At 52.5% G+C, this 115,343-nt stretch carries 97 protein-coding genes and 1 pseudogene (2 of these 98 only partly in view); 52 read left to right on the plus strand and 46 right to left on the minus strand.

Annotated features, from left to right (window positions below; translation table 11 throughout):
- The 5 genes from nadA to astE form a co-directional block, all read right to left on the minus strand.
- Positions 1-887, minus strand: partial view of a quinolinate synthase NadA gene (nadA, locus tag K0H81_RS10095; RefSeq protein WP_220058233.1) — the 5' portion only. 181 nt of this gene lie to the left of the window's left edge; the window shows 887 of its 1,068 coding nt (coding positions 1-887); the start codon lies at positions 885-887; the stop codon falls past the left edge of the window.
- A gap of 119 nt (positions 888-1,006) precedes the next feature.
- Positions 1,007-2,569 (minus strand): dihydrolipoyllysine-residue acetyltransferase, encoded by a 1,563-nt coding sequence (locus K0H81_RS10100; RefSeq protein WP_220058234.1) that lies wholly within the window; start codon positions 2,567-2,569, stop codon positions 1,007-1,009.
- A gap of 11 nt (positions 2,570-2,580) precedes the next feature.
- Positions 2,581-3,558: an alpha-ketoacid dehydrogenase subunit beta gene (locus K0H81_RS10105; RefSeq protein ID WP_220058235.1), complete on the minus strand. Its 978-nt coding sequence runs from the start codon at positions 3,556-3,558 to the stop codon at positions 2,581-2,583.
- A 3-nt stretch (positions 3,559-3,561) separates the two neighbouring features.
- Positions 3,562-4,740, minus strand: coding sequence for a thiamine pyrophosphate-dependent dehydrogenase E1 component subunit alpha (locus K0H81_RS10110; protein ID WP_144199235.1), 1,179 nt, complete (start codon positions 4,738-4,740; stop codon positions 3,562-3,564).
- A gap of 183 nt (positions 4,741-4,923) precedes the next feature.
- Complete coding sequence (astE, locus tag K0H81_RS10115; RefSeq protein WP_434086886.1) at positions 4,924-5,976, minus strand: succinylglutamate desuccinylase; 1,053 nt, start codon at positions 5,974-5,976, stop codon at positions 4,924-4,926.
- Positions 5,977-6,310: 334 nt separating this feature from the next.
- Between astE and msrA the strand changes: the two genes are divergently transcribed.
- Positions 6,311-6,790: a peptide-methionine (S)-S-oxide reductase MsrA gene (gene msrA / locus K0H81_RS10120; RefSeq protein WP_220058237.1), complete on the plus strand. Its 480-nt coding sequence runs from the start codon at positions 6,311-6,313 to the stop codon at positions 6,788-6,790.
- A 156-nt stretch (positions 6,791-6,946) separates the two neighbouring features.
- On the opposite strand, the gene pgm is transcribed toward msrA, so the two are convergent.
- Positions 6,947-8,614 (minus strand): phosphoglucomutase (alpha-D-glucose-1,6-bisphosphate-dependent), encoded by a 1,668-nt coding sequence (pgm, locus tag K0H81_RS10125; protein WP_220058238.1) that lies wholly within the window; start codon positions 8,612-8,614, stop codon positions 6,947-6,949.
- A gap of 44 nt (positions 8,615-8,658) precedes the next feature.
- Positions 8,659-9,189: a replication initiation negative regulator SeqA gene (gene seqA / locus K0H81_RS10130; RefSeq protein WP_220058239.1), complete on the minus strand. Its 531-nt coding sequence runs from the start codon at positions 9,187-9,189 to the stop codon at positions 8,659-8,661.
- Positions 9,190-9,489: 300 nt separating this feature from the next.
- Here seqA and K0H81_RS10135 point away from each other — a divergent pair, with 300 nt between their 5' ends.
- The 9 genes from K0H81_RS10135 (at position 9,490) to K0H81_RS10175 (ending at position 17,139) form a co-directional block, all read left to right on the plus strand.
- Complete coding sequence (locus tag K0H81_RS10135; protein ID WP_491573769.1) at positions 9,490-10,248, plus strand: alpha/beta fold hydrolase; 759 nt, start codon at positions 9,490-9,492, stop codon at positions 10,246-10,248.
- Positions 10,249-10,329: 81 nt separating this feature from the next.
- Positions 10,330-10,551, plus strand: a complete 222-nt coding sequence (locus tag K0H81_RS10140) for a DUF2788 domain-containing protein (RefSeq protein WP_011865717.1) — start codon at positions 10,330-10,332, stop codon at positions 10,549-10,551.
- An 11-nt stretch (positions 10,552-10,562) separates the two neighbouring features.
- Positions 10,563-10,835 (plus strand): LexA regulated protein, encoded by a 273-nt coding sequence (ybfE, locus tag K0H81_RS10145; protein ID WP_011865716.1) that lies wholly within the window; start codon positions 10,563-10,565, stop codon positions 10,833-10,835.
- 50 nt (positions 10,836-10,885) lie between these two features.
- The gene (gene fldA / locus K0H81_RS10150; protein WP_011865715.1) at positions 10,886-11,413 is read left to right on the plus strand and encodes a flavodoxin FldA; all 528 of its coding nucleotides are present in this window, start codon (positions 10,886-10,888) and stop codon (positions 11,411-11,413) included.
- Between the two features lie 210 nt (positions 11,414-11,623).
- The gene (earP, locus tag K0H81_RS10155; protein ID WP_220058241.1) at positions 11,624-12,793 is read left to right on the plus strand and encodes an elongation factor P maturation arginine rhamnosyltransferase EarP; all 1,170 of its coding nucleotides are present in this window, start codon (positions 11,624-11,626) and stop codon (positions 12,791-12,793) included.
- 47 nt (positions 12,794-12,840) lie between these two features.
- On the plus strand, positions 12,841-13,401 hold the full coding sequence (gene efp / locus K0H81_RS10160) for an elongation factor P (protein ID WP_011865713.1): 561 nt from the start codon (positions 12,841-12,843) through the stop codon (positions 13,399-13,401).
- A 278-nt stretch (positions 13,402-13,679) separates the two neighbouring features.
- Complete coding sequence (locus K0H81_RS10165; protein ID WP_220058242.1) at positions 13,680-14,894, plus strand: pyridoxal phosphate-dependent aminotransferase; 1,215 nt, start codon at positions 13,680-13,682, stop codon at positions 14,892-14,894.
- Between the two features lie 303 nt (positions 14,895-15,197).
- The gene (gene yfbR / locus K0H81_RS10170; protein WP_011865711.1) at positions 15,198-15,785 is read left to right on the plus strand and encodes a 5'-deoxynucleotidase; all 588 of its coding nucleotides are present in this window, start codon (positions 15,198-15,200) and stop codon (positions 15,783-15,785) included.
- Positions 15,786-15,813: 28 nt separating this feature from the next.
- Complete coding sequence (locus K0H81_RS10175) at positions 15,814-17,139, plus strand: anti-phage deoxyguanosine triphosphatase (RefSeq protein ID WP_220058243.1); 1,326 nt, start codon at positions 15,814-15,816, stop codon at positions 17,137-17,139.
- 85 nt (positions 17,140-17,224) lie between these two features.
- On the opposite strand, the gene K0H81_RS10180 is transcribed toward K0H81_RS10175, so the two are convergent.
- On the minus strand, positions 17,225-17,860 hold the full coding sequence (locus K0H81_RS10180; RefSeq protein WP_041406624.1) for a YchE family NAAT transporter: 636 nt from the start codon (positions 17,858-17,860) through the stop codon (positions 17,225-17,227).
- Between the two features lie 320 nt (positions 17,861-18,180).
- Between K0H81_RS10180 and adhE the strand changes: the two genes are divergently transcribed.
- The 3 genes from adhE to K0H81_RS10195 all read left to right on the plus strand — a co-directional run bounded on the left by adhE (position 18,181) and on the right by K0H81_RS10195 (position 22,805).
- Entirely contained in the window at positions 18,181-20,799 is a 2,619-nt protein-coding gene (gene adhE, locus K0H81_RS10185; RefSeq protein WP_220058244.1) for a bifunctional acetaldehyde-CoA/alcohol dehydrogenase, read from the plus strand.
- A 254-nt stretch (positions 20,800-21,053) separates the two neighbouring features.
- The gene (locus tag K0H81_RS10190) at positions 21,054-21,704 is read left to right on the plus strand and encodes a 2OG-Fe(II) oxygenase (protein ID WP_220058245.1); all 651 of its coding nucleotides are present in this window, start codon (positions 21,054-21,056) and stop codon (positions 21,702-21,704) included.
- A gap of 474 nt (positions 21,705-22,178) precedes the next feature.
- Complete coding sequence (locus tag K0H81_RS10195; RefSeq protein WP_220058246.1) at positions 22,179-22,805, plus strand: hypothetical protein; 627 nt, start codon at positions 22,179-22,181, stop codon at positions 22,803-22,805.
- Between the two features lie 93 nt (positions 22,806-22,898).
- Here the strand turns inward: K0H81_RS10195 and K0H81_RS10200 are convergent, their stop codons facing one another.
- Positions 22,899-23,327 carry a GFA family protein gene (locus K0H81_RS10200; protein WP_220058247.1) on the minus strand — a complete coding sequence of 143 codons (429 nt, stop codon included), beginning with the start codon at positions 23,325-23,327 and terminating at the stop codon, positions 22,899-22,901.
- Positions 23,328-23,607: 280 nt separating this feature from the next.
- Between K0H81_RS10200 and K0H81_RS10205 the strand changes: the two genes are divergently transcribed.
- A complete protein-coding gene (locus K0H81_RS10205) occupies positions 23,608-24,021 on the plus strand; it encodes a GNAT family N-acetyltransferase (protein ID WP_220058248.1) in 414 nt (137 codons plus the stop codon).
- A 189-nt stretch (positions 24,022-24,210) separates the two neighbouring features.
- On the opposite strand, the gene K0H81_RS10210 is transcribed toward K0H81_RS10205, so the two are convergent.
- Positions 24,211-26,256: a dipeptidyl-peptidase 5 gene (locus tag K0H81_RS10210; RefSeq protein WP_220058249.1), complete on the minus strand. Its 2,046-nt coding sequence runs from the start codon at positions 26,254-26,256 to the stop codon at positions 24,211-24,213.
- Between the two features lie 175 nt (positions 26,257-26,431).
- A complete protein-coding gene (locus K0H81_RS10215; RefSeq protein ID WP_220058250.1) occupies positions 26,432-27,955 on the minus strand; it encodes a fumarate hydratase in 1,524 nt (507 codons plus the stop codon).
- 127 nt (positions 27,956-28,082) lie between these two features.
- On the opposite strand from K0H81_RS10215, the gene pabB reads away from it, so the two are divergent.
- Both pabB and K0H81_RS10225 read left to right on the plus strand, forming a co-directional pair.
- The gene (pabB, locus tag K0H81_RS10220; RefSeq protein ID WP_220058251.1) at positions 28,083-29,516 is read left to right on the plus strand and encodes an aminodeoxychorismate synthase component I; all 1,434 of its coding nucleotides are present in this window, start codon (positions 28,083-28,085) and stop codon (positions 29,514-29,516) included.
- A gap of 17 nt (positions 29,517-29,533) precedes the next feature.
- Positions 29,534-30,103, plus strand: a complete 570-nt coding sequence (locus K0H81_RS10225; protein ID WP_220058252.1) for a CoA pyrophosphatase — start codon at positions 29,534-29,536, stop codon at positions 30,101-30,103.
- A 111-nt stretch (positions 30,104-30,214) separates the two neighbouring features.
- Here the strand turns inward: K0H81_RS10225 and K0H81_RS10230 are convergent, their stop codons facing one another.
- A complete protein-coding gene (locus tag K0H81_RS10230; protein WP_011865699.1) occupies positions 30,215-30,550 on the minus strand; it encodes a hypothetical protein in 336 nt (111 codons plus the stop codon).
- A 424-nt stretch (positions 30,551-30,974) separates the two neighbouring features.
- Here K0H81_RS10230 and asnS point away from each other — a divergent pair, with 424 nt between their 5' ends.
- The gene (gene asnS, locus K0H81_RS10235; RefSeq protein WP_220058253.1) at positions 30,975-32,375 is read left to right on the plus strand and encodes an asparagine--tRNA ligase; all 1,401 of its coding nucleotides are present in this window, start codon (positions 30,975-30,977) and stop codon (positions 32,373-32,375) included.
- Positions 32,376-32,552: 177 nt separating this feature from the next.
- Here asnS and K0H81_RS10240 read toward each other — a convergent pair whose 3' ends face one another.
- From K0H81_RS10240 to K0H81_RS10275, 8 genes are all read right to left on the minus strand, one after another.
- On the minus strand, positions 32,553-32,903 hold the full coding sequence (locus tag K0H81_RS10240) for a hypothetical protein (protein WP_220058254.1): 351 nt from the start codon (positions 32,901-32,903) through the stop codon (positions 32,553-32,555).
- A 125-nt stretch (positions 32,904-33,028) separates the two neighbouring features.
- Entirely contained in the window at positions 33,029-33,451 is a 423-nt protein-coding gene (locus tag K0H81_RS10245; RefSeq protein ID WP_258406267.1) for a DUF6678 family protein, read from the minus strand.
- 99 nt (positions 33,452-33,550) lie between these two features.
- A complete protein-coding gene (locus tag K0H81_RS10250) occupies positions 33,551-34,027 on the minus strand; it encodes a hypothetical protein (protein WP_220060907.1) in 477 nt (158 codons plus the stop codon).
- A gap of 286 nt (positions 34,028-34,313) precedes the next feature.
- A complete protein-coding gene (locus K0H81_RS10255) occupies positions 34,314-35,315 on the minus strand; it encodes an FAD:protein FMN transferase (protein WP_220058256.1) in 1,002 nt (333 codons plus the stop codon).
- A gap of 23 nt (positions 35,316-35,338) precedes the next feature.
- A complete protein-coding gene (locus tag K0H81_RS10260) occupies positions 35,339-36,676 on the minus strand; it encodes a DUF3570 domain-containing protein (RefSeq protein WP_258406268.1) in 1,338 nt (445 codons plus the stop codon).
- A 205-nt stretch (positions 36,677-36,881) separates the two neighbouring features.
- Complete coding sequence (locus K0H81_RS10265; protein ID WP_220058257.1) at positions 36,882-37,100, minus strand: DUF4266 domain-containing protein; 219 nt, start codon at positions 37,098-37,100, stop codon at positions 36,882-36,884.
- Positions 37,090-37,659 carry a TlpA disulfide reductase family protein gene (locus K0H81_RS10270; protein ID WP_258406269.1) on the minus strand — a complete coding sequence of 190 codons (570 nt, stop codon included), beginning with the start codon at positions 37,657-37,659 and terminating at the stop codon, positions 37,090-37,092. Before K0H81_RS10270 ends, K0H81_RS10265 begins: the two co-directional genes overlap by 11 nt.
- A gap of 208 nt (positions 37,660-37,867) precedes the next feature.
- Positions 37,868-39,754, minus strand: coding sequence for a VRR-NUC domain-containing protein (locus K0H81_RS10275; RefSeq protein ID WP_220058258.1), 1,887 nt, complete (start codon positions 39,752-39,754; stop codon positions 37,868-37,870).
- Positions 39,755-40,071: 317 nt separating this feature from the next.
- Between K0H81_RS10275 and K0H81_RS10280 the strand changes: the two genes are divergently transcribed.
- Complete coding sequence (locus tag K0H81_RS10280; protein ID WP_220058259.1) at positions 40,072-40,491, plus strand: secondary thiamine-phosphate synthase enzyme YjbQ; 420 nt, start codon at positions 40,072-40,074, stop codon at positions 40,489-40,491.
- Between the two features lie 20 nt (positions 40,492-40,511).
- Here the strand turns inward: K0H81_RS10280 and K0H81_RS10285 are convergent, their stop codons facing one another.
- From K0H81_RS10285 to K0H81_RS10300, 4 genes are all read right to left on the minus strand, one after another.
- On the minus strand, positions 40,512-43,919 hold the full coding sequence (locus K0H81_RS10285) for a DEAD/DEAH box helicase (RefSeq protein ID WP_220058260.1): 3,408 nt from the start codon (positions 43,917-43,919) through the stop codon (positions 40,512-40,514).
- 231 nt (positions 43,920-44,150) lie between these two features.
- Entirely contained in the window at positions 44,151-45,371 is a 1,221-nt protein-coding gene (locus tag K0H81_RS10290; RefSeq protein ID WP_220058261.1) for an RsmB/NOP family class I SAM-dependent RNA methyltransferase, read from the minus strand.
- A 152-nt stretch (positions 45,372-45,523) separates the two neighbouring features.
- A complete protein-coding gene (locus K0H81_RS10295) occupies positions 45,524-46,789 on the minus strand; it encodes a sugar MFS transporter (RefSeq protein ID WP_220058262.1) in 1,266 nt (421 codons plus the stop codon).
- A 125-nt stretch (positions 46,790-46,914) separates the two neighbouring features.
- Positions 46,915-48,540 (minus strand): alpha-glucosidase family protein, encoded by a 1,626-nt coding sequence (locus K0H81_RS10300; protein WP_220058263.1) that lies wholly within the window; start codon positions 48,538-48,540, stop codon positions 46,915-46,917.
- Positions 48,541-49,025: 485 nt separating this feature from the next.
- Here K0H81_RS10300 and K0H81_RS10305 point away from each other — a divergent pair, with 485 nt between their 5' ends.
- The 4 genes and pseudogenes from K0H81_RS10305 to K0H81_RS10320 form a co-directional block, all read left to right on the plus strand.
- Positions 49,026-51,854 (plus strand): TonB-dependent receptor, encoded by a 2,829-nt coding sequence (locus tag K0H81_RS10305; RefSeq protein WP_220058264.1) that lies wholly within the window; start codon positions 49,026-49,028, stop codon positions 51,852-51,854.
- A gap of 173 nt (positions 51,855-52,027) precedes the next feature.
- On the plus strand, positions 52,028-54,010 hold the full coding sequence (locus tag K0H81_RS10310; protein ID WP_220058265.1) for a glycoside hydrolase family 13 protein: 1,983 nt from the start codon (positions 52,028-52,030) through the stop codon (positions 54,008-54,010).
- Positions 54,010-56,013, plus strand: a complete 2,004-nt coding sequence (locus K0H81_RS10315; RefSeq protein WP_220058266.1) for an alpha-amylase family protein — start codon at positions 54,010-54,012, stop codon at positions 56,011-56,013. Before K0H81_RS10310 ends, K0H81_RS10315 begins: the two co-directional genes overlap by 1 nt.
- 182 nt (positions 56,014-56,195) lie before the next feature.
- Positions 56,196-56,447: pseudogene (locus K0H81_RS10320) on the plus strand (transposase); the annotation flags it as partial.
- Positions 56,448-56,482: 35 nt separating this feature from the next.
- Here K0H81_RS10320 and K0H81_RS10325 read toward each other — a convergent pair.
- The 3 genes from K0H81_RS10325 to K0H81_RS10335 form a co-directional block, all read right to left on the minus strand.
- Positions 56,483-56,908, minus strand: a complete 426-nt coding sequence (locus K0H81_RS10325; protein ID WP_220058267.1) for a hypothetical protein — start codon at positions 56,906-56,908, stop codon at positions 56,483-56,485.
- A 603-nt stretch (positions 56,909-57,511) separates the two neighbouring features.
- Positions 57,512-57,802, minus strand: a complete 291-nt coding sequence (locus K0H81_RS10330; protein WP_144199176.1) for a hypothetical protein — start codon at positions 57,800-57,802, stop codon at positions 57,512-57,514.
- Between the two features lie 887 nt (positions 57,803-58,689).
- On the minus strand, positions 58,690-60,156 hold the full coding sequence (locus K0H81_RS10335) for a DEAD/DEAH box helicase (protein WP_220058268.1): 1,467 nt from the start codon (positions 60,154-60,156) through the stop codon (positions 58,690-58,692).
- 453 nt (positions 60,157-60,609) lie between these two features.
- Here K0H81_RS10335 and K0H81_RS10340 point away from each other — a divergent pair, with 453 nt between their 5' ends.
- Together K0H81_RS10340 and K0H81_RS10345 are read left to right on the plus strand one after the other, a co-directional pair.
- The gene (locus K0H81_RS10340) at positions 60,610-60,846 is read left to right on the plus strand and encodes a hypothetical protein (RefSeq protein ID WP_144199173.1); all 237 of its coding nucleotides are present in this window, start codon (positions 60,610-60,612) and stop codon (positions 60,844-60,846) included.
- A gap of 342 nt (positions 60,847-61,188) precedes the next feature.
- Positions 61,189-62,475, plus strand: a complete 1,287-nt coding sequence (locus K0H81_RS10345; RefSeq protein ID WP_220058269.1) for an HD-GYP domain-containing protein — start codon at positions 61,189-61,191, stop codon at positions 62,473-62,475.
- Between the two features lies 1 nt (position 62,476).
- Here K0H81_RS10345 and K0H81_RS10350 read toward each other — a convergent pair whose 3' ends face one another.
- The 5 genes from K0H81_RS10350 to K0H81_RS10370 form a co-directional block, all read right to left on the minus strand.
- On the minus strand, positions 62,477-62,878 hold the full coding sequence (locus K0H81_RS10350; protein ID WP_220058270.1) for a DUF3465 domain-containing protein: 402 nt from the start codon (positions 62,876-62,878) through the stop codon (positions 62,477-62,479).
- A 259-nt stretch (positions 62,879-63,137) separates the two neighbouring features.
- A complete protein-coding gene (locus K0H81_RS10355) occupies positions 63,138-63,578 on the minus strand; it encodes a hypothetical protein (protein ID WP_220058271.1) in 441 nt (146 codons plus the stop codon).
- A 50-nt stretch (positions 63,579-63,628) separates the two neighbouring features.
- Entirely contained in the window at positions 63,629-64,060 is a 432-nt protein-coding gene (locus tag K0H81_RS10360) for a GNAT family N-acetyltransferase (protein ID WP_258406456.1), read from the minus strand.
- Between the two features lie 158 nt (positions 64,061-64,218).
- Complete coding sequence (locus K0H81_RS10365; RefSeq protein WP_220058273.1) at positions 64,219-65,304, minus strand: NAD(P)H-dependent flavin oxidoreductase; 1,086 nt, start codon at positions 65,302-65,304, stop codon at positions 64,219-64,221.
- 114 nt (positions 65,305-65,418) lie between these two features.
- Positions 65,419-65,823: a GFA family protein gene (locus tag K0H81_RS10370; RefSeq protein ID WP_220058274.1), complete on the minus strand. Its 405-nt coding sequence runs from the start codon at positions 65,821-65,823 to the stop codon at positions 65,419-65,421.
- 668 nt (positions 65,824-66,491) lie between these two features.
- Here K0H81_RS10370 and K0H81_RS10375 point away from each other — a divergent pair.
- The 6 genes from K0H81_RS10375 (at position 66,492) to K0H81_RS10400 (ending at position 78,738) form a co-directional block, all read left to right on the plus strand.
- Positions 66,492-68,492, plus strand: coding sequence for a glycoside hydrolase family 97 protein (locus K0H81_RS10375; RefSeq protein WP_258406270.1), 2,001 nt, complete (start codon positions 66,492-66,494; stop codon positions 68,490-68,492).
- 386 nt (positions 68,493-68,878) lie between these two features.
- Entirely contained in the window at positions 68,879-70,408 is a 1,530-nt protein-coding gene (locus tag K0H81_RS10380) for a M28 family metallopeptidase (RefSeq protein ID WP_220058276.1), read from the plus strand.
- 855 nt (positions 70,409-71,263) lie between these two features.
- Positions 71,264-72,814, plus strand: a complete 1,551-nt coding sequence (locus tag K0H81_RS10385) for an MFS transporter (RefSeq protein WP_258406271.1) — start codon at positions 71,264-71,266, stop codon at positions 72,812-72,814.
- A 97-nt stretch (positions 72,815-72,911) separates the two neighbouring features.
- Complete coding sequence (locus K0H81_RS10390; protein WP_220058278.1) at positions 72,912-75,413, plus strand: glycoside hydrolase family 15 protein; 2,502 nt, start codon at positions 72,912-72,914, stop codon at positions 75,411-75,413.
- A gap of 530 nt (positions 75,414-75,943) precedes the next feature.
- A complete protein-coding gene (fusA, locus tag K0H81_RS10395; RefSeq protein ID WP_144199155.1) occupies positions 75,944-78,028 on the plus strand; it encodes an elongation factor G in 2,085 nt (694 codons plus the stop codon).
- A 95-nt stretch (positions 78,029-78,123) separates the two neighbouring features.
- The gene (locus tag K0H81_RS10400) at positions 78,124-78,738 is read left to right on the plus strand and encodes a 3'-5' exonuclease (RefSeq protein WP_220058279.1); all 615 of its coding nucleotides are present in this window, start codon (positions 78,124-78,126) and stop codon (positions 78,736-78,738) included.
- Here the strand turns inward: K0H81_RS10400 and K0H81_RS10405 are convergent.
- The gene (locus K0H81_RS10405) at positions 78,735-79,763 is read right to left on the minus strand and encodes a LacI family DNA-binding transcriptional regulator (protein WP_011865668.1); all 1,029 of its coding nucleotides are present in this window, start codon (positions 79,761-79,763) and stop codon (positions 78,735-78,737) included. The two genes, K0H81_RS10400 and K0H81_RS10405, sit on opposite strands and share 4 nt — an antisense overlap.
- A 64-nt stretch (positions 79,764-79,827) precedes the next feature.
- Positions 79,828-80,520, minus strand: coding sequence for a DUF3334 family protein (locus tag K0H81_RS10410; protein ID WP_011865667.1), 693 nt, complete (start codon positions 80,518-80,520; stop codon positions 79,828-79,830).
- A gap of 392 nt (positions 80,521-80,912) precedes the next feature.
- Between K0H81_RS10410 and K0H81_RS10415 the strand changes: the two genes are divergently transcribed.
- The 14 genes from K0H81_RS10415 (at position 80,913) to K0H81_RS10480 (ending at position 93,600) form a co-directional block, all read left to right on the plus strand.
- Positions 80,913-82,550 carry a methyl-accepting chemotaxis protein gene (locus tag K0H81_RS10415; RefSeq protein ID WP_220058280.1) on the plus strand — a complete coding sequence of 546 codons (1,638 nt, stop codon included), beginning with the start codon at positions 80,913-80,915 and terminating at the stop codon, positions 82,548-82,550.
- 215 nt (positions 82,551-82,765) lie between these two features.
- Positions 82,766-83,158, plus strand: coding sequence for an ACT domain-containing protein (locus K0H81_RS10420; protein ID WP_011865665.1), 393 nt, complete (start codon positions 82,766-82,768; stop codon positions 83,156-83,158).
- A 31-nt stretch (positions 83,159-83,189) separates the two neighbouring features.
- Entirely contained in the window at positions 83,190-83,447 is a 258-nt protein-coding gene (locus tag K0H81_RS10425) for an HPr family phosphocarrier protein (RefSeq protein WP_011865664.1), read from the plus strand.
- A gap of 11 nt (positions 83,448-83,458) precedes the next feature.
- Positions 83,459-85,165: a phosphoenolpyruvate--protein phosphotransferase gene (gene ptsP, locus K0H81_RS10430; RefSeq protein WP_220058281.1), complete on the plus strand. Its 1,707-nt coding sequence runs from the start codon at positions 83,459-83,461 to the stop codon at positions 85,163-85,165.
- Positions 85,166-85,231: 66 nt separating this feature from the next.
- The gene (crr, locus tag K0H81_RS10435) at positions 85,232-85,741 is read left to right on the plus strand and encodes a PTS glucose transporter subunit IIA (RefSeq protein WP_011865662.1); all 510 of its coding nucleotides are present in this window, start codon (positions 85,232-85,234) and stop codon (positions 85,739-85,741) included.
- Between the two features lie 284 nt (positions 85,742-86,025).
- Positions 86,026-86,370, plus strand: a complete 345-nt coding sequence (locus K0H81_RS10440; protein ID WP_220058282.1) for an ArsC family reductase — start codon at positions 86,026-86,028, stop codon at positions 86,368-86,370.
- Entirely contained in the window at positions 86,367-87,497 is a 1,131-nt protein-coding gene (gene dapE, locus K0H81_RS10445; protein ID WP_220058283.1) for a succinyl-diaminopimelate desuccinylase, read from the plus strand. Before K0H81_RS10440 ends, dapE begins: the two co-directional genes overlap by 4 nt.
- Positions 87,491-88,255 (plus strand): M15 family metallopeptidase, encoded by a 765-nt coding sequence (locus K0H81_RS10450; RefSeq protein WP_220058284.1) that lies wholly within the window; start codon positions 87,491-87,493, stop codon positions 88,253-88,255. The genes dapE and K0H81_RS10450 overlap by 7 nt, the downstream gene beginning before the upstream one ends.
- Before the next feature lie 6 nt (positions 88,256-88,261).
- On the plus strand, positions 88,262-89,095 hold the full coding sequence (locus tag K0H81_RS10455) for an alpha/beta fold hydrolase (RefSeq protein ID WP_220058285.1): 834 nt from the start codon (positions 88,262-88,264) through the stop codon (positions 89,093-89,095).
- 139 nt (positions 89,096-89,234) lie between these two features.
- Complete coding sequence (gene can, locus K0H81_RS10460) at positions 89,235-89,846, plus strand: carbonate dehydratase (RefSeq protein ID WP_011865657.1); 612 nt, start codon at positions 89,235-89,237, stop codon at positions 89,844-89,846.
- A 254-nt stretch (positions 89,847-90,100) separates the two neighbouring features.
- A complete protein-coding gene (gene kdnA, locus K0H81_RS10465; RefSeq protein WP_220058286.1) occupies positions 90,101-91,288 on the plus strand; it encodes an 8-amino-3,8-dideoxy-alpha-D-manno-octulosonate transaminase KdnA in 1,188 nt (395 codons plus the stop codon).
- Positions 91,289-91,377: 89 nt separating this feature from the next.
- Positions 91,378-92,448 carry a 3-deoxy-alpha-D-manno-octulosonate 8-oxidase KdnB gene (gene kdnB, locus K0H81_RS10470; RefSeq protein WP_011865655.1) on the plus strand — a complete coding sequence of 357 codons (1,071 nt, stop codon included), beginning with the start codon at positions 91,378-91,380 and terminating at the stop codon, positions 92,446-92,448.
- Between the two features lie 84 nt (positions 92,449-92,532).
- Positions 92,533-93,270, plus strand: a complete 738-nt coding sequence (kdsB, locus tag K0H81_RS10475) for an 8-amino-3,8-dideoxy-manno-octulosonate cytidylyltransferase KdsB (RefSeq protein ID WP_220058287.1) — start codon at positions 92,533-92,535, stop codon at positions 93,268-93,270.
- Positions 93,271-93,300: 30 nt separating this feature from the next.
- Positions 93,301-93,600: a DUF2897 family protein gene (locus tag K0H81_RS10480; RefSeq protein WP_220058288.1), complete on the plus strand. Its 300-nt coding sequence runs from the start codon at positions 93,301-93,303 to the stop codon at positions 93,598-93,600.
- 326 nt (positions 93,601-93,926) lie between these two features.
- Here the strand turns inward: K0H81_RS10480 and K0H81_RS10485 are convergent, their stop codons facing one another.
- From K0H81_RS10485 to dapA, 6 genes are all read right to left on the minus strand, one after another.
- Positions 93,927-94,244 (minus strand): hypothetical protein, encoded by a 318-nt coding sequence (locus tag K0H81_RS10485; protein ID WP_144199130.1) that lies wholly within the window; start codon positions 94,242-94,244, stop codon positions 93,927-93,929.
- Between the two features lie 248 nt (positions 94,245-94,492).
- Positions 94,493-97,621, minus strand: a complete 3,129-nt coding sequence (locus K0H81_RS10490) for an efflux RND transporter permease subunit (RefSeq protein ID WP_220058289.1) — start codon at positions 97,619-97,621, stop codon at positions 94,493-94,495.
- On the minus strand, positions 97,618-98,703 hold the full coding sequence (locus K0H81_RS10495; RefSeq protein ID WP_144199126.1) for an efflux RND transporter periplasmic adaptor subunit: 1,086 nt from the start codon (positions 98,701-98,703) through the stop codon (positions 97,618-97,620). Before K0H81_RS10495 ends, K0H81_RS10490 begins: the two co-directional genes overlap by 4 nt.
- Positions 98,704-98,866: 163 nt before the next feature.
- A complete protein-coding gene (locus tag K0H81_RS10500; protein ID WP_220058290.1) occupies positions 98,867-101,239 on the minus strand; it encodes an EAL domain-containing protein in 2,373 nt (790 codons plus the stop codon).
- Between the two features lie 290 nt (positions 101,240-101,529).
- Positions 101,530-102,651, minus strand: a complete 1,122-nt coding sequence (gene bamC / locus K0H81_RS10505; RefSeq protein ID WP_220058291.1) for an NlpB/DapX family lipoprotein — start codon at positions 102,649-102,651, stop codon at positions 101,530-101,532.
- 4 nt (positions 102,652-102,655) lie between these two features.
- Entirely contained in the window at positions 102,656-103,540 is an 885-nt protein-coding gene (gene dapA, locus K0H81_RS10510) for a 4-hydroxy-tetrahydrodipicolinate synthase (RefSeq protein WP_144199120.1), read from the minus strand.
- Positions 103,541-103,783: 243 nt separating this feature from the next.
- On the opposite strand from dapA, the gene K0H81_RS10515 reads away from it, so the two are divergent.
- Both K0H81_RS10515 and bcp read left to right on the plus strand, forming a co-directional pair.
- Positions 103,784-104,338: a glycine cleavage system transcriptional repressor gene (locus K0H81_RS10515; protein ID WP_220058292.1), complete on the plus strand. Its 555-nt coding sequence runs from the start codon at positions 103,784-103,786 to the stop codon at positions 104,336-104,338.
- Complete coding sequence (bcp, locus tag K0H81_RS10520; protein ID WP_220058293.1) at positions 104,335-104,805, plus strand: thioredoxin-dependent thiol peroxidase; 471 nt, start codon at positions 104,335-104,337, stop codon at positions 104,803-104,805. The genes K0H81_RS10515 and bcp overlap by 4 nt, the downstream gene beginning before the upstream one ends.
- Positions 104,806-104,873: 68 nt before the next feature.
- Here bcp and K0H81_RS10525 read toward each other — a convergent pair whose 3' ends face one another.
- Positions 104,874-105,497 carry a LysE/ArgO family amino acid transporter gene (locus tag K0H81_RS10525; protein WP_220058294.1) on the minus strand — a complete coding sequence of 208 codons (624 nt, stop codon included), beginning with the start codon at positions 105,495-105,497 and terminating at the stop codon, positions 104,874-104,876.
- Between the two features lie 126 nt (positions 105,498-105,623).
- Here K0H81_RS10525 and K0H81_RS10530 point away from each other — a divergent pair, with 126 nt between their 5' ends.
- On the plus strand, positions 105,624-106,511 hold the full coding sequence (locus K0H81_RS10530) for a LysR family transcriptional regulator ArgP (RefSeq protein WP_220058295.1): 888 nt from the start codon (positions 105,624-105,626) through the stop codon (positions 106,509-106,511).
- A 116-nt stretch (positions 106,512-106,627) separates the two neighbouring features.
- Here the strand turns inward: K0H81_RS10530 and K0H81_RS10535 are convergent, their stop codons facing one another.
- Complete coding sequence (locus K0H81_RS10535) at positions 106,628-107,728, minus strand: AI-2E family transporter (RefSeq protein ID WP_220058296.1); 1,101 nt, start codon at positions 107,726-107,728, stop codon at positions 106,628-106,630.
- A 168-nt stretch (positions 107,729-107,896) separates the two neighbouring features.
- The gene (locus K0H81_RS10540) at positions 107,897-108,118 is read right to left on the minus strand and encodes a sulfurtransferase TusA family protein (RefSeq protein WP_144199108.1); all 222 of its coding nucleotides are present in this window, start codon (positions 108,116-108,118) and stop codon (positions 107,897-107,899) included.
- Between the two features lie 169 nt (positions 108,119-108,287).
- Between K0H81_RS10540 and bepA the strand changes: the two genes are divergently transcribed.
- From bepA to K0H81_RS10555, 3 genes are all read left to right on the plus strand, one after another.
- Positions 108,288-109,745, plus strand: a complete 1,458-nt coding sequence (gene bepA / locus K0H81_RS10545; RefSeq protein ID WP_144199106.1) for a beta-barrel assembly-enhancing protease — start codon at positions 108,288-108,290, stop codon at positions 109,743-109,745.
- Positions 109,746-109,831: 86 nt separating this feature from the next.
- Entirely contained in the window at positions 109,832-110,179 is a 348-nt protein-coding gene (gene arsC / locus K0H81_RS10550) for an arsenate reductase (glutaredoxin) (RefSeq protein ID WP_041406615.1), read from the plus strand.
- Positions 110,180-110,193: 14 nt separating this feature from the next.
- Positions 110,194-110,565, plus strand: a complete 372-nt coding sequence (locus tag K0H81_RS10555) for a DUF2069 domain-containing protein (protein WP_220058297.1) — start codon at positions 110,194-110,196, stop codon at positions 110,563-110,565.
- 141 nt (positions 110,566-110,706) lie between these two features.
- Here K0H81_RS10555 and hda read toward each other — a convergent pair whose 3' ends face one another.
- Positions 110,707-111,417, minus strand: a complete 711-nt coding sequence (hda, locus tag K0H81_RS10560) for a DnaA inactivator Hda (protein WP_220058298.1) — start codon at positions 111,415-111,417, stop codon at positions 110,707-110,709.
- 90 nt (positions 111,418-111,507) lie between these two features.
- Complete coding sequence (locus tag K0H81_RS10565) at positions 111,508-112,638, minus strand: DUF2066 domain-containing protein (RefSeq protein WP_220058299.1); 1,131 nt, start codon at positions 112,636-112,638, stop codon at positions 111,508-111,510.
- Positions 112,639-112,835: 197 nt separating this feature from the next.
- On the opposite strand from K0H81_RS10565, the gene K0H81_RS10570 reads away from it, so the two are divergent.
- A complete protein-coding gene (locus tag K0H81_RS10570; protein ID WP_144199097.1) occupies positions 112,836-114,071 on the plus strand; it encodes a uracil-xanthine permease family protein in 1,236 nt (411 codons plus the stop codon).
- A gap of 119 nt (positions 114,072-114,190) precedes the next feature.
- On the opposite strand, the gene K0H81_RS10575 is transcribed toward K0H81_RS10570, so the two are convergent.
- Positions 114,191-114,541 (minus strand): Grx4 family monothiol glutaredoxin, encoded by a 351-nt coding sequence (locus K0H81_RS10575; protein WP_011865633.1) that lies wholly within the window; start codon positions 114,539-114,541, stop codon positions 114,191-114,193.
- A gap of 231 nt (positions 114,542-114,772) precedes the next feature.
- On the opposite strand from K0H81_RS10575, the gene sodB reads away from it, so the two are divergent.
- Positions 114,773-115,343 carry the 5' portion of a superoxide dismutase [Fe] gene (sodB, locus tag K0H81_RS10580; RefSeq protein ID WP_011865632.1) on the plus strand. 14 nt of this gene lie beyond the right edge of the window, so the window shows 571 of its 585 coding nt (coding positions 1-571); it begins with the start codon at positions 114,773-114,775; the stop codon falls past the right edge of the window.

Consider the following 115,343-nt stretch of genomic DNA (forward strand, 5'->3'; position numbering starts at 1 on the left):
GCACAACTACGACAGGTCGCGCCATTACCGCCGGTAGGCGCTTCGATCAGGGTCTTATTTGGCGCCGCCTGCTGCATCTTGTAGAAGATGCCCCTATCGGTCGCAACAATAAAGGTGTCGTTCTCTAGGGTCTGCGCCGCCTTGATCAGCTGACTGGTGGAGCCAACGGCATCGGCCATCTCAACCACACTCGCCGGTGATTCGGGATGCACCAACACGGCCGCATTGGGATATTGCTCTTTTAACTGACGCAGTGCCTTGGCCTTAAACTCGTCGTGAACGATACACTCGCCTTGCCACATTAGCATGTCGGCGCCAGTCTGCTTGGCGATATAGCTTCCCAGGTGACGGTCCGGTCCCCAGATGATCTTCTTACCCTGGCTGTCGAGATGCTCGACGATCTCAAGGGCGACACTCGAGGTCACCACCCAGTCGGCGCGCGCCTTAACGGCGGCCGAGGTGTTGGCATATACCACGACGGTATGGTCTGGATGGGCATCACAGAAGGCGCTAAAGGTGTCGATAGGACAGCCCACGTCCAGTGAGCAGGTGGCATCCAAAGTCGGCATAAGCACAGTCTTTTCCGGGCTTAAGATCTTAGAGGTCTCGCCCATAAACTTAACCCCGGCCACAATCAGCGTCTTGGCTGGATGGTCACGACCGAAGCGGGCCATCTCTAAAGAGTCTGATACACAACCGCCGGTCTCTTCCGCCAGCGCCTGGATCTCAGGATCGGTATAGTAGTGGGCCACCAAGACAGCCTCTTTCTCCTTCAACAGCTGTTTGATGCGCGCCTTATAGGCCTGCTTCTCGCTATCGCTTAGGGGAATGGGCTTTGCTGGAAACGGATACTGAATATTTTCGATGCTTGGTGCTACTTGACTCATGCTCAAACCAAAGAGTGGGACTAATTAGCGGCATTATACTTAATCTGACGCCAAAGATTAACTCTGGAGAAAAAAAAGAGCGCCAAATGGCGCTCTTATTAGTGAAGTGCTACGTGCGATTAGTGCATCGCCAGTAACATCTCCTGTGGTGACTCGAGATACTGCTTCCACAGATTACAGAAGCGGGCTATGGTGCCGCCGTCTATCACCCGGTGATCGCCAGACCAGCTGATCTGCATGATCTTACGAGCCTCGACCTCACCCTTATCGTTGAAGCGCGGCAGGGTCTGCAACTTACCCAGGGCGACGATGGCCACCTCAGGCTTGTTGATGATAGGCGTTGCCACAGTACCACCCAAGGCACCGATGTTCGAGATGGAGATGCTGCCCCCCTTAAGGTCCGCCGGGCTGACACGACCGCTGCGGGCATCCTTGGTAAGGCGGGTAATATCAGCCGCGACCTCAAGAATAGATTTATGCTGCACATCCTTCACGTTTGGCACCAATAGACCCACCTTAGAGTCTACCGCCATGCCTATGTTGTGTGACGCGAGGAAGGTCTGCTCGGTGCAATCGTCGTTCACACGGCTGTTGATGCCAGGGAACTGAGTCAAGGCCAGCGACATCGCCTTCATGAAGAAAGGCATCATGGTCAGCTTAAGATCGTCACTCGAGTAGCGCGCCTTCATCGATTCGCGCAGCGCAACCAGTTCGGTCAGATCCAGCTCTTCACAATAGGTGAAGTGCGGGATGGTAGAGACAGACTCTGTCATCATCTTGGCCATGACGGCCTTGACGCCACGAATAGGCTCGACGCGATCGCCTGCTGAAACCGCTATAGGCGCAGCTGTTGGCTCGCTTTGGGCCTGTGCTTTCGCCGCCTTAGCCTTCACGGCTTCGCCGCTACGGAAGCGCTCGACATCTTCCTTATAGACTCGGCCATGTTTACCAGAACCCGGTACCAGGCTGAGATCGATATCATAGCTGCGTGCCAGACGACGAACGGCCGGGCTGGCCAGCGCCTTGCCATTACCTGCTGGGGCGTGAAGTTCAACCTCTTCGTGGTCAACCGCAGCTGGGGCGCTATCTGCTACCGGCGCGGCAACGGCCCCCTCTTCGCTCTCTACCTCGATAGAGAAAAGCGGGGTGTGCACCTGGGCAAGTTGTCCCTTACGGTAATGCAGTTTGACAACCTTACCGCTCTTGATGGCCGGGATCTGCACCAGTGCCTTGTCGGTCATCACATCGGCGATAGGTTGGTCTTCCACCACCATGTCACCTTCGGCAACCAACCACTCCACCAGTTCACACTCGACAATCCCTTCACCGATATCCGGTAACAGGAACTCTTCGACGCGTTTGCCGCCGGCAACTGGCTGTGAATCAGATTGAACGACAGTTTCTTCAGCTGCCGATTCCGTGGTCGCATCGCCGTCTAGCTCACCATCGATTTCCACCGAATACAGCGGTTCGTGGACGATAGCTATATCACCTTTCTTATAGTGAAGTTTTTTGATAATGCCACCGTGAACCGCCGGGATCTGTACCAGCGCCTTGTCTGTCATCACATCAGCAATGGGCTGATCTTCGGTGACGGTATCGCCTTCGGCAACCAACCACTCAACCAGCTCACACTCCACCACGCCCTCGCCAATATCGGGCAAAATAAAATCTTTAATCATGCCTGGGGCTCCTAGTATTTCATCGATGCTTTGATCGCTTCAAAGGTCTTGAGCGCATCAGGCATATATTCTTTCTCATGGATCAGCGGATACGGCGTATCCAAACCACATACACGGCTAATTGGTGATTCCAGATAGAGGAAACACTCCTGCTGGATGGTCGCGGCGATTTCGCCGGCAAAGCCACCTGTTAGCGGCGCTTCATGGTTGATCACCAGTCGCCCAGTCTTCTTCACCGAGGCAGCAACGGTATCGACATCCCAAGGCGCAAGTGTACGCAGGTCGATAACCTCACAAGAGATCCCCTTCTTGGCCGCCATCTTAGCCGCCTCATCGACGATCTCCATCTGAGCGCCCCAGGCCAGCACGGTAATATCTGTACCTTCCTGAACCACTTCCGCCTTGCCTAGTTCAATCTCATAGGCTTCATCCGGCACCTCGCCCACACTGGCGCGGTAGAGACGCTTAGGCTCAAAGAAGACCACAGGGTTCTTGTCGCGAATCGAGGCAAGCAGCAGGCCCTTAGCCTGATAGGCATTACGGGGCACGACCACCTTTAGACCAGGAGTCTGAGTGAAGTACGCTTCTGGCGATTGTGAGTGGTAGTGACCACCGGCGATACCGCCACCATAAGGGGTACGGTAGGTGATACCGCCCACATTAAACTCGTTACCACTGCGGTATCTGAACTTGGCTGACTCGTTTACGATCTGATCGAAGGCCGGGAAGATATAGTCGGCAAACTGGATCTCGGCAATCGCCGTCATGCCATTAGATGCCAGACCGTTGGCAAAACCAGCAATCCCCTGCTCTGTCAGCGGTGTATTGAAACAACGATCGCGGCCAAACTTATCCTGTAGGCCCGAAGTAGCGCGAAATACGCCGCCAAAATGGCCAACGTCTTCGCCGAAGATCACCGCCTTGTCGTCGGTTTCCATCGCAATGGTCAAGGCATCGTTGATGGCTTGTAACATATTAATCTTTGCCACGATTTAATCTCTCCCTGCGCTGCGTGGATAGGAATCAGGATATTTCTTGATGTGCTGCTTAAGCTCGGTCAGCTGCTGCTTGAGTCTAGGCGTCGGCTCGTCGAGGACATCTTCGATGATCTCGTCGATACCCGGTGCAGGTAGCTTCTCGGCAACCTTCACTGCGGCCAGCACCTCTTCACGGTACTTCTCATACATAGCCGCATCGTCGCTCTCGGCGAGCCAGCCTTTGTTGATCAACCAAAGCTTGAAGCGCTTAACCGGATCATGCTGCTGCCACTTGGCCTCTTCATCCTTAGAACGGTAACCAGATGGGTCGTCCGAAGAGGAGTGAGCGCCAAGACGATAGGTCATGGCTTCGATCAGCACAGGCTTGTTGTGCTCCAACGCATAGGCTCTTGCCTGCTGGGTCGCGGCCATTACCGCCAGCATGTCGTTACCGTCCACGCGAATGGTATGCATGCCATAGCCCACACCACGACTGGCGATACCGTTACCGGCAAATTGCTCGTTGGTCGGGGTCGAGATGGCGTAACCATTGTTACGACAGAAGAAGATAACAGGAGAGTTCAGCACTGCGGCCATGTTCAGGCCGGCGTGGAAATCGCCCTCTGAGGCAGCGCCTTCACCGAAGTAGCAGATGGCAACGTTACGTTTGCCCTGCATCTTGAGGCTATAGCCAACACCCGTCGCCTGTGGGATCTGAGTGGCCAACGGCGATGAGATGGTCTGGTAATTGAGCGCCTCACAGCCGTAGTGGATCGGCATCTGACGGCCCTTACCCAGATCTTTCTCGTTACTGAACATCTGGTTCATAAACTGCTCAGTGGTGAAGCCACGATAGCGAATCGCCGCGTGCTCACGGTACTGGGCTAAAATAACATCGTCCTGATCCAGCGCGGCGACACTGCCGACCACGGCGGCTTCTTCACCGGTACAGGTCATGTAGAAGCTGATCCGTCCCTGACGCTGAGCGGCTAACATGCGCTCATCGAGTACTCGTGTGAACACACAAGTATCATAAATTTTGGCAGCCAAATCCTGATCGATCACGGGTAACACAGCATTTTCAAAGGTGGTACCGTCGGCTTGAAGGATCTTCAGGATCGGGATAGATAATGAATCCTTATCGAGAAAACTGACGCGATGGACAGTCTCTGTATTGCTCGTTGCGTTGCTCATACTATTCTCTTATCAGCTGAGTATTCTTGTTATCTGACTGCGAACAGCCTAAGTTGTTCACTATTCTCTATTATGACGCGGCCTTAAAGTTACGTTAACGTAAACTACCTAGCAAGCTATCACAGGGCGCGGCTAACAACTAGCTACCCTCACCCATGTATCGCTAGCTTTACAAGCCGGAGCCTAAACCACGCGATAATCTTTGGCAGGCACTAAACACAGCACAGTGCGCTGGCCAACCGGCACATTGGCGTTGGGAAACACGATAGACTCAGATTCGGCCTCGACCTTAATCTCAGTCCCGCCATCCTTAGCCAATATATAACCTCTTGGAAACGCCGTAAAATTCTCTACGTCATCGGCGAAGGTAAAGCTAAAGTCGTCAAACTGCTTATTGATTGAGCGATTAACCTGATACAGATTCACCTTACTCGGATCAAACTCACCAAGCTCGAGGTCCCGGCCGCTTACCAGACGGGTCAACATCTCTTTCACTGCGATAAAGCGCGTCATATCGTTCTGCCCCATAGGCATCACCTTGCCAAGCTCTATGGTAAAGGCATGGGCCTGATAGCCATGGGCAGAGAAGTAACTGAAGGTAGTCGTGGGTTCGTGGTGAAACAGCACTGTGTTGATGCCACAGGCGGCCAGGAACATGATCTGCTCGCCACTGTATGGTGCGCCATGTGGATAAGGATAGATGGCAAACTTCTCATGCTTAGAGGCGCGAATTGCCGTGTGCAGGTCGTAGTGATAACGACTGCCGACTTCCGGCGCCGCGTTAAAGAAGCGATCCACATACTGCTCCAGCTTCTTAGCACGTACCCGCTCGGCATTGCTCTCACCCTTGGCGTGGGCGCCGCTGAAGAGACGATTAAGGTTCTCTTCGACGAAACGGGTACCGTTTAGGATGGCTGGGGGGTTACCTATTAAAAACAGCACCCGATGACGGGCGATCAGCGTCTCAGACAGGAGCGCGGTAATAAGCTGATCACACAGCTCGATTGGCGCCGTCTCGTTACCATGAACCGCCGACGAGAGCACTATGCTCTTAAGCGCATCTTCCTTTCCATCTAGCTCGCCCTCTTGATCTGCTTCATGCGTAACGAGCGGCTCAAATTGGATGACGCCGGTATCCCATACCGACACCTGTGTGTGTTGCCCCAGGGTAAATTCAAACGGCTTGAGGCCGACAGGATTGTCTAGTGTCAATTGCAAAAAGTCTTTCGACAACATCAGGGTGTCTTGCACTGCAAACTCCTTACTGCATCACCATCACAGCGCCCACCTTGTAGGCCTGAAAGATAGCGACTCCTTGGATTTATTAGCATTATTATCAGTTGGCCAGCATAGTAACACTTAAGCGAGTCGACGACCACGCGGGCCAGTCGATCGCCGCATATTTTCCCTGTTGCATTCGTTAATCAGATAATACAGAATAAAGCCGTCTAGCCATCTAAACGTATAAACTTAAATTCGCTAGACGATTCGTTAGATAATTTAGACACTAGATAATTCGTTACCTAGATGAACAAAAGATAGATAAGCGTTAATCGACAAGAGGTCAACCATGGCATTAGCAACATTTGGCGCAGGCTGTTTCTGGGGTGTAGAGTATTTTTTCAAACAGATAGACGGCGTTATCTCTGCCACTTGTGGCTATATGGGCGGCGATGACAAGGCGACCACCTATAAAGAGGTTAAGACCGGCAAAACAGGGCACGCTGAGGTGGTACAGGTCGAGTTTGACGAGACCAAGGTGAGCTTCGACGATCTGCTGGCCGTGTTCTGGAGTAACCATAATCCCACCATGCTCAATATGCAGGGCGGCGATATCGGCAGCCAGTATCGCAGCGCCATCTTCTTCCACGACAAGACACAGAAGGAACAGGCCGAAGCCTCAAAGTTGGCCCTCGCCCGCAGCGGTAAATGGGGGCTAAGACCCATAGTGACTGAGATAGTCCCTGTGCTCACCTTCCATAAGGCGGAGGAGTATCATCAGAACTATCTGGAAAAGAACAACTTGCCTAGCTGTCACCTCACCTACTAGCACCGAGTTTTACATGCAGCCGATGCAAGCTGCGCCCACAAAAAAGCCAGTGATTCACTGGCTTTTTATTTTGTCTAAGTATTAAGCTGCTATAGAGTAACCGACCAAGGTTTAGTCAAAAGCAAGTTAGACCAGAGCGAGTTTGGCCGACTTCAATTAGGCCAACAGCCGCTCTATCATCTCCTGGGCCTGCTCGAGCACCTGCTCGAGATGCGCCTCGCTAACAAAACTTTCGCCATAGAGCTTAAACAACGCCTCTGTGCCCGATGGGCGCGCGGCGAACCAGGCTTTTTCGGTCACTACCTTGATGCCGCCGATAGCCGCACCATTGCCCGGGGCATGGGTCAACACCTCGAGGATGGCATCTCCCGCCATGGCTTCACAGCCAAGATCGCTGACATTCAGGGGCTCGCTCACCAACTGATTAAACTTAGCCTTACGCTTAGGGTTAACCGGCGAGTCGATACGCTTGTAGAAGCTCTCGCCGTGACGCTCGACCATCTCGGCGTAAAGCTTAGCCGGCGTCTTACCCGTTACCGCCAGTATCTCTGCCGCCAGCAGCGCCAGGATGAAACCATCTTTATCAGTACACCAACTGCCGCCGTCACGACGTAGGAAGGCGGCGCCGGCACTCTCTTCACCGCCGAAGGCGAAGCTGGCATTGGCCAGGCCGTCGACGAACCATTTAAAGCCAACCGGCACCTCACAGAGGCTGCGCGACTGCTCACGGCACACCTTGTCTATCATGGCGCTGGAGACCAGTGTCTTGCCTATCTTAAGATCGGCAGACCACTGCGGGCGATGGGACAAGAGATACTCGATAGCCACCGCCAGATAATGGTTAGGATTCATCAGACCGCTGCCCGGGCAGACGATACCGTGCCTATCGTAATCGGGATCGTTACCGACACAGATATCGAAGGCATCCTTGTGGGCCAACAGTCCCGCCATGGCATAGGGCGATGAGCAGTCCATGCGGATCTTGCCATCCTTATCCAGGGGCATAAAACCAAAAGCGGGATCGATGCGATCGTTCACCAGGGTAATATCCAGCCCAAAGCGCTCGCCAATCTTGGCCCAGTAGTGAATTCCTGAGCCGCCGAGGGGATCGACGCCGATACGAATACCGGCCTGCTTAATGGCCTGCATGTCGATCACCTGCTCTAGATCTTCGACATAAGCCGCCATCAGGTCGCGCTCTTGAATAAGACTGGTCGTGACCGCCACTGCATAGGTCAGGCGCTTAACCCCTTCTAGCTGCTTAGCCAGATACTCGTTGGCACGCTGCTCGACCCAGGCCGTAATACCGCCTTCGGAGGGACCACCATGAGGAGGATTGTATTTGATGCCGCCATCTTGAGGCGGATTGTGCGATGGCGTGATGATAAGGCCGTCGGTAGGCCCATAGGTAAGCCCAGCCCCCTGCACTCTGTTGGCCGCTATGATGGCATGGGACACAACTGGGGTCGGGGTATACTCATCGTTCTTAGCGACAATCACCTGCACGCCATTGGCGGTCAGTACCTCGAGGGCGGTAACGTAAGCCGCCTGAGACAGCGCGTGGGTATCTATGCCCACTATCATAGGCCCTTGAATACCGGCATCGAGTCGATAGTCGACTACGGCCTGAACAATGGCCAAGATGTGCTTCTCGTTGAAACTCTTATTAAAGGCACAGCCTCTGTGGCCCGAGGTGCCGAATGTGACCTTCTGCGCATCATTGGTCACATCCGGTGAGAGCCGATAGTAGTGGCTCATCAGTTTAGGAATATTAACCAAGTCCCTTTGTTGTGCCGGTTTACCGGCTCGCTCGTGTAGCGCCAAAATGTACTCCTAAGTGTCGGGTAGATTGAGCCTCAGTATCTCATTTAAATATTACCAATAATGGATTCAATCTGTTTTTCTTGCACGCCGAACTGACCTAGCACTTCGCTTAGGATGGTGCGCTTCTTCGCCGTATTGTTATTGGTGGTGACCCAGAAGCCACTGTTTCCTATCTCTTTCGGGTTGGCCGACTTACTGGCCTTGAGTAGCGACTCTTTAGAGGTCGCAAAATAGAGACGATCGCGCCCCTGGATCTGCAGCACCTGGTCAAACTGATTAGGCGTCGCTTTATAGATAGCCTCTAAGGTAAACAGGAAACGGCCAACGGCGCCTTTTTGCTGGGCCAGCACCCCCTTGTCAATCAAGGTCTCGGGGTCGATACTCGCCGCCTGATGAGTTTGCGCCACCTCTTTATCTAGGCCTGGCTGGCTGATCTGCTTAGGCTGCTCCATGGCAACCGTCTCTACGTCTAGGCCGAGTAATCGTCGCAGGATCTCTGAAGCACTCTCTCCTATGCGCTCTGTCTTGCTGGCAATATGGCGATATAGCTCTTCATCAATCTCAATATATTTCATGACTAGAATCTTCCTTAGACGGTAAAGGTAATTAGGTTATTGTTATCGCGAACGCGATCCGCAGCAACTGATGCCAGATCCGTTCAAGTGTATGCTATCTTTCCCACAGGAATAAAGAGCGATCGCATTAAAAATCCACAAGTTGGTTACAAGATCAATAAATTACGCCTCAAGTGCGCAAAAACCCGTCAGAGAATGGCGCGATCGCGCTTAATGCTGTCTTTTGCAGCGATTTACAGGCACAATTTGGGCAATTATTTTCACGCTTAATTTTCCAAGACCAGCCTTTCCATGACCAGCTTGAATTACACCCAATCGGGACAAGGTAGCCCGGTTATCCTTATCCATGGCCTGTTTGGCAACCTGGATAACCTAAAAACCTTAGGCAATGCACTCGAAGATCATCAGGTGATCCGCATCGATGTGCCAAACCATGGCCTCAGCCCGCACTGGCCCAACATGGATTATCCCATGTTGGCCGAGGCTGTAATTGGTTTGATGGATGAACTCGAGCTGGAGTCGGCACACCTGGTCGGCCACTCTATGGGTGGCAAGATCGCCATGGCCACCGCACTACTCTACGGCGATCGCGTCAGGAGCCTGGTAGCGGCAGATATCGCGCCCGTCGCCTATCAGCCCAGGCATCAGACAGTGTTTGCCGGCCTAAGCAACCTAGACCTTAGCGCGCTGGCTAACCGCGCTGATGCGCAAAAGCAACTGCTCGGTGCCGGTATCGACGAAGGTACGGCGCTGTTTCTGCTGAAAAACCTCACCAAGGATGAACAAGGCTTTGCCTGGAAGATGAACCTGGCCGGACTGAAATCCAGCTATGAGCACCTGATCGGTTGGCCACTGGCAGATAGAGCCTACACTGGCCCTAGCCTGTGCATTCGCGGCGCCGATTCAGACTATGTCACCGCGGCGCACCGCCAGGCGTTCCTGTCTCAGTTTCCTAAGATCCAGGCCAAGTCACTGGCCGGCACAGGTCATTGGTTACACGCACAAAAACCAGCTATTTTCAACCGCATCGTCGCCGAGTTTATCGCGGAAAATGACTGAATCTTATCTGTAAAGCGTGTAGCAGACGTTACTTAACTATGGTATATTCGCGCCTCTTTTTTTAGCCTGAGGGAACGCAGCATGTTATCTCAGTATATGGAACAGATAGAGGCAGTTGGCTTAAACCTGTTTTTTGCGGCGATATTTTTCTTTATTGGTATGGCAATACATGACGTGCTCAAACAGGGAAATGTCCCTAAATTTGGCCGCTATATTGTTTGGTTGGTATTATTTCTCGGCTGTGCCGGGTTTATAGCTAAGGGCTTGATCCAACTCTCTTGGGAGAGCTCTGGCATAGGTTAAATGAACATTCGATGGCAAAAGAATCTTCAGACAGAACAACGATAGACCTGTTTGCAACGGAGAAACGCCGAGGACGCCCTCGCAGCAATCCCCTTCCCCGGGAGCAGCAATTAAAGGTCAACAAACGAAATCAGATCCAGCGCGACAGAGCCGCAGGATTGAAACGAATAGAGTTAAAGGTGTCACAAGATTTATACGACGCCTTGAATGAAAAGGCTTTGGCCAGTAACATCAGCCGCAGCCAATTAATCGAATCGATACTGCTTAAGCAGGTCAGAAGCTGATCTTAAGTGGTATTGAAACAAACGTCAGTGAACTAGATAAAGGAAAGACAATGGCAACTGTAGGTCTTTTTTTCGGCAGTGATACAGGTAATACCGAAGCCGTCGCCAAAATGATCCAGAAGAAACTGGGTAAGAAGATGGTCGACGTTAAGGATATCGCTAAGAGTACCAAAGAACAGATTGCAGAATATGATCTGCTGCTATTCGGTATCCCGACCTGGTATTACGGTGAAGCCCAATGCGATTGGGACGATTTCTTCCCTGAATTAGAACAGATCGATTTCGATGGTAAACTAGTCGCTATCTTTGGTTGTGGCGACCAAGAAGACTACGCCGAGTATTTCCTCGATGCCATGGGCATGGTTAACGAGATCGTTGAGGCGCGCGGCGCCGTGGTTATCGGTCACTGGCCAACCGACGGCTACGACTTCGAAGCCTCTAAAGGCATGGCCGACGATAAGCACTTCGTGGGTCTGGGTATCGACGAAGATCGTCAACCTGAGCTGACCGAAGAGCGTGTCGATGCCTGGGTTAAGCAGATCTACGAAGAGATGTGCCTGGCAGAGCTGGAAGACTAATCTTTCGGCCACATCAGTATAAAAAGCGGCGAATAGCCGCTTTTTTTAGCACTGATACATTAGCCCTGACATATAAGCCCCAATGCAATACTTCACTCTCGCCTTGGCGAAGCAAGAATGGTGAAGGGATAATGGCAAAGGGATAGTGGCGAAGAAATAAGTCGCGTTAAACACTCCCCGAGTAATAGAGAACCCAAATTAGCTAACCCCATGCAGAGTCAAACACACGCCAACCACTGGGATATCTTCTGCGCCGTCGTCGATAACTATGGCGATATTGGCGTCACCTGGCGTCTGGCCAAACAGCTGGCGAAGGAATATGGATTGGCCATCACCCTATGGGTGGATGACTTAGCCAGTTTTGCCCATATCTTGCCAAAGCTGGATCCTAAATGTGCGAGCCAAAACTTCGAGGGCGTCTGCATCAAACGGTGGGATGCGCCGCTAAGCCAGGAGTATCTGCCGGGAGAGGTGCTTATCGAGGCCTTTGCCTGTGAACTCCCCCCCGAAGTGCTCGGCAAGATAGCTGCGCTACATCAAGCCGGTGACAAGGTGCCCGTCTGGCTAAACCTTGAGTATCTGAGCGCAGAAGATTGGGTCGAAGGCTGCCATGGCCTCCCCTCATTGCAGCGCAGTGGCCTGAAGAAACAGTTTTATTTTCCTGGCTTTACCAACAAGACTGGCGGCCTTATCTGCGAAGCGGATCTGCTGGAGCGCCGTCAAATGTGGCAGGAGAACAAGGAGCGACAGGCCTATTTTGAGGCACTGGGCCTAAGTGGCATCGATGAGCATGATACCGTCATCAGCCTGTTCAGCTATGAAACCGAAAGTCTCAATGCCCTATGCCGCCATTGGCATGAAGGTGAAAGACAAGTGCATTTGTTAGTGCCTATCGGTCGCAGCCTCAATAGCCTTGGAGCCTTCATCGACCAGCAGCAGGCATTGACACCAGGAAGTCGTTTTCATCATGGCAAGCTGACCATACATCTGCTACCGATGACAGATCAACAGGGTTACGATCGCCTGCTGTGGAGCTGTGACTTCAACATAGTACGTGGTGAAGACTCCTTCCTGCGCGCCCAATGGGCCGCGAAACCCTTTATCTGGCATATCTATCCCCAGGAAGAAGACTATCACCTGATAAAATTAGAAGCCTTTATGGCACTTTATTGTCATAATCTGGCCCCAGAAATCGCCGACGCCTGGAAAAAGCTCAATATCGGCTTTAACCAAGGCGAGCAGAAAACACTGTTTTCCCTGTGGCAACAAGTGGATAACGCGCATTTGGCCCTCACGCAACACGCACAAGATTGGCCGAATGAAGCATTAAATGATGCAGATCTTGCAACACGACTAGTTCAATTCGTTAAAAATAGCTAAGATACTGCGTTGAAATAGAAACACCCTAAAATATAGGAAATAGAGAAATGAAAACTGCTCATGAAATCCGTCCTGGTAACGTGATCATGTTAGATGGCAGCCCATGGGTTGTTCAAAAAACTGAAACAACTCGTTCAGGCCGTAACGCGGCTATCGTTAAGATGAAGCTGAAGAACCTACTTCAAGAGTCATCTACCGAAACCACCTTTAAGGGTGAAGACAAGATGGAAGATATCATTCTAGACCGTCTTGATTGTACTTATTCTTACTTCGCCGATCCTATGTATGTCTTCATGGATGCCGAATACAACCAGTATGACGTTGAAGCCGACAACCTAGGTGATGCAGCTGCTTACATCGTTGACGGTATGGAAGAACAGTGCCAGGTAACTTTCTATGAAGGCAAGGCAATCTCTGTTGAACTGCCAACCACTGTTGTACGTGAAGTGACCTACACTGAGCCTTCAGCTCGTGGCGACACCTCAGGTAAAGTCATGAAGCCTGCTACTATCGCCGGTGGTGCAACCCTAAGCGTTGCTGACTTCGTTAAGACTGGCGACCTGATCGAGATCGACACTCGCACACACGAGTTCAAGAAGCGCGCTTAAACAAGCCGTTAACTCGATAACAAAAGCCAGCGTAAATCGCTGGCTTTTTTGTGCCTGAAGCTTACGAATGTAGTGACAACAACTGCTAACAGCAAACCAGCCAGAATAAAACTCTATTTTATTTTTTAACAAATAAGCTATTTAGCATTTTCCTCTGAAAATATTTCCTAAATTGCAGCAAAGCCCCTTTTAAACAATACTTTTTTTCGTTATTGTTCGATAACTTACGAGCTTTGACACAATCAGCTTTTTTCTTTACCGGCAATCACGAGGTTTCGATGCGCCCTATCATTAAATCCAATAAACTCGACACCGTCTGTTACGACATCCGCGGACCTGTCCATAAGGAAGCTAGGCGCCTGGAAGATGAAGGCCATCGCATCCTTAAGCTCAACATAGGTAACCCGGCCCCCTTCGGTTTCGAGGCCCCGGAAGAGATAGTGCGCGACGTCATCCTCAACCTGCCCAGCGCCCAGGGCTACAGCGAGTCCAAGGGGCTGTTCTCGGCGCGCAAGGCGATCGTGCAGCACTACCAGAGTCTGGGGCTATTTGGCGTCGATATCGAGGATATCTATATAGGCAACGGCGTGTCGGAACTTATTGTTATGGCGATGCAGGGCCTGCTGAACAGCGACGATGAGGTGCTGGTGCCCTCACCCGACTATCCCCTGTGGACGGCGGCGGTACACCTCTCAGGCGGCAAGGCGCAGCACTATCGCTGCGACGAAGAATCAGATTGGTTTCCCGATCTCGACGACATCAAATCCAAGATTAGCAGCCGCACCCGCGGCATAGTGCTGATCAACCCCAACAACCCAACCGGCGCCGTATACTCCCGCGAGCTACTGCTGGAGATTATCGAACTATGCCGTCAGCACGACATCATCTTGTTTGCCGACGAGATCTACGACAAGATCTTGTATGATGGCGCGATTCATATTCCGGCGGCGACGCTGTCGGATGACATTCTCACCGTGACCTTCAATGGTCTCTCCAAATCATACCGCGCCGCGGGCTTTCGCGTTGGCTGGATGATGCTTTCGGGCAATCTCAAGGCCGCCAAGAGCTATATCGAAGGCTTGGATATGCTGGCCTCTATGCGTTTGTGCTCCAACGTCCCCAATCAGCACGCGATTCAGACCGCGCTCGGCGGCTATCAGAGCATCAATGAGCTGGTGGCCCCTGAAGGAAGACTCACGCTGCAGCGCAATACTTGCTATGAGCTACTCAATCAGATCCCAGGGGTGAGCTGTAAGAAACCTAAGGGCGCGCTATATGCTTTCCCTAAGCTGGATGCCAAGAAGTTTAACTTGAGGGATGACGAGCGACTGGTACTGGATCTACTCAAAGAGAAGAAAATTCTCTTGGTACAAGGCACCGCCTTTAACTGGCCAGAGCCGGATCATCTCAGAGTCGTCTTCCTGCCCCACAAGGAAGATCTGCAAAAGGCGCTGGTGGAGTTCGGTGACTTCCTCACCAGCTACAGCCAATAAGCTTTCTTGCGGTAACTTAGCAAAGAAAAGGCGATCTCAGGATCGCTTTTTTTATTCTTAATACCAATCACAATAAATCAGTGAGCAGATATAGCGCAGGAAAAACACCTGAGAACAAGGCAAGATATTTAGATAAGTAGTTATTCCAGAGTTAGTAATTCCAGGATTAAAAATCCTAACGCCGTTATCAAGCGTTTTAACAAGCTAGCATGATCAAGTTTTTATTACGATTGGTATAAGACACTGTTTCTATTTACTTGCCCTGTGTTACTGTTACAGCAACTTAGCAACAGGGAAAGCAGTATGAGTCATTTGTTCGCCCACCTGGCCAGGATGAAGTTGATCCAACGCTGGCCGCTCATGTACAACGTCCGCCCGGAAAACGTACAGGAACATTCGCTACAGGTCGCCATGGTGGCCCACGCCTTAGCCATCATAGCCAACAAGAAATTCAATAAGCAGCTCAGCCCGGAGCGCGCCGCCACCCTGGCGATATTTCACGATGCCAGCGAGATCCTCACCGGCGATCTACCCACCCCGGTCAAATATTTCAACAAGGAGATCGAGGCCGAGTACAAGAAGATAGAGGCGATCGCCGAGCGCAGGCTGCTGGAGATGGTGCCCGAAGAGTTTCAAGAAGATTACCGGGATCTTTTACTGAGCGATCAAGCCGACGAGGAGTACAAACAGCTGGTGAAATCCGCCGATACCCTGTGCGCCTACCTCAAATGCCTAGAAGAGCAGACGGCCGGCAACCATGAGTTCAATACCGCCAAGCGACGCCTCACCGAATCCCTAAGCAAGAATCCAGATCCGGCGGTAAAATATTTTATTGATACGTTTATTCCCAGCTTCGAGCTAAACCTCGACGAGATCAATCGCCTGCTTTAGCAGCAATGTCTGGCAAAGAGGAAAGCATATGACATCGGCCATCTGGCATGAGAGACGCTTAGGCGAAGATAAACTCAGGCGCAACGACCACCGCAGCCCCTATCAGCGCGATCGCGCCCGCATTCTACACTCGGCCGCCTTCAGACGTTTGCAGGCCAAGACTCAGGTACTGGGTGTCGGCATGAACGACTTCTATCGCACCCGCCTCACCCACTCGCTGGAGGTGTCGCAGATAGGCACAGGGATCTGCGCCCAGCTCAAACAGAAATACCCAGATCTGCATCATCTGCTCGATTCGATGAGCCTGATAGAATCCCTCTGTCTGGCCCACGACATTGGCCATCCCCCCTTTGGTCACGGCGGCGAGGTCGCGCTCAACTATATGATGCGCAGCGACGGCGGCTTCGAGGGCAACGGACAAACCTTCAGGATCCTCACCGCGCTCGAGCCCTATACCCAACACTTTGGCATGAACCTCACCCGGCGCACCTTGCTGGGGATCCTCAAGTATCCCGCCAGCCACAATGAACTGTATCAGTCCCAGCCAAGGCCAGAGGTCGACAGCTATCGTCAACTTAAGCCAAGCCAGTGGCGTCCGGTTAAAGGGATCTTCTTTGAGGACAAGCCTGTGCTCGACTGGGTACTCGAGCCGCTATCGCTCCAGGACAGAGAACGATTCGTCTCGGCTGAGCCCGGAGCAAGAGATCAACACAGACGCACCCGGTATAAGTCGCTCGATTGCTCCATCATGGAGCTCGCAGACGATACCGCCTATGCCATTCACGATCTCGAAGATGCCATCGTCATGGGCATCGTCACCCAGGCCATGTGGCAGCAAGATGTGGCCAGCCTGCTAGCGGGCAGCGACGATGAATGGATTGCCAAGGAATTCGCTACCATAGGCGATAAGCTGTTTGCGCTGGAAAATCACCTGCGCAAAGACGCTATTGGTACCCTGGTTAACGGTTTCGTCACCGCCATCTTGATCGATGAAAACCCCAATTTTTGCGAGCCACTGCTCAGATATAACGCCCGCCTGGAGCCCCCCTTCGACGAGGCGCTCCATGTGCTCAAGCAGTTTGTCTACAAGCGGGTGATCCGCAAACCTGAGATCCAGATGTTGGAGTACAAGGGCCAGCAGATAGTGATGGAGCTGTTCGAGGCCTTCGCCTCAGATCCCGAGCGTCTGTTGCCGCTCAATACCCAGGAGCGCTGGCAACAGATGGCCCAGCAAGAAGGCAATTGCAACCGGGTGATCGCCGACTATATCTCGGGAATGACAGATGAGTTTGCCGCACGCCTGCACCAACATCTGTTTAGTGCCAAGGCGGGGTCGCTGATCGATCTGCAGTAAGCCCAACGCAATAGTCCCATAAAAAGGCATAAAAAAACGCGCACCAGGCGCGTTTTTCTTATTCAGAGACTTTTTCCAGAGCTGGTTAGCTGCCTATCAGGCTGGGGAACAGGCCCTTGAAACCGGCCGCCATCACCTCGATACCGATAGAGAGCATCAGCAGACCCATGAGACGGGTGATCACGTTGATGCCCGTTTTACCCAGCAGCTTGAAGATCACCGGCGCCATACGAAACAGGGTGAAGCTGGTGAGGCCGAAGATCACCACAGTGATCGACATGCCAATAAGGTCGCTAAAGGTGTTGTGCTGCGCCGCCGAGACGATCACCGAACTGATCGCACCGGGGCCGGCCATCAATGGCAAGGCCAGAGGGACTACGGCAACCGACTCCATGCCCGACGCCTCCCTGTCTTCTTCCTGGTTACGCTTCACCTCGCCCAGCTTACCTTGCAGCATGGACATGGCGATGATGGCAATCAGGGTGCCGCCGGCAATTCTGAACGCCGACAGCGAGATACTAAACATGTTGAGGATATGCTGGCCGGCGATGATGGTCACAAGCAGGATCACCACCACGGCAAAGTTGGCGACCTTGCCGGTATGGTTGCGCTCCGCTTCCGTCTGGTGACTGGTCAGACTCACAAACACGGGCAGCAAACCTATGGGGTTGATTATCGCTACCAAGCCAAGAAAAAATTTAACATAAAGTGTTAAATCCAATGTCATCTCCTCAAGTGACGTTATAGTCGGTTAAAAAGCAGTATGGTTGAAAAACGCTTACTGTACAGTATGTCTCTTCCGTGGAAAAACGAGATTTTCTATCACAATTCACAACTTTGACTTAAATATTCTATTTTTACCCGACTAAAATTAACCCAGTGAAAGCCGTCACATTGTGCTCACAATGTCATTTTATTACATTAACAGGCGGTTTTGCGGCGCCGATCACGGTTAACACCCCACCAAAGGTGTAATTTTCCTTCATAAAGAGAATTTAGCCAAAACCGATTTTCGCTAAATTTTTTTCCAAGGATCTTATTATGACTGTTAGCAACCAACAGGAACTCGACCAACTGGTCGAACGGGTCGCCAAGGCCCAGGCACAATTTGCCAACTTTAGTCAGGAGCAGGTCGATAAAATCTTCCGCGCCGCCGCCCTGGCCGCGGCCGATGCCCGTATCTCCCTGGCCAAGATGGCGGCCAACGAAACCGGTATGGGTGTACTGGAAGATAAGGTGATCAAGAACCACTTCGCCTCCGAATACATCTACAACAAGTATAAGGATGACAAGACCTGTGGCATCCTTGAGGAAGACCCAACCTTCGGCACCATCACCATCGCTGAGCCAGTGGGCCTCATCTGCGGTATTGTGCCGACAACTAACCCGACTTCTACTGCCATCTTCAAGGCCTTGATCAGCCTCAAGACCCGTAACGGCATCATCTTCTCGCCGCACCCAAGAGCCAAGGTATCGACCACTACCGCCGCCCGCCTGGTGCTCGAAGCTGCGGTCGAAGCCGGCGCGCCGAAAGATATCATCGGCTGGATCGATGAGCCTAGCGTGGCACTGTCTAACCAGTTGATGACCCACGACAAGATCAACCTGATCCTGGCCACAGGTGGCCCAGGCATGGTGAAGGCCGCCTACTCTTCAGGCAAGCCAGCAATCGGTGTCGGCGCGGGTAACACGCCTATCGTTATCGACGAGACCGCCGACATCAAACGCGCGGTCAGCTCAATTTTGATGTCAAAAACCTTCGATAACGGCGTGGTGTGTGCATCAGAGCAGGCCGTGGTCGTGGTCAACGCCGTCTATGACGCTGTCAAAGAGCGTTTCGCCAGCCATGGCGGCTACATGCTCTCAAGCAAAGAAGCCAAGGCGATGCAGAAGGTGATCCTTAAAAATGGTGCGCTCAATGCCGACATCGTAGGACAGAGCGCCGCGACCATAGCGGCAATGGCCAACATCAAGGTGCCCGCCAGCACTAAGGTGCTGATTGGTCAGGCAACCGAGATCAGCGAAAGCGAGGCCTTCGCTCATGAGAAGCTCTCTCCGCTACTGGCCATGTACCGCGCCAGCGATTTCGACGATGCGCTCAACAAGGCCGAAGCCTTAGTGACACTGGGCGGCATAGGCCATACATCTGGCCTCTATACCGACCAGGACACCCAGACAGAGCGGGTAAAAACCTTCGGCTACCGCATGAAAACTGCGCGTATTCTGATCAACACCCCGGCCTCACAAGGTGGCATCGGCGATCTCTACAACTTCAAGTTGGCGCCATCACTCACCCTGGGCTGTGGCTCATGGGGCGGTAACTCCATCTCAGAAAACGTAGGTCCTAGCCACCTGATCAACAAGAAAACTGTCGCTAAGCGAGCCGAAAATATGTTGTGGCATAAACTCCCCTCCTCTATCTATTTCCGCCGCGGCAGCTTACCTATCGCCCTCGAAGAGTTAAGCGATAAGAAACGCGCGCTGATCGTCACGGACAAGTATCTGTTTAATAACGGCTACTGCGATGAGACCATCAAGATCTTAAAGTCTCAGGGCCTGGAAACCGAAGTCTTCTACGAAGTAGAGGCGGACCCAACCCTGGCGATCGTTAACCAAGGTGCCAGTGTGGCCAAGAGCTTCCAGCCCGATGTGATCATCGCCCTCGGCGGTGGCTCGCCGATGGATGCAGCCAAGATCATCTGGGTCATGTATGAACATCCTGAAGTCGACTTTGCCGATCTGGCGCTGCGCTTCATGGACATTCGTAAGCGCATCTACAAGTTCCCGAAATTGGGCAAGAAGGCCAAGATGGTAGCTATCCCTACCACCTCAGGCACAGGTTCAGAGGTGACACCATTCGCCGTGGTCACCGATGAACAGACCGGCATGAAGTATCCGATTGCCGACTATGAGCTGACGCCCAACATGGCGATCGTCGACCCTAACCTGGTGATGGATATGCCAAAGTCGCTTACCGCCTTCGGGGGTATCGACGCCATCACCCACGCGCTGGAAGCCTATGTCAGCGTGATGGCCAACGAGTACAGCGACGGTCAGGCGCTGCAGGCACTAGATCTGCTGGTGAAACACCTACCAGACGCCTACGCCTTGGGCGCCAAGGCTCCGGTGGCCCGCGAGAAGGTGCATAATGGCGCCACCATTGCCGGCATCGCCTTCGCTAACGCCTTCCTGGGGATCTGTCACTCTATGGCGCACAAGCTGGGCGCCGAGTTCCACCTGGCACACGGTTTAGCAAACGCCCTGCTGATCAGCAACGTGATCCGCTTTAACGCGACCGATCTACCAACCAAGCAGGCCGCATTCAGCCAGTACGATCGACCCAAGGCCCTTTGTCGTTACGCAAAGATTGCCGAACATCTCAAATTAAAAAGCGCGACAGGCGAAGGCATTAGCGATGAAGAAAAAGTGGAAGCGTTGCTCGAAAAAATCGATGAACTCAAGAAGACGATTGGCATTCCGGCTTCGATCCAAGAAGCAGGCGTCAACGAAGCCGACTTCTTCGCTAAACTCGACGAGCTTGCCGAAGACGCCTTCGACGATCAATGTACCGGGGCAAACCCAAGATACCCATTGATTGCTGAGCTCAAGGCGATCCTCACCGCCAGCTTCTACGGTAAGAAGTATCAAGACGCCGTCTAATCGCTTGAGGGACTCGCGCGAGCCCTAGCGTCGCGACCAGTCTTACTCATTTACTAAGCAAAAGGTGCTCATAGAGCACCTTTTTTATGTCTCTCTTACAGCCCCAAGCCCTACTCCTGAATAGCGATATCCCATTGTTTTTACTAATCAATAAATAAAGAAAAAGCTTTTTACCTTGACCACAAAAATTATTAGTTAGCAAGACTGTCAGCTTAAGGCTATAAGGCTTCACCCCATGTTAGGATCCTAAGCCATTGACAGCACATTTAGACTCACCTTCAGATTCTGAACTCAAAGATATCCTGTTTGCCGACATCTGCGATCGGCTCGCTACCCACGGCTATGTCGTGCTGCACAACATTTTTGCACAGCCTATGTTGCAACAACTGCTGGATGGCATCACGGGACTTGCCGAGGAAGACTTTAAGGCCGCAGCTATAGGTCGTCAGCAAGACCAACAGGTCGTCGAGTCGATTCGCCGGGATAAAATCTGCTGGTTAAACGAGTCGGTGGAGTTCGCAAAAGACTACTTCGATTGGTCAGAAGAGCTGCGCCTCGCCGTTAACCGCTATCTCTATCTGGGCCTGTTCGATCAAGAAGCCATGCTGGCCTATTACGCTCCCGGTGCCTTCTATAAACGTCATCTCGACGCCTTTAGGGGCCAGACTAACCGCAAGCTCACCAGCATCCTCTATCTCAACCCCGACTGGCAACCCAGCCACGGCGGTGAGCTGCTGATGTACGAAGGCGACGAAACAACCCCATTCCAAGTTGTCGAGCCAAGGTTCGGTACCATGGTGATCTTCTTAAGCGAACTCTTTCCACACGAGGTCTCCCTGTCACACTACGACAGATACAGCCTCACCTCTTGGTATCGCATCAACGACGGCATGCCAGGGCACTAAGCGTCGCAGCATCGAAAGCAAGTCCCCAGAATTCCCTTAAGCATTTGCGAGCTCAGCAATATCCGAGCTCGCGGTGAATCACACAGCTAGCGACCAATCAGCAGTCTCGCTTAGTAAATCTCCCACGCTCTACCCAATTCAACCTATTGGCAACCAGCCAAAGACGGTGCTAAGTTATTGTAAAAATGCATTATCACTTCTAGAGTTTGCAAACAAAACTGGCTAGGTGCGCAGTTCTTAAGAGGTAATAGATGATAGGGAATCCCACATTAAAAGGATTCTTTGTTTACTCATTCTCAATGTAATGCCTGTTGCTTGTGGTGATCGTCGCTTGTGATGACTGTCGCTTGAGAAGCCGCTAATCGCATAGAAGATGACAAGTCAAAACTGACGCCGACACTGAGATTCAAACTCAATACTCCCATAGCATTACACTCTTTCCCTTAAGGAGTAATGCCATAGAAGGAAACGCCCATGAGCGCGATTAAGGACATTAGAATTAACAAGTTCGAACTAAAATTAGCTGACACGGATGACCCCGTTGCCGAAAAGACCAGCTGGGATCCGCTGAAATCTGGCGGCGCAAACTTTAAAACACAAGATATGGTCGAGACCCAAGGCCGGATTGTTATTAAGCACTCTGTCACGGCTATTATTTTATATTCGATGTTTTTGCTACCTGGTTTAGGGATATTTTTCATCGTCAGTCCCACCCTGTTTCTCGAAGGTGAATCTGGTGGTGGCAGCGCCATGGCGTTACTTGGCGCCCTATTCATCGGGGTTAGTCTCTTGATGCTGTCCAGCAAGAAGCACATGACCTTCGACAGAACCTTAGGCACCTATTTTTGCGGCAAAAGCTACGATGGCTCTAAAAGAGGTGATGCCAGTCGTCAGGGACGACTCAGCGACATCTACGCATTACAAATCATCAGTGAGTCTATACGCTCTAACAATCGATCGTACCGCAGCTATGAGCTTAATCTGGTTTTTCGCGATGGTGAGCGAGCCAATGTTATGGATCACGGCAGCGAGTTAGAAATTGAAGCCAGCGCTAAACAGTTAGCCGCATATCTCGACCGACCACTTTGGAAAGCGACATAGATTTTTCAGGCCTCATCACAGGTTGCCGCTAAGGGAGATAACACGCTTAATTTGATAGGGTCTTACTGAGAAATGACGAGCCTAAAGAGATCGTCAATTTGATCTTTGCAATGCGTTATTAAGGGTTTCCATATCGGGCATCTCTTCAAATTGTGCTCCGCTGTCGCCAATAATGTCCCAATGGGCTTTAGACTCAACAAACAGATGCTCAACGACACGGCTATCTTTCGCATCATCGAGTAATCCAGCAGGGATCCAATACTGCTTTTTATTACTCATCAGGTGAGGTACTGTACTGCCGCACTTGCTACAGAAATCAGAACGATAACCGGTTTCACTGATGTATGAATTAACAAGCGACTCCCCCTTAATCCATGTAAATTGCGCTTTATTAAGAAATGTGGCGGTATCTGACGAGGACGCAGACAACTTTCGACATAAAGAACAATGACACTGATAAAAGTGAGGAAGAGATCCGCTTATGTAAAATTCGACACCTCCACACAGACATTTACCTTTCATCTTGACTGACTCTCCTGACACTTAGTGTGCTAATTAAAGTAATCTGCAGACCCACAATTTTAATTGTTCGAATGGAACGCGCAAAAGCGATTCGCCTCCCAGAGGATGTATATATCTGCATCATACGCGACTGTCTTTGAAAATTGGATGTTCACTGGCTATTAGTTGCCATGAGGCTAAGTCTAATAAATACCCATTACAAATGCGTTAGAAAAAATATCATAAAATGAATCAACGAGATAAATCTTTAGCAAGATTAGGAAACACCACAAGGAGAAAGATGGAAGTGAGAATAAGCAACCGGGCACCAGATCTCGAAGAGTTCATGACTTTGCGAACTGCAGTTGGCTGGACAAACCCCAAGCCTGGACTGGTTCAACAAAGCCTGAATAACTCGCTTTTTCACGTTTGCGCCCATATCGATTCGAAGCTTGTGGGTTACGGCCGTATTGTGGGCGACGGCGCTATGTATTTTTATCTGCAAGACATAGTGATCTCACCCGAGTATCAAAACCAAGATGTAGGCAGATCTATTATGAAGGAGATAGAGAGTTTTGTTGCAGAAAACGCCATGCCCGGCGCCACCATTGGGCTGTTGGCCGCCTGCGGTAAGGAAGCGTTTTACTCTCAATTTGGCTACAGCCCCAGAACAGGGGAACCTCTTGGACTTGGCATGTGCAAATTTGTCGAATGAGAGCGCTATATAGGCAAACGATAGCTCACCCTGCCCGATTATCATTGGAAGCGCATGTGAACTAGACTCGGGCAAGCTAATCGCATACAAAAAACGCCCACAAAAAAGCCAGAACTGAGTTCTGGCTTTTTATTTTCTATGATCGGGTGACTAAATTATCACCCACATCTTGCGAGTCTTAAACTCGGCTTACTTCTTGGTCCAGCGGTCCATCCAGCCCAGCACGTTGGCGTACCATTGCTCCAGGTTGTCTGGGTTAAGGATCCAGTGGTTCTCATCTGGGTAGACAAGCAGCTCAGATGGGATCCCTTTGCGCTGCATGAAGCTAAACGCCGCCAGGCCCTGTCCGTAAGGCACACGGAAGTCCTTCTCTCCATGGATCACCAGCATAGGCGTCTGCCAGTTATCGACATAGTTAACCGGGTTAAACTTCTCGAACAACTCCTTGTTGTCCTGGTAGGTGCCACCGAATTCATATTCAGGGAACCACAGCTCTTCGGTCACATAGTACATAGAGCGCATGTCGAACAGACCCGCGTGGTTAACTAGACACTTGAAGCCGTCGTTCCAGTTACCTTGGATCCAGTTCATCATGTAGCCGCCGTATGAACCACCCAGGGCGCAGGCGCGATCGCCATCTAGCCACTTCTGCTGAGCCGTCACCGCAGCCAAACCTTTCTGCAGATCTTCCAGCGGCTTGCCGCCCCAATCCTTAGAGATAGAGTCGGTGAAGGCCTGACCATAACCGGTAGAACCGTGGAAATCGATCATCACCACACCGTAACCGGCACCCGCCCATAGCTGAGCGTTCCAGCGGCTGCTGAATGAGTTGCCGAATGAGCCTTGTGGGCCACCGTGTACTAGGAAGGCAACGGGATACTTCTTACCTTGCTTGTAGTTAGCAGGCTTGATCCAGTAACCATAGACCTCTTCGTTGTTCCAGCCCTTGAAGCTGAACTGTTCAAACTCGCCAAACTTGATCTTAGCCAGGTTGTCTTTGTTCACCTCGGTCAGGCGATTTACATTCTGACCGTCGAGAGACATGGTATAGAGATCGCCCGGCTCAACCAGACTCTTGTGGTTGAAGACAATCTTATCGCCTGTCACGCCTAGGATGCTGTTGCTGCCGTCGTTGTGCAGCGTCTTCACGTCACCAAACTGAGTGTTGACCTCAAAGATGCTTACCTGACCCAGGTCCTGCGCCGTGACATATAAAGTGCGGTTATCTGCGCCGAAAGTCAGCGAGCTTGGGCTGCGATCCCACAGCGGCGCCACTTCTTTCTCTTGGCCGGTCACAGTGTCACGCAGCATGACGCGGTAACGATCCGCCTCGAAGCCTGGCTTGCTCATGGCAAGATAAGCCAGGTAGCGGCCGTCGGCCGAGAAAGTCGGCAGTGCATCCCACGCCTTGTTGCTCTCGGTCAGGTTTTTCGCCTCACCGCCCAGGACGGAGACTTGCCACAGGTCGTAGTTGGTTTCCCAAGCCTGTGACTTGCTCGGCGCCTTGGCGCTGTAGACCACATACTTACCGTCTGGGGTAAAGGTCACCTCTTCCATGCCAGAAAATGGCAGTGGTGGGGTTTCGGTATCCAGGCCTTTAGTCACATCCACGGCAGTGTCAATCATCTTGCCGTCAAGTTTTGCCACAAACAGGTGGCTGCGGCTGTGATCGCCCCAGGTGTCCCAGTGGCGCACCATCAGCTGCTTGTATTCGCGGCCGGTAGATTTGCGCTCGGCTTCCTGCTCACGCTTGTCGGCGGTGCACTTCAAGGTGTCACACTCAGGGTAGACACGCATGTTCATCACGACCTGAGCGCCATCTTGAGACAGCTTAAAGCCTTCCACGTCCAGCGGCAGATTAGAGATCTTAACCGCTTCGCCGCCATCGAGTGCCAGCTCATACAGCTGTGAGCTGCCATCGCGCGCCGCCAGGAAGTAGATCCTCTTATCGTCTGCGCTAAAGGCAACGCTATGCTCAGTACCTTTGGCCGAGGTCAGGCGTTTTACCTTGCCATCGGTCAGCGACTGAAGATAAAGGTCAGATTGTGCCTCACCCTTATCATCAAATTTTTTAACTGCATAAACGATTTTAGTGCCGTCATTAGACAGTGCACTGGAATGCAGTTTATTCATTTTAACGAGATGTTGTACCTTGAAAGGCTCGGGTGCTGCGGCATGAGCGCCAGAAACTAGACCGGCTGTCGCCAAGGCAAGTATGATTGCAGTTTTTTTCATTGTTATAGTCATCTTTATGGTTGAACGGCAAGGCGACAATGCTTAATGCTAAGAAAAGGCGCCTAAAGCCAAAAAGTGTCGCCAAAATACGCAACAGACACTAAACAAAAATGGGGGGTTAAGCAAGTCGTCTGACTCACCTAAACCCGCCCATTTCTTCATGCTTTATTCTGGGTTAGGCAAGTTTGACACGCCAGGTGGCAGGACCTGTTTCGTGGGCATTGACCCCTTCGCTGTCTACGGCAACGGTCACCGGCATATCGGTCACGTCGAACTCGTAGATGGCTTCCATACCTAGGTCTTCGAAGGCCACTACGCGTGACTTCTTGATCGCCTTAGACACCAGGTAAGCGGCGCCGCCTACTGCCATCAGGTAAACCGCCTTATGCTTCTTGATAGACTCCACGGTAGCCGGGCCACGCTCAGCCTTACCTATCATGCCCATCAGACCTGTCTTATCCAGCATCAGATCGGTGAACTTATCCATACGGGTCGCCGTCGTTGGACCCGCTGGGCCAACCACTTCGTCACCCACAGGATCGACTGGGCCAACGTAGTAGATAAACTTACCGGTGAAATCAACGCCTTCAGGCAGGCCTTCACCGCTCTCGATAAGGGTTTGAATGCGCTTGTGCGCCGCGTCACGACCGGTAAGCATCTTACCGTTTAGCAGCAGCACGTCACCACTCTTCCACTGCTCGATGTCTGCTTGGGTAACAGTATTAAGATCCACGCGGCGTACGCCCTCGCCCGCTTCGCGGGTGATCTCTGGCCAATCTTCCAGCTTAGGCGTCTCCAGCTCTGCTGGGCCTGAACCATCTAAGTGGAAGTGTACGTGGCGGGTTGCCGCGCAGTTAGGGATCATCACCACAGGCTTAGAGGCCGCGTGGGTTGGCGCCGATTTGATCTTGATATCCAACACGGTAGTCAGGCCGCCAAGACCCTGGGCACCTATGCCTAGCTTGTTGGCACGCTCGAAGATATCCAGACGCAGCTTCTCTTCGGCGGTTTCGGCACCTTTGGCCTGCAGTTCGTGAATGTCGACAGGATCCATCAGGGCCTCTTTGGCCATCACGGCCGCCTTCTCGGCGGTGCCGCCTATGCCTATACCCAGCATGCCTGGAGGACACCAGCCGGCGCCCATAGTTGGTAGTGTCTTCTCGACCCACTCGGCGATATCGTCCGATGGGTTAAGCATCACCATCTTAGATTTGTTTTCCGATCCACCGCCCTTAGCAGCGATGGCGACTTCGACATGGTTACCCGGCACCATCTCGACGTGTACCACAGATGGCGTGTTGTCTTTGGTGTTCTTACGGCCGCCGGCAGGATCGGCAACGATAGAGGCGCGCAGCGGGTTATCTGGGTTGGTGTAGGCGCGTCTTACCCCTTCATCCACCATCTGCTGCACTGTCATGTCTGTCTTGTCCCACTTGACGCCCATACCGATCTTAACGAAACAGGTCACGATACCTGTATCTTGACACAGCGGGCGCTTGCCTTCGGCGGACATACGAGAGTTGATCAAGATCTGCGCGATAGCATCTTTTGCCGCCGCACTCTCTTCACGCTCATAGGCCTCGGCCATGGCATCAACGAAATCTTTAGGGTGGTAATAGGAGATATATTGTAGTGCGTCGGCGACACTCTCGATGAGGTCCGCTTGCTTGATGGTGGGCTGTTCTATAGTCACAGACATTTCCTTACTCACGTTTTGGTTATTCACCGCCCTTTTGCAGGGTCGCGTATTTTTTTTGAATCCGTTCACAATATGATACTCTTTCGCGACTTTTAGGGGAACATCACATTTTAGATAAGGGTTATCGATGGATTTTTCGTCGACTCAAGGCGTTGCAGTGCAAAAGTTAGACTGGAAACTCTCCACCATTGAGGTATTTGACTGCTTCGCTCACCTGCCCTGGGCCATACTGCTGGACTCCGCCGGCAGCGATCATATTGACGCCAGGTACGACATCATCAGCTTCGATCCTCTGGCCACCATTACCAGCCAGGATGGCGTGACCCAAACCAGACATCTGCGTCCTGCGACGGCGACCGCTACTGGGAAAAACAACGCTAAAAACAGTGATGAAACTAGCCAGGACGATCCCTTCTCGATACTTCAGGCGGCGATAGCCGACTACTTCCCAATTCAGCATGCCTGTGAGCTACCCTTCAGCGGCGGCGCACTGGGCACCTTTAGCTATGATCTGGGCAGGCGCATAGAGAAGCTCCCTGCCACCGCGGCCAAGGATATCGCGCTTCCCGAGATGAATGTCGGCCTATATGACTGGGCACTCGTGTTTTGCTACCAGAGTCAGTCCTGGTCTCTGGTGCACTATCGAGGTGAAACGGCGCTTAAAGAGCGTCTAGCAGACATAGAGGCGAGGCTAGATTCGCGGTCGAACGAAGCAGCCAATGGTGAGGCGTTTGCCCTGAGCCGTGACTGGCAGCCACAGATCACTAAGGACGAATACAGAGACAAGTTTGATCGGGTGCAGGATTATCTACACAGCGGTGATTGCTATCAGATCAACCTAACACAGCGTTTCGAAGCCGAATATCACGGCGATGAGTGGCAGGCCTACCTGAAACTCAGGGCCAGCAACAAGGCGCCTTTTTCTGCCTTTATCCGCCTTGAAAAGCACGCCATCCTCTCCATCTCGCCCGAACGTTTCATCAAGCTTAAGGGCGATGCCATAGAGACCAAGCCCATCAAGGGCACCATGGCGCGATCCAGTGACGCCGAGGCAGATAAGGCCGCCGCCGAAGCCCTGGCGGCATCGGAGAAGGATCGCGCCGAAAACCTGATGATCGTGGATCTGCTGCGAAACGATATCGGTAAGGTGGCAAGCCCTGGCAGCGTACAGGTGCCCCATCTGTTTGCCATCGAGAGCTTCCCGGCGGTGCACCATCTGGTGAGCACAGTGACTGCCAAGCTGGCAGCCCCCAACAGCCCCTGCGATCTATTAAGGGCCGCTTTTCCCGGTGGCTCAATCACGGGCGCGCCTAAGATCCGCGCCATGGAGATCATCGAAGAGCTGGAGCCGTCGCGTCGCAGCCTCTACTGTGGCTCCATCGGCTATATCAGCCAGGACACACAGATGGATACCAGCATCACCATACGCACCCTGGTGGCCGAGCCCCCTCGCCTCTACTGCTGGGCGGGCGGCGGCATAGTGGCCGACTCGCAGGTCGATGCCGAATATCAGGAGAGTTATGATAAGGTGAGTAAGATCCTCCCCGTGCTGAGTAACTGACAAGTAATTAGGCAAATATGACACTGGACGAGTTTAAACGGCGCTACGCTCTGCACCAACTGCCCACAGACACAGGGCCGCAGATCCATCGCACATTGCGACAGGCCGCGGTGCTCGTTCCCCTGATAGAAGCCAGTGGCGAGCTTGAGCTACTGCTCACTCGCCGGCCCACCCACCTAAGGGCCCATCCGGGGCAGATAAGCTTTCCCGGCGGCAAGGTCGAAGAGAGTGATGCCAGTTACGCCGACACCGCCCTGCGTGAGGCGTTTGAGGAGATCGCCCTGCCGCGAGACAATGTCGAGGTACTGGGCCAATACCCCATGTTTAACACCTTCACCGGCTTTGCCATAGCGCCCATCATAGGTGTGGTAAGAGAAGCCTTCGAGCCTGTGCTCGATCCCGGAGAGGTAGATGAGCTGTTCAGCGTGCCCCTAAGTTTCCTTTTAGAACCTGCCAATCGCATTCAGAAGCAGTTTTCCCGCCGCGGCGTGAGTTACCCCGTCTACTTCATCCCCTATGGCGACTATTTTATCTGGGGCGCCACCGCCGCCATGATAGACAGGCTCTGTCGCCAGATAGGCAATTAACGAACGAGCTAAGTTCGCTCTAATGAAGAGCTAACAACGCTGCACAAGCCCGCACTTAGTCTATGCATTTTTTCAAACTGCGAATACTGTGATCGATTGCGGACTGACGCCCTAGACAAAAAACTTGAGATAGAGACCTGCAGCAGTAGAGGTTAACAAGAGCAGCGGGATATTGAACCAGTAGCCCATGCGGCTGTGGTGAGCCACATAGAAGTTAAAGGCCAGGTTGATCAAACTGATGGCGGCGCAGCTCCAGATCACATACTCCAGCCTCAGGGTGATGGTGGGATCCCAGGTGAGACGCACGCTAGCCCCTTTACTGAGAAAGTAGCCCACGGCGCGATCCGGTCTGGCCTCACCAAAGAGCAGTAATGCGTACACGGCCAAGGACCAACCTAAGATCGACAAGGTGCCTAAAAAAATCTGGAAAATTTTGACTTTTTTCATCTAGCCCCCTGATACCAATCACGGTAAGTAAGTGATCAGAAATAACGCAGGAAAAACGGTCGAGAACAAGGCAGAATTTTTCGATTAGTAGTTATTCTACAATCAAAAATTGTAACGCCGTTATCGGACGTTTTAACAAATTAGCATGATCAATTATTTACTACGATTGGTATACCATCTAGCCCTCTGAATTAACTGGCCATATTTTAAGCATAACAAGCTTTCCAGCCTAAGACCATTAGCGGATAAACCGCAGATTAAGGCCGCTTTTTCACGGCGCTTACGCCTGCCTTGGCTGAAATGCCCATTTTATTTGCCTATAGGCCAATCTATCTGCTGTTTTTCCCTTGAGAAAAGCCACCAGCAAGGTAATATAAACCTCCAAAATTTTTAATAAAACGTTTCGTTGGAGAACTAAGCAACAATGAGCATTGCATCTGTCGCTTCTGTATTTAAGGGTGATTTTGCGGTTGGTTCGCAAGTTACCGTACGCGGTTGGGTAAGAACTCGCCGAGATTCCAAGGCCGGCATCTCTTTTCTTGCCGTATATGATGGTTCCTGTTTTGATCCCATTCAGGGCGTTGTGCCAAATAGCTTAGACAATTATAACGACGAAATCTTACGCCTCACGGCCGGTTGCTCAGTCGTGATGACGGGTGAACTGGTTGAGAGCCCAGGTAAGGGTCAAGCATTTGAGATGCAGGTGACTAAGGTTGAGGTTACGGGTTGGGTTGAAGATCCTGATACCTATCCTATGGCGGCCAAGCGTCACTCTATCGAGTATCTGCGCGAACTGGCTCACCTGCGTCCTCGCACCAACATCATCGGCGCCGTGGCCCGTGTGCGTAACTGTCTGTCTCATGCCATCCACAACTTCTACAACGAAGAAGGCTTCATCTGGGTCTCTACCCCGCTGATCACCGCTTCTGACTGTGAAGGTGCCGGTGAGATGTTCCGCGTCTCGACTCTGGATCTGGAAAACCTGCCACGTACCGACGAGGGTAAGGTCGATTTCAGCGAAGACTTCTTCGGTAAGGAATCTTTCCTGACGGTATCGGGTCAGCTCAACGGTGAGACCTATGCCTGTGCGCTGTCTAAGATCTACACCTTTGGCCCAACCTTCCGCGCCGAAAACTCAAACACCAGCCGCCACCTGGCAGAATTCTGGATGGTTGAGCCGGAAGTGGCCTTCGCCGATCTGAACGATGTTGCCGGTCTTGCCGAGCGTATGCTGAAGTACTGTTTCCGCGCCGTGCTTAACGAGCGCCGCGATGATCTCGAGTTCTTCGCCCAGCGCGTCGACAAGACGGTTATCGAGCGCCTTGAAAACTTCGTCAACAGCGATTTCGCTCAGGTGGATTACACAGACGCCATTGAGATCCTAAAATCATGTGGCAAGAAGTTCGAATTCGATGTCGAGTGGGGTATCGACCTGCAGTCTGAGCACGAACGCTACCTGGCGGAAGAACACTTCAAGGCACCTGTGGTCGTGAAGAACTATCCCAAAGATATCAAGGCCTTCTACATGCGTCTCAACGAAGATGGCAAGACAGTAGCGGCCATGGACGTACTGGCTCCTGGGATCGGTGAGATCATCGGTGGTGCCCAGCGTGAAGAGCGTCTGGACGTGCTAGATACCCGTCTGGACGAGATGGGCCTGAGCAAGGAAGATTACTGGTGGTATCGTGACCTGCGCCGTTACGGCACAGTGCCACACTCAGGCTTCGGTCTGGGCTTCGAGCGTCTGGTCTCTTACGTGACAGGCGTATCGAACATCCGCGACGTGATCCCATTCCCACGCGCACCTAAGTCTGCGAACTTCTAAAGCAAGTTCTGCAATAAAAAACGCCCTACGGGGCGTTTTTTTATGGGCGCAGATTTCAGATAGCAATTTCAATGGACTAACGCCGCAATATGGGGCGTATTAAGCTTAGCTATAATGGCGAAGAATGAGCGCTAGCCAAGCTTTAGAGGTCCCATCCATGATTGCCTTGTTAGGTAGCTATTCTCGAATGAACGTTACTACTTTACTTTTTACATCGTATGTAAAAGTACCACTTAAGAAAGGCATATACATAACATTTTTACTTTTACGAAATTCAGAATGGTGTTTTACCCTAAATTCGTAAACTGCTTTTGCTACGTTTAACTTATTTTTAGATAAGTAGTAATTTGATACATCACCGTTGTTTTTAGCGAGATGCTGTTTAACAGCCTCAAAGGCGTTTTCTTCGAACTTTGTTTTAGGCTCAAACGCCCAAAAGAACGTGTAACCATCTGGCGGCCCAATAACTATGGTTTTTCCAAATAGTTCAAAACTTAACAAAGCTAGAAAAATTACTATGAATCTCATTAGCTACCTAACGCCGCGTTAAGGTGCGAGCAACTCAATACAAAAGCCTCTGCAATGCACCGTAATTACTAAACCCAACGCATATCAAAAATGCCACGCGTTGTGAGTCGCTCTTGAACGATTTGTTATGTGTATTTATAAATTTCTATATCTTTACCGTGCTGAAAATAGCCCCAAATTCTAACACCACACTCTGTGAGAGATATTTTAGTATTTTGCTCTTTACATATAGCAATGACCTTATCCCTATGATCTAGAACTTCTGGCTCCAGCAAAACGCCTCTTGAATGAGAGATACGAGCGTCAATATCAATAAAATGTATTACTCGAAAGTTTCCCCATATTTGTGCCAGTTCACTGGCATATTGATAGCTAGAGTCACTTTCCGGCCATGTTGACCCATCAATGTAGGTAACTCGGTAGCTTAGTAGCTCATCGATATCGCTCAATGCTACAAGCAAATTGTTCCACTTAGTGTTATTCATAACACCAAAAATACCATTATTATCAATTAGTTTAATGATATTTGACTTTAAATCTAAACGCATAAATTCCCAATACAAATAACGCCGCCAACAGAGGCCCGCGCTTGCGCGGGTCCTGTTGCTTGGCCTGGTTAGACGATACTTGTACATTGCAGCAATACCTTAGTTTGGAACTTTAAGGCGCATATCAATGCGGATTAGATCGCCTTCTTTTTTAGTTTTAAATGAAGGACCAGCATCATGTGACTGGCTTTGAGGAAAAACAACCAAAGATAAATGTGGGTCTTCTCTAAGTGTTGAGTACATCAACATTTCACCCATATCATTGCTAGTCCATTGGGTAGGACCTTCTAATATTTTTCCTACAGCGTGATATACAACTCTAATGCTGAAGCCATTTTCGTCGCTATCATATCGATATAAGTCTGTCGGAGCCTCTAGCTCAATTCCAATGCGACTTAACTGATCTAGCAGATCATTGGGAAGCACTTCAGAGAAGCAGTGCCTCCATTTAGTACACCACTCACAATCACATTTGTAAGCAGGAACGCCTGCTTGGCCTTGAATCTGTCTTGTAGCCTCAAGGTTCGTAGCTAGTTTCCAAGTACCTACTGGAATAGTTGGTCGTTGTTTCTTCATTTCCGCCTAACATTTTATTAGTGCGCATGCGCATCTATTTGGCAAAACGCGCATGCACATTTAATAAACCTATTATTGATGATTTACTAAACTAAAGTCATTGATTTATAGACACTCTAGCAGAGTCATGCCGGATAAACGAGCACCACAGTCATGTCGTATTCACGAGCACCAGAAAAATCAAAGCGAGCATGACTATTGACTCGCTCTCGCACCTTAAATACCTGAAGGCTAATCGTGAAAAACCAGTCATGAAAAGTTAGTCATGACAACTCATCATAAAAAACTAGCCACGGATGATATGGTGAACGGTGCCCTGACCGACGAGAAAGGTCTCGACCTCCTCCCCCTGTAACATGGCCAGGGTCGCCAGCATGCCGGCGACCACACACTGTGGGGCAAACACACTCACCGACAGCGGCGCGCCGATGATGGGATACCCAGTGCTTGGGTCTATGATATGGCCATAACGTTTACCTTGGTGCAATAGATAACGCCGAGAATGTCCGCTGGTGGCGAGCGCGCCAGATTTAAGCGTCACGACACGTGCGGGGGTATCTAGCTTTTGAGGATCTTCTATCCCTATCTGCCAGGGCCGCTCACAACCTGGCGAGGCAATCATATCGCCTCCGAGGTTCACTAAGAGATCATATTCGGGCAGCTCACGTCGCAGAACCTCTATGGCCCTGTCGGCGGCATACTCTTTGGCGATCCCGCCGAGATCGATTCCCATCCCATCGGGTAAAAAAAAGCGATTATCTTCGATGATAAGCCGCTCGAAGCCGACACATTCAAGCACCGCCGCTATCTGGCTATCACTCGGTGGGGTTGCATTTTCCCCAGCGCCGAATGGCCAGAGGGCCAATACAGGCTCGGCGGTAATATCAAACTTGCCCTGACTTAACCGGTAACAATGCTCGGCAAACTTGAGTAGCCCAAGGGTTTCATCGTCGATCGCTTGCCAGTCTCCGGCGCCGCGATTGATTTGAGTTAATACGCTGTTCTCGCTAAAACGGTTGTACTTAGCCTCGATGCGCTTAACCTCGGCCATGGCGCGCTCAAAGGCCTGAGTTATTCGCTCTCGGTCAATCTTGTCACCTTGAGCCTTGTCACCTTGAGTCTTGTCACCTTGCACCTTGCTACCTGCTTGCTTAGGACGCGCCAAGAACTCACAGCGACTGGCCATGGCCATAAACTCGCCCCTAAGCCCATTAAGGTTATAGCGACCGTATTGGCTTTCATCCGAGATCGCCGCCAACTGATTGTCTAGATCAGGAAGCGGCGACAATTTGAGACCTTCACCTGTTGAGGTCAAAATCGCATTCCAAACTGCAACACGATCGCATCGAGGCGCGGGAACTGATCGAAACTGGTGAGCTCACCTGGCAGCTCGACACCCGGGTTTTGCGGGCGCTGCTGATAGTAGGCAAGCCGCACACTGGCCAGCATGCCCTGCTCTAGCCTCTGGCCATATTTGACGCCTATCGTATAGGTCTGCATCTTACCCAGACGATGATCCGCCGAGGCGAACTCGGGCAAGGGTTCACCCTCAGTGAGATAGAGGTGATAAAATTCTGCCGCATCCTGCAAATAAACTCTAAACTGCCATTGCCAATAGGCGGCGCCGCTGAGGTTGTAGCGATAACGGGCATCAAAGGTATGGGCCTGCAGCGACCAGTCATCATTACTGTAGCGATAGGAAAAGGTCAGCGTGCCGCTCTCTAAGGCGCCCTTGGTCATGAGATAGAGGTTGTGTTTCAGCCGCTCATCGGGGCGCTGCTCATAGTGATAGCCAAGCGCCTGCCCTCTACTATCGACCCGGCTAACCACCTTGTAGGCATCATTAAGATAGCCATTAACGGCCGAGAGGCCATAACTCAGCTGGGCCTGCCAGCAACGATTCAGGGTTTGGGTGATGCCCAAATTGAGATCTAAGGTGCGCTTGAGTGCGCTGTCATAAAAACGGGTGGCATCGAATGCCTGCCTAAACTCGGCCTCGCTGGCAAAGTCTTTACGAAACACCATCTCACTCATCCCAACGGGCCGTCCGCCCACAGGATTGACGATATCGAAATAGTAGGCCGCGCCGGCAAACACCTGGGTATTACTCTGATTAAAGGAGTGCTCGAGCCCCGCATTGACACCGAGTGAGGTGTAATCATATTCACGAGAGAGATACCCGCCGAGACTGGCCTGCCACTTGGCAGAGAAGAGATGCTGCCAGTTGACACTTAGCTGCAAGCGGGTATCTTTGAAAGTGTCATCCAGCGGCAGTTCTCCGGCTCTCGCCTGATAGACGCCGGTACCCGAAGGCCGGGTAAAGCTTTGAGGGTTTGCCTGGATCACGGCGCCATTAGCCGAGGCGCCAGTTAGGGCGTCCAGTGCTATCTTGCCGCGAATAATATTGGCGTCATCCAGCGCCTGACGATAGTTGATGATCCCTTCTGCCGCCGTGACCCTGTCCTGCTCCTGATAGTAGACCAGGGCCGCATCTATGGTGGCGCCGGAGAGCGGATCGCTCGCTTGTTCCTCTTGCTCTACGGCGTTATCACGCGTCTCGGCGGCTCGTTCGCCTGCAAGCGCATTGTTACTGGTTACCGCCGCGCCGACACCGAGAAACAGGCTGCTGGCCATCAGCAGAGATGCCATCACAGACTCGCTTTCTAGCGAGGCTCTTTTTGCAGAAACGTTTGTTACCGAGGCGCTTTTTACCACGGCGCTTTCTAGCGAAGCGCTTTCTAGCGATTCATTTTTTAGCAAAGCGCTTTCTACTGTCCCGAGTTGATTCGGTGTCGGCCTGTCCTTCATGTCGCTCAAGCGATCTTCCTTATTCCCTGTTATCTCTTAAAACAACCTAGTTACAACCACAGCCACCACCGGCAAGGGTACGGCCGCCGCTGGCGCCCTCCTTACTGAAATAGATATGATCTTCTATCGCCATATCCAGCTCATCGGCTTCTAGCTGCATATCCTCGCGGGCAAACTGCCCCCGCTCCCAGGGCTTTACGCCGAGATTGGCGCAGCCAGACAGCAGCGCTACCAAGATGAGCAGCAGCGTTAAATCAGTTCGCATCGGCTGACCTCTTCTTCAACAAAGATTGTATCTCCTGCTCGACGGCAACTTGCTTGGACTTGAAGAAGCCCAGATGCTCGCTGACCAGATTTCCCTCGGCATCAAACAGATAACTGCTGGGCATCCCCTGCAGATTAAAGTGGCTCGCCACCTCACCCTTGGGATCGTAGAGAATATCGAAGCTCGTATTGAAGTCGGCCAGAAAGGGCCCTGCCATCTCACTCTTTTCATCGAGATTGATCGCCACGATCGCCAGCCCCTTGTCGCCATAGCGCTGATGCATCTGCTCCATCCAGGGAAAGGAGTCACGACAGGGCGCGCACCAGGAGGCCCAGAAATCCACATAGACCACCTTGCCCTTATAGGACGCTAGTGACACCAGCTCGCCGCTTTGTGTCTTGGCGCTCAAATCCAAGCGCGGCGCAGCATGACTCGACAGCATCATAGACAAGCTAACGAGCATTGCCATCGACAGCCAAACAAGCTTGGCCATCATGGGGGATCTCATTCTCCCCTCAACCGACGGCGGAACGCCTTGCATCTTCTGTTCTTGTGACATCATTGATCCTTCACTGCTGGTTAACCACTTTCTTTATCGCTTGTACCGGGCGCACTTTACTAACAAAAGTCTCCTATCTTATTAACGAGGTTAGCAAAAAATCATGGTATTAGGACAGCGAAAGATACAGTTATACCACTTCGCAAGAGAGAGTATGCGTTATGAAAACACCTGGGCGAACACCCTTTTTAGTCAAGGTTACTCAATGTTAGTCGAGCCAAGAGAGATAGCAGACGCTGGCCTTAACGCCGTTGCGGTTAAACCAGTCCAGCCAGATTGTCTGATTATCTCTTAGGGCATCTCCCGGGCCCTTCACCTCGATAAGCTCGGCTGTGACTCTGTTATGAGCTAAGCTTGGTGCCCGGTCATCGGTTGCGTGACGTTCAGTTGCTCGATGCTCAGTTGCTAGACGTTCTGTTACTTGATGCTCGGCAGTTAGATGAAAACAGATAAGATCGGGAAAGCCCGTGCGGTAATAACGCAGATCGAACAGCATCTGTCGAAATAGTTTCGCCAAAAAGGCGCCGCTGAATGCCTTTAGTACCATGTGCAGGAGAAGCGGCATCGCATCTTTGTCTTGCCTATTCGTTATGCCGAGCTCAAGCAGACTAAGTTCAAGCAGATCTAGGTTTAGCTCCTCAAACAATGGCCAGTGTACCCAGTCGTTGGTGATGCCGCGTTTTTGATGAAAATGATCCATGATCATCTGGGTATCACCCGAGGCCAATGCCACGAGTCTCTTATCTATCGCTTGTTTGCGCCTTGGGTAGAACTCACTCTGGTACATGTCGCTCGGCCTGCTCTGATAGTGATTAGCGAAGGCGCCGCCGACATCGGCGAAGATGATGTCCCAGAAAGCCAGGCCAAACAGGCTACAGAAGAGGCGATTTTCTACCTCAACACAAAGCCGCAGCTTATCACCCTGCATAGTGCTCAAGTGTCTGGCGGCGCATTGCTCGACGCGCTGGGCGTTTGACTCTTCGCCTTCCAGGCTCTCATCGGTTGCTGTGCGCTGACACTCAAGTTTGAAGGTATCAAACTCCCCTTGCCACGGCTTAGGCGCCGCCCGTCCCAGGCTGCGATGAAGGCTTTTCTGCAAACGCCTTGCGACCAGACGCTCACTCTCCTCCATTGGAGACGCTAACATCAACTCAACTAAGCCTAACGCCTCATCATCACGGCCAAGCTTATTCAGGCAGCGAGCCCGGCGCTCCCGGCTCGGCGGTCTCGCTGTGTTAGCATACAGGGCTAAGGCGCGCTCAAAATAGCCTAAGCGCTCCAATTGGCGCGCCGCCATTAACCAGAGCCCTTGGGTCATGCGATTCAGCTTTTCATTCCCAGCCTCTTTGGTGAAATCGGGCAGCTCGGTGATTCTTTGACAAAATGAATCAAACTTTTTGATATCAATTTCACTGGGCTTACCGCTCAGCCCACCCTCCTCAAACTCCTCGTAAAGCTCAAACAAGCTATACAAGCCTTCTATCTCGGCTCGCGTATTAAAGCTACGACTGGCGATGCTCGTCGAATAGGCTTCAAAATTATGAATACCAAGATCGGCCAAGATAAACTGACTCAAGGACTGACTCATGCGCTCAAAATAGAGTAATTCGAAGCGGCGATAGACGGCCTGAGGGCTAAGGCAAAACCAATGCTGTGCTGGTGCTAAACGCCTCAGCAGATGTGGTAACAAGCCTGCATCTTGGGCATACTGGATAAGCTCACTCTTCTTTAACCGGCTGATATCCTTAACCAAGGCTTGGCTTATCTCAACCAAGGCCTGGCTCAGCTCCGCCTTAGTGCTCTTGTGCAGTAGCCAGGACTCATCTGGCTGCTCATAGCAGATCAGACTGTGCCCACAAAGCGCGGATATGGCATCTGGGATCGCTTCGATTTCACTGTAATTTAGCTGAGCCTCACAGAACCAGGGGCCCTTGCGGGAGATAAGCCTGACAAGCAGGCACTGTGCATCAGGGGTCAAGGCTGAGAAGGTATCGATGAAGCCGAGTTCGACCTCATCGAGGAGATCGCCATAGCGGCGGGCGACGCCCTCAAGCATTAGCTGAAAATTGCTGAGGTAGTAATAGGTCGGAAGCACCTTAGCCGTGCTTGACGCTTCTCCACTTATCCTTACCGGTTTTTTAACCCCTACAGGCTTTTCGTCCTCTCGCTGCGTCATTGAGATCAGGTTTCTCTGTGTTGGTCGCTCTGTCTTGGTCGCTCGTCTTGGTCAATTCATCATCCCCTAAGCAGCGATTATACTCTTAGTGGTGATTCCTTTTATAACAGCCTCTACAAGCCTATTTACTCGCTTACTTAAAAGTCTATTTACAAGCATGAGAAGTTGAAGCACTCTTAGCAAAATAACAAAAAGTGCCGCAATTTGGCGATAAAAATAGCGTAGGAAAATTGATCATGTGGATTCAAGTCGAGATTAATCTAGCCCCGAGACAGCGCGGTTATCATCTGATCACCGAAGAGATCTATCGCGCCGCCCCCCAGCTTAGCGAGATTAAGATAGGTCTCGCCCATCTGTTGTTACAGCATACCTCGGCGGGACTCACCCTCAACGAAAATGCCGACCCCAGCGTGCGGGAAGACTTCGAGCGCTTCTTTAACCGTCTAGTGCCGGAGAATGAGCCCTACTACACCCATACCTATGAGGGTGATGATGACATGCCAGCGCATCTCAAATCATCCCTGCTGGGCTGCGAGCTTACCCTGCCGATCACCGACGGCGAGTTCAATCTGGGCACCTGGCAAGGGATCTACCTGTGCGAGGCACGCAACCGCGCCGGGGGCCGTACCCTGTTACTCACCATCCAGGGCGAATAATCTAGGGCAAGAGGCCCCTATCAATTTGCGATTTGCTGCTCTGTGATGGGTTGAAGCAGGGCCAGCCAATCATCCTTATCCATCTCCGCGGCCGTGAGGCTCTCGGTCTGATACATGCTTTGGGCTAGCGCCTGTTTGCTCTGCTGCAGCTGCTGAATGCGCTCCTCGACCGTGTTCTGACAGATAAGCTTATAGACGAATACCGGCTTGTCCTGCCCTATACGGTAGGCCCTGTCGCTGGCCTGCTCTTCGGCGGCTGGGTTCCACCAAGGATCCACATGGATCACCACATCCGCCTCGGTCAGGTTGAGACCAGATCCACCGGCCTTAAGGCTGATGAGAAACACATTGACCTCGCCGCGACGAAAACGCTCTATGATGCGATCGCGATGACGGCTTCGCCCGGTAAGCATCTCATAGCCTATCTGCTGGCGATCCAATTGCTCGGCGATCAGATCCAGCATGCTGGTAAATGATGAGAAGATCAGTATGTTGCGACCATCTTCTATCATGCTCGGCAACTTGTTCTCCAGCCAGGCAAGCTTGGAGGACTCGGCGTTAAGCTCATCCGATGCGCCATCTAAGCCCGTCACACCTTGGCGAGAGTCTAGCTCGGGTGAAATAGCCGTTTTTGAACTATCAGTCTCGCCAACCTGCCCCAGCTGGCCCAGATTTAGCATTGCCGGATGACAACACACCTGACGCAGCTTAAGCAGCGCATTGCTGATCATCAGGCGGTTGGCCTTGGCGCCGGTTTGTCTCAGGGCCAGTTGCACCTGCTCGGCCACGGTGAGGCGTATGGTCTCGTAGAGATCCGACTGACTCTGGCTGAGCTCGATCAGGGTGTTGATCACTGTCTTGGTGGGCAATTCGGTCGCCACCTGGCTCTTGGTGCGCCTGAGCATGAAAGGGGCAAGCCTCTGAGCCAGCCGCTGACGACTGGCGTCGCAATGATCTTTCTCTATCGGCTGTTTAAATTGGCGTTGAAACTGAGTGGCCATGCCGAGAAAGCCCGGCATCAGAAAATGAAACAGCGACCAGAGCTCTCCAAGATGGTTTTCCATCGGCGTGCCCGTAAGACAGAGACGATGCTGAGTCTGCAGCCGGTTCACCAGCTTAGTGATGCGGCTGCGACTGTTTTTGATGGTCTGCGCCTCATCCAGGATCACCTGATGCCAATTGAGCTTGGTCAGCCGCTCGGCGTCTTGGGCCAGGATCCCATAGCTGGTGATCAGCACATCGACATCCGTCAGCGCCTGCTCGTTATCATGACGGGCGCGGCCGCTCCAGACGAAACTACTCAGGCTTGGGGTAAACTGGGCGATCTCCCGCTGCCAGTTGCTGAGCAAACTGGTTGGCGCGATAACCAACACAGGCGCCTTGGTCACCCCGGCCTGTTTATCCAGCAAGATGCTGCACAAGGTCTGCAGCGTCTTACCCAGCCCCATATCATCGGCCAGTATGGCGCCGAAGCCGTGTCGCTTGATAAATTGTAGCCAGGCGACCCCCTCTACCTGATAGGGGCGCAGCTCGGCGTTGAGCCCATCTGGGGTAACAAAGTCTATGGTGCCCAGCCTATCTGCGCGCCTGCTCTGCTGCTCATTGAGATAACGGCCGAGCGCCTTGGCATGTTGCCTCAGCTTGGCTTCACCCGACCAAGTCAGCGCCTGCTCAGATTGACTTAAGGCATCATCGAGCAGCGGAATGCGCCCGAGGTGATGGCGTGCCAGCACCAGCTTTTCCTGATCGTTGAGCGGCTGCTGAGTAAAGAGCTCGTCGAGCACCCCAAGTATGCGCTGAATACGCGCAGCCGGCAGGGTAAGTATGGCACCAGATTCCAGCTCCAGCGCCACCTCCTGTGGTTGACTCTCACCATGGGTTGCGTCAGATTGTTCGGCGCTCGTTACCTGATTGAAATCTCGGCTAAGCTTGCCCTGACGAATGAGGTTGACCAGCAATGGCAGGAGGTTAACCCGCTTTCCTTCGACCTCGACCCCAAGGCTCAGCTCGAACCAATCCTTGTCGGCGCTGTTCACCTCGCCATACCAGGCATTGGCCGCCACCTGAACGAAACGTTGCTTGGCCACCAGTTCAATCTGCCAGCCCTTGAGCGAGAGCGTGCGCAGCAACACCACATGCTCACTCGCCTCCCCCGGTACCAGACGCAGGCCCTCACCGAGTGATTCAGTCACGGCTGGCTCGAACTGACTGGTGAGTAGCGGCAAGGGATTAAGCAGCAGCTGACACTTGGCAAATTGCGCCATGAAGGCCTTATGGCCCGCACCAAGATAACTGAGTGATTCGAAGTCATAACGGTGGCCGCGGTGCACCATGGAAAATTTGGCCACATCGATAGGCGCCAGCAGAGGTTCAAGCCAGTTTTGATCTAGGCTCTCGCGGGCGATCTCTAGCCTTGGCAACCAGTCGCCGTCGAGATCCACGCCTTCTAACAGGGTTTGATTCACCCGCACGTCACGGCGTTTATCGATGATCCCTGTGCCCGAGCAGGTATCTAGCCAGACACCGGGGCAAAGGGGCAGCATGAAGCTTTCATCTAGGAAGTCTTCATCATAGTGGGTTGCAAGCCGCACCGGCTCCCCCGCCACCTTGCCAAAGAAACAGCGACCACTGGCAAACAGCAGACGATAAAAATCGCTGCCAAGCTGCGCCGAGCTGTCATTGGTGTTATCTGTATCGCTATTCGTTTCGGCAAAGGCGCAATCGAGATCGATAATGATCGCCTGCTCACTTGATGTTTCGACTGGTAACAGATCTTGCTGCGCCGTTTGAGCCTCCAGGCCGGATGCAACAGAGGTTAAATACTCGGGCAACTGGGCCTGGCCTGTCTTTTCACTGCGGCTTTCGGCGCCGCTACTACTGTCTTCAGTGCTACTGCCAAGAGCATTGCTGAGTTCACCGATATTTTGACTGCTAAAGTCAGCTGCAAACGCCCTGAGTGTGTGCAGCAACTTGAGATCTGTCTGACTGACATACTTGGGCACAGGCTGGCTCTGCAGCAGCTCGAATCCTAGTGGACCCTTGAGCTGGTAGCGACCGTTCTTATTCAGATAGCCCTTTAATACCTTAAGCAGTAAGCCTGTCTCGCTCGGCACTATCAGGTAGAGGATGCGATGGCGCGCCATGGTGGGGAAAGGATCGAAACGCTCCTTGAGATCGCTTCTAAACAGGCGAATGGCCGTATCTGAGCGTCTGGAACGCCCCTGCTCATCGAGGGCGCGAAGCGCAGCCTGCTCGATCACTAACGCCGCCTGATGGGCACAACGAGGCTGACCACAGTCGCAGCGACCGCTTATCTTACCCTGATCGTTGAGTGAGACCTGGCAGGTTATTTTAGGCTCACCGGCAAAGACGCCGCGGATGATATGGGCCTGGCGCTGACACTCCAGCAGCCGACCGCCCAATAACACTTGCAGCGCGGAAAACCTTTCTTGATGTGAAAACTCTTGTACAGCCGTTTGTAATAACATCGTCCGAGAAAAAAGCAGATAGACCAAGATCAGCGATTGAAAGGAGAGATGATATCACTATTTGTCAGGCTTGTTGTAGCCTACTAAGGTCAAGTGTCGGCTTACTGCGCAGTTACCCACGCCCTAAACCGACACCTGTGACTGAGATCAAAAATTTTAGATCACAAAAAATTATGCAGACTCGGCGGTACGCTTCATACGCGCCAGATAGAAGCCATCGAAGCCAGTATCGGCCACGCTCACGGTTTCATCGTCGATAAAGCTAAAGTGCGGGTTGGCGGCCAGGAAGGCATCGACCTGCTGGCGGTTTTCCTGAGGCATGATAGAGCAAGTCGCGTAGATCAAGATACCATCGACCTTCACCATACGGCTATAGCTCTGCAGGATCTCCTTTTGCAGCTCGACTAACACGGGCAGACGATCCGGCGTATCGCGCCACTTTGCGTCAGGATTACGCTTGAGAACCCCAAGGCCAGAACAAGGCACGTCCAGAAGTACCCGGTCGGCACTCAGCTTAAGGCGCTTAATGGTCTTGCTACTGGCGATGATACGGGTCTCGACATTGTGGGCACCGGCGCGGCGCGCTCGCTGCTTAAGGTTATCCAGTTTCCACTGCTCCACATCCATGGCCAGCAAACGACCCTTGCCCTGCATCTGTGCGGCGATGGCCAACGTCTTACCTCCTGCACCGGCGCAGGCATCGATCACTCGCATGCCTGGCTCTGCGCCCACGGCGGCGGCAACGTGCTGAGAACCGGCATCTTGCTGCTCGAATAGCCCCTGCTTGAAGCACTCGGTACGAAACAGCGCCGCATCTGAGATCACCTCAAGCGCGCTTGGCACGCCTGGCACCTCACGGGTCTCGACCCCTTCCTTGGCAAGACGCTTGGCGAGATCTTCGCTATTTGTCTTAAGCGGGTTAACGCGCAGGTAACGCTTTGGCGCCTGTGCCAGCGCGGCCCGCTCCTTGGCCCAATCATCGCCTAACTGCTCCTGGCCTAAGGTATCGAGCCACTCGGGACAACCATCGAACAGTGCCGCTTGCTGCTTGGCCGCTTCCAGGCGCTGATTAAAATCATCTTCTTCGATCGCCAAGGTGTACTGCAACTTAGGGATCGGCAGCTCATTCGCCATGTGCCAGGCATTGAGCAGGCGTGACCCCATGCGGGCAATCTCATCGGTTGAGATATCTGCCAGATAGCAGTAGAAGTTGAGGCGGCGCAGCAGATCGCCGGTGACATAGGTGATACGCGCCTGCTCTGACGGCGCTAACTTGAGTCCAGAGAAGTGATGTGAATAGGCTCTGTCCAGCGGTTTGCCCTCTTCGAGCACCATGGCCAGCACATTGATAACTAATTCGGTTGAACTTGGAGATAGCGACGCATTTAACATGATAGAGCCTAGATAATAAAAATCGCTGGCGATCATAGGAGTTAAGCCCCTAATAGGCAAGCGCTAGCGGCCATTATGGCAATAAAAAAGGCAAGCATTGCTGCTTGCCTCTGAATTATAGGTTTAAAGACCCAAGCCTTAGAGCATAGCCCTTAGAGCTTAGACCCCTTCACGCCATAGAACATAATAAACAGATAACAGATGATCGGCAGGAAGAAGGCATGCTGAATACCTATGTTATCCGCCAGTACACCCTGCAGCAGAGGTAGGATCGCGCCGCCGACGATGGCCAAGCAGAGTACACCCGAACCTTGTGAGGTGTGAGGGCCGAGATCCCGCAGCGCCAGGCTGAAGATGGTTGGGAACATGATGGAGTTGAACAGGCCAACCGCCAGAATTGCCCACATGGCCACGGTGCCCGTGCTGGTCATCGCCAATGCTACCAGTAGAGCCGCCATCAAGGCGTTGAAACCGAGCACGGTACCGGCAGGCACCTTCTGCATCACGGCACTACCAATGAAACGCCCTATCATGGCCCCGCCCCAGTAATAGGTGATGTAACTCGCGGCGCTGGCCTCACTTAGCCCAGCAATGTCATCCTGGGCCAGGAAGTTCACCAGGAAGCTGCCGATAGACACTTCAGCACCCACGTAGACGAAGATCCCCACGGCGCCGAGCACGAGGTGCAGTGATTGCAGTGCGCTGGTCTTGCCATTATGCACCACCTCGCCCTGCTCGCCGCTCTGACAATGCTCTTTGATCTGCGGCAGATCCAGTTTGGCAAATACCAGCGCCAGCACGCCTAATGCAGTAGCCAGGATCAGATAAGGCAATTTAACCACTTCCGCCTCGGCTTGTGCCTGAGTCAGGGTCTCGCTGGCTTCAACGGCGACAGAGAGGATCAACACGGCGCCAAAATATGGCGCAACCGTAGTACCTAGGGCGTTGAAGGCCTGAGTCAGGTTAAGACGACTTGAGGCGGTTTCTACGCTACCCAATGCATTCACATAGGGGTTCGCCGCCACCTGCAAAATAGTGATCCCTGAGGCCAACACGAACAAGGCGCCGAGGAAGAGCCCGTAGGTGGCCAGCGCCGCCGCAGGATAGAAGAGCGCGCAGCCCAGTGCCGCGATCAGCAGACCTGTCACTATCCCTTTCTGATAGCCGAGGGCCTTAACCAGTTTACCGGCCGGCATAGAAACCAGGAAGTAGGCGCCGAAGAAGCAGAACTGGATCAGCATCGCCTCGGCATAGTTGAGCGAAAACGCCGCCTTGAGATGGGGGATCAAGATGTCGTTCAGACAGGTGATAAAGCCCCACATGAAAAATAGCGAGGTCAGGGAGACTAACGCAAAACGATAGTTCTCCTGCTCACCGCCAACCCCGGTAGCCGTGCTACTTTGTTGCATCATTGCCATGGTGTAGTTCTCTTTTGTTATTGTATATTTTGTTTGTGCTGTTAAATTTTTTCACGCAAATAGCTGGCTAACGAGAGCCAGCTACTTGCGATTAGCTATTTCCGAGCCGTCTATTTCCAAGCCCTTTATTTCCAGGCATAGAAACAACCGAAACCGTCGAACTGAATGACATCGCCTTTCAACTCAGCCTTAGCCAGACCATGCCCTTCCAGTGGCGTCAGACCTTGCCCGCCCAGACCTGCCAGGCTATAGCTCTGCGGCTGACCACTCAGGTTAAAGGCAACCAGCAGGGTCTGCTCGCCTAGACGACGCTCAAACACCAATAGCGCATCAGTTGATTCAATAAATTTGATATCACCCGTGACGAGTATCGGATGCTGTTTACGCCAAGCCAGCATGTGACGATAATGGTTCAGTATCGACTCAGGGTTAGCTTCCTGCACATCGACCGCCACGGCTTTGTGATCGGCCGGTACCGGCAACCAAGGCGTATTGTCACTGAAGCCTGCATGGTTGGCGTCATGGCGCCAAGGCATAGGCGTGCGACAACCGTCCCGGCCCTTGAACATAGGCCAGAAGGTGATACCGAACGGATCTTGCAGCTGCTCATAGGCGATCTCTACCTCGCCAAGACCCAACTCCTCACCTTGGTAGCTACAGACACTGCCCCGTAGCGAACAAAGCATAGCGTTGAGCATCTTGGCCATATCGCTATTGAAGGCGTCTCTGCCCCAACGTGTTGCGACCCGCTGCACGTCGTGGTTGCCTATCGCCCAGCAGGGCCAGCCATCGCCAATGCTCTGCTCCAGCGCCTCTACCGTGTGACGGATATAGGCCGGGCTAAAGTCATCGGTCAGCAGCTCGAAACTGTAGGCCATATGTAGGCGGTCGTCACCCTGGGTATACTCGGCCATGGTCGCCAGCGAGTCTTCAGAAGAGACTTCCCCTAGGGTGACGACGCCAGGATATTGGTTGATCAGCGCGCGCAGCTCTTCAATGAAACCTACTGTCTGCGGGCGGGTGTTGTTATAGTAGTGATACTGATAGGCGTAAGGGTTATCTTCGCTAAAGCCCCTGCCCTGACGCTTGTCTTCAGGCTTGGGCGGATTGTCTCTTAGCTGCTCATCGTGATAACAGAAGGTGATCGCATCTAGGCGGAAACCATCGACTCCCTTATCGAGCCAGAACTTAACATTATCCAGCACAGCTTGGCGCACATCAGGGTTATGGAAGTTCAAATCTGGCTGACTGGTCAGGAAGTTATGCAGATAATATTGCTGACGACGTGGCTCCCACTCCCAGGCACAGCCACCGAAAATAGCCAGCCAGTTGTTAGGCGCGGTGCCGTCCGGCTTAGGATCGGCCCACACATACCAATCCTGCTTGGTGTTGTCCCGGCTCTGGCGACTCTCGCTAAACCAGGCGTGTTGATCTGAGGTGTGACTGAGCACCTGATCGATAATCACCTTGATGCCGAGTCCGTGCGCCTTTTCGATCAGCTCGTCGAAATCCGCCATGGTACCAAACAAAGGATCGATAGCGCGGTAGTCGCTGATGTCGTAACCGAAGTCTTTCATCGGCGACTTGAAGAAAGGCGAGATCCAGATGGCATCCACGTTCAGACTCGCAATGTAGTCGAGTTTACTTATGATGCCCTGAAGATCCCCTACACCGTCGCCATTGGAATCCATTAAGCTGCGAGGATAGATCTGATAGATGACGGCGCCGCGCCACCAGGAGAGTTGGTTCATTATCGCCCCTAGGTCACCAACGACTATATTAAAGGCAGGTGCCTGCCCCTGGGTTGCATACCTGTTACCCGATCGTTGTCGACGAACAATTGTTATTAGAATGAAACGAGCATACGTCATCCGGGAAATCGGGTTCAACACCACTGCATACGTATGCAAAACAGACAGGCTTAAAGCACCTTCTGACCACCTAGAACAAAAACAAATATAAACATGGGGTTAGAATGAATTTTGCAGGCCGTTTTGTGAGCTGACGCACCCCGATAGACACCCTTTTTGAGGCCGAGGTCACTTTTGAATACGTATGCATAATATTGTGACCGCGACGAGTGCGAGAGTAGTATCGGTGCTGCTACATAACAACTTAGAAACAAGTACAATAACAAGCACTCTCATTCACCTATATAGCTGTGAACAAGGGTCCCCCCTTATTTCACACATAAGAAGTAATACAGAATGAATAGAGTGAAAAAAGGGGAAGATGGATGTTTCAATTTAAACCTAACCTACTCACGCTAGCCCTGCTTTCCGCCGGCGTTTGTATTAATGTCTATGCAGCTGATAACGAGGCAGCGAAGGCTGAGGCGACGGCAACGACTCAAGACGAGTCGATTGAAGTGATCGAGGTACGTGGCTTCCGTACCAGTGTGATCAAGTCGCTAAACAACAAGCGTTTTGCCGATACCGTATCAGAAACCATTTCTGCAGATGATTTAGGCGCCCTGCCTGACCAATCAATTGCCGATGCCCTAACCCGCTTGCCAGGTGTTACTGCCGTACGTACCGGTGGTCAGGCGAGTGGCCTTAACATTCGTGGTTTAGACGGTGATTTCGTTTCAGCGACATTAAACGGCCGCGAACAGGTTACCACCGGCGGTAAACGCGCGATCGAATTCGATCAATATCCTTCAGAGTTGATCAACCAGGCACAAGTCTATAAATCGCCAAAGGCTTCGCTTATCGAAGGCGGTGTTGCCGGCACGGTCGAGCTTAAAACAGCCGACCCGCTGCAGGCACCAAAAGAACACAACTTTACCGTTAATGCTCGTGGTAGCTTTAACGATCGCGCTGGTGAAATTGCCGACGCAGAAGAGTATGGCAACCGTCTAAGCTTCTCTTACCAAGGCAAGTTCCTAGATGAAACCCTTGGTGTAGCCGTGGGTTACGCACATCTTTATCAACCTTATGTAGCAAGCCAGTTCATCGGCCTACGTTTCAACGATGAGAGACGCGATGTCAACGGTGATGGCAACCTTGAGTCCATCAGCGAAGGCTTCGAGATGCAACAAAAAGGTGGTACCGACACCCGTGACGGTTACATGGGCGCCATCCACTGGCAACCCAACGACAACTGGAGCTTTAAGGGCGACATCTTCCACTCTAAGTTCGACTCAGAGAACTTTGCCCGCGGTTTCCGCGTGAAATCATTAAAGAACGGTCAGATCAGCGACGCCATTGTCGAAGACGGCTCTATGATCGGTGGTACAGTATCTACCGATGGTACTGATAACTTTGCCGTTTTTGTGGTTAACGATAACGACTCAAAATACTCAGAGCTCACCTCTGGTGCCGTTAACATCGAATGGACCAATGGTGACAACCTCACCATCGCCGCAGACATCAGCTACTCTTCTGCCGACGGTGAATTCGTCAACGGCGGTACCCGCGCCGTTATCTATGACGACATGGCTAACAACGTCAGATCGGCCGAGTCGATCACTTATAAGCTAAACAACCTCAATCCAGCCGACATCAGTTTCGCCAAGGATTACACAGATACTTCGACCCTAGGTCTGAGAGAAGTGGGTATGTGGCCTTATGATCAACAAAACGATCTGATCGCTTACAAACTCGACCTGAACTACCAGCTAGACAATAGCTTCGTGTCGTCTATCGACGTCGGCGTAAGATACTCTGAGCGTGAGTTCAACGCGCAGCGCTCTCAAGCCGGTTATGGTTTCGAATTTGGCACCAACCCAGACAATCAACCTGTGCTAGCCCTAACCGATGACATGACACGCGTGGTTAACTTTGGCGGCGAGCTTTCAGGCTACCCAAGCTTCCTAGCGATCGACTTTGATAAGGCTGTGGATCTGGTTAACGCACAACTGGCGGCAACAGGACAAGATCCTTTCGTTCCTACCGCTAACTGGGCAAACAACTGGACTATGATCCAAAGCGGTACGGTAAATGAAGACGTGTTAGCTGGTTATGTGCAGGCTAACCTAGACTTCGAGATCGGTAGCATCCCAGTAACAGGTAATATCGGCCTGCGTGTGGTTAACACAGATCAGTCAAGTACAGGTCTACAACAAGTCGGTTTCGGTCTGGGTGAAGAGATCATCGATGAAAAAGGCGTGGTCAGCACCGACTATATCCACAACAAAGTGGGCAAGTCTTACACCGACTACCTACCTTCGGTTAACTTGAACTTCCACCTGACCCAAAACGATCAGATCCGTTTTGCCGCGGCATCGGTTATGGCTCGTCCACCAATCGACAAGCTGAAGTCAGGTATGGGTTCTTGGTATGACGACTCTGCAACGCCAGGTTACAAGAAGTACAACGCATGGGGTAACACCAGTCCGCTACTGGATCCTTTCTATGCCGATCAGTACGACCTGTCATATGAGCACTACTTTGAAGAGTCTGAAGGTGCGATCGTCTTTGCCGTGTTCTACAAAGACATCAAGTCATTCATCAACAACTTCACTATCCAGCCATTTGACTTCGAAGAAGCAGGCTTCATCGTGCCAGACACTATTGTCGATAACGGCGTAGAGTTCCCTGTCGTTAAGAATGAAGGTCAGTATCAGACGGCGGTTAACAACGATAACGGCGGTTATATTCGCGGTATCGAACTTGCCTACACTCAGGTATTCGACTTCCTACCGGGCGCACTTAGCGGCCTAGGTTTCACCGGCAGTTACGCATACTCTGACAGTGAAGTAGAGTTTGAAACCGACCTAAGTGGTGAAAGCTTAGCTATCCCACTACCAGGCCTGTCTGAGCATGTGTTGAACACCACTCTGTTCTACACCTTGGATGGTTTCGATACCCGTTTGAGCATGCGTTATCGTAGTGAATACGTTTCTGAGCAAGTTGCGGTTGAATCTCAGCTGGCCTTCTTCGATGCAGAAACCATTCTCGACTACCAGGCATCTTATGCGATGGACAATGGTCTTAAGTTCCTGTTCCAGGTTAATAACCTGACAGACGAAGCTAACAAGACCTACTTCGGTCAGACACACCAAACTGGTACCATCCAGAGCTTTGGTCGCCAATACTTCCTAGGATTTAGCTACACTATGTAATCTTAGGTATTAGCCGAAAAACACCTGCTTCGATCCCTTGAAGCAGGTGTTTTCATATCAAGCTAACGAAAAACTGTGTAATACCCAGAATGTTAACTCAGTCACACCTAACACCTTAATGTGTCATCACGCTAGGCACAGCATCAAAAGGTCGAACGCCGAAAGGACTGCCCATGAGACGTACTAATAACCAGTTGAAACTCACACTCATCACCACCTCGTTACTTATGCTCGTCCCTTCCGCCTTTCAGGTGATGGCATCTGTACAACCGGCAAGCAGCTCCTATGCCAGTGACAGTGATAATTCCAGCGAAAATAACAGCGCCCAAAAACTGCGTATCGAGCCCCTCAACTGGTGGGCGGGCATGCAACACAGCCAGCTGCAGCTGATGGTGCACGGCGAAAACATCGCTAAGGCCAAGGTAAGCGTTAAGGCCGATGGCGTAACCCTTAAAGGCGTTGAGACCACAGAGAACCCCAACTATCTGTTTGTTAACTTAGACACTCAAGGCGCCAAGGCGCAGACCTTTACGCTGACATTCGAACAAGCAGGCCAGGACCAAATTAGCGTTACCTATGATCTGCTCAAGCGCGACAAGGGCAGCGCGGCTCGCCAGGGTTTTAGCAACAAAGACGTTATCTATCTCATCACACCGGATCGCTTCGCCAACGGCGACCCCGCCAATGACAACCAGGCGGACATGATAGAGCAAGCCGATCGCCGCAATCCGGGTGGGCGTCACGGCGGCGACATTCAGGGGATCATCAATAGTCTGGACTATCTGGCAGATCTTGGTGTCACTCAGCTGTGGATCAACCCGCTTACCGAAAATAATATGGCCGAATACTCCTACCACGGCTACTCGGTCACCGACCACTACCGTATCGATCCAAGGTTTGGCAGCAATGACGACTACCGCCAGCTGGCCATCAAGGCGCAAGAGAAAGGCATAGGCATCATCGCCGATGTGGTAGTCAACCATATCGGCTCTAACCACTGGTGGATGGATGATCTGCCAAGCCAGGATTGGGTCAATCGCCCCGAGGGCGCATTAGCTCAAGATTCCTCGGCCATCGATTTCACCACCCACAGACGTACCACGCTGCAAGACCCCTACGCGGGTGCCAAAGACAAGCGCGACTTTAGCCACGGCTGGTTTGTCGAGTCCATGCCGGACCTTAACCAAGAGCAGCCACAGCTTGCCAACTACCTGATCCAAAACAGCATCTGGTGGGTAGAATACGCTCATCTAAGCGGCATACGTGAAGACACCTACTCCTACGCCGATAAGGATTTTCTGGTCGATTGGACCCGCGCCATCATGACTGAGTATCCCAAGTTCAACATCGTCGGCGAAGAGTGGACGGGCAACCCAATAACCGTCTCCTACTGGCAGAAGGGCAAGATCAACAAGGATGGCTACCAGTCAGAATTGCCAAGCCTGATGGACTTCCCCCTCTACGAAACCCTGATCAAGGCGCTGAGCGAAGAGGAAGGCTGGAGCGAAGGCATGATGCGCCTGTATGAGTTTCTCGCCAACGATGTGGTCTATGCCGACCCGACGCAACTTGTACTGTTCGAAGGCAACCACGACACCAACCGCCTCTACAGCCTGTTGGGTGATAACTTAGCCCTGACCAAGATGGCGCTGGCCTATGTGCTTACCAGTAACCGCATTCCGCAGATCTTCTATGGCTCAGAAATTTTGATGCAAAGCCCGACCAAAGATCGTAATGATGGTATCACCCGCTCAGATTTCCCCGGTGGTTGGCAAGGAGATGCTATCTCAGTTTTTGATAACAAAGGCCTGAATAAAGAACAGCAATCTATGCTGAACTTCACCCGAGCCCTGCTTAACTTCCGCAAACAGGCAGACTTCATCCACAACGGTGGCCTGCGCCACTATGTGCCTCAGGATGGCGTATATGTGCAGATGCGCTGCGCCAAACAAGATTGCAGCGACAAGGCGCGCCTCATGGTGATCTACAACAAGTTGGATAAGGCGGTTGAGTTGCCTCTCGAACGCTACCGTGATCTGCTAGGCAGTGCCCGCGCGGCTCGAGATGTGATCAGCGGCGATACCATCACGCTGGATAAGAGCCTCTCTATCAAGGGACAAGGCGTTACCCTGTTAGCCATCGAGGAAGCCAAATAATGACTAAGGCGCGTCCCGATTTGAATAGGCTCTTGAACAAGCCCTTGAACATTACTTTAAACATTCCCTTAAATAAGTTAAGTGCTGCCCTGTGCAGCGCGGCGCTAATGCTCTCCGCCCAGGCCTTCGCCCTGCCCCAGATGGAGGCAGCAACTAATGCAAAAAACGCTAGCATCCAATCAAGTGACGCTCTGTCTACAAGTAGCGAGCGGGCGACCAAGCCAGTCATCTATCAGATATTCACCCGCCTCTTCGGTAATACCCAGACCGCTAACATTCCCTGGGGCACCAAGGCGCAAAACGGCGTAGGCAAGATGAGTGACTTTACCCCCAAGGCGCTAGAGAGCATCAAATCTCTGGGGGTCAGCCATATCTGGTATACGGGGATCCCCCACCATGCCTTGGTCGGCGACTACAGCGAGTATGGCATCGGCACTGATGATCCCGATGTGGTCAAGGGCCGCGCCGGCTCTCCCTATGCGGTGAAAGACTACTATAACGTCAATCCGGATCTGGCAGACAACCCCGCCAAACGCCTAGAGGAGTTTGAGGCGCTGATCGCCCGCACCCACGAAGCTGGCATGCAAGTGATCATCGACATAGTGCCCAACCATGTTGCGCGGGGCTATCACTCGCTGTCGGCGCCTAAAGGCGTCACTGACTTCGGCGCGAATGACAACACTCAGCTCAGTTACGCCAGAGACAACAACTTCTACTATGTGGTGGACACGCCTTTCGAGGTGCCAAGCCTAAGCCCAGATTTAAAGCCCCTCGGCGGCGAGCCACATCCGCTAGTCGATGGCAAGTTTGACGAGTTTCCTGCCAAGTGGACCGGCAATGGTGCCCGCGCGGCCAGGCCAGATCAAAACGACTGGTATGAAACCGTTAAGATAAATTATGGCGTCACGCCAGATGGCAGCGAGGACTTTCCTCAACTGCCAGAGGGCTACGGCAAAAAGTCGGCCGCCGAGCATTATGCCTTCTGGCAACGGGTGCCAAAAGAAAGCATCCCCAGCTCCTGGATTAAGTTCAACGAGATAGCTCAATATTGGCTCGCCAAGGGCGTAGACGGATTTCGCTATGACATGGCCGAGATGGTGCCGGTTGCCTTCTGGAGCTATCTGAACAGCAACATCAAGCATACCAATCCCGATGCCGTGCTGCTCGCCGAGGTCTATACCCCGAGTCGTTACCGCGACTATATTCACCTTGGCAAGATGGACTACCTCTATGACAAGGTGGGGCTCTACGACAGCCTCAAGGCGATCATCCAGGGCAAGGCTGGCACCCAGGCGATCGAGCGCGATCGCAACAGCGTTGAAGATATCGCCGAGAATATGCTGCATTTTCTCGAGAATCACGATGAGCAGCGCATCGCCAGTCCTGAGTTTGCCGGCGATCCGTTAAGCGCCCTGCCCGCCATGGTAGTCTCGACCACCTTAAGCCAGGCGCCCACTCTGCTTTATTTCGGCCAGGAGGTTGGCGAAGATGGCAGCGAAGACGCAGGCTTTGGCAAACCCAGCCGCACCAGCATCTTCGACTATATCGGCGTACCAGCCCATCAGCGCTTTATGAACATGGGTAAATTCGACGGCGGTCAGTCATCAAAAGAAGAGCTGAGTCTGCGAGCTTACTACGCCAAGCTGTTAAACCTCAACCACAGCCTCAGCGCCCTAAACGGTGAATATGGCGATCTACACAGGGCGAATATCGATCAAGGCAAGGGCTATGACGCAGACCTATTTGCCTTCAGCCGCTTCGACGACAAGCAAAGGCTCATCATCGTCAGCAACTTCGCAAAAGACAAGGCAAAGCACCTCACCCTAGAGCTGCCCCCAGCCTTAGTTAAACGCTGGCAACTCGCGCCAGGCACCTACCCGCTTAAAGAGATGTTGAGTGATAAAAAACCTACAGCGCCATTGACACTGACGACGAAGGGAGGCCAAGTCACACTAGATTTAGCACCACTTGAGTCAAAGGTGCTTGTTGTAGGAGAGAACTAAGCCCACTGGCTCATCAGTTCAAGATATCAAAGTGAGTAGAACGAGTACCAAGCACCACACTCAGCCTACTCGCTTTGGACACCAACTCATTTTTCAGATTTACCGCCTTACTAAGAGGCACATAAATGCTTGGCTAAAATTAGCGACAAGGAGCAAAAGCCAACTTCTTTTTGTCCTATTAAATGAACCGTGAAAGTGGCTCTTACAAGGGTAAATGCAGGATCCGTGGTGGTCGCCACAGAATACGCACAGTCATATTTATGGCGATGATGTCAGCCATACAGTGCAATCCTGTTTTTAAGGGCTATTACCAGCGTCTCAAAGCGGCTGGCAAACTGCCGAAAGTAGCACTGATCGCCTGCATGCGAAAGCTCATCGTGATCTTGAATACCATGCTTAAGAGCAAGGAGCTGTGGTGCGTAAAAAACGGATAAATATATTGACTAAACACCACAGTCACTTGTTATGTTTATTTTACCAACTGCTGCAAAACTTCATTTTTTAGCCAAACTTTAGCCCTAATGACGATTTCTAGTTTGTCATTACCTATTTGTAGATCGTCTAGTGTCTTAGGGTGAGTGATTTGGTCTCTAATCTTGTTTGCAGCTAGAAAATTGTCCCACTCAACACCTTGAAACCCCAAGCTCTTAGGATTTACTCCACGAGCTTTAGCAATACTTTTACACGAGAATTTTAGAGTTTCTTTGAATCCTAGGAACTGCGGCTTTTTTGTGAGAGTTTGCCTAATGCGATCAAATTTAACTTCTTTTAGCTTGGCTTGTTCAGCTAGGTCAAATAGCTCTTCGAAGTTTTCATGCTCCAATGCTTCTTGCCTAAATGCAAAAAAGGAAGCCCTCGACGGTAGAGAAAAACGTTCTGATATAGGCACTTTCAAGAGCAGAGTTACCTCGATTTTCAAACAGGAACTTGCCCAATTCTTCTAAATCCGCATCTAGTTTTTCTACTAGATTGATGTAATCCGTCAAAACAACCTCCATAAACATAACGCCGCCAGCAGCGGCGACCAATACGTAAGTTACTTTGTGTTAGTTTGGCGTGGAGCGACAACACAAAGCAACCGGAGTGTTGGGCGTCCCAGCCACGCGTGTCTTCGCGTGGCTAATGCTGACAGGCCTTGTTATTTGCAGACTACTCAACCGTTAGGTTTTTCCTGCTTTTTATAGACAAAAGGTAACCAACCTTTAAGTGAAAATGCAGCAAAAACTATTAGTGAAATAGGTAGAGGCCACCAACCAAATAACTCTAGCATTCTATCTGCGGTCTCAGGGCCCGATAGAGTGCCGTCATTCAAATAATAAGCAAGAAATCCTGCTATGAATAAACCTGAGAACAGAAAAATCACAAGGTAAAGAAAGTAAAGTATTCGTCGTATGAACCACATGCTATTTCCATTTGCATATAACGCTAAGCACACGGGCGGAAAAACGCGATAGCGTTTGACGTCACAGCAGTCGCAGGCTGCGAGTGATGCGCCTTGTTACGTGTTTTTAACCAAACCATCTACTACCTCTGATGCCTCTTTTAAACCAGCACCTGTAATTTTGCGATACAGCTTGATTGCTTTTAACCTATGACCAGCTTTTACCGCAGAATGAACTTCAATCGGAACTAGGGGGCTATCGTCAAATTCAATACCCGTATGTTTGATAAGAGCGTCTACTTTAACTTCCAGAAAGCGAATTCTTTTCCGGTAAGTATCAAGTTGCGTATTAACAATCAGGTATAGCGCGACCAAGGACGGAAATAAAACTCCTAATAATTCAGCCAATCTGTCTACTCCTTAAAACACATAACAACTTATTAGTGAGACCTTGCAAGGTACGCTACCTTGTAAGGTAGGAGACCAAGCATGTAAATAAGTGAGGTCAGAGTAATCTTCTAAAGGAGGTGATTGGCGCATGTGGTTGGCTTTTTCATTCCCTGAATGGCGTAGTCGATGTTTGATTCGAGTTGGCCTAGCTCTGTCCTTAATTGGTGATAATTTAATCTATCTTGTCGGGGCTATACAACATGCCAGGTCACATTTAATCAAAGATTTCTCTCTAAAAGAATCTATTCAAACCAGATCAGTTCCAATCGAAGAAGCGTTGAGATACGGGTGTAAGCACACTTTTGGCTCTCGGCGGCATGGCCAAATATGTTCCCTACATCTTTTGGCATTCCCTACATCCATGTAGGTCAGTGCCGCCGTAAAGCCTCCAGGGATAACTCTCTTTGACAAAAAGTCGGCGTGCCAAAAGAGTGCTTGCACATTCCCCCGCCGGGCAGGCGTTAGGTTGCCATGAAGGTACGACCTTCAATCATTTCCCAACAAACATTCGGCAAACACTACAAGCTGAAAATCGAGAATCCTCGAACACCAGATAACGCCAAATCGAAGAGACGTTAGATATCGAGTGTAGATACACTTGTGAGCTTCCGTGACAGGGATGTCACGGTAGAGCCTACAGGGAGCGTACTTGCGGCGTCTCACAAGGGTATCTGCACAACCCTCGCCGGGCAGGCGTTAGGTTGCCATGAAGGTACGACCTTCAAACATTTCCCAACAAGCAATCGGGCAAACACCACAAGCTGAAAATCGAGAATCCTCGAACACCAAAAGAACAAAACCACCAGCCACAAAAAAGCCCTCACTCTGAGGGCTCTCGTTAAATCCTATTTCTTACCTGGCCGACTTTCGGCCCAGGGATTAAAGGCTGGCTTTTGTTCAGTTTTACGCTCCGAGCTTTGATCTTTCCCACCGCGATCACCAGGCGCTGCTGATTTAGCTTTAGCAGGCCGGGCCTTCTTATCGGCGGCGTTACCTTTATAGGGCGATGCCTTTTCATGAGACTTAGACTGTCCTTTAGGCTTGCCTTCTCCACGCTTGTCCTTAGCTAGGTTCACGCCCTTCTTACCAAGACTAGCCGCTGCTTCGTCTCCCTTCTCACCCTGCGTCTGCTCACGCTTTGCTTTAGGCACATAGTTGAGGATAGAGATAGGTACAGGCTTTCTCGGCGCGAAACCTTCTATCTCTCGGCGCTCAAGTAGATGATCAAGGCGGCTCTCGATCATGCAGAGGTTCTTAAAATCATCCTTAGACACCAGGGAGATCGCCTCCCCTTTGGCACCTGCTCGACCAGTACGCCCGATACGATGCACATATTCGTCGGCCGGAAACGGCAGGTCGTAGTTGATCACCAGCGGCAGGTTATCGATATCGATCCCGCGCGCCGAGATGCCGGTGGAGATAAGGTAAGCAATCTTACCCGCCTTAAAGTCCGCCAGGATCTGCTCACGTACCGCCTGAGTCCGGCCGCTGTGAATACACTCGGCCTCAATGCCCCGCTTCTCCAGCTGACTCACCAATTTAGCGGCACCATGTTTGGTCTCGATAAAAATAAGCGCCTGGGGCCAGGCATTATCTTTAATCAGCTGACTGAGCAGCGCCGACTTCTTATCCTTATCGACCGTGGTGATCCACTGCTCGATATCCGGCTGGCTATCTTGATTCTTAGTGACCGACAGATGGATCGCCTTAGGCACCGCCTGTTTTGCCAGCTCTCGCACCGGGCGAGACAGGGTGGCGGAGAACAGCAGGTTTTGCCTCTCCTCTGGCAAAGTATCTAAGATCTTGGTGATATCCTCGATAAAACCCATATCGAGCATGCGATCGGCTTCATCAAGCACCAGGAGTTCCACCTCGTCGAAGCGGATCGCTCTCTGGGTGTAGAGATCCCGCAGACGCCCCGGGGTGGCCACCACGATATCGACGCCCTCGATCAACTGCTGCTTCTGCGCCTGCACGTCGACGCCGCCATAAACGGCCATGGATACCAGCCCTAAGCCTTTACCATATTCGCCAATGCGCTCGTTTACCTGTAGCACTAGCTCGCGTGTCGGCGCCAAGATGATTGCCCGCGCCCGCTTCTTGCGCTGTGTCTGCCCCTGCATCAGGGTCGTGAGCATAGGCAACACGAAAGTCGCCGTCTTACCACTGCCGGTTTGCGCCGCCGCGATCAGGTTCTTACCCTTGAGCGCCAGGGGAATGGCTTCTTGCTGAATAGGCGTTGGCTGGCTGTAGCCAAGTTGCTCAAGGTTAGTGAGCACAGCGTTTGGCAGGCCAAGGTTTGCAAAGGTCATGGATTCTCTCTCAGGGTCGCAAGGGCAAAAATCGTCAGCCAATCGAGCGGCTGGTATTTGAGGCGCGCTAGTATAACAGAGCCGTTTGCTAAGACTAGCCCAGTTTACCCAAAGTAAACCAATAATATAGGAAGCTTTAGTGATCTGGCTTATATAGCCTTTAAGCCACTCAGCCACTCAGCCAATCAGCCAATCAGCCAATCAGCCAATCACTGTTAGCTATCTCTACCAGCTACCACAGCCCGCTTTTTGCTGGGCCTGGTCACCTATCCGATTTCATTATGGAAACTAACTTAACCTATCGCGCGTATCGAGTCACTATGGCCTTAACGATGTGTTAGCCGCCTAAGCAGCCACAGATAAAGCACTACTAGCACTCATAGATGGCCCAGTTAAGGATGACGTTAAAACTGGCCTGTGACGCGATAAACATCAGCGATAAAAGGAGCGATTATGAAAACACTATACACACTTGCCGCGATCTTACTGTTAAGCGCCTGTGCGAGCAGCGATCCTGGCTCGACCCACACCATACACAACACAGGTGGCTTTTGTGACTTTCACTGTCAGCGCCTCGAAGATGAACTGATCCGCCGAGACATTGAAGATCGCATCATAGAACGCGAAATCGACAGGGAGATCATCGACGAGCTGACGCCGCCAGACGATATCCCGGCAGAGCTTTATTAAGACGCAGCGCTGAACTGCGAGCTCAGGATAAGGCCAAGCCAAGGCCTTTCCATACTGTCTTGGTCACATTTTCATACAAAAGAAACAGTTTAGAGAAAGGTAAATTAGCCCGTCAGCGGCGTTATGGGTAATAATGAAGGGATGAACCAAGGCTCGGCAACTAAGAATCCACGCAGTAAGGAATCAACGCAGTAAGTTTCACCCTTACAGCGTCATTAGCTGTCGAGTGCGGTTCACATAGCTAGTTTATAGCGCTTATTTAGCTAGAAGCGCAGCAGTTAGGATCTCGCCAGAGAGGCTGCGCCGGTATTGAAATCCCTCTGGCAGTGCAAAGGATTGACTATGGATGCCCCCAATTTTACCCAAACGGCCGCGCACGAACTTCACGATACCTTGCCCATCTGGCGCGAACTGATCTTCAAGCGCCTGTTTGGACTGCTTGCCATCTTATGTGTGCCCGTCTACATCACCAGTGTCTACCTCTGCATCCAAATGGGTCTGGTCGGCATGGCCGCCTTCGATACCTTGGCCTATCTGTTACTGCTCTACATCTTACTAGCGAGAGAATTGAGGCAAACGCTACGCTACTGCATAGGCTGTTTGATGTTCTTCGCCATCGGCGTGGCCTTCCTCATCACCATAGGCCCAACGGGCGCCGGGTTCTTCTGGCTGTTTATCTTCCCCCCGCTCACCAGCATATTAATTGGCAAACGCGCCAGCCTCTGTGCCCAGCTGCTTAACGCTGCGGCCCTGCTAGCCATAGGCTTGGTCTATCATACACAAGGCTTTCAATGGCCAGAGACCCAGGGCTATAGCAGCTTCATCTGGTTTGTGGTGGCGATAAACTTCATTGTTACCAATGCCATAGTCACTCAATCCGCCGCCTTCCTGCTGGGTAAACTGACCCAGTCGCTGCGATCGACCATAGCATCGCGGCGCGCAACCGTGATGGGACTGGCAAAACTGGCCGAATACCGGGACAACGAGACCGGCGCGCACCTGATCCGTATGCAGCACTACGCCAAGATGCTGGCCACCCAGCGACAAACCGACATTGATGCCCCGGCAGAGTTAACCGACGATTTTATTCAGGAGATCACCCTCTCTTCGATTTTGCATGATATCGGCAAGGTGGGGATCGCCGATGCCATATTGCTCAAGCCCGGACGGCTGACAGCGGAGGAGTTTGAGCAGATCAAGGCGCACCCGGTTATCGGCGCTCAGGTATTGGCGAGTCTACTTAGTTACGCGCCAGAATGCCCTTACATAAAAATGGGGCGTGATATCGCCAGTGGGCACCATGAGTGGTGGGACGGCAGCGGCTATCCGGCCGGGCTTAAAGGGGAAGCAATTCCCCTCTCGGCCCGTATCGTCGCCCTGGTGGATGTGTATGACGCCCTGACCTCGCCGCGCTGCTACAAACGCCCCTTTAGTCATCAAGAGGCGCTGGAATTAATCCATCAGGATAAGGGCACCCATTTCGACCCTAAGCTGGTCGAGAGCTTTATCGCCATCAATCACAGGTTCGAACTGCTATCGAAGGCGTCTTTGTTCGAGCGGCCATCCAAACAGCCACTCAGGGGCCAGGTCGCCCTCGTGAGCGAATCGGAGCTAGAAACCAGCCAGTAGCCTACTGATATTTGCGACCTCCATGGCTTAACCATCCCGCCGGGTGACGCCCCCTTGGGTCATGGTGTGTCCAGTGGATCACCCCGCCGCGAGCATTCCACTCATATTCACCGAAGAAACCCACACTGTCACCGACCTTGAGATCGGCAATGCGCGGCGCCAGATCGATATTGTGGGCCACCAGCAGCGTCTGACCACTGGCCAGGCGCAAAATAAAACGCTGATGACGACTGCCCTTGGTATCATCACTGAGCAGGCGAATCACCTCGCCTTCCCCCTGGATCTGAACGCCACTCTGCCTTTGCTCAAACGCCTGGCCCAGCAAGCCGTCATCGGCCAGGAGTGGCAAACTAACGGCGAACGACAAGATGATGAGTAACAGCCCACGGTAGAACCTATTCATAGCCTGATTTCCTTAACTTACATGGTTGAATGCTTGTTCGGCAAAAGCCTCAAGGGACATTTCAGGTTACTTGGACTGACCACTCGGACCAAGTGCTTTAGCCCGAGAGCTTTAGATCAACTGCTCTAGCCCGAGCATTAGAGCAAGGGCTTTCGAGACTGAGCATTTAAGACCGTGCATTTGAGACAGTCATTTGAGACAGTCAATTGAGACAGAGTCTTTGTGACAGAGAGCTTTAGACTAAACAATTGAAATAAGCTTATTGCTGTTCGCTCTCTATGAGGTGACGAGGCATCACCTTTGAGGTCAACAAGGCCTTTACGGGCAGATGCTCAGGGTTATCGTCACTGGCAAGATAACGGACCTTAGGCATCTTATTTAGTCTTGCTTGGGTCATCCAACCTTCGGGGCTGGAACTTACCAGAGTCTTACTAACCTCATTGCCCTCACTATCTATGACCACATGATAACTAAACTGGCCCATCCCTTTGGGAATCCACTTAGGGCGGGACTTCAGCATCACAGTTTTTTTCGACTTGGGCTGCCAATAATCACTTAGGTTGTCCCCGCTCACCTCAAGCAGATTGGCTGCCAATAAGGAGTTATTGACCGAATCCGAGTTACCGGGAGTGTTTTGGGTGGAACTGCAAGCAGTTGATGCGAGTGTCAGCAGGACACCAGCAAACAATTTTTTAGACATTTATCTTCCTTGAACAATGAATTAATTAAAGATTCGTCTCAACGAAACGCTTAGCGAGTCACACTATCACAATAGCGCTTGAACAGAAAATAGCGGGCGGGACTGGCATCAAACGCAGGGATCTCCCCCGCAATGCTAAAGCCAAGTTTTTGGTAAAAATCCGGCGCCTGAAAATCTAAGGTATCCACCTGAGCCTGCTGGCAACCGCGGCTAATTGCCACGCGCTCCGCCTCTAGCATCAAGTCGCGTCCAAGCCCCGCGCCGCGGGCCGATTCATCCACCCAGACCACATGGATGAGGAAGTTTTTATAGATGATGCGACCATAGACGCCGCCAATCAGCTTACCGGTTTTGTCGTGGGCCAATACAGTCAGGGGCGCAGACGCCTCCTTGCCCATCTTGTCGAAGTTGTACTGGCGCACACCATCGACCAAGGCATCGACCAGTTCACTGTTTTCACCCTCAAGTTGGCTGACTGTGATACCTAGCGTAGATACCAACTCCTGTTTATCTGTCTCTGGTTTTTCTGTCTGTGGTTTAACTACATCATCTAGTTTCTCTATCTCTGGTTTCTCAATCACGGGATCTCCTTTCATCTGCATCTGCTCTATTCGTTATTATTTTTAATTTGTTGCTGCAATTACTCTAGTTGCATGACTTGCTGCATTAGCGCCAGGGTCATCTCGCCTGCGGAGATCTTTTTGCAGCTGCCGACATTTTGCCCGCACCAGAGGGGCGAGAAATCACTCATGCCGCGGGCCTCACTCGCCTTGCGTAGCTGCGCCATAAGGTTAGTCGCATAGGGAAAGGCCGGGGCCGAGTCGTTTATTGCCCCAAGCTCTGACATGGCGCGGTTAACCAGGCCCCTTGCCGGTCTACCCGAGAAGAGATTAGTGAGCGCAGTATAGCCTTCAGCCCTAGTCGTACTCCCTTGAATAGTAGCCGCATGCTCGATGGCCGCTCTATGCAGGCTTGAGGTATTGGCTTCATCACACAAGAGATAGGCGCTGCCTACCTGCACGGCGCAGGCCCCCATTGCCAAGGCGGCTTGTACTGCGTGCCCATCGCCTATACCACCGGCGGCGATCAGCGGCGCATCGACTCGCGAGGCGATCTCAGTCAGCAGGGGTTCCAATTCCACCTGAGTGCTCACATCGTCACTGAGAAACATGCCGCGATGACCACCCGCCTCGACGCCCTGAACGATAATGCCATCCACGCCTCGCGCCGCCAGATACTCGGCCTCGGCTACTGTGGTGGCACTTGAGATCACCTTGCTTCCCCAGGATCTTACCCTCTCGAGCAGTTCCTCTTGTGGCAGGCCGAAATGAAAGCTAGTCACCTCGGGCTTAAAGGCTTCTATCGCATCTGCGATCTCATGATTAAAAGGCATACGACTCGCGCCGCCTTGGCCGAGATCGGCCGCTATCTTAAGTTCATCAAAATATGGCGCTAATAGCTCATGCCAGCGCGCTTGGGGTCGATTGTCGAACGGCGGCATCTCATGGCAGAAGAAATTAAGGTTTAGTGGCGCGCTGGTTGCCGCCCGAAAACGTTTAACCTCATCGATTACCTGCGCCGGACTCAACATGCCGCAGGGGATTGACCCAAGCCCACCGGCGTTGGCCACGGCGATGGCGAGTTTACTGTCTTGCACCCCGGCCATCGGCGCCTGAATAATTGGTAGCTCTGTACCCAGTAACGCCTTAACGTTTTTGCTATTCATGCCCCATCCTTAGTGAATCGACTCGAGCTTCATGTTCTGAGTGATCTCGGTGCTTTGCTTACTGCTATCAACTAATAACTAATACCTAGTAACTAATAACTGGCTCCTGAGAAACTACCTGCCGGGCTCGTGACCCTCATACCAAGGTAACTTGGCATCCATCTCCTCCCAATTAGCCTTGGAGGTGACGAAGTTATGAGATATGGGGCGTTCGCTGATTGGCGAGTCCAATATGCCTAGTCTGAGGCGAATACGCTTACTATCCTGATCGTTGGCGCTGTAGATGGGTGACGCGCAGCGACGGCAAAAATAGCGTCGCTTTCCAGGAGCAAACTCAAAACTTGTGAGGAAATCGGCCTTATCCGATAGATTGAAGTCCACCAATTCGACGAAACCATTGGTGGCAAATGCCGTTCCGCTAGATTTACGACACAGGGAACAGTGGCAATGAATGATATTACTTATGGGTCCGCTGATGGCGACTTTAATGCCACCGCATAGACAACTTCCTTGATACATGGCTTTCCTGATCCGGCTGTAAGTGACAACGAAAAATAACTGCAATAAAAGACGATGAAAAAGCTGCTGCGATAAATCGACTGCACAATTGTAATCGGGCCCTATGCTGCCACAACTTGCGAAGTCAGATCAGCATAAATCTCTGCGCTAACCCCCTAAATTCCGTAACTAAATGTGGCAAAGCGCTGAATTTATCTTTTGCTATTGTTTTTGCAAGTACTGACTGCCCAACCTTTTCACACACTTATGCCCTGCAAACCGAGCACTGAATAATAAGTGACTGAGGCCGCCCTCATTCAGGGATCATCCCCGCTGTCACTTGCTGGCTTATCGCGGAGATTGCCGCGAACTAACAGCCGGGCAGGTGAATACGTATGCAGCGCATTGCTCCCCTCGCGCCTTCCCTTCTAACATGGCTAACAATCATGGCTATCACTAATGACTATCAGTAATGACAAGCAATCTTGCCTACAGCCATGACGAGCAATAACCCTAACCCTAAAAACGACAATAAAAAGGTACACGGAATGTCTTGCACCTCGACTCACTTAACAAGCCGCCAAGCGAGCCCCCAATCCAGGTCCCAGCCCAGATCCCAGTCCAGATCGCCGTTTCGTCCCACGACCACCCTATCGGCACTCACCCTCGCCATAGCAGCAACCGGCATCATGCTACCAAGCACTGGCCTGGCCAAGACAATCTCTCTGACCTCGCCTGACAAGCAGATAGTGGTCAGCCTGAGCGATGATGATCAAACGCCGCGCTACAGCGTCAGCTTCCATGGCAAGAAGGTGATCGAACCCTCCAAGCTTGGAATGGTATTTGAGTCTCTTGGGGAGTTTGGCACTGACTTTAGCATTCAAGAGGTCAAGCGCAGCCAGGCCGATGAGCGCTGGCAACAGCCTTGGGGCGAACGTGAATGGGTTGTCGATAAACACAATGGCCTGACAGCCACCCTGAGTAACGGTCAATACCGCTTTGACGTCGAGTTTAAGGTGTTCGATGATGGCATCGGCTTTCGCTACCAAGTGCCTAAGCAAGGCGATTTAGATAAGCTCAACATCACTTCGGAGCTCACCGAATTTACCCTGCCACAACCGGAGAAAGTCACCACCTGGTGGATCCCGGCACGTGGCTGGAACCGCTACGAGTATCTATATCAGAAGACACCGCTCAAACAGGTCGATAGGGTTCATACCCCCTTCACCTTCACACTGGGCGATGGGGTGCACATGAGCATCCACGAGGCGGCGCTGGTGGACTACGCTGCCATGACGCTGGATCAGCGCAGAGACAGCACCCTGCGCGCCGATCTCACCCCTTGGTCAGATGGCATGCGCGTCAAGACCCTGGCGGGCTTTAGCACACCCTGGCGCACCATACAGATCGCCGACAAAGCTACCGGCCTGCTGAACTCAGATCTTATCCTCAATCTCAACGAACCAAATAAGCTTGGGGATGTGGATTGGGTCGAACCCGGTAAATATGTGGGGATCTGGTGGGGCATGCACCTCAACGAGAACACCTGGGGCTCTGGCGACAAACACGGCGCCACAACCTCCGAGACCAAACGCTACATGGATTTTGCCGCCGAGAACGGCTTCGCCGGCGTATTGGTAGAAGGCTGGAACATAGGTTGGGATGGTAGCTGGTTCCACAACGGCGACGTATTCAGCTTCACCCAGGCCTACCCAGACTTCGATCTCCCCGAGATCTCTGCCTATGGTGCCAGCAAGGGCGTTCACCTAATAGGTCATCACGAGACCTCTGGCTCGGTCACCAACTATCGCAAGCAGATGAGCGATGCCTATGATCTCTATCAGAAATATGGCGTCACTCAGGTGAAGACCGGCTATGTGGCCGATGGCGGTGATATCAAGCGGGTCGACGAGCAAGGCATAGTGCGCCACGAATGGCATGATGGCCAGTTTATGGTCAACGAATACCTGCATAGCGTCACCGAGGCGGCCAAGCGCCACATCAGCATCAATACCCATGAGCCGATTAAAGATACCGGCCTGCGCCGCACCTATCCTAACTGGATCGCCCGCGAAGGCGCCCGTGGTCAGGAGTTTAACGCCTGGGGCACGCCACCTAACAACCCGTCGCACACCACCACCCTGGCCTACACCCGCATGTTGGCAGGCCCCATGGACTTCACCCCGGGGATCTTCGACCTGGCCCCCAAAGGCCTGGATGCAGTTAACCGGGTGCAGACCACGCTGACCAAGCAGTTGGCCCTCTATGTAGTGCTCTACAGCCCGATCCAGATGGCCGCCGATCTGCCCCGCAACTACAAGCAGCATCCCGATGCCTTTAAGTTTATTCAGGATGTGCCCACCGACTGGGCCCAGAGTATCGCCCTGGCCGGTGAGGTAGGTGAATATGTGGCCTTTGCCCGCCAGGAGCGTGGCGGCAAGAGTCAAGGCAAGGATTGGTACTTGGGCGCGATCACCGACGATGATGCCCGTGAGATCGACATCAAGCTCAATTTCCTCGACCCGGCACTCAGTTATGAGGCGCAGATCTACCGAGACGGTGACAAGGCCGATTGGCGCACCAATCCCTATGACTATGTGATTGAGACCAAAAAGGTGAATAGCAAGCAGCAGTTGATGTTAAAACTTGCCAGCAGTGGCGGCGTCGCCATTCGCTTCAAGGCGCTCTAGGGCTCAGGTGTAGCACTAGCGATCTAGCGCTTAAACCACTTTAGAGGGTGCAAGTCTGTTTAGGCAGGCTTGCATCCTCTTCTTATTCTGGCAATGCCCTTCGCCCTCTCCTGCGTTGTCTGCCAAATCGGGCCAAGGCCTATCATCTGCAACATTTGTTTACCTTTTTCCGGCGATTCCCCCCACATTTCTACGACTAAAGCCGCGATCCCTCATCCAAGCGCTAGCGTTATTCTGCTAAGGTGGTTTGTGCACTCCTAGCCCACTCAGAGCGAGCCAACGTTGGTCGCTTTCAAGCTAGCCTAGCTGAGCGCATAACCAGTTCAACGCAGAACAAGTTAAGTCCATAGAAAGCATCGAAAAATAACAAGAATGAAGAGCAGAACATGACAATCAAGGCATCTATCGGGAAGACCCTAGTATTCACGGCTGTCTGTGCTGGCACCGCCCAGGCAGCCCCTCCGGCCACACCACTGCATCATGCAGGAAGCAGCCATACACTATTACGCCAAAGCGCTGTTAACCAGAGCGCACGAAACCAAAACGCACTTAACCAGAGCGCACTGGGCCAGAGTCCTTACACGGCACCCTCCCAGGAAGATCTGCGCCTGTATGAGATTGCCGGTGCGCCGCAACCTGCACGCATACAGCAAGATATACAAACCTTAGTGAATTTTGGCACCCGCCATACCCTATCAAGCCAAACGGATAAAGAGCGCGGCATAGGCGCGGCCAGAAACTGGATCAAGGCCGAGTTTGAACGCATCTCCGCCGCCTGCGATCACTGCCTTGAGGTGATAGAGGTTGGCGACACAGTATCAGGCAAGCGCATTCCCGAGCCGACACGTGTGGTGAATATCATCGCCATTCAACGTGGCACCTTAGATCCCAACCGCGTGGTGATGATGAGCGGCGATATCGACTCTCGGGTCAGCGACGTGATGGACGCAACCTCCTTTTCACCCGGCGCCAACGATAACGCCTCGGGGGTCGCCGGTGCCCTGGAGGCCGCTCGCGTCCTCAGCCAGTATCAGTTTGGTGGCACCATAGTCTACGCGGCGCTATCGGGCGAAGAGCAAGGCCTGTATGGCGGCGCTGGCCTGGCCGACTTTGCCAAGAAGCAGGGCTGGCAGGTCGAGGCCGTGCTCAACAACGACATGATAGGTAACATCGAGGGGATCAACGGTGTGGTGAGCAACCATACAGTACGGGTGTTCTCAGAGGGCGTGCGTATCGCAGAAACCCAAGCAGAAGCCAAGGAGCGTTACTTCAGCGGCGGCGAGAACGACTCCGCCTCGCGTAACCTTGCCCGTCATATCAAGGAGCTGGCCGATCAGTACATGACTAACCTGGATGTGCAGCTCATCTATCGACTCGATCGCTTCGGTCGCGGCGGCCATCACCTGCCCTTTAACAAGGCGGGCTTCCCAGCGGTGCGCGTGATGGAAACCAACGAGAACTACAACCGCCAGCATCAGGACATACGCACGGAGAACGGCATCGCCTATGGCGACGTGATTGAGGGAGTAGATGAAGCCTTCGCCGCCAAGCTCACCGCCCTCAACGCTATCAGCCTGGCGTCTATGGCCTGGGCACCCGCGCCGCCAACACAGGTAAGCATCTCGGGACAGGTATCGGCCGATACCCAGCTTAGCTGGCAGGCGGATGCCACCGCCGAAGTCGCCGGTTATCGTATCTATTGGCGCAAGACGACAGAGGCAGAATGGAGCCATAGCCGTTATGTGGGCAAGGTAAACAGTTTCACCCTGAGCAACATGGTGATCGACAACTACCTGTACGGCGTTGCCGCCGTGGGCTTTAACGGTAACACCAGCCCAGTGGTGTTCCCCGGCGCGGCAGGTGCCTTCTTCCGCCCGGCAAGCGATGCAGAGTCAAATGCGGCAAAATCGAACTAATGAATTTGTAAAATGCATTCGTAAACTGAATGCGTGAAATGGATTCGCCAAAGGCTGAAAATAATGCATCTAAAATTTTGAGCCTATTTTAAACTAAGCTAAAAATAGGTCGCGAACGCGGCCTGTTTTTATCCAATAAAAATTGACAGACCAAAGCTTAAACCAATTAATATTCTGGGATTTAAAGGGGCTCGCCAGTTCAGTCAATTGGACAAAAACTGCACTTACACCTAAAAGCAAAAATTTTCAACGCAAATTTGATTTTTACTTTATTGAGCACCAAGAATAGGTTAGAACGCCTAATCTTGCTAGCTTTTCTCAAGGCCGTTTTCTCCTGCTTTTTGCGTCATTATCGATACGAGTTAGCCCTTGTTGTCCATTGTTACAAACCCCAACCTATGTATAGCGGTTGGCTTGCCACAGACTGTTTAACCAGCTGTTTTTAAATGGGTATTCTTAGTCAGACCCAGGCATCACCAGGTTAACAACAGGCTACGTAAAGGTTAATGCCTGATGATGAATACGTATGTAATCAGTTGTCGGTCGTTTCGGCTCAGGGTTAACATGCCTTGGTGTTTAATTTCATGTGTAACTTCCTATGAAATTGGCCAGGTCGACGCTCACCTCATCAGGCACTGAAGGCATGAGAGGTGGGCGCTAGAGTCTCTATCTACTCATCAAGGCTTAAACCCAGTGAATAAGCCTAGAGAAGTAGAACCCTAGCTTTTGGCGAATACCCGTTTGAGGGAAGCGTGTATTCGCCTCTTTTTTCACTCGACCGACTTCCATAAAATACAGATTGCACGCCCTTAGGCGCTGTGCAGATCAATAATGAATAATAAAGAGAAGCATCGGATGTCACAAAACACCCTATCAGCCCAAGGCACGCCCACCGTTAAACCTGCACTCAGCTTCTGGCAGATCTTCAACATGTGTTTCGGTTTCCTGGGGATCCAGTTTGGCTTCGCGCTGCAAAATGCCAACGTCAGCCGTATCTTTCAGACGCTCGGTGCGGCGATTGATGACATCCCTATTCTCTGGATAGCCGCGCCGCTCACAGGCCTGCTGGTGCAGCCGATCATCGGCTATATGAGTGACAACACCTGGGGCCGCCTGGGCCGTCGCCGCCCTTACTTTCTGATCGGCGCCATCTTCACCACACTAGCCATCTTCATCATGCCCCACTCGCCCGTACTCTGGGTCGCTGCGGGCATGCTGTGGATCATGGACGCGTCCATCAACATAGCCATGGAGCCGTTTCGCGCCTTCGTGGGCGACAACCTGCCCAGCAAACAACGTCCCCTTGGCTACGCCATGCAGAGTTTCTTCATCGGCATCGGCGCCGTGGTGGCCTCGGCCCTGCCTTACCTGCTGACCAACTACTTCGATGTGGCTAACACGGCGCCCGAGGGTGAGATCGCCGATTCGGTGCGTTACGCCTTCTATTTCGGCGGCGCCGTGCTGCTGTTAGCCGTCAGCTGGACAGTGTTTACCACCAAAGAGTACTCGCCCGAGGAGTTGGCCCGCTTCGAACAGGAAACCGGCGAGCAGGTCACGCTGCACCACGATCGCAGCTGGCAGGCCTATCAGAAAGGCGCCATGCTCTGGAGCCTGGTGGGCGCCATCTTAACCGCCGTCATCTTCTTGCAGTCTCTCGACAAGCAGCTCTATCTGCTTGCCCTTGGGATCTTCGCCTTCGGCCCGCTGCAGTGGTTCTGCGCTAACACCCTGAAGCATATCAAGGGCGAAGAGCGCCACCAGCAAGGCATGGTGTTTAGCGTGGTCGATGCCCTGTTTCATATGCCAAAGGCTATGCGCCAGCTGGCAGTGGTGCAGTTTTTCTCCTGGTTCGCCCTCTTCTCTATGTGGATCTACACCACGGCGGCGGTAACGGATCATCACTATGGCACCCAGGATGTGCTGTCTAAGGCCTACAATGATGGCGCCGACTGGGTGGGCATGCTGTTCGCCTCTTACAACGGGTTTGCCGCCGTGGCCGCCATATTCATCCCTCTGCTCGCCATGGCGGTTGGCCTCAAGGTCACCCACCTGATCAACCTCTGCTGTGGCGGCATTGGTTTGATTAGCTTCTACTTTATTCAAGACCCAAACCTGTTATGGCTGCCCATGATAGGTGTGGGTATCGCCTGGGCTTCTATCCTTTCTATCCCCTATGCCCTGCTGTCCAACGCACTGCCCGCCGCCAAGATGGGGGTCTACATGGGGATCTTTAACTTCTTCATCGTGATCCCTCAGCTGCTGGCCGCCAGCGTGCTTGGCGTGCTGCTCAATGCCTTCTTCGATGGCAAGCCGATCTTTGCCCTGATCCTGGGTGGTAGCTTCATGATCCTGGCAGGGATAAGCGTGCTATTTGTCCGCAGTGAAGCGAGCAAAGCCGAGCGCTAATGCGTATGGCGTGAGGCTTGACCTTTCACAAACATACAGACTTAAACGACTTAACTGACTTAACCAGAATAGAAACATAATAAACGAGACCCTTAATATGACGTCTAAGCCAGTACCTTTTACGCGCACACTGATCGCCCTCTCCCTAGGCGCCCTGCTTAGCGCCTGTGGCGGCGCCAAGAGTGATATCGACGCCGCACCGGCACCAAGCGCCAGCGTATCTGAGACAATTACAGTTGCACCGGGCGCGCCCGGCGCTTCCCCTACCTGGGCCTTTTCCGGCAAGACAGGGATTGGCACCTCGTTCGAGCCCTATGTGACCAATGCGCAGGGTGCCGCTCAATACCTGAGCAGCCAGGCCAATCCCGTTAGCCGGGTATGGTTCTCTCTTGCGCAGGGGATCCTCACCGAGACCATGTATGGGCTTATCCATAACGCCCAGCTCAAAGAGGCGCAGTTCATCATCAGCGGCAATGGCTTCGTCGATACCGAGAAAGACAATACCGTCACCAGCATAGATTACCTGCATAAGGATGAAGCTGGGCGACCATTGTCCCTCGCCTACAAGGTGATAAACAAAGATATCGAGGGCAAATATCAGATAGAAAAGCACTTCTTTACCGATCCCGATAGCGACAGCCTGGTGATGCAGGTATTTTTTACCGCCTTCGAGCCGGGGATCACCCCCTATCTTTACGTCAATCCCCATATCGACAACAGCGGCGCCAACGATATCGCCAGCGTGAGCCAAGATGGCAACAGCCTCTACGCCTACACGGGCGATAAAGATTCCAGCGTGCTGACCGTGCGCGGTGACATTCCCTTTACAGCAAGTAGCGTGGGCTTTGTCGGCGAGTCTGATGGCCTGACCGATCTTAAGGCCAACGGCGAGCTGAACTGGCATTACGCCAGCACCAGCGCTGATAAGCAAAGCCTAGGTAATGTCGCCATGACGGCAGCGCTGCCTACTCTGGAAGTTGGCGATGCTAACCGTCCAAGTCTTAGCACTACCTTAGTGTTTGGCTTCGGCGCAGATAAGGCCAGCAGCGAGCAAAATGCCAAAGACACTCTTAAAGATGGTTATGACAAGGTGCTTGCCGCCTATAACGGTGAAGGTGATGCCATCGGCTGGCAGGACTATCTGCAGTCGCTCTCAAGTCTAAATGCCATGACGGCCAATACCGCCGATGAAGGTAAGCTACTCTATACCAGCGCCATGGTGCTCAAGGCCCAGGAAGATAAGACCCATGCAGGCGCCCTTATCGCCTCACTCTCTAATCCTTGGGGCGACAGCGTCTCGGCCGTCACCGGCTCGACAGGCTACAAGGCCGTCTGGCCAAGGGACTTCTATCAATGCGCCATGGCGTTTCTGGCCATGGGCGATACCCAAACCCCTAAGGTGGCCTTCGAGTATCTAAAGAAGGTTCAGGTTAAGGCTACGACACCCGGCTATAGCGGCGTGCCCGGCTGGTTCCTACAGAAGACCCATGTGGATGGTCAGATAGAATGGGTCGGCGTGCAGCTGGATCAGACCGCCATGCCTATCATGCTCGGTTGGAAACTCTGGCAGGCGGGCGTACTGAGCGATAATGAGATCGCCAGCTGGTATCAGACCATGTTGAAGCCAGCGGCCGATTTTTTGATAAGCGGCGGCGAGGTCAACCTCGACTGGAACCACACCCAGATCACACCGCTTAAGACACAGCAAGAACGCTGGGAAGAGCAGCAAGGCTACTCACCTTCTACCGCAGCGGCCGTCATCACGGGCCTTATTACCGCCAGCGATATCGCCAAGGAGGCAGGTGATTTAGACTCAAGCAAGAAATATCTCGCCAGTGCCAAATCAATGGCCGAAAAGCTCGACTCCTTGGTAGTGACCCAGCAAGGCCTGCTAAGCGCAGAGGATGGCACCAAGGCGCCTTACTATCTGCGCCTTGCGCCCAATGGTACACCGGACAGTGCAGATAAACTTGCCGACAACAATGGCCGAGCAGGCTTAGATCAGCGTGAGGTGTTAGACGGCGGCTTCCTGGAGCTGGTGCGTTACGGCGTGAAGAGCGCCAACGACAAGACCGTTAACGACACCCTCAAGCTTATCGATAACACGGCGCTCGAAGATAATCTCAGGGTCAGGTATGAGTTTACCGCCAAAGATGGCAGCACGTTCCCCGGCTTTAGACGCTACGGCAACGACGGCTATGGTGAAGATACGGCCACAGGCGCCAACTATGCCGAGAATGGCAGCAACACTCCTGGGCAACGCGGCAGAGTCTGGCCATTCTTCACCGGCGAGCGCGCCCACTTCGAGCTGGCCAAGGCGATCGCTGATGGCACGCTCAATGATGCAAGCAAGACGCAGCTGGTACAGACCTATGTCAAAGGGATGGAGGCTTTTGCCAACGAGGGACTGATGCTACCCGAGCAGGTTTGGGATGGTGTGGGCGACAAGACCCGCTTTAACTATCAGCTTGGCCAAGGCACTAACTCGGCCACCCCGCTTGCCTGGACCCACGCCGAATATGTGAAGATGGTGCGCTCCATCACAGAGGCTAAGGTGTGGGACCACTATGAGGATGTGGCCAAGGCCCTTAACAACTAAGCAAACATTAAGGCTCAGGCTTAACAATTAAATAGAAGCTATTTCCAAAGCCAGTCCACGCGACTGGCTTTTCTTTATCATATCGTGATGTATCTAGATAAGGAGTTACAGGCATCCGCCTAAGGTGTCCTAAATGAGCGCTTCTATGCCCTAACCCAACATAATTTAACCTGGCCGATCCAAGCCTAAAGAGGCCGCTTACAAAGGCGCTTTTCAACGTTAATCTATTTCGCCCGAGTTCACCCTAAAATCCCCCTCTTCCATAAAGGCTGTAACCTTGCTGTGATACCCCACCACATCCCCATATAAAAAGATATAACGAAATTTCGGGTTATAACATCATGTTCTTTTTATGAGCGAAATCCGCACCGGCTATGGGTTTGCCCCCTAGATGGAGGAAGCTAGAGTGGGTAATTTCTCCCGATAAAGATGATATTTCAGCAAAATTGATAAAAATGAATAAAAAAATTTGAAAAGTATTGATATACTTCCCCCCGAATTTTAGAACGTAACTCCAATAGAGTAGAAAAATGACTGATTTATCAAAGTACAGAAACATTGGTATCTTCGCTCACGTTGATGCGGGTAAGACCACCACAACAGAGCGTATCCTAAAGCTAACCGGTAAGATTCATAAGATCGGTGAAGTTCATGATGGTGAATCGACAACCGACTTCATGGAACAGGAAGCTGAGCGTGGTATTACCATTCAGTCTGCTGCTGTAAGTTGCTTCTGGAACGATCACCGTTTCAACGTCATCGACACCCCTGGCCACGTTGACTTCACAGTTGAAGTTTATCGTTCTCTAAAAGTACTAGACGGTGGTATCGGTGTATTCTGTGGTTCTGGTGGTGTTGAGCCACAATCAGAAACCAACTGGCGTTATGCAAACGAATCTGAAGTTGCGCGTATCATCTTCGTAAACAAGTTGGACCGTATGGGTGCCGACTTCTTGCGCGTTGTTAAGCAAACTAAAGACGTTCTTGCGGCTAACCCACTCGTAATGGTACTGCCTATCGGTATCGAAGATGAGTTCAAGGGTGTTGTCGATCTACTAACCCGTAAAGCATGGGTTTGGGACGAATCTGGACAAGCTGAAAACTACAGCATCGAAGATGTACCTGCTGACATGGTTGACCTGGTAGAAGAATACCGTGAGCAACTGATCGAGTCTGCCGTTGAGATGGACGACGATCTGATGGAAGCTTACATGGAAGGCGAAGAGCCAGCTATGGAAGACATCAAGCGTTGTATCCGTGAAGGTACTCGTACCATGCACTTCTTCCCAACATACTGTGGTTCTGCGTTCAAGAACAAAGGTATGCAGCTTCTACTAGACGCGGTAGTTGATTACCTACCTGCTCCACAAGAAGTTGATCCACAGCCTCTGACTGACGAAGAAGGTAACGAGACTGGCGAACACGCTATCGTTGACGCTGATGCACCTCTGAAAGCACTTGCGTTCAAGATCATGGATGACCGTTTCGGTGCCCTGACCTTCGTACGTATCTACTCAGGCCGTATCAACAAGGGTGACACCATCCTTAACTCTGCAACAGGTAAGACTGAGCGTATCGGTCGTATGTGTGAAATGCAGGCTGACGAGCGTAACGAACTTGAAACCGCACAAGCTGGTGACATCATCGCTATCGTGGGTATGAAGAACGTTCAGACTGGTCACACTCTGTGTGATGTTAAGCACCCATGTACTCTTGAAGCCATGGTGTTCCCAGAGCCAGTAATCTCTATCGCAGTAGCCCCTAAAGACAAGGGCGGCAGCGAGAAGATGGGTATCGCTATCGGTAAGATGATCGCAGAAGATCCATCATTCCGCGTTGAAACTGACGAAGATTCAGGCGAAACCATCCTTAAGGGTATGGGTGAACTTCACCTAGACATTAAGGTAGACATCCTGAAGCGTACTTACGGCGTTGAGCTGATTGTAGGTGAGCCACAAGTGGCATACCGTGAAACTATCACTCAAGAAGTTGCTGATAGCTACACTCACAAGAAGCAATCTGGTGGTTCTGGTCAGTTCGGTAAGATCGACTACGTTATCCGTCCAGGCGAAGCAAACACTGGCTTCACATTCAAGTCTTCTGTTGTTGGTGGTAACGTACCTAAAGAATACTGGCCTGCTGTTGAGAAAGGTTTCGAGAGCATGATGCAGACTGGTACCGTTGCTGGCTTCCCAGTACTAGACGTTGAACTAGAACTGACTGACGGTGCTTTCCACGCAGTTGACTCATCAGCTATCGCGTTCGAAATCGCTGCTAAAGGCGCATTCCGTCAATCTATGCCAAAAGCTGGCGCGCAACTGCTTGAGCCTATCATGAAAGTTGACGTATTCAGCCCAGAGGACAACGTAGGTGACGTAATTGGTGACCTTAACCGTCGTCGCGGCATGATCAAAGATCAGCAAGCTGGTGTGACTGGTGTTCGTATCAAGGCTGACGTACCGCTTTCAGAAATGTTCGGTTACATCGGTTCTCTACGTACAATGACCTCTGGTCGTGGTCAGTTCTCTATGGAGTTCTCACACTACTCACCATGTCCTAACAGCGTATCTGAAAAAGTTATCGCTGAAGTTAAAGAAAGAGAAGCTAAGAAGTAATCTTACTCCTTAACTGAAGTTTCTTTACTAAAAACCCTAACAATGTATGTTGTTAGGGTTTTTTCTTTTGTGTCTTTTCCCTTACAGGAGCCCTTATGTCCCAAGATGCCATAGTGGTATTGGATTTTGAAACCACAGGCCTCTCCCCCTTACAGGGCGATCGCGCCATCGAGATAGGGGCGGTTAAATTACAGCAAGGTGTGGTGGTCGATAGGTTTCAGCAACTGATGAATCCCGGCTTTGCCGTCAGTGGTTTCATCGCCGATTACACTGGGATCACCAATGCGATGCTAAGTGATGCACCAAGTTGCGAGACCGTCATGGCTGACTTTGCCGACTTCATCCAGGGATCTCATCTGGTGGCTCACAACGCCAGTTTTGATCAGAAGTTTTTAGCGGCGGAATTTGCGCGCATCGGCCTGGAGCAATCCCAGCCCTTTGCCTGTTCGCTGCTGCTGGCAAGACGCCTGTTTCAAGCGGCGCCTAACCATCAGCTAGGCACCTTAGTGAATTATTTAGGTATCGCCAACGATGGCGTGTTTCACCGCGCGCTGAACGACGCCGAGGTCACCGGCGCCTTATGGCTGGCGCTGAGCGATGCGGTATCACAGAGATGGGCATGCCCTGCACCCAGTTTTGAATTGATGCTTAAGCTGCAACGTCAGCCTAAGCATCAGCTAGAGAAGTTTATGCGAGCCTATTCAGGCTAACGCTTTTCGCCACAAGACTCGCGCTCAATCAGGCTGGTGGGGATCAACTGATTGCTCACCTCCTGCCCCTTGATCTGCTTCAGCAGGCTCTCAACCAAGATCTCGCCGGCGAGCTTAGTGTTCTGCTTAATGGTGGTCAGCGGCGGATTGGCGAAGCTCGCCACAGGAATATCGTCATAACCCACGACAGACACATCCTCAGGCACCCTCAGCCCCTGCTCTTTCAGCGCCCGCATGGCGCCGATGGCGATGAGATCGCTGGCGGCGAAGATGGCATCGAAAGAACGTTTCTGTGCCAGCAGTTGATTGGCCGCCTCGAAGCCTGAGCTTTCCGTGCTGATGGCATCCACCTGCAGGTTTTTCTGTAGCGGCACACCTGCCGCCTTGAGCGCCTGTTGATGACCTAGGTAGCGCGCCTGAAATTCAGGGCTATGGCTGGAGGCATCGCCAATGAAGGCGATATTACGCCGCCCCTTGGCCAGCAGATGCTCTGTTGCCAACACACCGCCCTGGCGGTTATCGCAACCAATGGAGAGCACGGAGGACTTATGCTGCGCCGGTCCCCAAATTACTAGGTGGGTATTCTGCGCCGCCAGCTTATTGAGCTTCTCCTCGTAATCCATGTAGTCGCCGTAACCGAGCAGAATAATGCCATCGGCCTTATTGCTGTCTTCGTAGTCGGCGTGCCAATCGCTGCTAAGCTGCTGAAAGGAGACCAGGAGATCATAGCCCTGCTGCGCCGTTGCCCGGGTGATAGAACCCAACATGGAGAGGAAGAATGGATTGATCAGCGAATCGTCGTTGGTGGGATCTTCACACAATAACAGCGCCAGGGTCAGACTGCTTTGGGTGCGCAGGTTGCTGGCGTTCTTGTCGACCTTGTAATTAAGTTCCTTGGCAATGGCCTGTACTCTCAAGCGCGTCTCTTCATTGACGAGCGGACTGTTTCGCAATGCCCGCGATACCGTGGATTGTGACACCCCGGCGCGGTAAGCGATATCGATAGAGGTAGCTTTCGTTGTCATAATTATGGGCGACCTTGTTATACACAAACAGGGCGAGCAAGCGCCCGCCCCTTAAGAAGCTCGATTATATCCCAAGCTCCTTCATCAGATCATCTGAATCGTCGACCACAACGGCACTATTAACTGCCGCCGACCAAGAAGGGTCTGCCGCTTGGCTTCCTTGACCGTGCTGGGCCAGCAAGGCATCGGGATCGTCTTCCTCATGCTCGAAATCTGCCAGCTTGATAAATTCAGTCTTATCCATGGCGTATTCCAGATAGAAGATATGGTTTCTGGCGGTCTTGAAGGCGACGCGGCGCGCCACCGCCTCATCCAGGTTGGTGTCGATGGAGATGGTCAGTTCTTTGTTAATGGTCAGCATCTTAGGCTGACTCTGATTAATCGAGGTCTGCAGCTCCTTGTTTACCTTGACGATAAAGTCACCCAGGATCTGGTTCATCAACTCGCCCATCACATCGCCCACCTCATCCGAGGTATGGGAGAAGGCCAGCTCAGATTCGGGCATCCCCATCTGTTTCATATAGGCTTGGTAGATCTCCACCGCCGCCGGGGCCGAAAAGTTGATCACCACAAGGCCTGAGAATCCACCGTCGAAGATGGAGAAGCAGCCAAGATCTGGCTTGAGGCAGGTCTTAGTGATGCTCTGCACCATGGCGGCATGGCTCACCTGGCTGCCCGTGGTACTGGTCAGCACGCGGCACACCGAATGGCAGAGTTTTAACAAAATATCGTCGGAACTGATCACTTGCGAGGTCATAGTCTCATCACATGTCAAAAAAGAGTCATACTCCATTCTGCGCGCTATTACGATAAAAATCAAAATCAAAACAGGGGATTAGTTAATTCTCATTCAGCGGCGAAATAACAACCAGATCTGCGGTTCGTAAAATCGTGACATCTTGTACGGTTCTCCGTCATCCGCTCCCTATCAAAGGCCTTTAAAAAACGCCGTTAACTGCCTCACAAAGGATGTAACACACATTGTTCGGTTGCGTAAAAATGCCAAAAAGATCCAGAGTCAACGTGAGCCAGTTCAATTAATTAACAATAAACAGTCAATCGATTGACTATTCGTTGCCACCGCATTCTCAACCCTTTCGTTAGCCTGTATATTAGCAACATTTAACCGGGCTAATGATAGGACATAACATGCTTGCGATCCTCAGAAGGTTCACCATTCTACAGCGCCTCATCTTAATGCTGGTGCTTGCCGCCATAGGCACCTTTGTCTTCGCCAGCTTTTCGATCAACGAGCAGCGCAACAACCTGATTAAGCAGAAATGGCTGCAAAACGACGCGCAGCTATCCACGCTCCTGAGTGTGATCGACACTCACTACCGCCAGAGCCAGCAAAATATCCTGACGCCAGAAGACGCCCAGCGAGAGGCGGCGAATCTGGTCAATCAGATCCAATATGGCGAGAGCGGCTATTTCCTGCTGTTCGATGCAGATCATACCCTGCTGGCCAATGGCGCATCGCCTGACCAGCTCGGCATTAAGGCATCAAAGCTCACCAGCCAGATGGGCGGCAAGGCTTTAGATAAGTTACTGGACAAGGCCATGGCCTCGGGCATCGCCAAGGCCGGCATGGAGATGAGAAACCCCATCACAGGCGAGCAGGAAGAAGCCCTAATGGAGGCCCGCACCTTCCCCGCCTGGCAGTGGACACTGGTGACTACCTCTTACATGAGCGATGTCAACGACACCACCATCAGCGTGATGTACAACTATCTGGGGATCATGTTGCTGATCTCTGTGCCTATCTTTGCCTTCTTCCTGATCCTCAATCACTCCATCAGCTCGCCGTTGAATCAGGCGATCGATGCGATGAAAGATATTGCCGAGGGTGAAGGCGATCTGACCAAGCGCCTGCCCACCCAGGGCAAAGATGAAGTGGTGGCTCTGGCCATCGCCTTCAACAGCTTTGTCGGTAAGATCAACAAGATGGTCGCGGATCTGCAGCCGGTGGGACACGATCTCAACCAGGACGCCGACCGTTTATTTAATGCCGTTGCCGAATCTAACGCCAGTGTCGATCACCTGCATCAGGAGACCAGTAGCGTCGCCACCGCCATCAATCAGATGCTCTCCACCACCCATGAGATGGCCAGCAGCACCCAGCAGGCAGCCGATGCGGCCAATAGCGTCAAGCAGCAGGCTCAGGACAGTAAGCAGCAGATGGACGGCACGGTAGAGAATACCCATAAGTTGGTTCAGGAGCTGAAGAATGCCGAAGGTATCACCCAGCACCTTGGGGTGTCTTCCGAGCAGATTGGCAGCATATTGGATGTGATCCGCGGTATCGCCGATCAAACCAACCTGTTGGCGCTAAACGCCGCCATCGAGGCCGCCCGCGCCGGCGCTCATGGTCGCGGCTTCGCCGTGGTAGCCGATGAGGTTCGCGCCCTGGCCAATCGCACCCAGGACTCCACCAACGAGATCCAGAAGATCATCACTGACATTCAAAATGGCGTCGCCAACGTGATGCACAGCAACAGCGATACCCAGACCCAATCGGTCGAGCTGCAGCAGCAAGCCCAGGCCGTGGGTGAATCCCTCAACACCATCCTGGAGCTGATCGCCCATATCAGCGACATGAACACCCAACTGGCCAGTGCCACCGAGGAGCAGTCACTGGTGACCGAGGAGATCAACCGCAACATCTGCAGCATCACTGAGCTGTCTGAGGTATCGGTCAAGGCCAACGAGAGCAATCGCATGGCGGCCGAGTCTCTGCGTCAGATCAGCCAGACCAGCGCCAAGATCTTGGGTCAGTTCAAGGTATAAAACTAATCTCTTAATTTGACACTGTAAGCCAGACTAGAGATAAAGAAGGGAGCCAGATGGCTCCCTTTTGTTTTGCCGAAAAGGCGAAAAGTAGTTTATCGTCCCGGCTTGAATACAGGCACTAAAAATCCCAGCTCAAAGCTCGACAGCGGGCGTTAAATCTGTGATAAGCTTAACGACATCACATTTTTCAGCATCGATGGGATCACATAACCATGGCTCGAATGACGTTAGCGGTACATCCTCAGCTATACAGTATTCACAGCTTCAGCCCAGACAGTGAGTTAGTGCCCGAGGTGTTTCGTCAGCCCATGTTTTTCATCGGCAAGACCAAAGATGAACTCTCAGTGGTGGTTCCCGCCGAGCTGCAACTCGACAGCCTCGAAGAGGAGAGCGACTGGCGCTGCCTCGAGGTAGTCGGTCCGCTGGGTTTCTCCATGACGGGGATCCTCGCCAGCGTCTCAGGCACCTTGGCAGAAGCCAAGATCAGCATCTTTGCCATCTCTACCTTCGATACCGATTATATTCTGGTGAAGAAGGACAAACTGCAACAGGCGATACAGGCGCTGAAGAAGACCAACTATCAGATCATTCATTACCAGGCCTAAGCGCCGCGCGTCATTTCCAAAGAGCGAGTTTATGTACCAAAAAACAGTCACCATCATGGCCGAGCACGGCATTCATACCCGGCCAGCCGCCCTGCTCGTGAAAGCTGCTAAGGCCTATGATTGTGACATCATAGTGGAATGCCAGGGCAAGCAGGCCAGCGCCAAGAGCCTGTTTAAGCTGCAGACCCTGGGCCTTTATAAGGGCGTTGAGGTCAAGGTCAGCGCCGATGGCGAGCAGGCAAAGCCGGCGGTTGATACCGTTGCCGAACTGCTCATCACCTTAAGTTAACAGGAGTCAGGATGACGATGAGAGGCATAGCGGTATCGGCGGGCATCGCCTTCGGGCAGGCAAAGGTGCTACGCACCTATGAAAGCAAACTCGACTATCACCTCTTGCCTCCCTCCCAGCTCGCCCGCGAGCAGCAAAGACTCAATCGCGCCCTCAAGACCCTCATCAAACAAAGCCAGGCCTGCGCCGCCAAGCTAGATCCAGAATCGGACAACTACCAGCTGATCGAAGCCGATCTCCTCCTGTTAGAGGATGAGGAGTTACTGGCCGAACTCAGCGACACCATAGGCAAGCGCCAGTTTTCTGCGGCCCTGGCGGTGGAGCACAGCTTCGCCAAACAGGCCCAGGCGATGCAAGAGGCAGACTCCCCCTATCTCGCAAGGCGCGCCGAAGATGTGCTGAGTCTGGGTCAGCGCCTGATCCGCACCCTGCTTACCGGACACTGCGACAATCTCAGCCGCCTGCCGGAAAATGCTATCGTCCTAGCCAAAGATATTACCCCGGCCGAGTTCGCCACCCTGCCACTGGAGCGCATCAGCGCCCTGGTACTGCAGACCGGCGGCGTCACCAGCCATACCGCGATCCTGGCCCGCAGCGCCGGCATTCCCACCTTGATGAGCTGCCCCTGGCAGACGCTAGAGGTGATAGATGGCATGACACTGGCGGTGGATGCCATCAATGGCGAGCTCTATCTGGAGCCCGACGAGACACAGATAAGCGCTCTTGACGCCCAGAAACAGCAGGCGGACGAGCGCAAGTCGGCGCTACTGGCCTTAAAAGGCACAGTCACCCAGACTAAGGATGGCCGCTCCATTCCCCTGCTGGCGAATGTCGGTTGTATCAGCGAGATCAATCATCTGGCGGATGTGGGCGCCGAGGGGGTTGGCCTGTTTCGCACCGAATTTCTGTTTATGAACAACCATGAACTGCCAGACGAGAACCGCCAGTATCAGCTCTATTGTGACGCTTTGCAGCTGCTCGACGGCAAACCGCTGACCATTCGCAGCATGGATCTGGGCGCCGACAAGGAGGTGCCCGCCCTCGCCATGGACAGCGAGGAGAATCCGGCGCTGGGCCTCAGAGGCGTCAGGTACACGCTCGCCCATCCTAAGCTGTTTAGCGCCCAGCTCAGGGCGATCCTCAGGGCCGCCAACCATGGTCCTATCCGCCTCATGTTTCCTATGGTCAATCAGGTCGAGGAACTCGAAGCGGTACTGGCGCTGCTGGAGCAGTGCAAACAGGAGCTTGTGGAGGCGGAGAAAGGCTTTGGTGAACTCGAGCTTGGCATAGTGGTGGAAACCCCGGCGGCGGTGTTTAATCTCGCCTCCATGCTCCCGCTGCTGGATTTTGTCAGCATAGGCACCAACGATCTCACCCAATATACTATGGCCGCCGACCGCGCCAATCCGCTGCTGATCGACCAATATCCGGTGCTCTCGCCGGTGATCATCCGCCTGATCTCCCAGATCATAGATCAGGCCAAGGCCGCCAAGGTGCGGGTCTCCATGTGTGGCGAGCTGGCCAGTAACCCCAGCGCCACGGCGCTCCTGATCGGCCTTGGGCTCGAGGAGTTTAGCGTCAACCTGGCCTCACTACTCGAGGTTAAACAGGCCCTCAGTCGTTGGTCTTATCCAGATTGTGTCGAACTTGCGCACAAGGCCTTGCAAATTTCGCGCATCGATGCGTTAAATCAATTATTAACACACTGTCACTCTTGATAATTTTTGAGTATGCTAGGCATAATTTATCACGACACTACCGCGTGCTAACACAGGGGCAAGTTAATGGGATTTTTGAGCCGCATAAGACGTTTAATTTCTGGTCAGCCACCCATCACGGGCGGCATCGACGTTTACGCGCCAGTGTCGGGCGAGATAGTGGCTATCGAGAAAGTGCCTGATGTGGTGTTTGCCGAGAAGATAGTCGGCGACGGCATCGCCATCGCGCCCAAAGGCAAACAGATAGTGGCGCCAGTAGATGGCACCATAGGTAAGATTTTCGAAACCAACCACGCCTTCAGTATTGAGTCACCCCAGGGACTCGAGCTGTTTGTGCATTTCGGCGTCGGCACGGTAGAACTCAGGGGCAACGGCTTTACCCGTCTGGCCGAAGAGGGTCAACAGGTTAAGGCTGGCGATCCCATACTCGAATTCGATCTCGACTACCTCAAGGCCCATGTCGAGAGCCTGCTCACCCCTGTGGTGCTGGCGAACATGGAAGATATTCAGGGACTGGACAAGCGTCACGGCAGTATCGAAGCCGGTAAAGATGTGATCTTCTCGGTTCAGCTTTAATCCCTATCCTTACAATTAACGGTTCACTCTGATTGATATACCTATCGCTTTCCCCGGTGTCTTGGCGCCGGGCAGCGGCTTCTCACCTTGACCTGGGTGATTTTTTTTCAAACAGACACTTGCCCTGTGCTTACCCCTTGAGGCGAACTCGACTCGGTGCCACAATAACCAAAAAAAGACCTGCAAGTCACTGCACTTGCCAGCAAAACTGACCGAAGTGACTGACACGATTAAGACATCACAACGTTTCTGGTCAGACGTTACCCCATACGGAGAATCAGATTTTGACCCTATACGGTATTAAGAATTGCGACACAGTTAAGAAAGCCCTCAAATGGCTCGATGCCAACCAACAAGCCGTCACCTTTCACGACTTTCGCGTCGACGGTCTCACCGAAGCGCAGCTTAACACCTGGGTCGAACAGATTGGCTGGGAGAGCCTGTTCAACAAACGCAGCACCAGTTTCCGTAACCTGAGCGACGCCGAGAAGACCGACATAGACCAAGCCAAAGCCGTTGCCCTCATGCTCACCTATCCGACCCTGATCAAGCGTCCGGTGCTGGAACATCAGGGAGCAATCAGCGTTGGTTTCAAGCCGGCCCAATATGAGGAGATCTTCAACCGATGAGCCAGGATGTCCTCACGCTGGCCCAAGATCTGATTGCCAGAGCCTCGGTCACCCCGCTAGACGAAGGTTGTCAGCCACTGATGGCCAAACGCCTCGCGGCCAAGGGATTTAATATCGAACCTATGGTGTTCGAAGACACCACCAATATGTGGGCGCGCCGCGGTGATCAAGGCCCGCTGTTTTGCTTTGCCGGCCATACGGATGTGGTGCCAGTGGGCGATCTTAATCGCTGGCACACGCCCCCCTTCGAGCCCGTGGTGATCGACGGCTACCTTCACGGACGCGGCGCCGCCGACATGAAAGGCTCACTGGCCGCCATGGTGGTCGCCACCGAGCGTTTTGTCGACAAGCACCCGGATCACAATGGCTCCATCGCCTTTCTGATCACCAGCGACGAGGAAGGCCCCTTCATCAACGGTACCACCCGGGTGATCGACACCCTGGAGGCCCGTAACGAGAAGATCACCTGGTCTCTGGTTGGCGAACCCTCCTCTACCCATAAGCTGGGGGATATCGTCAAGAACGGTCGTCGCGGCAGCCTCACGGGTAACCTGACGGTCAAGGGCGTTCAGGGCCATGTCGCCTATCCCCATCTGGCCGACAACCCCATCCACAAGGCGGCTCCCGCCCTGGATGAGTTGGCGCGCATGAAGTGGGACAACGGCAATGAGTTTTTCCCGCCCACCAGCTTCCAGATAGCCAACATCAATGGTGGCACCGGCGCCTCTAACGTGATCCCGGGTAGCCTGGAGGTGATGTTTAACTTCCGCTACTCCACCGAAGTGACTGCCGAGATCTTGATCCAGCGGGTGCTCAACATCTTAGATGCCCATGGACTGGACTATGAGATCAGCTGGATCTTCAACGGCCTGCCGTTTCTCACCGACGCGGGCCCACTACTGGACGCCACCCGCGAAGCCATCTATGAGATCACGGGCACCGAAACCGATCCCCAGACCTCGGGCGGCACCTCGGATGGGCGCTTCATCGCCCCCACGGGCGCCCAGGTGATCGAGCTTGGCCCGGTTAACGCCACCATTCACAAGGTGAACGAGTGCGTCAAGGTCGAGGATATCGAGCAGCTGGCCAAGGTGTATGAACGTATCCTGGAAAAACTGCTTTGCTAACCCCTGACGCCAATAGCCGTAAGACAGCCAAAGCCCCTGCTAGCGCTAGCAAGCAAAACCTAAGCGGGCTAGATCTATACGGCGATGGCAACTTGCCCCTGATGGATTGTCAGGGGCACAAATTGGCCGCCGAGTGCGCCGCTCAGTTCATTAAGATGCAGACAGCCGCCTCCATTGACGGCATAGAGATAGCCATCTGCTCTAGCTACCGCGATTTTGATCGCCAGCTAGGGATCTGGAATGCCAAGGCGAGTGGCAAAAGGCCTGTTCTAGACAAGGCCTCTCGCCCCATAGATATCCATAGCCTAGACGACAATCAGCTGCTGGATGCCATCTTACTCTGGTCGGCCCTGCCCGGCATGTCGCGCCATCACTGGGGCACAGATCTCGACCTGTTTGATGCTAAAAACATCAGCCGTGAATCGTTACAGCTCATCGACAGCGAATATCACCCGGGCGGCCCCTGTCATCAGCTGCATCTGTGGTTAATGGCAAATGCCGCCGATTTCGGCTTCTATTTTCCCTATCAGTTAGGTCTAAGTGGCGTTAGCCCAGAGCCCTGGCACCTGAGCTATTATCCCCTCGCTGATTCGTATCTGGTTGCCTTCGATACAGATAAGCTTAAGGCGCGGCTCGAGCAGGCGAATATTGAGCTTAAAGCCCCTATTCTCACCCGTCTGGAGGCGCTGGTTTCGAGCTACGTCCATTTCGTCGCGCCCTCACCAAACGGGCCGGTTAACCCCATTATCAAGAAGTGATTTCACATGAACCTCGACAGTTTTCGTCACAGTTTCAATCTAAACGGCCAGCAGATAAGCTATCTGGATATCGGACAGGGTCCGGTACTCCTGCTGGGCCACAGCTACCTTTGGGATAGCGCCATGTGGGCGCCGCAGATCGCCCACCTGAGCCAGCACTACCGCTGTATCGTGCCCGATCTCTGGGCGCATGGTCATTCAGATCTGCTTCCAAACGATTGCCGCTCACTCAAACATCTGGCCGAGCATTACCTGGCGCTAATGGACAGCCTGGAGATCGATGAGTTTTCCATTCTTGGCTTGTCAGTTGGCGGCATGTGGGGCGCCGAGTTGACCCTGATGGCGCCGCGCCGGGTAAAGACCCTGGTGATGATGGGATGTTTCCTCGGCTTCGAACCTGAAGTCAGCCGCGCCAAGTATTACGCCATGCTCGATGCCATGACCGCCGCAGGCCAATTAGCTGCGCCGCTGATCGAGCAGATAGCGCCGCTATTCTTTAGTGATAATGTCGAGCAGACACAGCCCGAGCTTATCGCTTCCTTCAAGGCGTCCCTCGCGAGCCTGCCGCCCGAACGGCTGGAGAGCATATCACGCCTTGGCCGCATCATCTTCGGTCGCCGCGACATCATGGAAGATATCGAACAGCTGACCCTGCCGACCCTTATCATGACGGGCACCCAGGATAAGCCCAGACCCGTGCTGGAAGCCTATCTGATGCACGATGCCATCGACGGCAGCGAATTTTTGCATATCCCGGAGGCGGGACATATCTCGACACTGGAACAGAGTGAGTGGATCAATCAGCACCTGAGTGACTTTTTCGGAAAGCACTTAGGATAAGGCGAACATTCAGGTCGACGGCTATCCGGATTAGCCCTAGTTTAGGGATAGCATCTAGACTGAGTAGACCAGCAGGGTAAGTATTTGATGTTAGAATGCTGCCCTGCAAAATCTTCTTCATAGACATGATTTTAACTAAATGAAACTACTTAAACCTTTGTTCGACAACAACCGCCGCTGGGCCAACCGCATCCTGGAAGAGAATCCTAAGTTCTTTGAACAACTGGCCCAACAGCAAAATCCCGAATATCTGTGGATTGGCTGCTCGGACAGTCGGGTACCGTCGAACCAGATCATCGACCTCATGCCGGGCGAGGTGTTCGTTCACAGAAACATCGCCAACATGGTGATCCATACGGATCTCAACTGCCTCTCGGTGCTGCAATATGCCGTCGAGGTGCTCCAGGTCAAACATATCATGGTGGTCGGCCACTATGGCTGCGGCGGCATCAAGGCCTCCATGGGCAATGACAGATTGGGACTCATAGACAACTGGCTGGGTCATATCCGCGATATCCATCGCCTGCATGCCAAGGAGCTGGCGGAGCTTGATGAGAAGACCCGCTTCGATCGCCTGTGTGAGCTCAACGTCATCGAGCAGGTTGGCAATGTCGCCAGCACTACCATAGTGCAAGACGCCTGGGAGCGCGGTCAGAAGGTGGCGGTGCATGGCTGGATATACAGCGTCGAAAACGGCCTGCTGTCGGATCTCGACGTCACGGTAGACAACGAAACCTTCGCCCGCCGCTAGGCTAAATTCTCCATCAGATAAGGGCCATCTTGCTCTTTCGTACAGGTCTGCCCCCCATTCAGAACTGGCAATCCCAGCGCATGATGGTCAAATCATGCGCTATCGCTAAGCCCCCTCGACTAAAAGCCAAAAAAAGCCGCTTATTTCAGTAAATATTCCTTAATAAACATCGCAGTTTTACACCCATCGCGTTTATAATTCGCTTTGATTTATTTTTCGCGCCGCGGGCGCAGCGAATGCTAAGGAACTATTCCATGCCTGGTTTTGAATTATTTGGTCCTGAAGAGAAGCAGGAAGTTGCTGACGTAATGGAAAACGGTTTTACCTTCCGTTACAACTTTGATCACATGCGTAATGACCGCTGGAAGACGCGTGAGATGGAGCAACTGCTCTGCGAGAAGATGAATGTCAAACACGCCCATCTGCTTTCGAGCGGTACCGCTGCCCTGCAGACGGCACTGGCCGCCGCAGGTATCGGCGCAGGCGATGAAGTGATCGTTCCTCCATTTACCTTCGTGGCCTCTGTCGAAGCCGTATTCATGGCCGGCGCCGTCCCCGTATTTGCCGAGATCGACGAGACCCTGTGTCTGTCACCAGAAGGCATTGAAGCCGCTATTACCCCACGCACCAAGGCAGTAAACCTGGTTCACATGTGTGGCTCTATGGCGAAGATGGATGAGATCAAGGCTATCTGTGAGAAGCACAACCTGGTGCTGCTGGAAGATGCCTGTCAGGCGATCGGCGGTAGCTACAAGGGTCAGGCACTGGGCACTATCGGCCATGTAGGCTGCTACTCTTTCGATTCTGTTAAGACCATCACCTGTGGTGAAGGCGGCGCGGTGATCACTAATGATGAGACCATCTATAACCACGCCCATATGTTCTCTGACCATGGCCATGACCATGTTGGTAACGATCGCGGCGCAGAGAGTCACCCTATCATGGGTCTGAACTTCCGCATCTCTGAGATGAACTCGGCGCTTGGCCTGGCGCAGCTGCGTAAGCTAGATACCATCATCGATATCCAGCGCAAGAACAAGAAGCTGCTGAAAGAGGCCATGGCCGAACTGCCAGAGGTGAGCTTTCGCAAGATCCCGGATCCTGAAGGTGACTCTGCCGGTTTCCTAAGCTTCATGCTGCCTACCGAGGCCCGCACCCAAGAGATCAGCAAGAAACTGGCCGAAAATGGCGTTGACGGCTGCTTCTACTGGTATGTGAACAACTGGCACTATCTGTCAAACTGGAAACACATTCAAGAGCTTAAATCACCAGCCGCTCTGCCGATCACATTAATCGCCGACAAACCTGACTATACTCAGGTGTCTGTGCCTAAGTCTGATGCCATCATGAGCCGCACCATTTCGATGCTGATCAAGCTCTCTTGGACTGAAGAAGAGATCGCCCAGCGCATCGAGAACATCAAGCGTGCCTTCGCCGCTTAATTAGCGTCTCTCAAATTCCCTGTCGCAGCGGCCAATTTGGCCCTGCGACGTTACTTTTTACACTAGATGTCTCAATGGAGAATGCTGTAATGAGTTTTAAAAATTTCAAATGCGTACCGAAAATGATCTTTGGTCGTGGTTCTTTCGCGCAACTGGATACAGTGCTCGAGGAAGAGCGTAAGCAAGGCGACGATTTCGTGGTCTTCCTGATTGATGATGTGCATCAGGACAAGCCCCTCGCCCAGCGCGTACCCGCTAAGCCACAGGATCTTGTGATCTACGTGAATGTTGACGACGAGCCAACCACAGAGCAGGTAGACAACCTCACCGAGCAGGTACAAGCCTTCAACAGCAAGCTACCTGTCAGCGTTATCGGTCTTGGCGGCGGTTCCACCATGGATCTGGCCAAGGCAGTATCACTCATGCTGACTAACCCAGGTGGCAGCGCCATGTATCAGGGTTGGGATCTGATCAAGAACCCTGCGGTGCACCATATCGGTATCCCAACGGTTTCTGGTACCGGCGCCGAGGCCTCTCGCACCGCGGTACTATGTGGCCCTGTTCGTAAGCTAGGTCTGAACTCTGACTACACAGTATTCGACCAGATCATCATGGACTCTGAGCTGATCGACGGCGTGCCGACAGATCAGTGGTTCTACACAGGTATGGATTGCTACATCCACTGTGTCGAGTCGCTACAAGGCACCTTCTTGAACGAATTTGCCAAGGCCTTCGCCGAGAAGTCGATGGATCTTTGCCGTGAAGTCTTCCTGGACGATCACCCAGAGAAGGATGACAAACTGATGATGGCCTCTTACATGGGTGGCATGAGCATCGCCTACAGCCAGGTTGGTGCCTGTCACGCCGTTTCATACGGCCTTGGCTATGTACTGGGTTACCACCATGGTATCGGCAACTGTCTGGCGTTCGACGTGCTGGAAGAGTTCTACCCAGAGGGTGTGGCCGAGTTCCGTCAGATGATGGACAAGCACAACATCACACTGCCTAAGAACATCTGTAAAGATCTGCCAGATGAAACCATCGCTAAGATGGTTGCCGTCACCAAGAGCATGGGACCACTATGGGCCAACGTCTATGGCGAAGGTTGGGAAGAGAAAGTTACAGACGAGATGTTGACTAAACTGTTCCGTCGAATCTAACCTGTAAGCTCAAGGTGTAAGGGGCTCCTAGTGAGCCCCTTCTCTTATGCACTGCCGCACACTGTAACTGATAGGTATATCCAAATGAATGTGACTCTGTTAATCCCAGCACGCTATGGCTCAAGCCGTTTTCCGGGTAAGCCATTGGCGCCGATTAACGGTAAGCCGATGATCCAGCACGTTTACGAGCGTGCGGCACTGGCAAAAGGCCTAACTGCCATCTATGTGGCCACCGACGATCTGCGCATCAAGGAGGCCGTTGAAGCCTTTGGCGGTAAGGTAGTCATGACTGATGCCAATGCTGCCTCCGGCACCGACAGAATCGAGGATGCCATCACCCAGCTTGGCTTGGCGGACGATGATCTGGTGATCAACCTGCAGGGCGATCAGCCGCTGATCGATCCTATCTCCATCGAGCAGATCATCACACTGTTTGAGCGTCACCCTGGGGAGTTCGGCATGGCGACCCTAGGCTATGAGATCACCGAAGAGCATGAGCTTGACGATCCCAAGCACGTCAAGATGGTGTTCGACAATCAATATAACGCCCTCTATTTCTCTCGCGCCCGTATCCCCTTCGGCCGTGACACAGACGACTATCCGGTTTACAAACACCTAGGCGTGTATGCCTACACCCGCGAATTTGTCAGAACCTTCAATAAGCTGCCACTTGGCCGTTTAGAAGATCTCGAAAAACTTGAGCAGCTGCGCGCACTGGAACATGGCCACAGGATCAAGGTTGCCATCAGCGCCTTCGACTCACCCGAGGTCGATACCCCGGAAGATATTCGCATCTGCGAAGCCCGTCTGGCGGTAGACTAGCCGTTACTGAATCAGGAGAGGGAAATAGCCATGTCGAGTCTCGAAGTCTGGCTCATCATCATCTTAGTGCTTGGGGTGATCGCCAGTAACCTGGCGGTGCTCAAATACAGCAACAAGTTTAAGATGACGCAATTTGGCAAGCCCCAAGATAAGCCTAAGGTAAAAACCCAAGGCGATAGTGGCCATAGTGGTAAAAGTGGTAAAAGTGGCCTCAATGAAAATGGCAAAGATGGCTCAAGCATAGATAGCGAAGGCAAGAATAGTGTAGACAAGGCTAGCGCAGACAAAGCCAACACAGGCAAAGATAGCGCAGATAAAGATAGTCGCTAGACTCGACAATTTCGCTTCAACATAAAAAAGGCTTACCCAGGTAAGCCTTTTTTATTGGCAATCAGAAACGGCTAGAAATACGGTGAAAACATCAAGCAAGTGGTAAGACAAAAAAGGCCAGCCCAAACAGGCCTCACCTTTTCGTTGGCACTAATGAAATGTGCAAGTTCCAATAATTAGTGTCACGTATTAGTCGCTATCGCCTTATGCACTTAACGTAAAAATCAGGCCTTAAAAATATGGCCTTAAAATTTGACCTTGAAAATCAAACTTTAAAGTCAGACCTTTAAACGAGCTGGCGACCAATAAATAGCTATTACACCTAGCTATGAAGAGAGACTCTTCACCCAGGCCTCGGGATCGGCGACGATAAACTGATAGCGATCCCCATTGCTGAGGCTCACCTGGATCCCATCTGGCGTGATAGGTAAGATCCCAGCGCCCTTGCCCCAACAGGTCTCGACCTTGACGATCTCTTTGAGTGGCAGGTGGTATGGGCCATAGAGGCAATCTGAGCTAAAAGATTTGAAGTCGAGCGCTTCTCGACTCATGCTGAGGCGTCCATCGACTCGAATGGCGTTTTTCTGCAGTGTTGCAGGCGCCGACTTGGGTTGATGCTGCTTAGTCTCGATTGATAATGTCATCTGCATTCTCCCTGTTGCAACCAAGTTCTGATTTCACTCTACTATATTCGCCGTCACTTGTTAATGAGACGTTAGTGGTCAAATCCTATTATTTAGGTATTTTGAATTAAGTTTTTTGCTTTAGTTTTTAAGAACCTGTCAAGCTAACAATACAGGTCCAAAACCTCTGCCACCTCTTCATCTAAAAAACAGATAAGTGTCTTACTGATACAAAAAAGGCCAATCTCGTGATTGGCCTTTTAACTTATCTAGTCGGCATTTCTTAAGCCTGACTCATGATGCTGATCTTGTGCAAGTTCGGCCTCCAGTCGCTGACTGATCTCCTCCGGCGAACCGGTATTTCTGGCGATCAGGCCATAGGCCACAGGGATCACCAGCAGGGTGAAGAAGGTCGCCAGTATGATGCCCGAGAGGACCACCACGCCGATCACGAAGCGGGTCTCTGCGCCAGCGCCCTGGGCCAATACCAGCGGAATAGCCCCGGCCGCGGTGGTGATCCCTGTCATCAGGATAGGACGAAGACGCTGGCTTGCCGCCTGGATAATCGCTGTTTCGAATGCGATCCCTTTATCCCGCAGCTGGTTGGCAAATTCGACGATCAAGATACCATTCTTGGCCGCCAGCCCCACCAGCATGATGATACCTATCTGGCTATAGATGTTCAGGCTCTGGCCCGTCAGCCAGAGGCCGATTAGGGCCCCCAAGGTGGCCAGAGGTACGGTCAGCATGATCACCATAGGGTGAACATAGCTTTCGAACTGAGCCGCAAGTACCAAGAAGACGATACCCAGGGCCAGCAGGAAGACGAAATACATCGAGCTGCCAGACTCCTGATAGTCCAGAGACTGACCCTTGTAGCTGATCACCGCCTCGGCCGGCAGATAGGTGTAAGCCAGGTTGTTGAGGTATTCCAGCGCCTCACCCAGGCTATAACCATCGGCCAGGTTGGCCTCTATGGTAATGGCGCGCATACGGTTGTAGCGGTTTAGCTGACTGGCGTCGGCAAACTCCTCGACCGAGACCAGGTTCGCCAGCGGGATCAGCTCACGACTGCGGTCCGAGCGCACATAGATGTTGCTCAGATCGCTGGCGGTATTCTGATTATCACGGTTACCCTCGATGATCACGTCATACTCTTCGCCGTCGCGCATGAAGGTGGTCACCAGACGCGAGCCCAGCATAGACTCCAGCGTGCGACCTATGTGCGAGATAGAGACCCCAAGGTCCGCCGCCCTGTCTTTGTCGATCACCACCCTAAGTTGAGGCTTAGTCTCCTGATAGTCATGATCCAGCCCGACCAGGTTAGGATTCTCCTTGGCCTTCTCCAACAAGATGTCGCGCCACTTAGCGAGCTCTTCGTAACTTGGGCCTCCCAGCACAAACTGCACCGGCTTACCCACGCCGCGGCCGAAGGCCTGACGCATTACGGGGAAGGCGCGCACACCGGCGAGATCCGACAGACGGGCACGAATGTCACCTATGATCTCAAAGGCACTGCGACGGTCCGCCCAGTCTTCCAGTACTATGATCGCCATGCCGTTAGAGAAGTTGGCGCTGCGACCAAAGCCGCGCGGCGCACGAATAAGCAGACGCTTAATTTCACCGCTATCCACCAGCGGCATCAGGCGATTTTCAATTTCATCCATGTAGGGACTGATATACTCGAAGCTTGCCCCCTGAGGACCGTTGACGATCAGGAACATCGACCCCCTGTCCTCCCGCGGTGCAAACTCCTGCGGCACCTTAGTCATCAGATAGCCGCTAAGCCCTAAGGCGATAACCACCAGCGAGCTGACGATAAAGGGGTGGACCATGGCGCGCTTGAGCGTCGCACGGTAACCGGCCGACAGCCAGTTCATGCCCGCATCTATCTTGCGCACCAGCCAAGGATCTTGCCCGGCAGGCTTTAGCAGCTTAGAGCACATCATAGGGCTAAGAGTCAGGGCCACCAAGCTCGAGAAGATCACCGCGGCGCTCATGGCCACCGCAAACTCCTTAAAGAGTTTACCCAGATCTCCTTCAAGGAAGGTGATCGGCATAAACACAGCCACCAACACCAGGGTGGTCGCCACCACGGCAAAGGCCACCTCACGAGAGCCCAGGAAGGCCGCCTTGAGCGGCGAATCACCCTCCTCGATGCGTCTGTGGATGTTTTCCAGCACCACGATGGCATCATCCACCACCATACCGATAGCCAGAATCATCGCCAGCAGGGTCAGCAGGTTAATGGTGTAACCCAGGGCGTAGAGCACGATAAAGGTCGCCATCAGGGAGACTGGTACCGTCAGCGCCGGGATCAACATGGCGCGCACGCTGCCCAGGAAGAGATAAATCACCACAATCACCAGGAACATGGCGATAAACAGCGTCTGATACACCTCCTTGATAGAGGCTTCGATAAACACTGAGCTGTCGTAGGAGCGTTTGATCTCCATGCCGGCAGGCAGTGTCGGATTGATCTTATCCACCAGGGCGTTGGCGGCGCGGGCCACTTCCAGGGTGTTGGAGGTCGATTGCTTGGAGATCCCAAGGCCTATCATGGCCTCGCGGTTACCACGGAAGGTAATACGCTCCTCTTCCGAGCCAATCTCTACCCTGGCCACGTCACCTAGCTTGATGAGGTAACCATCTTCCCCTTCGGCCAGTACCAAATTATTAAAATCTTCCGCCGTCTTGAAGGTACGCTCCAAACGTACTGTAAAGTGTCTGTCCTGAGACTCCACCGAACCAGCCGGCAGCTCGACGTTCTCCGAGCGCAGCACAGATTCGATATCCGATACCGTCAGGTTACGGGCCGCCAGGGCCTGTCTGTCGATCCACACCCGCATGGCGTACACCTTACCGCCACCGATACGAATATTTGCCACACCATCGATCACCGAGAAGCGATCTACCAGGTAACGGCGGGCATAGTCGGTGAGCTGCAAGGTGTTCATCTGATCCGAGACCAGGTTAAGCCACATGATCACCTCATCGCCGCCATTGGCCTTTTGCACCTCTGGGGGATCGGCCTCTTCCGGCAGGTTGTTGAGTAGACCCGAGATGCGATCGCGGACATCGTTGGCCGCCGCCTCGATATCACGACCGACGTCGAATTCCAGGGTCACGGAAGAGCGACCATCGCTGCTGGAGGAGTTGATGTTGCGGATCCCTTCGACGCCGCTGATCCTGTCTTCCACCAGCTGGGTGATGCGACTCTCCACCACGGCGGCACTGGCACCGCGATAGTTGGTTTGCACCGAGACGATCGGCGGATCGATATTAGGATACTCCCTCAGGGGGAGTTTTTCGAAAGAGACCAGACCGAAGGCGATTAATAACATGCTGATGACGGACGCAAAAACCGGTCGTTTTACCGACAAATCCGTCAAGATCATGCTAGCGGCTCCACCTTAGCTTGTTGGTTGAAACTGAAATGTTCGCTGTACTGCACCTTGACGGTATCCCCAGGGCGCACCTTGAGAATGCCGCGCACCATCACCTGCTCGCCGACATCGACACCGCCCACTATCTCCACCCAGCCGCGTTTACGCAGACCAAGTTGCACCTGACGACGCTCGACCACGTTTTCATCATTCACCAGATAGACGAAGTGATCTTTCTGAATTGGGATAATCGCCGCCTCAGGGATGATGAGTGCTTCGCGGCTCTGCTTGATAAGCTTCACCTTCATCAACATGCCAGGTAGCAGACGCATTCCCTTGTTGGGGATCTCGGCCCGCACCGTCACCGCGCGGGTTGTTGGGTTAATGCGGCTATCGACAGAGACCACCTTACCTGTGAAGAGCTCGCCTTCGAAGGCCACGGCGCTGGCCTCGACCGACTTACCTATCGCCAGAGACTGTAGGAAGCGCTCAGGCACAGAGAAATCCAATTTGATGGTGGAGATATCATCTAAGGTGGTGATCACAGTACCTGGGGTTACCAGGCTGCCCTGACTCACCTGACGCAGGCCCAGGCGTCCTGAAAATGGCGCCAGAATACGTCTGTCCTTGAGGGAAGATTCTGCCTGCTCCAGCTCGGCCTTGGCGGTATCGATAAGGGTCTGCAGCCTGTCGCGCTCCAGTGCCGCCACCGTCTGACTGGTGACCAGTGAGCTGATACGCGCCAGTTCACGCTCATGATCTTTCATCTTCACCCGGGCCACAGTCACGCGAGCGATCTGCTCTCTGTCTTGCAAACGCACCAGAAGCTGGCCCTTGTCGACCATCTGACCGTCGTTGAAATTAATCTCGGTCACCATGTCGGTGACCTTTGGGGTCACAGTGATAGATTCGTTGGCCTTGCCGGTTCCCAGGGCCTCGACCTCGTCACGAATCGGCTGCATTTCGGCCTTTGCCACTACCACGTTAGGCGTAGGCCGCCCGCGGGGCCCCTTAGGCGTTTCGGTTTGCTGAGTGAAATAGTAGGTGGCGGCGCCCGCCGCTAAAAGCATTGAGATTATTATCGTTTTTTTCATCAATCTTCCGAAAGAATGCGCGTTATGTTATCGGTAGTTTACCTAGGAATATAAGTGCTTCAAGGCGTTTTACCTTTGCTTACAAACTTAACACACCATTTACATTCTCGCCCGGCGTGAGCGACAAAAGAGTATGGTTTCAATCACAAAATGACACGTTGGATCATCTATATAGGTGGGACTCTGACAGCATAAGCAGTAGCTTTTCCTCGCTGACGGAGGGATTCATAAATTCCCCCTGACCATAGTCGCACCCCAGGGCCTGCATCGTCTGATACTGCTCACGGGTTTCAATCCCCTGCGCCAGGGTATCGATATTCAGCGTACTGGCGAGATTGATGATGGTCTCCAAAATAACTTGGTTGTCATAAGCCATCTCCATGGGGCTGATGAGCCCTTGGGCTATCTTGAGGCGATTGAACCTGAACTCCTGCAGATATTTAAAAGTAGCGTGGCTGGCACCTACATCATCCAGGCTCACCAGCACACCGAGGGATTTTGCCCGTGCGATACAGCTAACTACCGCCTCAAACGAGGCGCCTAGGCTGGATTCAGGGATCTCTATGCCCAGATAAGATGCCAGCTCAATGCCCTCCCCAGCCATTCTCTGCAGCTCATCAAACAAGGCGCAGCCGTCACTGGCGATGTTCACGCTGAGGCGAAACTCCTCGGGATAGGCGCCATGATAACGCTTAAGATGAGCCAGGATAAGCTTAGCGACCACGGCATCTACCAACTCGAGGGCGCCTTGTCGGCGCAGCGGCGCAAGCAGTCGTCGTGGTGAGATGGTACCTAGTCTTGGATGCTGCCAACGTAACAGCGCCTCTGCCCCAAGGAGTTTGCCATCCTTGAGCCGGTATTGAGGTTGAAAACTGAAATAGAGCTCGCCTTGATCTGCGGCCTGCTGAAACGCCTGACATATCTGCGTCTCCTGCAGTTCTGCCTGTTCGCCACTTGTGAACACACAAAGCCTATGCCGCCCCATCAGCTTGGCCCTAAGTAGAGTCTGATCGCCCCGGCGCAACAGATCCGTCGCCGCCATCCCGGATAAGAAACAGGTCACCAGCCCCATGCTGACGGACAGATTAAGCGAGATCCCGCCGAGATCTAACATGGCTTGCATCTGCTCTCGCAGCGTCTCTACCCGCTCGAGGCACTGCGCCTCAGAATTGATATCCACCAACAGCAGGCCAAACTGATCTCCCCCGAGTCGGCAAAAGGTATCCTGGCTCGCTATTGCGGCATGGATGCGCTCGGAAAACACCTTAAGTAGCTCATCCCCGAGATGGTGACCATAGGTATCGTTAACCGCCTTAAAATGATCTATGTCCAGCAACACCAAACCAAGCCCTTTAGAAGAGGTCTCGTCGATACAGGCGTCGTTCAGTTTGGCGATGGCCTGATTGAGCCGGTCGATAAACAGAGTGCGATTGGGCAGGCCAGTTAAGCCATCATAGAGGGCCATCTCGGTGAGATTAGCCTTGAATTTCATGCGACTGATGGCGTTACGTATATGCTTAGCGGTAAACACCAGCAGCTGTTGATCGGCTTCGCTATAACGATAATCACCGTGATAACTCTGCACCACAACGATGCCGCGAAACGCCTCGTCGCCAAATGGGACGCCGAGCCAGGCCGTCGGCATCGCGCCATTGATGACTATCTCCCCCTGATCCACCAGCGCCTTAATTTGCGCCTCATCGGCCAACAGCGGCCGATTCTTAAGCAGTGCATAGCCAGTGATCCCAAGACGGGTTGGTAATAGAGGCAAGTCGGCGTCTTCTGCAAGCTGATCGTACTGATCGACATGATAGGGAAAGTGCAGGGTTTGGCCATCATCACTGAGCAGCGCCACATAGAAGTTGTCAGCCTTAAGCAGGCGAGCGATACAGGTGTGCAGCTTTAGGTAGAACGCCTTGATCGAGTCGGTCTCGAAGATGATCTCGGCGATGGCAAACAGGGTATCTTGGATCTTGCTTGCATATTCCAGCTCGGCTACCCGCTTTTGCAGCGTCACCAGATTATTGGCCCTATGGATCTTCAGCGCCGCGATAGAGGCCAGTGCGAACAAGATCCGCTCATGCTGGGGCGTATAGAAATTCTTCTTTGGATGTTCGGTATCTATCACCCCAATCACCTCCCCCTCCATCAGTATGGGCACGGCGAGCTCGGAGAGCCTTGGGGCATCATCGACGATATAGTTGGGGAACAGCCGGGTGTCGGCAACATTTAAGGGCTGCTTAGTCTTGGCCACGGTACCGACCACCCCTTCCCCCAGCTTAAGTTCGATGGGCGCGAGGATCTCATGACCGCTAGGATTCTTATCGCCGAAGCTGGCCTTCTGTACCAAGACGCCCCGGACGGGATCCAACAGATAGACGACCACATCGTCGAAGCCCAACTGGGAGACCACATTCTGCGCCAGATGCCAGAGGATCTCATCCACGCCACTCAGAGAGAGCATGTCGATGGCAAACTCACTGATGATCTTTAGATATTTAGCGTCTACATCCTGCAGTGGCACCTTAGCTGGCATCTCTACCTCGGCCTATTAACTCCATCAAACTTATGACTGACAATCTCACTAACTATATGGCATAGAAGGCAGGTACGCCATCTACAGCCGCACTAAAGTAGCCTAATGAACATGGCAAATCGGAGGCAGGTGTCTATGCATAAAATGAAACATCTAATGAGGTGGCAACTAGGAAAAGGTGAGGCTGAACCGAATCCATACTCAGGCGCGATTAAGCTAATTAATGCGCACAAAAAAAGAGGCCTAGTGGCCTCTTTCTTCATCTAACCGTTTCTCTGACTGAGTTGAGCTTATCTAACCTTGCGGTCTTCGCTCATCAGCTCGGCCATGCCATCGTAGACGGCCTCGACCACTTCATTGCTCACAGGACTATCTTCCTTATCTTTAAGGTAGATACGAGTCTTAGAAGTGTCGCTGTTATCTTGCTCAATCTGCAGACGATACGAGCCCTCTTCCATCGGAAGCTTCTTATCGCTCCACAATGAACTCCAGAAGCCAGAATCGTCGCTCACATTGATATAGTAGAGTCCCTTGTTGCTATCCATATCGACGATCTCAAAGCCCAGCTCAGGCAGTACGATACGCAGACGGTCCCAGGTACGGCTGTAGCTGGCGTCCGCCAACCAGAAGCTTTGCTCTGGCGTCTCGTTTTCGGCAACGGCAGGCGCCTTAACCAGATCCACATCGATACCCAGGCTCTCACGCAGGCGCTTGGCCTTAATCGCCTTAGCACGCTTGACGCTCATGTAAGCGATGGTGTTGTTGAGCATATCCACCGTGTAGCGGCGCTTATCTTCACCCGTAAGCAGAATATCCTGCGCCTTACCATCGAAGCTCTCTTCGTGATCAATCAATTCGATAGCAAGGTTACCGCTGCGGCCGTGAGGACGCACGTTGACGCTGAAACGATAGCGTTGACGTACCGAATATATTTCATCGGAGCCCCACAGAGATGAATCGATAACTTCTTGATTTTCAATCCAATCAGTTTCTATCACACCCGTATCTCTATCCTCTTTAAGGATCTTGATCTCGTGCTGACTAAAATATTCATCCAAGATACCGAACAGCTCACTGCGCAGATCGATATCGTTATCGATAGACTCGACCACGATCTTGATGCTGTCGCTTGACTCCTCCACATGGGTACCTTCTGCCATCGGCAGTACCTGTAGCGGCGGACGAATGTCGAGTTTCTTGCCAACCAAGGTCTTGTCAACCTTACTGCCGACCTCAGGAATATCGAATTCGGTATTGTATTTCGGCTGATTCAATCCAGCTGGGATCACCAGTTTGGGCTGAGACGTCACATTGGCGTATTCGTCATCGCCATTAGCCTGGCGTCTGTCGATAGGCGTGCTGCAGGCCGTAACGGCGGCAACCAGTAGGATTGGGGTGACTTGCTTTAGCATCTAATTATTGAACCTCTATTCCGGCATTCTTCATCGCTTCTAGCAACAGACCATGATATTGCTCGGAAAGTTCCGTTAATGGCAAGCGAATATGTCCTTGGCTGATCAGCCCCATACGATGCGCCGCCCATTTCACAGGAATCGGATTGGCCTCGCAAAATAGCGCGCTGAACAGATCTTTCATTGGCGCCTCGGCCTTGAGGGCACCCTCGAGATCGCCCTTAAGGGCCGCATCGCACATCAGCTTGAACTGCTTAGGCACTATGTTGTTGGCCACAGAGATCACGCCATTCCCGCCCAGAGTAAGGAACTCACGGGCCGTGGCGTCATCACCGCTGTAGAGCATGAAGTCATCGCCACACAGCTCGCGCAGCCTAGCCACGCGGCTTAGATCGCCGGTCGCTTCCTTCACGCCAATGATGTTTGGCACCTCGACCAACTGGGCAACGGTTTCGGGCAACATGTCCACCGAAGTACGGCCGGGCACGTTGTAGAGAATTTGTGGGATATCGGTTGCGGCCGCAACGGCGCTGTAATGGGCAACCAAGCCTTTAGGTGTCGGTTTGTTGTAGTAAGGCGTTACACCTAGCATGGCGGCCACACCTAGGTTGGCCTGCGCCTTGGTCAGCTCGATCGCTTCGGCGGTGGCGTTTGCACCATTACCACCTATCACTGGGACGCGTCCGGCGGCAAATTTTACCGTGTGGGCAACCACTTCAATATGTTCTGAAAGAGGTAAAGTGGCTGACTCGCCAGTCGTGCCGACGGCAACGATGGCGTCAGTACCCTGTTCAATATGGTACTCAACCAACTTCTCGAGACTTGCATAATCGACTGAGCCATCACGATTCATGGGTGTGATTAAGGCTACGATGCTTCCGTTTATCATGTGATTTCCCCAAGGATTCAGGACTGGCTATGGTACTGATGCTCACAGGTAAAAACAAGCATAAGTATCCCTAGATCACAGAGAATGATAACACCGCTCCCCATAGGTCAAATGTTTGACTCTTTATCACGATAGGGATCTCAAAACTGATAACTTGTGATAGCATAAGCCACCTAAAAAACGCCGACATTATTCAATCGTCGCTTATTTGTACAACGAGTTACCAATCAATGGGGGAATTTCATGTCCAATCATCTGGTCGTTACCGCACTGGGTTCTGATCGTCCTGGTATCGTCAGTAAATTTGCCAGACTCGCAAGCGAATGCGATTGCGATATCGTCGATAGCCGTATGGCCCTCTTTGGTGGTGAGTTTACCTTGATCATGATGATTTCAGGCGCCTGGGCATCGATCACTAAGATGGAAGCCAGCCTCCCTGCCCTGAGTGTCGAGCTTGGCCTGCTAACGGTAATGAAACGTTGCTCACAGCACACGCCGCCAAACTATGTGTCTCGCCTCGAAGTAACCTTCAACGGTAAAGACCAGCGCGGCACCATGAAGCGTATCACCCAGTTCCTGGCCGATCGTTCGCTGGACCTTGCCGCCGTACGCTCCCACGCCGAGGAAACCCCAGACGGTGAGCCGGTGCAGAATGTCTTCCTTACCATCAACGTGCCGGAAAAGGTCGATATCGAAAAACTCGAACAAAATATCGCCGCACTCGCCGAAGAGATGAACCTAAGCTGCCATATCGAACGTATGCAGGGTATCGAAACACAATCTAAGGATGATCTATGAAAACCTTAACCCAGGGCGACAAGGCCCCCGACTTTACCCTACAAAACCAAAATGATGAATCAGTTTCCCTTGCCGATTTTAAAGGCAAGAAAGTTCTCGTTTACTTTTACCCAAGAGCCTCTACACCTGGTTGTACTGTTCAAGCTTGTGGGCTAAGGGACACTAAATCAGAGCTTGATAAACTAAACGTTGTGATTATTGGAATTAGCCCTGATACACCGAAGAAGCTCACAAACTTCACAAACAAACAGGAGTTGAACTTCACCTTACTCGCGGACGAAGAGCATGCCGTATGCGAAGCTTATGGTGTTTGGCAACTCAAAAAATTCATGGGCCGTGAAAACATGGGCGTGGTACGCACCTCTTTCCTCATTGATGAAAGCGGCAACATCGAACATATGTTCAACAAGTTCAAGACCAAAGATCACCACGAAGTTGTCTTGAAATATATTCAAGAAAACAGCTAATGCTAGTTAGCAATTGACAAAAAAGCCGGAAATTCCGGCTTTTTTATTATCTAAAGATTCGTCAACTACTAGCCCATCATGGCTTTAACATAGGGCCAAAGCAGCGCCGCCGCGATACTCCACATAGTCACGAAGATGAATCTGTCTAAGTAGCACCAGGCCTTTGGTTTTTTAAACAGTGGACTCAGATACCTGGCACCCAGGCTCAAGGCGAAGAACCACACGAAAGAGGCGAGCACGGCGCCGGCGCCAAACATGTGCCTCTCTTGCTGCTCGAACTGAGTACTGATGCTGCCCAGCAAGACCACTGTATCCAGATACAGATGGGGGTTAAGCAGGCTAATTCCCAGGGTCGTGAGCAGCGCGGCGCGCAGGGTGTCCGCCCCCTGGGTCGACTCGGTATCCAGGCCTTGGGCGTTAAATGAGGCACGCAGTGCCTGAGCGCCATAGACGAGCAAGAAGGCTGCCCCCCCGAGGCTGGCGATATCCTTGATTAAGGGAAAGGCCAGGATCAGATGGCCGAGGCCCGCCACACCTGCGGTGATCATCACGGCATCGATAAAAGAACACAGGGCGGCGATAGGCAAGGAATGGGCGCGCTTTAACCCCTGCTTTAACACAAAGGCGTTTTGCGCCCCAACGGCGATGATCAGGCTGCCACCAACACCTATCCCTTGAATGAATGCTTGCACGAGAAAACTCCAAAAAGAACCACAACTAATTTCAGGTCGCAAGCATAGCGAGCTTCTAAAAATAAACCCAGCTACTAAATTTAATGTATCATTAGCCAAACTTATAACGATAATTTGGATGTTTCGATGCTGGATTACGCCCACCTGAAAGCCTTGAGCGTGGTGATCGCCGAAGGCGGCTTCGAGCGCGCAGCCAAGGCACTGTTTATCACCCAATCAGCCGTGTCTCAACGCATCAAGGCGCTGGAGGAGAGAGTCGGCCAGACTCTGCTTATTCGCAGCAATCCTGTGCAGGCAACGCCCATGGGCAAGCGTCTGCTCAGGCATTACGCCCAGGTGAGCCTGCTGGAGAGCGAACTCAGCGCCGAGATCGACGCCGACGATCCTTCGCTGCCCACAGTGGTGAAGATAGCCGTCAATGCCGACAGCCTGGCCACCTGGTTTCTGCCCGCCCTCGCCGAGCTGTTTAAGCGCCACCGCTGGCTGCTAGAGCTGATTGTCGACGATGAGTCTTACACTCACCATCTGCTTAAAAGCGGCGAGGCGGTGGGCTGTGTGACCACCACAGAGGCGCCACTGACAGGCTGCTCCAGCGAGTACCTTGGCCAGATGGAGTATCTTTGCGTCGCCACCCAGGACTTTATTCAGGAGTATTTTGCCGATGGCGTGACACCCAGCCGTCTGCGTCAGGCGCCGGCCGTGGTGTTCTCCACCAAAGATAAGCTGCATGAGAAGTTTTTAGGGGAGCATTTTGGCATTGAGCCTGAGCAATGGCGAGAGCATCAGATCCCCTCCTCCGAGAGCTTTCTGGAGGCGATATTGCTGGGCATGGGTTACGGCCTTGTGGGCCATCTTCAGGCCGAGCCATTGCTGCAAAGCGGCGCGTTAAAACTAATTGCCCCAGATTGCACCATGAAGGTGCCCCTCTATTGGCAACACTGGAACATCAAAGCCAAGCAGACAACCCTGGTCTACCGCGCCTTAGCCGCGACGGCCAAGCAGGCGTTGAGGTAGCGACCTAAGTACTTTCGAGAAAGCACGTTCAATTAAGTACGTTCAATAAAATACTGGCCTTAAAACACTAGCCATAAAAAAGGAGCCTCTCGGCTCCTTTAACGTTTAAATGCCGATCAGACGTTGCCCTGCTCCGCCTCTGTCTTTGGCTCATCGGCCTTGGACTTATCAGCCTTAGGCCAGGCATTCACCACCGCCTTCACCAGAGAGGCGAGCGGAATGGCGAAGAAGACCCCCCAGACACCCCAGAGTCCACCGAAGACCAGCACGGCCGCGATAATAAACACGGGATGGAGATCCACCGCATCGGAGAACAGTATGGGCACCAGCAGGTTACCATCTAACGCCTGAATGATGCCGTAGCCTAACATGAGATAGCCAAACTCCGGGCTTATGCCCCACTGGAAGAAGGCCACCAGGGCGATCGGCAGGGTCACCAGGGTGGCCCCCACATAGGGGATCAACACGGAGAAGCCTGTCAACACCCCGAGCAGCACGGCGTAACGCAGATCCATGATGGCGAAGAAGATATAACTTGCGGCGCCTATGATGACTATCTCGATCACCTTGCCCCGAATGTAGTTAAAGATCTGCTGGTTCATCTCCAGCCACACCTTACGGGCCAAGTCGCGATTGGCGGGAATGAAACGCTTGCTGCCGCGAACCAGCTCATCTTTATCCTTGAGGAAGAAGAACACCAGCAGCGGCACTAAGATGGCGTAGACCATGAGCACCAAAAGTGATGCCGAGTAGCCAATCAACTGTTTACCCAGATCCAGTATATGTTGAGTATCCAGCAGCTTCTTGAGCTCACCCACCGAGGCGTCGAGTTGCTCGACACTTAAAAACTGCGGATACTGCTCGACCAAGCCCTTAAGGGTGATGAAACCTTTATCCAGCATGGTGGGCAGATCCGTCACCAGAGCCACCCCCTGACGCCAGATGCTGGGCACCAGGCCGAAGGTGATCAGCAGCATCACGCCAACAAATAGCACAAGCACCAGTGATGCCCCCGTGGTGCGGTTGATGCCTATCTTGACCATCTGCGCCACTGGCCATTCAAGCAAAAATGCCAGCACCAGAGCGACCAGCAAGGGCGCCAAGAGTCCACCGGCAAAATAGATGATCAGGGCGATCCCGAGCAATATCAGCATCAGGGTCACCGCCTGGGGATCACTAAATCTCTCTTTATACCAATTGGTAATGATTGAAAACATCTACTCTTCCTATTTAGAAACCAAGACCCGCCGCTCTGTAAATTAAGCGTTTAGGTCTGCAACATCGAGCATCATGAAAAATAATTAATCGGCGCCTCTGAAGCTAAAGAATCATTTCTATCTAAAGGCGCGTTAGAGTCGAAATCTACAACTCCACCAGGATAAAATTTAGTCGCCTCGGGTTATCGACAACACCAAGATCTCAGCATCGTTTTGTATTTCAACATATTGCCAGTTGGCCTTCTCAAGAAACCTGGGCACATCCTGGCGCGAACCACTGTCTTTAAGCTGTACCCGCAGCACGTCACCACAGGGCAACTGCTTGAGCGCCATCTTTAGCTTAACTAAGGCCAGGGGACATCGGTAGTGGGTTAAGTCAATAAAAGTCATAATGATCTTGCTAAAGGCAAACTCGGGCTATTATCCTAAGTCTCCAGTGAAACCACAAGCGAACAATGATGGCGAACCACTCGCCTCAGGGGCCAGACAAACTGAACTAATTGTCTCGATTTGGTTCCAACAAAGCAGACCCAGTTATCTATAAACGCTAAGGATAAGTTTGAGTAAAGTTAACAAAGCAAAATCCCTGGTTGCCGGCGCCTTGTCGATGGCCCTGTTCTCTATCGCCCCCTTAGGCTTTGCCAACAACGATCTGCCAGATCTTGGCACCGCGGCAGTGAACACCTTCAGCCTGGAGAAAGAAAACAGCTACGGCGACGCCTATATGCGGGTGATCCGCTCTTCGGCGCCCATGCTTAACGATCCCGTACTCAATCAATACCTGACCGAGCTGGGTAACCGTCTGGTGGCCCACGCGACCGGGGTAAAGACCCCCTTCTATTTCTTCCTGCTTAGAAACGATGAGATCAACGCCTTCGCCTTCTTCGGCGGCCATGTGGGGGTTCATACCGGCTTATTTCTTAACGCCGATAACGAGAGCCAACTGGCCTCGGTATTAGGCCACGAGATCACCCACGTGACCCAGCGGCACCTGGCGCGTTCGCTCGAGGCGCAGCAGAAGAGCTCTCCCGCGACCATAGCGGGTCTGCTGGGCGCTATCTTGCTCACCATTGCGGTGCCTCAGGTGGGCATGGCGGCCATGGCGACCACCCAGGCCTTAGCGACTCAGGCGCAGATCAACTACACCCGCCTGCACGAGAAAGAGGCAGACCGTATCGGCATGCAGATCTTGGTCGACGCCGGCTTCGATCCTAACGGCGCGGCGGACTTCTTCTCTAAGCTGGCCACACGCTACCGTTTTACCACTAAGCCACCACAGATGTTGTTGACGCACCCCTTGCCCGAATCGCGAATTGCCGAGGCGAGAAACCGGGCGGCGCAATATCCCCACAGATATGTGGCCGATAACCTGGATTTTCAGCTGGCCAAGGCGCGTATTCAGGTGCGCTTCTCTAGCTACAGCGAAGAGGCAGCGCTGGCGCTATTTAACGACCAGATAAGAAAGAACAGCTACCAATTTGAAGAGGCTGCCTTGTACGGTAAGGCGCTTGCCCTACTGCGCGCCGAGAAGGCCAAGGAGTCTGAGGTCATCATAGACAAGCTGCTCGCCAAAGATCCCAATAACCTCTTCTATATCGATACCAAGACTGATCTCCTACTGGAGCGCCATGAACATCAACAGGCGATCGATCTGCTGACCCGTGAGCGTAAGCTTAAGCCCACCTCTCAGGTGATCAACATCAACCTTGCCAACGCGCTTATCGAAAATGGTAAGGCCAAACAGGCCATTCCCCTGCTGGAAGATATGATCTTCCTCGATAAGCAGAATCAATTGCCGCTACAGCTGCTGAGCGATGCCTACAAGCAGACCGGCAACCGCGCCATGGAGCATTTTGTCAAGGCCGAAACCATGGCTCTGGCGGCGGACTATGATGGCGCCATAGATCAGCTCAACTTTGCTTACCGGCTATCGGAGAAAAATCCGCTGCAGCTGGCGAAGATAGAGGCCAGGATCCGTCAGTTCAAACAGTCGAAGAAACAACTCGAACTGCTTTAGCAGCATAAGGTGAGCCGGGACCCTGTGACTCGACTCACCTTTTGCAGTAGAATGGCGGCAAATTTCTAGATATGGATAGAACTGCCATGACGCAAGTAAGCATAATTCATAACCCCCGTTGCTCTAAAAGCCGCCAAACCCTGGCGCTGCTCGAAGAGAAAGCCTGCGATATCCAAGTGATCGAATACCTCAAGACACCACTGACCAAGGTGGAGATCCGCAGCATCTTAGATAAGCTCGGCCTAGCGCCACGTGAGCTGATGCGCACCAAGGAAGAGGAATACAAGGCGTTGAACCTGGCCGACGTCACCGACGACGAGGCGCTTATCCAGGCCATGGTCGATACTCCTAAGCTGATCGAGCGTCCTATCGTGCTGGCAAATGGTAAGGCGGCAATTGGTCGCCCCCCAGAAAACGTACTGGCCATCCTGTAAGGCTGAGAGTCGAAATGAGCTCAAAGACACTGTTTCAAATTAGCCGCGCCGCCTATGTGGCGCTGCTGCTGTTGATGACCGCCTGGTTTGGCAATCAGGGATTGACCGGACAATATTCACTGATCTTCAGCCTGCTGTGGATCTTGCCCCTGCTGGCGCCGCTTAAGGGGATCTTAACCGGTCAGCCCTACACCTATGCCTGGGCAAGTTTCATCATCTGCCTCTATATGTTGCATGGCCTGACCCTGCTCTATGTCACCGAGACGGCACTGGTATTCGCCATCTGCGAGGTGGCATTGCTGAGCCTCTTGATGGTCACCTTGCCCTTCTACGCGCGCATCCGCGGTCGCGAATTGGGCCTGGGACTGAAGAAGCGCAAGAAATAGATGGCTCGATAAACAATCATCTAACGTAAAAGGCACCGATAAGGTGCCTTTTTTGTGGTGAGTCGTTAACGACTTGATATCCTGATAGCTAAAATACTGACCGTTAACAGCGCTAGGAGACTCGCGCGATTAAGACAGACGCTACAGGCGCAGCATCTCTTTTACGAAGGGAATAGTCAGCTTACGCTGATGTACCAGTGATGCCTTGTCCAGGCGATCGAGCACATCGAACAAAGTACGCAGATCCCGCGCCAGACGATTGAGCAAGAAGCGCCCCACATCTTCCGGCAGCTGTAATCCACGCATCGCTGCCCTGCGTTGCAGCGCCGCCAGCTTCTCCTCATCGGCCATAGGTTGTAGCTGATAGGTCAGCCCCCACTGCATACGAGACACCAGGTCCGGCAGGGAAAATCCCGCATCGCTGGCCGTTGCACTGGCGCTCACCACCAGGGCGCAGCGCTTATGTTCCGCCACCCGGTTGTAGAGATCGAACAGCGCTTCCTCCCATAGAGGATGCCCCGCAATGGCATCGATATCATCGATACAGACGAGATCTAACTGCTCTAGCCCCTCTAACAGTTCGGTAGAGATACTGGCATGTATGCCAAGCGGCAGATAGAAGCTGCTGCGATTGAGCTCGTTGGCTCTGGCACAGGTAGCGTGCATCAGGTGTGTACGCCCCGCCTTGACCGGCCCCCAGAGGTACACGGCCTTGTTGGCCCGCCCTTCGGCACATGCCTGAAGGCTCTGGATCAGCTCGTCGTTACCGGCCGCGGGATAATAACTGTTAAAGGTCTCATCATCGGGCAGATAGACGGGTAAAGAAAGTTGTACCGGTGAATGGGGTGACACGTATAGGGATCTCGATCTTATCTTGTGACTGTATTGCCTGGGCGGCCTAATTTAGCACTCAGCATATTACTATTAGGCGCCCAGCTTACCTTAACGTCCTTGCCAAATATACTCGCGGCGCGGAGTCTGTGACGATGATAACGGATCCACCACCTCATCGACGCCCAATCCCGACTGCATGTTGAGCTGATCCGGGCTATTTGACTGCTCCAGGCTGCGGATCTTAGGCTCCAGGCTGATCAAACGATACAGATCTTCTTCGCTGCCAAAAAGCTGCAACGAAAACTCGGCGGAGATCCCCTGCAACTTAGTCAGGGACACAGACTTAACCGCACTGAGTTGATGCAGGTATTTCTCAATATCCAGCAGCTGCTGACGGTCGGTTATCTCGACAAAAGTCAGCTGAGTACTGTTAGCCTCGCCGCTATCGGCAATGGCGTAGCGCGCCACATAGTATTGACTGATCGTCTCGAAGATCGCCTTTACCGCGGCGTCCATATCGGCAACCTGAGCCGACTGAGTGGTCAGTGGATTAAACAGCGGCTGTTCGCTATTCGCCGGGTAGAGGGACAACTGATAGCTCACCTGACCATCTGGCTGGTTGTCCAGCGACACCATGGCAAAGTAGTCACTGCCATAACGCTGACTGGCCTTAGCCACGGTATCGGCAAACATACCACGCACGTCGGTGACGCTGATGGCCATGGAATCATCGAGATCCATCATAGGCAGTAGCATGGGCACCCCGCGCGTCTTCGACATCTTGGCGATCAGGCTACGGCTCTCCAGCACTGAGGAGTCGTTGAGTAGCTCACGCTTGCCCTCATTCTCCTGAGCTAGCCACAACAGCGTCAGTGGGCGCTGCTTACCCCAAACGGGCAGCTGAGCCTGACGCAGTAGGCTGATGATCTTACTGTGGTCGAATGAAGCCTGCAGGAACTGCTCGCCGCCCTGCTCCTGGTAGCCAAACTGACGTATATAAGCGGTAGGTTCGGCAATGGCCTGAGCCACCAAAGGCGCGCTAAGGGCGGCGCGATCGCCGGTATTTTTCAATACCACCTCTTGCATCGCCTGGCTTAGCGCCTGATTCTTTACCTGCTGGCTGCGATCGGCGATCTTAATCGCACTTCTGTCCAGCTCGGTCACCTCGACGGCGGCAACATTCAGACTCGCGGCGCAAAACGTACCGGCAAGCACCACAGAAAAAAGACTCTTAAACATCCGTATCTATATCTATTCACGAATACAATGGCGGCAGTGTAACACATAAGCCTTGACCATGCCTGTCTGCAAACGCCGTCAAATTCGCTTTTTTCTAAGGCTTTAATGAGGCAAGCCGGAGAATGTGATCAAGATAAGTGCAAATATGCTAGCAAGACGTTAACATTGTGCGGTTTAGCCATAAAAAGAGAATAACAATGAAACGTTTAGCAATCCCCCTACAGGGCGCGCAAATGCTGTTTGTCGCCTTTGGCGCCTTAGTATTGATGCCGCTGTTAACCGGGCTCGATACCAACGTCGCCCTCTTTACCGCCGGCATTGGCACCTTGCTCTTCCAGCTCGTGACCAAACGCCAAGTCCCCATCTTCCTCGCCTCCTCCTTCGCCTTTATCGCCCCCATCCTCTACGGTGTACAAACCTGGGGCATTCCCGCAACCATGGGCGGCCTGATGGCGGCAGGATGCGTGTATCTGGTGCTGGCCACCCTGGTGAAATTCAGAGGTGATGCTTTCATCAAAAGGCTGCTACCTCCGGTTGTTGTCGGCCCTGTGATTATCGTGATCGGTCTGGGCCTTGCGCCGGTTGCCGTTAACATGGCGCTCGGTAAGAGCGGCGATGGTGGCCTGGTTCTGGTCGACCCAGAGCATGCCTTGATCATCTCCCTCGCCTCGCTGCTGACCACCATAGCCGTGGCTATCTTTGCCAAGGGTATCGTCAAGCTGATGCCAATCTTGGCTGGCATCATAGTGGGTTACGGCCTCAGCCTCTTCTTCGGCGTAGTCGACTTTGCCCCGGTCGCCCAGGCGAGCTGGTTGGCCATGCCTAACTTTGTGGCACCTGAATTTAACTGGCATGCCATCGCCTTCATGATCCCCGTGGCCATCGCCCCGGCGGTCGAGCATATTGGCGACATACTAGCGATCTCAAACGTGACTGGTAAAGACTATATGAAGAAGCCTGGCCTACACCGCACCCTGAGCGGCGACGGCATCGCGACCATAGCGGCATCGGTACTTGGCGGCCCACCAAACACCACCTACTCTGAGGTGACTGGCGCGGTGACGCTAACCAAGGCCTTCAACCCGGCCATCATGACCTGGACCGCCATCACCGCCATTCTGCTGGCCTTTATCGGCAAACTCGGCGCACTAATGCAGACCATTCCCGTGCCTGTGATGGGCGGCATCATGTGTTTGCTGTTCGGCTCAATTGCCGCCGTCGGCTTGAACTCACTGATCAAGAATCATGTGGATCTCAGCGAGCCAAGGAACCTCTGCATCGTCGGCGTGACCCTGGTCTTTGGTATCGGCGGCATGGCATTTGGTATCGGCTCATTCAGCCTCACGGGGATCAGCCTTTGCGGTATCGTGGCCATCACCATGAACCTCCTGCTGCCCGAGGCACACGCCCGTCAGGAGCAAGAAGTCGCCTAAGGATCTCCGGACAGTCAACATGCTAACTGCATGGTTTATAGACACAAAAAAGCCCTTCATTTGAAGGGCTTTTTCTTATCGGAGAGGAAGGATTAACCTTCGGTTTGGCTCAATTAAGATTAAGCCTCACCCTCTTGATCAGCATATTTGGCCGCCGTATCGGCGATCAGAGTCTGTAGTTCACCCTTCTGATACATCTCGGTCAGGATGTCGCAACCACCAATCAGCTCACCTTCTACCCAAAGCTGTGGGAAGGTTGGCCAGTTCGCGTATTTAGGCAGCTCGGCACGGATATCGGGATGCTGCAAAATATCAACATAGGCAAATTGAGCACCGCAGTTAATCATGATCTGCGCCACTTGCGAAGAAAATCCACAGCTAGGAAGCTTAGGAGACCCTTTCATGTAAACGATGATAGGATTTTCAGCGATTTGCTGTTTGATTTTTTCTACAGTTTCGTTTGTGTCCATCTTCTTTCCTAAATTTTGCAGCAAAGCTACGTCAACAAATTTAGCCTATTGTACGCTAGGTTCACAGATAACGAAAACCTACTTTTTTCAGGGTTATTCACTGAGTTAGGTTATCGATTGAATTAATCTAAAAAATCAAACAAACAATGATTCACATCACAACTTTATCAGGTAGAATGTGCCTCTGTGAGCAAACCTAAAAAGACAATTGAATGTCAATGGAGAAAAAACATGGCTTTTGAATTACCAGCACTGCCTTATGCGAAGAACGCACTCGAGCCCCATATTTCCCAGGAAACCATCGAGTATCACTATGGTAAGCATCACAACACCTATGTAGTGAAACTAAATGGTCTTGTTGAAGGTACTGAACTTGCCGAAAAGAGCCTAGAAGAGATCGTTAAAACTTCTACTGGCGGCATCTTCAACAACGCAGCTCAAATCTGGAACCACACTTTCTACTGGAACTGTCTAGCACCTAACGCCGGCGGCGCAGCAACTGGCGACATCGCCGCAGCTATCGACGCAGCCTTCGGTTCTTTCGATGCATTCAAGGCACAGTTCACCGATGCAGCCGTTAACAACTTCGGTAGCGCTTGGACTTGGTTAGTGAAGAAAGCTGACGGTAGCCTGGCCATCGTTAACACTAGCAACGCTGCTACCCCACTGACTGACGAAGGTGTTACACCCCTTCTGACTGTTGACGTTTGGGAGCACGCTTACTACATCGATTACCGTAACGTACGTCCTGATTACATGGCGGCGTTCTGGAACCTGGTTAACTGGGAATTCGTTAACAGCA

This window comes from Shewanella halotolerans (genome assembly GCF_019457535.1).
Taxonomy (GTDB): domain Bacteria; phylum Pseudomonadota; class Gammaproteobacteria; order Enterobacterales; family Shewanellaceae; genus Shewanella; species Shewanella halotolerans.

What these genes read in the sequence shown, in the direction of transcription:
- K0H81_RS10195 (WP_220058246.1), top strand. Translation starts at nt 22,179, where the DNA reads ATGAGCGCGATTAAGGACATTAGAATTAACAAGTTCGAACTAAAATTA.
- ptsP (WP_220058281.1), top strand. Translation starts at nt 83,459, where the DNA reads ATGACGATGAGAGGCATAGCGGTATCGGCGGGCATCGCCTTCGGGCAG.
- K0H81_RS10100 (WP_220058234.1), bottom strand. Translation starts at nt 2,569, where the DNA reads ATGATTAAAGATTTTATTTTGCCCGATATTGGCGAGGGCGTGGTGGAG.
- K0H81_RS10425 (WP_011865664.1), top strand. Translation starts at nt 83,190, where the DNA reads ATGTACCAAAAAACAGTCACCATCATGGCCGAGCACGGCATTCATACC.
- K0H81_RS10205 (WP_220058248.1), top strand. Translation starts at nt 23,608, where the DNA reads ATGGAAGTGAGAATAAGCAACCGGGCACCAGATCTCGAAGAGTTCATG.
- K0H81_RS10390 (WP_220058278.1), top strand. Translation starts at nt 72,912, where the DNA reads ATGACGTCTAAGCCAGTACCTTTTACGCGCACACTGATCGCCCTCTCC.
- K0H81_RS10405 (WP_011865668.1), bottom strand. Translation starts at nt 79,763, where the DNA reads ATGACAACGAAAGCTACCTCTATCGATATCGCTTACCGCGCCGGGGTG.
- K0H81_RS10240 (WP_220058254.1), bottom strand. Translation starts at nt 32,903, where the DNA reads ATGAGATTCATAGTAATTTTTCTAGCTTTGTTAAGTTTTGAACTATTT.
- K0H81_RS10250 (WP_220060907.1), bottom strand. Translation starts at nt 34,027, where the DNA reads ATGAAGAAACAACGACCAACTATTCCAGTAGGTACTTGGAAACTAGCT.
- K0H81_RS10515 (WP_220058292.1), top strand. Translation starts at nt 103,784, where the DNA reads ATGTCCAATCATCTGGTCGTTACCGCACTGGGTTCTGATCGTCCTGGT.
- K0H81_RS10385 (WP_258406271.1), top strand. Translation starts at nt 71,264, where the DNA reads ATGTCACAAAACACCCTATCAGCCCAAGGCACGCCCACCGTTAAACCT.
- msrA (WP_220058237.1), top strand. Translation starts at nt 6,311, where the DNA reads ATGGCATTAGCAACATTTGGCGCAGGCTGTTTCTGGGGTGTAGAGTAT.
- K0H81_RS10310 (WP_220058265.1), top strand. Translation starts at nt 52,028, where the DNA reads ATGAGACGTACTAATAACCAGTTGAAACTCACACTCATCACCACCTCG.
- astE (WP_434086886.1), bottom strand. Translation starts at nt 5,976, where the DNA reads ATGTTGTCGAAAGACTTTTTGCAATTGACACTAGACAATCCTGTCGGC.
- K0H81_RS10410 (WP_011865667.1), bottom strand. Translation starts at nt 80,520, where the DNA reads ATGACCTCGCAAGTGATCAGTTCCGACGATATTTTGTTAAAACTCTGC.
- ybfE (WP_011865716.1), top strand. Translation starts at nt 10,563, where the DNA reads ATGGCAAAAGAATCTTCAGACAGAACAACGATAGACCTGTTTGCAACG.
- K0H81_RS10345 (WP_220058269.1), top strand. Translation starts at nt 61,189, where the DNA reads ATGGATGCCCCCAATTTTACCCAAACGGCCGCGCACGAACTTCACGAT.
- K0H81_RS10265 (WP_220058257.1), bottom strand. Translation starts at nt 37,100, where the DNA reads ATGCGAACTGATTTAACGCTGCTGCTCATCTTGGTAGCGCTGCTGTCT.
- K0H81_RS10530 (WP_220058295.1), top strand. Translation starts at nt 105,624, where the DNA reads ATGCTGGATTACGCCCACCTGAAAGCCTTGAGCGTGGTGATCGCCGAA.
- K0H81_RS10350 (WP_220058270.1), bottom strand. Translation starts at nt 62,878, where the DNA reads ATGAATAGGTTCTACCGTGGGCTGTTACTCATCATCTTGTCGTTCGCC.
- crr (WP_011865662.1), top strand. Translation starts at nt 85,232, where the DNA reads ATGGGATTTTTGAGCCGCATAAGACGTTTAATTTCTGGTCAGCCACCC.
- K0H81_RS10500 (WP_220058290.1), bottom strand. Translation starts at nt 101,239, where the DNA reads ATGCCAGCTAAGGTGCCACTGCAGGATGTAGACGCTAAATATCTAAAG.
- kdsB (WP_220058287.1), top strand. Translation starts at nt 92,533, where the DNA reads ATGAATGTGACTCTGTTAATCCCAGCACGCTATGGCTCAAGCCGTTTT.
- K0H81_RS10290 (WP_220058261.1), bottom strand. Translation starts at nt 45,371, where the DNA reads ATGTTAAATGCGTCGCTATCTCCAAGTTCAACCGAATTAGTTATCAAT.
- K0H81_RS10295 (WP_220058262.1), bottom strand. Translation starts at nt 46,789, where the DNA reads ATGGCAATGATGCAACAAAGTAGCACGGCTACCGGGGTTGGCGGTGAG.
- K0H81_RS10260 (WP_258406268.1), bottom strand. Translation starts at nt 36,676, where the DNA reads ATGGCATCTCTGCTGATGGCCAGCAGCCTGTTTCTCGGTGTCGGCGCG.
- arsC (WP_041406615.1), top strand. Translation starts at nt 109,832, where the DNA reads ATGACGCAAGTAAGCATAATTCATAACCCCCGTTGCTCTAAAAGCCGC.
- K0H81_RS10570 (WP_144199097.1), top strand. Translation starts at nt 112,836, where the DNA reads ATGAAACGTTTAGCAATCCCCCTACAGGGCGCGCAAATGCTGTTTGTC.
- can (WP_011865657.1), top strand. Translation starts at nt 89,235, where the DNA reads ATGAAACTACTTAAACCTTTGTTCGACAACAACCGCCGCTGGGCCAAC.
- K0H81_RS10315 (WP_220058266.1), top strand. Translation starts at nt 54,010, where the DNA reads ATGACTAAGGCGCGTCCCGATTTGAATAGGCTCTTGAACAAGCCCTTG.
- K0H81_RS10165 (WP_220058242.1), top strand. Translation starts at nt 13,680, where the DNA reads ATGCGCCCTATCATTAAATCCAATAAACTCGACACCGTCTGTTACGAC.
- K0H81_RS10215 (WP_220058250.1), bottom strand. Translation starts at nt 27,955, where the DNA reads ATGTCTGTGACTATAGAACAGCCCACCATCAAGCAAGCGGACCTCATC.
- asnS (WP_220058253.1), top strand. Translation starts at nt 30,975, where the DNA reads ATGAGCATTGCATCTGTCGCTTCTGTATTTAAGGGTGATTTTGCGGTT.
- adhE (WP_220058244.1), top strand. Translation starts at nt 18,181, where the DNA reads ATGACTGTTAGCAACCAACAGGAACTCGACCAACTGGTCGAACGGGTC.
- K0H81_RS10495 (WP_144199126.1), bottom strand. Translation starts at nt 98,703, where the DNA reads ATGAAAAAAACGATAATAATCTCAATGCTTTTAGCGGCGGGCGCCGCC.
- K0H81_RS10340 (WP_144199173.1), top strand. Translation starts at nt 60,610, where the DNA reads ATGAAAACACTATACACACTTGCCGCGATCTTACTGTTAAGCGCCTGT.
- K0H81_RS10490 (WP_220058289.1), bottom strand. Translation starts at nt 97,621, where the DNA reads ATGATCTTGACGGATTTGTCGGTAAAACGACCGGTTTTTGCGTCCGTC.
- K0H81_RS10355 (WP_220058271.1), bottom strand. Translation starts at nt 63,578, where the DNA reads ATGTCTAAAAAATTGTTTGCTGGTGTCCTGCTGACACTCGCATCAACT.
- K0H81_RS10245 (WP_258406267.1), bottom strand. Translation starts at nt 33,451, where the DNA reads ATGCGTTTAGATTTAAAGTCAAATATCATTAAACTAATTGATAATAAT.
- K0H81_RS10535 (WP_220058296.1), bottom strand. Translation starts at nt 107,728, where the DNA reads ATGTTTTCAATCATTACCAATTGGTATAAAGAGAGATTTAGTGATCCC.
- bamC (WP_220058291.1), bottom strand. Translation starts at nt 102,651, where the DNA reads ATGCTAAAGCAAGTCACCCCAATCCTACTGGTTGCCGCCGTTACGGCC.
- K0H81_RS10555 (WP_220058297.1), top strand. Translation starts at nt 110,194, where the DNA reads ATGAGCTCAAAGACACTGTTTCAAATTAGCCGCGCCGCCTATGTGGCG.
- K0H81_RS10140 (WP_011865717.1), top strand. Translation starts at nt 10,330, where the DNA reads ATGTTATCTCAGTATATGGAACAGATAGAGGCAGTTGGCTTAAACCTG.
- K0H81_RS10455 (WP_220058285.1), top strand. Translation starts at nt 88,262, where the DNA reads ATGAACCTCGACAGTTTTCGTCACAGTTTCAATCTAAACGGCCAGCAG.
- K0H81_RS10420 (WP_011865665.1), top strand. Translation starts at nt 82,766, where the DNA reads ATGGCTCGAATGACGTTAGCGGTACATCCTCAGCTATACAGTATTCAC.
- K0H81_RS10375 (WP_258406270.1), top strand. Translation starts at nt 66,492, where the DNA reads ATGCTACCAAGCACTGGCCTGGCCAAGACAATCTCTCTGACCTCGCCT.
- dapA (WP_144199120.1), bottom strand. Translation starts at nt 103,540, where the DNA reads ATGATAAACGGAAGCATCGTAGCCTTAATCACACCCATGAATCGTGAT.
- bcp (WP_220058293.1), top strand. Translation starts at nt 104,335, where the DNA reads ATGAAAACCTTAACCCAGGGCGACAAGGCCCCCGACTTTACCCTACAA.
- K0H81_RS10370 (WP_220058274.1), bottom strand. Translation starts at nt 65,823, where the DNA reads ATGTATCAAGGAAGTTGTCTATGCGGTGGCATTAAAGTCGCCATCAGC.
- efp (WP_011865713.1), top strand. Translation starts at nt 12,841, where the DNA reads ATGAAAACTGCTCATGAAATCCGTCCTGGTAACGTGATCATGTTAGAT.
- K0H81_RS10300 (WP_220058263.1), bottom strand. Translation starts at nt 48,540, where the DNA reads ATGAACCAACTCTCCTGGTGGCGCGGCGCCGTCATCTATCAGATCTAT.
- K0H81_RS10575 (WP_011865633.1), bottom strand. Translation starts at nt 114,541, where the DNA reads ATGGACACAAACGAAACTGTAGAAAAAATCAAACAGCAAATCGCTGAA.
- kdnA (WP_220058286.1), top strand. Translation starts at nt 90,101, where the DNA reads ATGCCTGGTTTTGAATTATTTGGTCCTGAAGAGAAGCAGGAAGTTGCT.
- K0H81_RS10270 (WP_258406269.1), bottom strand. Translation starts at nt 37,659, where the DNA reads ATGTCACAAGAACAGAAGATGCAAGGCGTTCCGCCGTCGGTTGAGGGG.
- K0H81_RS10110 (WP_144199235.1), bottom strand. Translation starts at nt 4,740, where the DNA reads ATGAGCAACGCAACGAGCAATACAGAGACTGTCCATCGCGTCAGTTTT.
- K0H81_RS10480 (WP_220058288.1), top strand. Translation starts at nt 93,301, where the DNA reads ATGTCGAGTCTCGAAGTCTGGCTCATCATCATCTTAGTGCTTGGGGTG.
- K0H81_RS10400 (WP_220058279.1), top strand. Translation starts at nt 78,124, where the DNA reads ATGTCCCAAGATGCCATAGTGGTATTGGATTTTGAAACCACAGGCCTC.
- fusA (WP_144199155.1), top strand. Translation starts at nt 75,944, where the DNA reads ATGACTGATTTATCAAAGTACAGAAACATTGGTATCTTCGCTCACGTT.
- kdnB (WP_011865655.1), top strand. Translation starts at nt 91,378, where the DNA reads ATGAGTTTTAAAAATTTCAAATGCGTACCGAAAATGATCTTTGGTCGT.
- K0H81_RS10565 (WP_220058299.1), bottom strand. Translation starts at nt 112,638, where the DNA reads ATGTTTAAGAGTCTTTTTTCTGTGGTGCTTGCCGGTACGTTTTGCGCC.
- K0H81_RS10335 (WP_220058268.1), bottom strand. Translation starts at nt 60,156, where the DNA reads ATGACCTTTGCAAACCTTGGCCTGCCAAACGCTGTGCTCACTAACCTT.
- K0H81_RS10175 (WP_220058243.1), top strand. Translation starts at nt 15,814, where the DNA reads ATGACATCGGCCATCTGGCATGAGAGACGCTTAGGCGAAGATAAACTC.
- fldA (WP_011865715.1), top strand. Translation starts at nt 10,886, where the DNA reads ATGGCAACTGTAGGTCTTTTTTTCGGCAGTGATACAGGTAATACCGAA.
- K0H81_RS10305 (WP_220058264.1), top strand. Translation starts at nt 49,026, where the DNA reads ATGTTTCAATTTAAACCTAACCTACTCACGCTAGCCCTGCTTTCCGCC.
- dapE (WP_220058283.1), top strand. Translation starts at nt 86,367, where the DNA reads ATGAGCCAGGATGTCCTCACGCTGGCCCAAGATCTGATTGCCAGAGCC.
- K0H81_RS10280 (WP_220058259.1), top strand. Translation starts at nt 40,072, where the DNA reads ATGTGGATTCAAGTCGAGATTAATCTAGCCCCGAGACAGCGCGGTTAT.
- K0H81_RS10230 (WP_011865699.1), bottom strand. Translation starts at nt 30,550, where the DNA reads ATGAAAAAAGTCAAAATTTTCCAGATTTTTTTAGGCACCTTGTCGATC.
- K0H81_RS10210 (WP_220058249.1), bottom strand. Translation starts at nt 26,256, where the DNA reads ATGAAAAAAACTGCAATCATACTTGCCTTGGCGACAGCCGGTCTAGTT.
- K0H81_RS10225 (WP_220058252.1), top strand. Translation starts at nt 29,534, where the DNA reads ATGACACTGGACGAGTTTAAACGGCGCTACGCTCTGCACCAACTGCCC.
- seqA (WP_220058239.1), bottom strand. Translation starts at nt 9,189, where the DNA reads ATGAAATATATTGAGATTGATGAAGAGCTATATCGCCATATTGCCAGC.
- K0H81_RS10200 (WP_220058247.1), bottom strand. Translation starts at nt 23,327, where the DNA reads ATGAAAGGTAAATGTCTGTGTGGAGGTGTCGAATTTTACATAAGCGGA.
- K0H81_RS10415 (WP_220058280.1), top strand. Translation starts at nt 80,913, where the DNA reads ATGCTTGCGATCCTCAGAAGGTTCACCATTCTACAGCGCCTCATCTTA.
- K0H81_RS10365 (WP_220058273.1), bottom strand. Translation starts at nt 65,304, where the DNA reads ATGAATAGCAAAAACGTTAAGGCGTTACTGGGTACAGAGCTACCAATT.
- K0H81_RS10380 (WP_220058276.1), top strand. Translation starts at nt 68,879, where the DNA reads ATGACAATCAAGGCATCTATCGGGAAGACCCTAGTATTCACGGCTGTC.
- K0H81_RS10540 (WP_144199108.1), bottom strand. Translation starts at nt 108,118, where the DNA reads ATGACTTTTATTGACTTAACCCACTACCGATGTCCCCTGGCCTTAGTT.
- pabB (WP_220058251.1), top strand. Translation starts at nt 28,083, where the DNA reads ATGGATTTTTCGTCGACTCAAGGCGTTGCAGTGCAAAAGTTAGACTGG.
- K0H81_RS10485 (WP_144199130.1), bottom strand. Translation starts at nt 94,244, where the DNA reads ATGACATTATCAATCGAGACTAAGCAGCATCAACCCAAGTCGGCGCCT.
- yfbR (WP_011865711.1), top strand. Translation starts at nt 15,198, where the DNA reads ATGAGTCATTTGTTCGCCCACCTGGCCAGGATGAAGTTGATCCAACGC.
- earP (WP_220058241.1), top strand. Translation starts at nt 11,624, where the DNA reads ATGCAGAGTCAAACACACGCCAACCACTGGGATATCTTCTGCGCCGTC.